A 115343-nucleotide genomic window follows, 5' to 3' on the forward strand; every position below is an offset into this window, starting at 1 on the left:
GGCGCTGGGCCGCGACGCCGTCGCCGACCTCGCCGCGCTGCGGCAGCTCGAGCGCGAGCTGGAGCGGCAGGGCTACCTCAACCGGTCCGACGGCAAGCTCGAGCTCTCCCCCAAGGCGGTGCGCCGACTGGGCGCCACCGCGCTGCGGCGGGTGTTCGCGAAGCTCGACGCCACCGGCCGCGGCGAGCACGACGTCGCCGACGCCGGGGCCGCCGGGGAGCTGACCGGCGCGTCGCGGGAGTGGCACTTCGGCGACGAGCAGCCCCTCGACGTCGTCCGCACCGTCCGCAACGCCGTGCTGCGCACCGCCGGGGGCACGCGCGGGGACCGGCGGGTGCGGATCGCCGTCGAGGACTTCGAGGTGGTGGAGACCGAGCGGCGCACCGGCGCGGCCGTGGCGCTGCTGGTCGACCTGTCCTACTCGATGGCGCTGCGCGGCACGTGGGGCGCGGCCAAGTCGACGGCGATGGCGCTGCACTCCCTGGTGACCACCCGGTTCCCGCAGGACGCCATCCAGATCATCGGCTTCTCCTCCACCGCGCAGGTGTTGCGGCCCGAGACGCTGGCCGAGCTGTCGGTGGACACGCTGCAGGGCACCAACCTGCAGCACGGGCTGATGCTGGCCCGGCGCTTCCTCGCCCGGCACCGCGACGCCGAACCGGTGGTCCTGGTGGTCACCGACGGCGAGCCGACCGCGCACCTGGAGGACGACGGCACGCCGTACTTCTGCTGGCCGCCGATGCCCGAGACGATCGCCCGGACCGTCGCCGAGGTGGAGCGGGTGGCGCGGTCGGGGGCGACGCTCAACGTCTTCGCCCTCGACCCGGAGCCGAGCCTGGTGCACTTCGTCCACGACATCACCGCCCGGGCCGGCGGCCGGGTGTTCACCCCCGACTCCGACCGGCTCGGCGAGTACGTCGTGGCCGACTACTTGCGCACGCGCCGGGGTCGGCGGGCGCGCTGAGTCCTGCGCTCCGGGCGAGTCACCACCGCATGACCGAGTACGTGCAGACCTCCGACGGCACCCGCATCGTCTACGACCGGGAGGGTGCCGGGCAGCCGCTGGTCTGCGTCGGCGGCGCGGGCCAGTTCCGCGCCGTCGACCCGGACACCCGGGAGCTGTCGGCCGAGCTGGCCGCCCGCGGCTTCGACGTCGTCGTGTACGACCGTCCCGGCCGCGGCGAGAGCACCGGCGACCCGCCGTTCGGGCTGGCGGGTGAGGTGGCGGCGATCCGTGCGCTGCTCGCCGTCGTCGGCGGTCGGGCGTGGCTGTACGGCAGCTCCTCCGGCGGCGCGATCGCCCTGGCGGCGGCCGCCGAGCTGCCCGGCGTCGAGCGGCTGTTCCTCTGGGAGGTCCCCCTCGGCGAGGAGGAGGCCTCCGACGGCGCGGAGCACCTCGCCGCGATCCGTGCGCTCGTGGCCGCCGGCGACCGGGAGGGCATCTGGCGGCTCTACACCGACGGCATGCCGCCGGAGTGGTTCGAGCAGATGCGCTCGGGGCCGCAGTGGCCGCTGTTCGAGCGGATGGCACCGACCCTGCAGGCCGATGCGGAGGCGCTGGCCTGGACGCAGTCGGCGCCGCGGGCACGGCTGTGGGCGCCGGTGCGGGCCCACGCCGTGGTCCTGCTCGGGACGACCACCTTCCCCTTCATGGCCGACGCCGCCGACTCGATCGTGCGCTCGCTGGCGTCGGCGGAGCGCGCGACGGTCCCCGGCAGCGACCACCGCTGGCGGGCCGACGACCTCGCCGGCGTGCTGGCCGGCTCCCTCCCGGTCAGCGGCGGACCGGGTGGGACCCGCTCGAGCTGACCCCCGGGATCGCGCCGGCGCGGAAGGCGTCGACGAAGAGCCGGTGGTCCTCCTGCGTCTGGCGGGCGTAGGCGTGGGCGAAGGCGACCAGCTCGTCGAGGAACTCCTCGCGGCGGTCCCCCACCATCGCCGTGATCGCCTCCTCCGTCTGGAAGCCGACGAGGGCGTGGTCGCTGTCGGCGTCCCCGACACAGTGCAGCTTCGCGGTCGCCCGGCCCAGCTGGGCCATCACCGGCGCGATCTCCTCGGGCTCGGTGAGGTCCTCCCAGTCCAGGTCGTTCTCGTAGGGCGAGAGCTCCTGGACGACGAAGCCGACGCCGTCGATCTCGGTGTGGCCGAGGAACTGCGAGGCGTTGGACTGCAGCGCCCGCTGGCTGACCGCCGTCCGGTGCCCGTGGTGCTCGAAGTACTCGGCGATCCGCCGGTCGCGGACGATGCGGCTGGGAGCGGCGACGTTGCCCTGCTTGAGGGACAGCACGACGTCGTTCTCCAGCGCCTGGTCGTAGCCCTCGAGCAGCACGTTGTAGGCGGGCAGGCCGGCGCTGCCGATGCCGAAGCCGCCGGTGCCGATGACGTCCTTGACGTCGTAGGCCACGTCGCGGCGGCGCACCGGCGGCACCACCGTCGTGCGCCAGCGGTCCAGCGCCGCCAGCACCCGGTCGCGCTCGGCGTCGTCGAGCCGCCGCGCGCGGCCGCCGTCGGCGAAGCGGCGCCGGTAGTCCTCGACGACGGTCATCCGGTCCAGCAGCGCGGCGCGGGTGCGGGTGGTCGTCTCGAGGATGGCCTCGCGGACCGCGCCCTCGGTGTCGGCGGCGGTGAGGGCGAAGGTGCGGTCGTCGTCGGAGCGGGTGAAGGCCTCGACCTGGTCGAGGTAGGCGGTCAGGTAGGTGCGCAGCAGCTCGGAGATGACGTCGTCACCGAGGGCCTTGCGCCAGGCCAGGAGGGCGAAGCTGGCCGCGAACCGGCGCAGGTCCCAGGTGACGTGGCCGAGGTAGGCCTCGTCGAAGTCGTTGACGTCGAAGACGATCCGCCCGGCGCCGTCCATGTAGGTGCCGAAGTTCTCCGCGTGCAGGTCGCCCTGGATCCACACCCGGCTGGTGCGCTCGTCGGCCCACCGGTCCTCGAGGACGTCCATGTCGGCGTAGAACAGGCACGCGCTGCCCCGGTAGAACGCGAACGGGTCGGCGGCCATCTTGCGGAACTTGGTGCGGAAGGCGTCGGCGTCGGCGGCCATCAGGTCGGAGAAGGCGTCGACCAGGACGTCGACGATCAGCCGCGACCGGTCACCCGACGTTCCTCCGGAAGCCACCCGCAGGGGGGATTCGGACACGGAGGGGACCGTAGAGGCTCGCTAGCCTGCAGGACAGGTGGTCGCACGGCGTGACGATCGGGGTGGCGGTGACTCGAGCGGGCAGGGCACGACGGCTGGTGACCGCCGCCGCCTACGGAGGCGGCGGGGTGGGCCTGGCCGGCGCCGCCCTGCTCGCGCTGCTGCGCCTGGAGGCCCGCTCGGCCCGGCGCCGCGTGGAGGCGCGGACGTCGAAGCAGCCGCCGCCCTCGGGGAACGGCGTCTACGGCCGGGGCCGCGGCCGCACCAAGCCGCTGGTGTTCACCGTGCTCGGAGACTCCAGCGCCGTCGGCCTGGGCGCCGAGCGCGCCGAGGAGACGCCGGGCGTGCTGCTGGCCGCGGCGCTGGCCGAGCTGGCCGAACGCCCCGTGCGGCTGGTCCGCGTGGCGGTGTCGGGCGCGGAGTCCTGCGAGCTGGACCCGCAGGTCGAGCAGGCGCTGGCCGCCCGTCCCGACCTCGCACTCATCATGATCGGCGCCAACGACGTCACCACCCGGACCCGCCCGGCGGACTCGGTGCGCCACCTCGCCCAGTCGGTGCGGCGGCTGCGGGAGGCCGGCGCGGAGGTCGTCGTCGGCACCTGCCCGGACCTCGGCACGATCCGGCCGATCGCCCAGCCGCTGCGGCTGCTGGCGCGGCGGTGGAGCCGCCAGCTGGCCGCCGCGCAGACCATCGCCGTCGTCGAGGCCGGCGGTCGCACGGTGTCCCTCGGCTCGGTGCTCGGCCCCTCCTTCGCCCAGGACCGCACGCTGTTCAGCGTCGACGAGTTCCACCCGAGCGCCGCGGGCTACGCCTCGGCCGCCGCCGTCCTGCTGCCCGCGCTCGCCGACGCCGTCGGCGTGTGGCCGGCCCGGGACGAGCAGCGGCGGCTGCGCGGCAGCTCGGTCCGCCCGGTGGCCCGGGCCGCCGCCCGCGCCGCGGGTCGTCCCGGCACCGAGGTCCGCGCGACCGAGGTCCGCGGCTCGGCCGCCGGCCCCTGGGGCACCTGGGCGCGGCTGCTGCGCCGCCGGCCCAGCGACCTGCCGACCCCGGAGCAGGTCAGCGAGGCCGTGGAGATCCCGGTCGGCTGACCGGGGCCCTGCAGCGGGGTCCGGCGGCTACCCAGGGGTAGTTTCCGGGGTGACCCGACACCCGGTGCTCCCCCGGCCGGGAGCCCGCCTCACCGCGGAGGACCCCATGCCCGAAGCCGTCATCGTCGCGACCGCACGCTCACCCATCGGTCGCGCGTTCAAGGGGTCGCTCAAGGACCTGCGGCCCGACGACCTGGCCGCCACCATCGTCCGCGCCGCGCTCGACAAGGTGCCCGCGCTCGACCCGCACGACATCGACGACCTCATCCTGGGGTGCGGCCTGCCCGGCGGCGAGCAGGGCTACAACATGGGCCGCGTCGTCAGCGTGCTGCTCGGCATGGACCACCTGCCCGGCACCACGATCACCCGCTACTGCTCCTCGTCGCTGCAGAGCACCCGCATGGCCATGCACGCGATCAAGGCCGGGGAGGGCGACGTCTTCATCTCGGCCGGCGTCGAGATGGTGTCGCGCTTCGTCAAGGGCAACAGCGACTCGCTGCCCGACACGAAGAACCCGGCCTTCACCGACGCCGAGGCGCGGGTGGCCAAGGTCGCCGAGAGCGGCGCGGACTCCTGGACCGACCCCCGCGAGAGCGGCGACGTCCCCGACGTCTACGTCGCCATGGGGCAGACCGCCGAGAACCTGGCACTGCTCAAGGGCGTGACCCGGCAGGACATGGACGAGTTCGCCGTCCGCAGCCAGAACCTGGCCGAGAAGGCCATCGCCGAGGGTTTCTGGGAGCGGGAGATCACCCCGGTCACCACCCCTGACGGCACCGTCGTGACCAAGGACGACGGCCCGCGCGCCGGCACCACCCTGGAGGGCATCGCCGGCCTCAAGCCGGTCTTCCGCCCCGACGGCCGGGTGACCGCAGGCAACGCCTGCCCGCTCAACGACGGCGCCGCCGCGGTGGTGGTCATGAGCGACACGAAGGCCCGCGACCTCGGCCTGACCCCGCTGGCGCGCGTCGTGTCGACCGCGGTCACCGGCCTGTCGCCGGAGATCATGGGCTACGGCCCGGTCGACGCCTCGCGGCTCGCCCTGCAGCGGGCCGGCCTGACCATCGACGACATCGACCTCGTCGAGATCAACGAGGCCTTCGCCGCGCAGGTCATCCCGAGCTACCGCGACCTGGGCATCGACATCGACAAGCTCAACGTGCACGGCGGCGCGATCGCCGTCGGCCACCCGTTCGGCATGACCGGCGCCCGCATCACCGGCACGCTGATCAACGGCCTGCAGACCAGGGACAAGACCCTGGGCCTGGAGACCATGTGCGTCGGTGGCGGCATGGGCATGGCGATGGTGCTCGAGCGCCTGTCCTGATGAAGGACCCCCTCGCCCCCCGCCACTCGCACGCTCGCGGCGGGACCCTGCGAGGGGGCCGTTCCCACACGTAAGAAGCCAGTGGCCCGGCCCCCGTGAGGGGACCGGGCCACTGGCGTGCGGTGCGCTAGTTGTCCTGGAAGTAGGACAGCAGCCGCAGGATCTCCAGGTACAGCCAGACGACCGTGACCAGCAGGCCGAAGGCGATGTACCAGGCGAACTTGGCCGGGGCGCCGCGGCGGATGGCCTGGTCGGCCATGTCGAAGTCGAGCAGCAGCGAGAAGGCCGCCACACCGATCACGACGAGGCTGAACACGATGGCCAGCGGGCCGCCGTCGCGCAGGCCCAGACCGCCCGGGGTGAAGAAGCTGGCGATCAGGTTGACCAGCACGAGCGCCAGGACGCCGAACAGGGCGCCGACGATCCAGCGGGTCAGCTTGGGGGTGACCCGGATGGCGCCGGTCTTGTAGACGACCAGCATGCCGGCGAAGACGCCGAAGGTGCCGATGAGCGCCTGCACGACGATGCCGGGGTAGATGGAGTTGAACGCCTCGCTGATGGCGCCGAGCGCGACACCGTAGAGCGCGCCGTAGGCCAGCGTGGCCACCGGGTTGGCGATCTGCTTGAAGCTGATCACCAGGCCCAGGACGAAGGCCACGAGCACGGCCGGCAGGGCGATGCCCCACGCGGCCTCTCCGGGCAGCGCCCAGACGGCGGCGGCGGCCAGGACGGTGACCAGGAACGACAGGCCCGTCTTCTGGACGACGTCGTCCATCGTCATGTAGCGCGTGGCCGGCGGGCTGAACGGAGCCGGCGCCGGGGCGCCGTACTGCTGGTCGCCGTAGGGCTGGCCGTAGCCCTGCGGCGCGCCGTAGGGCTGGGGCTGGCCGTAGCCGGGAGCGGCGTTGCCCTGCTGGCCGTACGGCTGCCCGTACTGCTGGCCGTAGCCGGGAGCGCCGTAGCCCTGCTGGCCGCCGCCGGAGGCGGCGTTGGCGAAGCCCCGGCCGAAGACGGGGTTGTGGCTGGGCATCGTCATCTCCTCGAGGTGACTGGTCGGTCGGTGGGCTGCTGTCCGCGCACCCCACTCGGTTGCTGTAACGCCGCAGGCGGCCTGCGCGTTCCGCACCGGGAGAGCTCACCCGAGGGGGTGGAGACGGCCGTGGCGCCGCCCCCGGGTGGGGACGGCGCCACGGCTGCGTGCACTCAGGCGGTCAGACCTCGTCCGTCGGGGTCAGCTCTCTTCCCCGAGGTCGTGGTCGTGGTCGTGGTCGAGTCCGCCGCCACCCGCCGGGTTGGGGTTCTCCGCCCGGAAGCGGCGGTTGTCGGGGTCACCCTCGAGCGTGCCGCCGGGCACCGGCCGGCCGGACACGCCGTTCACCCGGGACGTGTCGTAGGCCAGGGTCAGCACCGAGTAGGCGATGGCGTCGGAGTTCGTCTCGAGCGCCTCCGGGTCGACGTTGGCGATCGTGTCCCCGGCCTGGTGGTAGTTCGGGTCGTAGGCCACGCCCGCGGTACCGCCGTACAGCGGCACCTGGTAGTCCTTCTTGAGGACCTCGGCGCCGGTGAACAGGCCGCCGGAGGGGATGTCGGCCTCGATGAACGCCTGGTAGTCGCTGCGGCCGCTGAACTCGGTGCCCTCGTACCACAGCTCGTTGGCCTCGAAGTAGTCCTCGAGGACGTACTCGATCTGGTCCGAGCCCTCGGGGACCGGGACACCCGCCGGCGCCGGGAAGTCCGACTGGTCGCCGTCGTAGATGAACCGGGCGAAGTTCGGCGAGCCGACCATGTCGAAGTTCAGGTACAGACCGATCCGGTCCTTCTCCGACTGCGGCAGGGTGCTCACGTAGTGCTCGGAGCCGAGCAGGCCGAGCTCCTCGGCGCCCCACCAGGCGAACCGGATGGTGTTCTCCGGCTTGAGCTTGGTGATGTTCTCGGCGACCTCGAGGATCGCCGCGCTGCCGGAGCCGTTGTCGTTGATGCCCGGACCCGCGAGCACGGAGTCGAGGTGGGCACCGGCCATCACCACGTTGTCCGAGGTGCGGCCGGGCAGCTCGGCGATGACGTTGTAGGTCTCGCGGATCTCGCTGTCCGCGTCGACGGCGATGTCGACGGTCGTGCCCGCAGCGGCGAGCTGCTGACCCAGGGCCGTGGGGACGCCGATGACCGGGATGGTGATCCCAGGAGCACCCAGGGTGCCGTTGAGCGGGCCCGCCGTGTTGTTGTAGACGATGACCGCGTCGGCGCCGGCGGCCTCGGCGTTCTGGGCCTTGATGGCGAAGGCGCAGCCGCCGCGCTGGACGAGGGCGACCGTGTCGGCGGCGAAACCGGTGAAGTCGGTGGCCTCGCAGCCGCTGCCGAGGCCCGTGCCGGCGAGGTCGACCGGGGTGACGACGCCGTCGTCCACCGTCCCGGCGCCGGTGTAGGTCATCGGCGCGTAGTCGGTGCCCACCGTGTACGCCGTCGCCGTGGGCGTGACCCGGCTGAACGAGCTGCTGTGCAGCTGGAAGAACGGGAAGTCGAACGCCTGCCGCGTGACGTCGTAGCCGGCCGCGTCCAGCCGCCGCTCCACGTACTCGACCGAGGCCAGGTAGCCGTCGGTGCCCGAGGCGCGGTTGCCGTCGTGGGCGGTGGCGATCTCCTGGAACGCCTCGAGGTGCTCGGTGACGCCCTCGAGGGTGACGCACTCGGTCAGCTTGGCGACGGTGTTGTTGTTGCGGGTCTCGCAGCCGCCGGCAGCCCCGGCGGGCAGCGCAGCGACCACGCTCCCGGCCAGCGCGAGCACGCCGGCGCTACCGACCACGGCGAGCCGTGACCGGCGGGACGGGTGGACCTGGGTCATGGACGACTTCTCCTCGCGTACGGAGTGAGCTCCGGTGCTCACGAGGGGTCACCCTGTCAAATGGGTCACCGCGCGCGTCAAGACCTGTCTTTTCTTCGGTCCGTCGTGTAGTGGGCCGAAGATCGTCCGTCGCGCGGTGCCCCCGGTGGGACTCGAACCCACACTGCGACCCTTTTAAGGGGCCTGCCTCTGCCGATTGGGCCACGGGGGCGGGAGCGGGCCGCCGGCCCGCGAGAGGTCGGCCGGCCCGCGGGGTGGTCAGCCGGCCTGCGCGCGGTCGCCGGCGGAGGGAGCCGGCAGGTGCCCGGCGCTGCTCAGACCCGCCGCGGTGACGAACTCCCGGCGCGGGTCCTGCAGCTGGCCCAGCGCGATGACCTCGCGGCGGAAGACCGAGGCCAGCGTCCAGTCGGCGACCACCCGCGCCTTGCGGTTGAAGGTGGGCACCCGGCTGACGTGGTAGCTGCGGTGCATGAACCACGCCGGCCAGCCCTTGAGCTTGACGCCGTAGACCTGGGCCACGCCCTCGTGCAGGCCGAGGCTGGCCACCGACCCCGCGTAGGCGTGCCGGTAGGGTCGCGGCCGCCCGCCGCGCAGCACCGCGACGACGTTGTCGGCCAGCCGCTTGGCCTGCCGGACGGCGTGCTGGGCGTTGGGGGCGGTGGTGGCGCCGGGCTGGTCCTTGGTCAGGTCGGGCACCGCGGCGAGGTCACCGGCGGCCCAGGCGCCGTCGAGCCCGCTGACCTGCAGCGTGGGCTCGCAGCGCACCCGGCCCCGCTCGTCGAGGGGCAGGTCGGTCTGCGCCAGCAGCGGGTTGGGCTTGGTGCCGGCGGTCCAGACCAGCGTGTCGCTGGCGAAGGAGTCGCCGTCGCTGAGCCGGACCACGCCGTCGTCGGACACCTCCTCCAGCCGGGTGTTCAGCCGCACGTCCATGCCGCGCGCGGTGAGCTGCCGGACCGTCCAGGCGGCCATGTCCAGGTCGACCTCGGGCAGGATCCGGCCGGTGGCCTCGACCAGCACCCAGCGCATGTCGCCCGGTGAGAGCCGCGGGTAGTAGTGGACGACGGCGTAGCGGGCCATGTCCTCGAGCTCGGCGAAGGCCTCGATGCCGGCGTAGCCCCCGCCGACGAAGGTGAAGGTGAGCGCGCGGGTGCGCACGGCGGGGTCGTCGGTGGAGGCGGCGGCGTCGAGCCGGGCCAGCACGTGGTTGCGCAGGTAGATGGCCTCGCCGACGGTCTTGAAGCCGATGCCGTGCTCGGCCAGCCCCGGGATGGGCAGGGTGCGGGCCACCGACCCCGCGGCCATGACGAGGACGTCGTAGGAGATCTCGTAGGGGGCGCCCTCGGCGGGCGCGATGCGGGCCCGCCGCTGCGCGTGGGACAGCCACACCACCGCGCCGGTGACCACCCGGCAGCGCGGCAGCGTGCGGCGCAGGGGGACCACCACGTGCCGCGGCTCCACCGAGCCGGCCGCCGCCTCGGGCAGGAAGGGCTGGTAGGTCATGTGCGGCTGCGGGTCGACGACGACGACCTCCGCCTCACCCCGCGACAGCCGCTTCTGCAGCCGCAGGGCCGTGTAGAGGCCGACGTAGCCGCCTCCCACGACGAGGACCACCGGACGGGACGCGACAGCCGGGCGGGACGACGCCATGCGCCCAGCCTAGGGGTGGACGGACCCGTCCTCCCCCCGTTCGGCGCCGGTGCCGGCGAGCTCGGTGGCGCGGGCGAGCACCGCGTCGAGCATCGGCTCGGTGAGCCGGCCGGTGAAGGTGTTCTGCTGGCTGACGTGGTAGCAGCCGAGCACGGTGAGCTCGCCCCGCGGCCCGGAGACGGTCACCTCGGCACCGTGGGCGAACGCCGGGCGCGGCCGGGGCAGCGCGTACCCGGCCGCGGCCAGCACCGGCCACAGCGCCGTCCAGCCGAAGCCGCCCAGGACGACGGCGACCCGCAGCCGCGGCAGCAGGGCCAGCTCGCGGGCCAGCCACGGTGAGCAGGTGTCGCGCTCGGCGGGCGTGGGCGCGTTGTCCGGCGGGGCGCAGCGGACGGCGGCGGCGATGCGGACGTCGGTGACCGCCAGGCCGTCACCGACGTGGGTCGACGTCGGCTGGTTGGCCAGTCCCGCCCGCCACAGCGCGGCGAAGATCCAGTCGCCGCTGCGGTCGCCGGTGAACACCCGGCCGGTCCGGTTGCCCCCGTGCGCGGCCGGCGCGAGCCCGACGACGGCGATCCGCGCGTCGGCCGGGCCGAGGCCCGGCACCGGGCGGCCCCAGTAGTCCTCGTCGCGGAAGGACGCCCGCTTGACCCGGGCGACCTCCTCGCGCCAGGCCACCAGCCGGGGACACGCGCGGCAGCCCGAGACGCGGGCGTCGAGGACGGCGAGGTCCCGGGCCGCCCGGGCGGAGCGCACGACACCGGCCGGGGTGCGGGTGACCGGGAACCCCTGGGTGTCGACCGCCACGGTCCCAGTGGACCACCCGGCAGCCGATCTCCCCCTTTCTGGGGTCGGCGGCGCCGCTCGCCGTCCCTAGGCTCGGACCGGTCAGCGACCCGGCCGGACGGCGGGCGGCGCGGGGCGGACGAGAGGTGTCGACGGGTGAGTACAGCGGCGGGTGCACGCCGGATCGGTCCCGCGGTCGCACCGGAGCCGGTGCCGCCCTCCCCGGACCGGCCGCGCACGGAGGTCGCCTCCCGGCAGCGGGAGCTCGACGCCCTGGCCGCGGCCTGGGACGACCTGTGGCGCCGGACGCCGGCCGCGACCGCCTTCCAGAGCCACGCCTGGGTCAGCGCCTGGGCCCGCGCGTACGTGCGCGACGGGCAGCTCGCCGTCGTCACGGTGTGGGACGGCGACACGCTCGTCGCCGCCGCTCCGCTGCACCGCGTGCGCCGCGGTCCCGTCGCGGCCCTCGCGCCCCTCGGTGGCCCGCTGAGCGACGCCACGGACGTCCTGGTCGACCCGCGGGTGCCCGACGCCGGGACCCGGCTGGCCGGCGCGCTGCTGCAGGTCCCCGGCTGGCGTGTCGTGGACCTGCCCGAGGTCCTGCCCGGCTCCACCGCGCAGGAGTGGACCCGGCACTGGCCCGGCCCGGTCCGCCGCGCGCCCTCGTCGCTGAACCTGCAGCTGCCCGTCATGCCCCAGGCCGGGGTCCTCGCGCGGATCCCCACCCGGACGGCGGGGACGCTGCGCCGCAAGCTGCGCAAGATCGACAAGCTGGGGGTCGAGCGCAGCGAGCTCGCCCCCGACGCCGTCCCCGGCGCCGTCCCCGAGCTGATCCGGCTGCACGAGGCCCAGTGGGCCGGCCGGCGGGGCAACCCCGAGCACCTCACCGAGCGGTTCGGCACCTTCCTCACCGAGGCCCTCGGTCCGATGGTCGGGCGCGGCCAGGCGGTGCTGGTGGAGTACCGGCTCGACGGCCGGCTGGTGGCCGCCGAGGTCGACCTCGTCGGGCACCGGCAGCTGGCCTACTACCTGGCCGGGATCGACCCGGAGCTGCGCCAGCACGCCGACACCTCGGTGCTGCTCGTCAGCGGCGCCCTCGAGCTGGCCGGCCGGCTGGGCCTGGCGGAGTACTCCTTCCTGCGGGGCGACGAGGACTACAAGCTGCGCTGGCGCCCCGACCCGGTGACCGCCGAGCGGGTCCTGCTCGCCCGGCCGGGCCTGCTCGGGTCGGGCGGCTACTTCCCGGCGACCGCCGCGACCTCCGCCGTCCTCGCCCTCGCCCGGCGGGTGCTGACCGGCCGCGCGCGGGAGCTGGCCCGCAGCGCCATGCACCGCGTCCGCCAGGTCCGCGCGGGCGACTGACCGCGCCGGTGACGGGCGGCCGCCGGGGTGGCAGGGCATGATCACCGCATGGCCAGGAAGACCAAGCCGCCGCTGACCTGGAAGCTGCTCGGGACCGGTGCCGCCACCCTGTCCGGCATCGCCGTCCGCAAGCTCACCGACGCGGCCTGGTACGGGGTGCGCGGCACGACGCCGCCGAAGAACCCCGCCGCGCCCGGCGTCTCCTGGCCCGACGCGCTGGCCTGGGCGGCGTTCTCCGGGCTCGCGGTCGCCGCCGGCCGGCTGCTGGCCGCCCGCGGCGCCGCCGCGGCCTACCAGTCCCTCACCGGCAAGGTCCCGCCCGGCGTCAACGAGGCCGGCTGAGACCGCTAGCCGCGCGCCAGCCCGAGCGCGATGCCGTCGAGGATGTCGTGCTCGCTGACGACGACCTCGTCGAGCGCGAACGCGTCCATGACCACCCGCAGCACGAGCGCGCCGGCGCCGATGACGTCGACGCGCCCCGGGTGCATGACCGGCTCGGCGGCCCGGCGCTCCCGGGTGGCGGTGAGCAGGCCGGCGGTGACCGAGCGGACCGCCGACACCGGGATCCGCGAGCCGTGGATGGCCGCGGCGTCGTAGGCCGGGAGCCCCAGCGCGAGCGCGGCCACGGTGGTCACCGACCCCGCCAGGCCCACCAGCGTCGCCGTCTCCGCCACCGGCACCGCGTCGGCCACGTCGGCGAGCGCGGCGCGGATGTCGGCCTCGCTGCGGCCGATCTCGTCGGCGGTGGGCGGGTCGCCGTGCAGGTGCCGTTCGGTGAGCCGCACGCAGCCGACGTCGACCGAGCGCGCGGCGCGGACCCCGCCGGCGTCGCCGAGCACGAACTCCGTCGAGCCCCCGCCGATGTCGACCACCAGGTAGGGCGGGCGCGGCGGCGGGTCGCCGTGCGCGGCCGCGGCGGCGTCCAGGGAGGCGGTGGCGCCGAGGAAGGACAGCCGGGCCTCCTCGTCGCCGGCGACGACGTCGGGGAGGCGGCCGAGGGTGGCCAGGACCATCGCCTCGAAGTCGGCCCGGTTGGCCGCGTCGCGGGTGGCGCTGGTGGCCACCATCCGCACCGCCGTCGCGCCCAGGTCGCGGGCCTGGGCGGTGTACTCGGCGAGCACCAGGCGGGTGCGCTCGATCGCCTCGGGGGCGAGCCGGCCGGTGGCGTCGACACCCTGGCCGAGCCGGACCACCTCCATGCGCCGCAGCAGGTCGGTGTGCGGCCCCTCGGGCGGCACGTCGGCGACCAGCAGGCGGATGGAGTTGGTGCCGCAGTCGACGGCGGCGACCCGCGTCACCGGTTCTCCTCCCCGGGGAGCGCGCAGGGGCCCTGCCCCCACCACTCCCCCATCTCGGCCACCGCGCGGTCGCCGACCGGGTTGACGCCCGGGCCCGTCGCCAGCGCGTGGGCGGCCAGCGCGTGCAGGCACTTGACGCGGTCGGGCATGCCGCCGGCGGTGCTGCGGGTGGGCAGCTCGCCGAGCGCGTCGCGCTCGGCGAGGTAGGCCTCGTGCGCGGCACGGTAGGCCTCGGCCAGGCCGGGGTCGGTGCCGAGGTCGGCCTGCCACTCCCGCATCCGGCCGGCCGACTCCAGCCGGCTGGCCGCCGCGGAGGCGCGCGGGCAGGTCAGGTAGTACAGCGTCGGGAACGGGGTGCCGTCCTCCAGCCGCGGCGAGGTCTGCACGACGTCGGGCTGCCCGCACGGGCAGCGGTGGGCCACCGCCCGCACCGCGCGCGGCGGCCGGCCGAGCTGGCGGCCGACGACCGCGCGCTCCTCGGGCGTGATCGGCTCCCGCACCCGCTCCCCCGGCGCGGTCACTCCGGCTCCCCGTCCGCTCCGGCCACCGAGCCGAGCAGCTCCTCGTACCAGGGCCGCGCGGTGGTGTCGGGGGCGTCGGGGAGCGTGCCGGCGTCGCCCTCGGCCGCCTCGCCGTCGACCACGACGACGAGCCGGTCGCCGGGCAGCACGTAGGCCAGCCGCTCGCGCGCCTCGCGGGCGGCCCAGTCGGGGTCGGACTGGCGCGCCAGCTGCGCCTCGAGGTCGGCGATGCGCTCGTCGTGTGCGGTGCTCTCCGCCGCCAGCCGGGCGAGCTCCGCGCGGCCCTCGAGCCACTGCCGCACCGGCCCGGCCAGGGTGAGCGCCAGGAGCAGCAGCAGCCCGACGAGCAGCACGCCGCGACCGGTGACCAGCGGACGGCGGGCGGCCGCCGGACGCGACGCCTGCCGCGGCGTGCGCCGGCCCGGGCGGCGGGCGTCGGGACGGCTCCCGGCGCCCGAGCGCGTCCCGGCCGGCACCGGCCGGGACGCGGCGTTCGACAGCGGCCGGCCGGTGGAACGCCGCCGGCCGGTGCCCGCGCTCACCTGGGTCAGCGGGCCCGCAGGCGCGGGAAGGCGGCCGCGCCGGCGTAGCGCGCGGCGTCGTCGAGCTCCTCCTCGATGCGCAGCAGCTGGTTGTACTTCGCCACCCGCTCGCTGCGCGCCGGGGCGCCGGTCTTGATCTGCCCGCAGTCGGTGGCGACGGCGAGGTCGGCGATCGTGGTGTCCTCGGTCTCCCCCGAGCGGTGGCTCATCATGCAGCGGTAGCCGTTGCGGTGCGCCAGGCCCACCGCGTCGAGGGTCTCGGTCAGGGTGCCGATCTGGTTGACCTTGACCAGCAGCGCGTTGGCGGCCCCGCGCTCGATGCCGTCGCCGAGGCGGGCGGGGTTGGTGACGAACAGGTCGTCGCCGACGATCTGCACGCGGTCGCCGAGGGCGGCGGTCAGGGCGATCCAGCCGTCCCAGTCCTCCTCCGACAGCGGGTCCTCGATGGAGACGATCGGGTAGGAGTCGACCAGGCCGGTGTAGTACTCGGTCATCTCCGCGGAGCTGAGCTGCCGGCCCTCGAAGGCGTAGGCGCCCTCGGAGTGGAACTCGGTGGCGGCGACGTCGAGGGCGAAGACGACGTCCTCACCGACGGTGTACCCGGCCTGCTCGACGGCGCGGGAGATGAGGTCGAGGGCGGCGCGGTTGCTGGCGAGGTCGGGCGCGAAGCCGCCCTCGTCACCCAGGCCGGTGGACAGGCCCTCCTTCTTCAGCACCGACTTGAGCGCGTGGTAGCACTCGGCGCCGGTGGCCAGCGCCTCGGCGAAGGTCGCCGCCCCGATCGGGGCGATCATGAACTCCTGGACGTCGACGTTGCTGTCGGCGTGGGCGCCGCCGTTGAGGATGTTCATCATCGGCACGGGCAGCAGGTGCGCCGAGGGGCCGCCGACGTAGCGGAACAGCGGCAGGCCGGTGGAGTCGGCGGCCGCGCGGGCCACCGCGAGGCTCACGCCGAGGATGGCGTTGGCGCCGAGGCGGGACTTGTCCGGCGTGCCGTCGAGGTCGAGCAGCCGCTGGTCGACCAGGCGCTGCTCGGTGGCCTCGTAGCCGACGAGCTCCGGGCCGATGACGTCGAGCACGCCGTCGACGGCGCGGGTGACGCCCTTGCCGCCGTAGCGCTCACCGCCGTCGCGCAGCTCCACCGCCTCGAAGGCGCCGGTGGAGGCGCCGCTGGGGACCGCCGCGCGGGCGATCGTCCCGTCGTCGAGGGCGACCTCGACCTCCACGGTGGGGTTCCCGCGCGAGTCCAGGATCTCCCGCGCGCCTACGGCGTCGATGCTCGGCACGGGGTGCAGCCTAGCCAGCCGCGCCCGGGCCGCTCGCCCGCCGCGCGTGGCCAGCGGACTCCTGTAACGGAGCGATCACGGTGCGGCCGCGGCGGAACCGATCCGGCGCTAACCTCGAGGTGGCGGACGTCTCCCCCACGTCTGCGCCGTCGGAGGACCCGATGACCGAGCGCCAGCAGCAGCGCCCCCTCGGACCCGGCGCGGGAGCCGCGCCTCCGCCACCTCCCGGGGAGGCGGACACCGGGACCGGGCCCACCGTCCTCGGGTTCCCGCCGGACACCGCGGAGGACGACGTCGAGGACGTCGAGCCGGCCCCGGGGGGCACGGCGGTGGCCGGGGTGGCGGTCGGCCCCGGACTGGTCTACGTGCGGCGCCCCGACCTCGTCGCCGGCGCGCTCCTGCTGCTGGCCGGCGTGGCCGACGGCGCGAGCGTGTGGCTGCCGTGGGACCGGGGTGAGACGACCACCGGCCTGGACCTGGTGGTCCGCGCCGTCGGCGCGGCCCGGGAGGGCGCCGCCGAGCTCGCGCGCACCGGCCTGTGGCAGCCGGCGACCGTGGCGGTCGGTGGCGCCGTGCTCGTCGTCCTCGGGCTCCTGGTGTTCCGTCCCGCGCGCGGCCACCGGGTGTCCGGGGTGCTGGCGCTGGGGGTCGCCCTGGCCGTGGCCGCCGCGGTCGTGGCCCGGCTCGCCGACGCCGGCTGGGACCCGCGCGCACCCGGGTGGGGCGTCTGGTGCGCCGCCGCGGTCGCCGGTCTCGGCGTGCTGGGCGCGCTGAAGGCCGCGCTCACCGCGCCCCGGGTCACCACGGCGCCGGCCGAGCGGCTCCCGGTCGGCTAGGACCGGCCCCGCCCGTCCGTTCCGGGTGCGGTGGTGGGGTCCGACGCGTCGCCGGGCTCCCGTCGCAGCCGGCCCCGCTCGTCGAGCAGGGCCAGGGCCGCCGGGTCGACGTCGGCGAGCTCCCTGCTGAACAGGTACCCGGGGTCGACCGGCTGCCGGCCGAGCAGCCGGCCGACCGGGGCGAGCGCGCCGAACAGCACGCGCTGCACCCGCGGCGGCGGCGAGGTGAAGACGATCGTGTCGCGGTAGGCGCGCAGCGTCACCGCCGCCTGCAGCAGGTGGGGCAGCCCCCGGGCGTCGACGAGGCCGTCGCGGGCCAGGCCGAAGGTGGTGGCCACCACCCGGACGAAGCGGTCGCCGGGGGCGACCTCCACGAGGACCTGCGCCTCCTCGTCGCCGACCTGCCACCAGTCGTGCTCGGTGCCCGGGGGGACCTCGGCCGACTCGCCGGCGCCGAGCACCGCGTCCTCCCCGCCCACGCGGAAGGCGACCTGCCCGGCCAGCACGAGGAACCGCTCGGCGGACCCCGGGTGCACGTGCGGGGCCGCGACCCGGCCGCCGGGCCGGACGAACAGGTGGGCGACCAGCGTGCGGTCGGGGTGCCCCTCGGGGTCGGTGAGCAGCACCGCGCGCTCCCCGGTGCGGGGGTTGGTGAAGACCTCTCCCCGGCGCGGGGAGTGCAGGGTCTCGGGCTCCATCGCGATCACCGTCCTCTGCCGGTGCCGCGACCATCGTGGCGCTCCCCGGGACGGGAGCGCCAGGACCTCAGCCCCGCGCGCGGCGGCGGGCCTCGGCGTCGAGCTCGCCGGCGTAGCGGCGCACCGCCTCCCGGAGGGCGTCCTCGACGTCCCAGCCGCGCTCGGCGGCCGCCGCGACGACGGCGAGCAGCCGCTCGCCCAGCTCCTCCGGCGAGGCCGAGCCCAGGTCGGCCGGCTCCGGCGTGAGGTACCCGGCGCGCGCGGCCCGGCGCAGCAGCGCGGTCCCCCACGCGGTGGCCGGCTGCGAGCGCGAGACGCCCTCGGTGGGCGAGCGCCGCTGCTTCTCCGCCTGCTTGATCTCCTCCCAGCCGGCCTCGACGCCGGCCACGTCCCGGGGGCCGGCGTCGCCGAAGACGTGCGGGTGCCGGCGGACGAGCTTGTCCACCAGGTCGCCCGCGACGTCGTCGACGTCGAAGCGCCGGTCGGGTCCGGCCTCGGCGGCGACGCGCGCGTGGAACACGACCTGCAGGAGCACGTCGCCGAGCTCCTCGCGCATGGCCGCGGGGTCGTCGTCGACGATCGCGTCGTAGGCCTCGTGCGCCTCCTCGAGCAGGTAGCCGCGCAGCGAGGCGTGGGTCTGCTCGGCGTCCCAGGGGCACCCGCCCGGTGAGCGCAGCCGGTCCATCACCGCGACGACGTCGAGCAGCCGGGCGCCGGGCGGCTCGGGAGCGCCCTCGACCACCTCGGCGCCGGGCACGGACTCCCCCGGCCCGGCCAGCACGGCGACGTCGCCGTCCAGCTCGGCGGGGGGTCGGCCGTGGGTGGGCGCCCGGCACCCGGTGGGCCGCTCCGCCCCCCTCGGCCCCGCGCCCGGCCCCGCGAGCACCCCCCCCCCCAACCCCGGGCGGGGCGCCGCGCCCGCGGGGGGGGGCCCCGGCGGGGGGACCCCCCCGGGCGGGGGGGGCCCACCCGCCCCGCGGTGGCCGCCGCGCCGGGCAGCGCGACGACCCGCCGGCCGTCCAGCGCCGCCCAGCCCGCCGGGCCGAGCAGCCCGGGCAGCCGGGGGCTGACCGTGACGACGACCGGCGGCACGCCTCAGCCCCCGGCCGGGGCGGTCGGGTCCCCGGTCGAGGCGCCGGTCGTGTCCTCCGTCGTGTCCTCGAGGAGGTCCACGACGCCGCCGTCGGCCTCCTGCACCACGTCGTCCTCGAGCACGCCGTAGCGCGGGTTCACCTTGGTCGACAGGTCGTCGCTGACCTCCTGGACCACGGCGGCGCCGGCCTCCTCCACCCCGGTCGCGGCCTCGCTCTCCAGCTGCGGGCGGACCTGCTCGAAGGTCGGCGTCGTGCGGCCGCCCACGAAGACGACGACCACGCCCGGCACCTGCGGGAGGGTCTGGGTGAAGCCGGTACCGGCCGGCGCGGCGGCGATGCCCTCGGCCAGCGGCCCGCTGACCTCGCTCGCGGTGGTCGGCTGCAGCTGCGGCAGCGTGTTCTCGCCGGGGAACCGCGCCGCCACCGCCGGGTAGGAGGCGGGATCGGCGGTCAGCTCGGCGAGGGCGGCGTCGGCGGTGGCCTGGTCGGGGACGACGAAGTAGCCCAGCTGCAGCTGCTCGAGGCCGGCACGCTCCTGCTCGTAGCGGGCCCGCAGCGCGGCCTCGTCGAGCGCACCGGCGTCGCCGGTGGCGGCCCCCAGCTCGCGGCGCAGCAGCTGCTGGCGGGCGCTCTCCCGGACGTCCTCGGCCGAGTAGCCCTGCGCGGCGGCCTGCGCGTACAGCGCCGAGGCGTCCTGGCCGGCCAGCGCCTGCTCGATGAACGCGTCGAGCTCCTCGTCGGTGACCTCGACGTCGTGCTGACGGGCGGCCGCGGCGTAGACCTCCTCGCGCACCAGCAGGGTGAGCACCTGGCGGGTGTAGTCGGTCCCCTGGCCGCCGACGGCCTCGGCGATCGCCGGGTCGGCGAGCCGTTCGTCGACGGCCGCCTGCAGCTCGGCGACGGTCACCTGCTCGTCGCCGACGTAGGCGGCCACCGACGGCGAGGTCCGGCAGCCGGCCAGGGCCACAGCGGCCAGGCCGACGGCGATCGACGCGGTCAGCCGACGGGTGCGCACCAGCGGAGCCTGCCACACCCGGCGCGGGGTCCGGTGCAGGCGGCGGACCACCCGGCGGGGTGGAGTCCTCCCGAGGGGTGATGGCCGCGGGCGCGGCCGCTGCGAGCATCGCCGGCATGCCGCCGCCCGCCCCCGTGCCCGCGTGCACGGTGGCGCCGGGCGTGACCGTCACCGTCGTGCCCCTGGTGGCCGGCGACGAGGAGCTGGCCCGCGCGGAGGCCCTGCTCGCCCCCGGGGAGCGGGCGCGCGCCCGGCGCGGGACGCCGGCCGTCCACCGGCGCCGGGTCCTGCTGCGCGCCGCGCTGCGGACCGTGCTGGCGGCCGAGCTGGGCACCGACCCCCGCCGGGTGCCGCTGACCACGGCCGCCACGGGCCGCCCGGAGCTGCCGGCGGCGACGGGCCTGGACGCCGGCTGCTCGGCCGCCGGCGCGCTGGGGCTGGTCGCGGTGGGCCGCGGCCGCCGGATCGGCGTCGACGTGGAGCCCGTGGCGCCCTGGACGCCGGCCGTGGCCGGGGAGGGCTGGCTGCACCCCACCGAGCTGCGGGCCATCGCCCTCCTGCCGCCGCACGCCCGCCCGGTCGCGGCGACCCGCGCCTGGACCCGCAAGGAGGCCGTCCTCAAGGCCCGCGGGACCGGCCTGCACGACGACCCGGCCACCGTGGTCACCGGCGTCGGGCGCACCGGCGGACCGGTGGCCGGCTGGACCCTGCACGACGTGCCCGTGCCCGACGGGTGGGTGGCCAGCCTGGCGGCCGCCCCGGACGAGGAGACCCCCCGATGACGCTCGCCCCCGCCGTTCCCCAGCTCGCGCGCTTCCGGGCTCGCTGCGAGGAGGTGACCGGGACCGCGCTGGACGCGCCCGGCGCCCTCCACGCGTTCTCCGTCGAGCAGCCCGAGCTCTTCTGGCGCACGCTGCTAGACTGGTCGGAGCTGCCGTGGTCGGGCTCGGCCGACACCGTCCTCACCGGCACCGACGTGGAGACCGCCCGCTTCTTCCCCGACCTGCGGCTGAACTACGCCGAGGTGCTGCTGCGGCCGCTGGACGACGCCGGGGACGACGCCCCCGCGCTCACCGCGGTGCACGCCGACCGACCGGCCGAGCGCTGGACCCGCGGCGCGCTGCGCGACGCCGTGGCGCGGACGGTGACCGCCCTGCGACGGCTCGGGCTGGCCGAGGGCGACCGGGTCGTGCTGATCGCGGCCAACACCGGCGAGACGGCCGTCGTCGCCCTCGCCGTGGCCGCGATCGGGGCCGCCGTCTCCACCGCCGCGCCGGACATGGGCGCGGCGTCCCTGCTCGGCCGCTTCGCGCAGGTCGAGCCGGCCCTGCTCGTCCTCGACCGCCGGGCGGTCCCCGACGACGTGGTGGGCGAGGTCGTCGCCGGCCTGCCGACCCTGCGCCGGGTGCTGCTGCTCGACGACCGGCCGCTGCCGGAGCTGGACCTGCCGGTCGACCGGCTGGCCGACGCGACCGCGGACGCCGAGCCCGCGACCGGGTGGCCGCGCCACGCCTTCGACACGCCGCTGTTCGTGATGTTCTCCTCGGGCACCACCGGCCCGCCCAAGGCGATGGTGCACGGGGTCGGCGGCACGGTGCTCGAGCACGTCAAGGAGCACCGGCTGCACGTCGACCTGGGCCCCGGCGACACGCTGTACTTCCACACCACCACCGCCTGGATGATGTGGAACTGGCAGCTGTCGGCCCTGGCCACCGGCGCCTCGGTCGTCGTCTACGACGGCCCCGTCGCCGGCCCGGAGACGCTGTGGCGGCTCGCCGCCGACCACCGCGTGACGGTGTTCGGCACCAGCCCGGCCTACCTGCAGCTGTGCCAGGACGCCGGTCACCGGCCCGCGGAGGACCTCGACCTGTCGGGACTGCGGGCGGTGCTCTCCACGGGCGCCGTCCTGCACGACTGGCAGTTCGACTGGGTGGCCGAGGCCGTCGGGCCGGTGCCGGTGCAGTCGGTCTCCGGGGGCACCGACATCATCGGCTGCTTCGTGCTCGGCGCCCCCGACGTCCCGGTCCGGCGGGGCCGCTGCCAGACCCGCAGCCTCGGGATGGACGTCGCGGCCGTCGACGAGGACGGCACCGAGGTCGTCGGGCAGGTCGGCGAGCTGGTCTGCCGGCGGCCCTTCCCCAGCCGTCCCGTCGGGTTCCTCCGCGACCCCGACGGCAGCCGCTTCCACGCCGCCTACTTCGCCGACCACCCGGGGATGTGGACCCACGGCGACCTCGTCGAGTTCGACCCCGACGGGTCCTCACGGCTGCACGGGCGCTCCGACGGCGTCCTCAACATCGACGGGCTGCGCATCGGGCCCAGCGAGATCTACACGGTGCTGCGGCAGCTGCCCGAGGTCGCCGACGCGACGGCCGTGGAGCAGCGCGACGACGGCCGGCCCGGCGGTTCCCGGATGGTGCTGCTCGTGGTGCTGCGGCCCGGCGCCCGGCTCGACGGCGGGCTGGACCGCACGATCCGGCGCACGCTGCGCCGGGAGGCCTCCGCCGCCCACGTGCCCTCGCTGGTCGTCGCGGTGGGCGAGCTCCCGCTGACCCACAACGGCAAGCGCTCCGAGCGCGCCGCCCGCGACGCGGTCAACGGCGACCCGATCGCCAACGCCGTCGCGCTGCGCAACCCCGGCTGCCTCGACGAGATCCGCCGCGCGGTCGACGCCGCCGCCGTCCCGGCCGCGCCGGAGGAGGACGACGGGCTCGACGCCCGGGTCGCGCGCATCTGGTGCGAGGTGCTCGGCGTGCGCTCGGCCGCCCCCGACGACGACTGGTCCGACCTCGGCGGCACCTCCCGCCAGGTGCTGAGCCTGCTGCGGCGGGTGCGGCTGGAGCTCGACGCCGACGTCCCGGTGCAGCGCTTCGCGGAGGACCCGACGCCGGCCGGCCTGGCCCGGGCCGCGGCGGCCGCGCTCACCGCCGCGCCCGCGGGGGTGGCCGAGCTGCGGGCCGGGGAGGGCCGCCCGGTCTTCCTCGTCCCGGACGCCTGGGGTCAGCTGAACCTGTACGCGGGGCTGGTGGACCGGCTCGCCACCACCCGGCCGGTGCTGGGCCTGCGGCTGCCGCTGCGGGACGCCACGGGACGGCACCGCACCATCGAGGAGGTCGCCGCCGACGCCCTGGAGCAGGTGCGCGGCGCCCAGCCGGAGGGGCCCTACACGCTGCTCGGCTACTCCTTCGGCGGCCTGGTCGCCTACGACGTCGCGACCCGGCTCCGGGCGGCCGGGGAGGAGATCGGCTGTCTGGGTCTGCTCGACGCCCGCCCGCCACGGGCGGCGCTCAGCCGGTTCGAGTCCGAGCGGGTCCGCTGGGCCGGCCGCCGGGCTACGCTGCGGGCGGCGCTCCAGGGGGCGCTCCAGGGGGCGCTGCGCCGGCTGACCGGCCGGCGCCGGCCCGCCGCACCCGTGGCCGGCGCCGCGGCCCCCGACCCCGAGCTGGCGTTCTTCCTCGGGACGCAGGAGGTGTCGGAGGCCTACCGGCCCGGCCGCTTCGACGGCCCGGTCCGCTACTTCCTCGCCGCGGGCTCCCGCGCCGCGGCGTCGCGGACCCTGGGCGCCTGGCGGCGCAGGGTCGGCGAGCTGCGGGTGGTCGACGTCCCCGGCTACCACGGCGACCTCGACGACGAGCGGATCGGGATGCTCAGCGACCGGCACGTCGGCACGCTGGCCGCGGAGGTCTCCGCCGCCCTCGACTGAGCTCAGGCGGCGATCGGCTGCTCGAGCACCGCCTTCAGCAGCGAGTGCAGGTGCTCGAGCAGCGCGACGTCGCGCAGCGGGGTGCGCCGGTCTGGGCCGACCGGCACCTTCAGCGACACCGTCGAGACGGTGGACTTGTAGGTGGCGCCGTCGGCCAAGCGGGACAGCCGCATCTGCTGGGACTCGCGCAGGGACACCGGCGAGACCCGGATGGCCCGGCCCTGCAGCGACACCTCGGTGACGCCGAGGGCCCGCATCGCCGCGCGGAAGCGGGCCACCGCGAGCAGGTTGAGCACCGGGGCCGGCGGGGCGCCGTAGCGGTCGGTCAGCTCGTCGAGCACGGCCTGGGCCTGGTCGTCGTCCTGCACCGAGGCGACCTTGCGGTAGGCCTCCATCCGCAGCCGCTCGCCGGGCACGTAGTCGTGCGGCAGGTGCGCGTCGACCGGCAGGTCCACCCGGACCTCGACCGGCTCGGCGGGCGCCTGCTCGCCGGTGACCTGGGCGCGGTAGTCGGCCACCGCCTCGCCGACCAGCCGCACGTACAGGTCGAAGCCGACGCCGGCGATGTGCCCGGACTGCTCCCCGCCGAGCAGGTTGCCCGCGCCGCGGATCTCGAGGTCCTTCATCGCCACGGCCATGCCGGCGCCGAGGTCGGTGTTGTGCGCGATGGTGGTCAGCCGGTCGACCGAGGTCTCGGTCAGCGGCCGGGAGGGGTCGTAGGTGAAGTAGGCGTAGGCCCGCTCGCGGCCGCGGCCCACGCGGCCGCGGATCTGGTGCAGCTGCGAGAGGCCGAAGGTGTCGGCGCGGTCGACGACCAGGGTGTTGGCGTTCGGGATGTCCAGGCCGGACTCGACGATCGTCGTCGCGACCAGGACGTCGTACTCCTTCTCCCAGAAGCCGACCATGATGCGCTCGAGCTCGTGCTCCTTCATCTGGCCGTGGCCGACGGCCACCCGCGCCTCGGGCACCAGCTGCCGGATCTTCGCCGCGGCCTTGTCGATCGACTGCACCCGGTTGTGGATGACGAAGACCTGGCCGTCGCGCAGCAGCTCGCGGCGGATCGCGGCGGCCATCTGCTTGTCGTCCCAGGCGCCCACGTAGGTGAGCACCGGGTGCCGCTCCTCGGGCGGGGTGAGGATCGTCGACATCTCGCGGATGCCGGTCAGGCTCATCTCCAGCGTGCGCGGGATGGGGGTGGCCGACATCGACAGCACGTCGACGGCCGTCCGCATCGTCTTGAGGTACTCCTTGTGCTCGACGCCGAAGCGCTGCTCCTCGTCGACGATGACCAGCCCGAGGTCCTTGAACCGGGTGGTCTGCTGCAGCAGCCGGTGGGTGCCCACCAGGACGTCGACCTCGCCGGCGGCGAGCTGCCGCAGCGTCTCGGCGCTCTCGGCGTCGGACTGGAACCGGGACAGCACCTTCACCGTCACCGGGAACTGGGCCATCCGCTCGGAGAAGGTCTTGAAGTGCTGGTTGGCCAGCAGCGTCGTCGGCACGAGGACGGCGACCTGCTTGCCGTCCTGCACCGCCTTGAACGCGGCGCGCACGGCGATCTCGGTCTTGCCGTAGCCGACGTCGCCGCAGATGACCCGGTCCATCGGGACCGGGTTCTCCATGTCCCGCTTGACCTCGTCGATGGCGCCGAGCTGGTCGGGCGTCTCCTGGAACGGGAAGGCGTCCTCGAGCTCCCGCTGCCAGACGCTGTCCGGGCCGAAGGCGTGCCCCTTGGTGGCCATGCGGGCGGAGTAGAGGCGGATGAGCTCGGCGGCGATCTGCTTGACCGCCTTGCGGGCCTGGCCCTTGGTCTTCTGCCAGTCGGCGCCGCCGAGCTTGGACAGCGCCGGCTGCTCGCCGCCGACGTAGCGGGTGAGCTGGTCGAGGGCGTCGGTCGGCACGAACAGCCGGTCCGGCGGCTGGTTCCGTTTGGACGGGGCGTACTCGACGATGAGGTAGTCGCGCTGCCCGCCGTTGACGGTGCGGCTGACCATCTCGATGTAGCGGCCGATGCCGTGGTGCTCGTGCACGACGAGGTCGCCGGGCTGCAGCTGCACCAGGTCGACGGCGTTGCGGCGGCGCGCGGGCATCTTCTGCGCGTCGCGCATCGTGGTGCCGCGCTGACCGGTGAGGTCGTGCTCGGTGACCAGCGCCAGCTTCACGCCGGGGAGGGTGAAGCCGGACTCCAGGTTGCCCTGGGTGATGGAGGTCAGCCCCGCCTCGGGCGCGGACTCGAGGCCGGGCACCAGCCGCACGCCGAGGTCGGCGGCGCCGAGCTGCTCGGCCGCGCGCTGGGCCGGACCGGGCCCGGCGAAGGTCAGCACGACCCGCCAGCCCTCGCGGGTCCAGTCGCGCAGCGTCCCGACGGCGCGGTCGAGGTCGCCGGCGAAGCGCTCGACGGTGGTGGCCTGCAGCGCGGCGTCGTCGTCGCCGAGGGTGAAGGCGCCGGTGGTCCACCACGGCAGGCCGCGGGAGCGGGCGGCGGCCTCGACGTCCTCGAGGGTGCGGAACGACGACGCGCCGAGGTCCAGCGGGGCCTCCCCCGACACCGCGGCGGTGGCCCAGGACGCGGCGAGGAACTCCTCGGCGGTGCGGACCAGGTCGGCGGCGCGGCTGCGCACCCGCTCGGGGTCGGCGACGAGCACGTGCGTGCCGGCGGGCACCAGGTCGGTGAGCAGCTGCAGGTCGCCCTCGACGAGCGCGGGCGTGAGCGACTCCATGCCCTCGACGGCGATGCCCTCGGCGAGCTTGCCGAGGACCTCCGCGAGGCCGGGGTGCTCGGCGGCCAGCTCCGCGGCGCGCGCCCGGACGGCGTCGGTGAGCAGCAGCTCGCGGCACGGCGGGGCCCACAGCCGCTCGGGCCGGTCGTCGAGGGAGCGCTGGTCGGCGGCGGAGAAGTACCGCAGCTCGTCGACCTCGTCGCCCCAGAACTCCACCCGGACCGGGTGCGGCTCGGTGGGCGGGAAGACGTCGAGCAGGCCGCCGCGGACGGCGAACTCGCCGCGCTTCTCCACCAGCTCCACGCGGGTGTAGGCGGCGTCGGCCAGGGCGCGGGCGACGTCGTCGAGCTCGACGGTGTCGCCGGGGCGCAGCTCGACCGGCACGAGGTCGCCCAGGCCCGGGGCCAGCGGCTGCAGCACGCTGCGGACCGGCGCGACCAGCACGTCGATCCGGCCGTTCTGGCCCGGGTCGGTCAGGTCGCGCAGCACCGCCAGCCGGCGGCCCACCGTGTCGGCCCGCGGGGAGAGCCGCTCGTGCGGCAGCGTCTCCCACGCCGGGAAGGTCTCCACCCGGCGGTCGGGCAGGAAGCAGCGCAGCAGGTCGGCGGCGACGTCGGCGTCGCGCTCGCCGGTGGTCACGAGCAGGACCGGCACGTCCGCCCCGGGCTCCGCCGCGGCCAGCGCGGCGGCGACCAGCGGCTGCACCGGCGGCGGGGCCGGGACGGCGAGCTCGGCCGACCCCGCGGCGGCGACCACGCGGGCCGTGCCGGGATCGCTGAGGACGACGTCGAGCACGCCGCGCAGGCTCACGGGGACTTCCTCCTGGGGACGACGGCCCGCAGAGAGCGCCGCCGAGTGCGGCGCCGGGCCCCCTCCCAGGCTAGACGGCCGGCGCCGGCCCCGCCGGGGTGCACACGAGAGGGACCGGCCCTACTGCCGGTGAGCTGCGGGACGATCGCCGGCGGGCGTCGTCCGTCTCGCGACACGGCCCGGCAGCTCGGCCTCAAGCCCGTGGAGCGACCTTCTCCAGCCAAATGGCGCCACCGCGCACGCCCCGGTTCTCGGGAGCGACGAGGTCGGGGTGCTCGGTCGCGAGCCAGTCGGCGAACAACAGGACACGAAAGCGCTCGTTGTAGGCCAGGAACGCCTCGAGGAAGTACGCCTCGTTCCAGTCCCGCCCCTCCCGCAGCCACTGGTCCGGGTACTCGAAGGGCCAGTGCACGTCGTGGACGTGCACCAGGACGCCGTCCGGGAGCTCCGGCAGGACGCGCAGCAACAGCCAAGCGACGTCCGACCCCGCCTTGACGACGTGGCTCGAGTCGATGAACAGGACGTCGCCCGCGGCGAGGTCCCCGGTCAGCACCTCGACCCCTACGTCCTGGACAGGTCTCTCGTGCAGGGTCAGCCGGTCGGCGTCGCCCGGCCGCAGTCGAGAGCGGAGCCGGTCCGCGTAGGGCTCGACGCACGTGAGGCGCAGGTCGGGCAGGTGCCGTTCGGCCACGTCGAGGACCAGCGCCGTGGAGTATCCGGATCCGATCTCGACGACCCGCCGCGGGCGGAGGTGCAACAGCATGCCCCGGAGGACGGACGCGTCGGCAGCGCCGTACATGGAGTTGTCGGGGATCCAGCGGTCGGACGGTGGGCGGCTGAGGTCGAGCTGCTCCGCGAGTCGTCGTTGGTCGCCCTCCCGGAGGTCGATCGCCTTCGACGGCCGGCTGCGTCTGGCGATGGCCCGCTCCCGGTCCGCAGGCGTCGTCGCGGGGTTGGAGTAGTGGCCCGGCGCCGTGTATGGAGGTGTGACCACGTCACGAGCGACGGCTCGACCCGCCCTGATGAGGTGATCGCGCAGCCTGCCGCCAACGTTCATGCCGGCGACTCCGGGGCCGCACTCCGGAAGGCCGTGGTCCCTGGTGGTCCGGCCACCGCCACAGGTCGCAGGTCCGCCGCCGTCGGACGGGCCGTCAGCGAGCCTGTGGTACCAGAACGGTCGGCAGGCCGTGCTCCGGTCCCCGCAGCGGGACGCGGGCTGGGGACGACCCGGTCCCTGCGGTCGTCGCCCTGCAGGGCACCGGGAGGCGTGCGGGTCGCGACGAGCGCCCTCAGCGATTCGGCGTCCGGCTCCGCGGGCACGGCGGTGTGGACCTTGCGAGGTGACACGGTCCCGACCGCGTCCTGCATCCCGAGCGCCCGGCGGTGCACGCCGACGTAGCGGACGGCCTGCTGCGCCCAGTCGAGGTCTTCGACGGCCCGCTGCCGCGCGGCCAGGGACAGAGCGATCCGGCGGCCGGGGTCGTCGAGCAACGCGGCCACGGCGTCTGCCAGTCCGGCGGCACCGGCACGCGGGTCGACGAGGACGCCGGTGTCCCCGGCGGACACTCGGGTCTCGGTCAGGTCGAAGGCCACCACCGGGACGGCGAAGGACATGTACTCCATGACCTTGTTCATCGTGGACACGTCGTTGAGCGGGCTGCTCGGGTCGGGGCACAACCCGATCACGGCGGTGGACAGGTAGCGGGCGACCATCTCGGCGTCCGCCCGGCCGGTGAAGGTGACGTGCTGGTCCAGCCGCAGCTCGGTGGCGAGCCGGCGCAGGTCCTCGAGGGAGTCGCCGAAGCCGAGCAGCGCCAGGTGGACGTCGTCGCGGCCGCGCGCGTGCACAAGCTCGGCCATCGCGTGCAGGGCGATGTCCACGCCGTCCTGCGGGCCCATGATCCCGAGGTACACCAGGAGCGAGCGGTCGTGCCGCAGCGCCGGCTCCGGGGGACGGGGACGCATCCGCGAGGTGTCGGGACCCGAGCGGACGACCGTGACGTGGGCAGGGTCCCGGCGCCCGCGGGTGACCGCCACGCGGCGGTAGGACTCGTTGGTCGAGATGACCTCGTCTGCGGCGCGGTAGGTGGAGCGCTCGAGCCAGGTCAGCACGCCGTACTCCAGCCGGGCCCGGAGGCCTTGAGGCTCGCCGAAGCGGGAGCGGAAGACCTCCGGGTTGAGGTCGTGCTGGTCGTAGACGAAACGGACCCCGCGCGTCCGCCACAGGCGGGCCAGCAGCCAGTAGGTGTCCGGCGGGTTGCAGGCCTGGATGACCGAGAAGCCGTCGCGGCGCCAGACCCGCAGCGACAGCAGCGCGGTCCGGACCCAGCAGTAGACGAACTCGACGAGGTAGGACAGCGCCCCCGACGTTTCTGGGGCCGGCCGGTACTTGTACACCGGGACGCCGTCGATCACCGCGAACGACGGGTCGCCGGGGCCCTTCGGGCAGATGACCGAGACGCCGATCCCGTCCGCGACCAGCGCCTGACACTCCAGCCACACCCGGCGGTCGAGCGGCACGGGCAGGTTCTGCACGATGACGAGGACACGGGACCTGGAACGCTTGGGCATGGCATCCCTCACGGTGAGCACGACGGCGCGCGGTGACCCGCAGTGACCGGCGGTCCCCCGTGACCGTCCCGTCCGCGGCGAGCGCGCCGGACACTAGCCACGCGCTGACCTGCGCAGGGACCTCCGCGACCCCACGACGCCACCCCAACAGGGGAACAACCCGAGGCGCGGTACGGCGTGCGCCGTCCGCACGGTTCGGGTCACGATCAGTGACCGTCACGACGGAGTGAGACCGAATGCCGTGGCCCGGCAAGCGTCCAGGGACTCCCGTCCAGCAGCCCGTGACGCCCGCGGCTTCAGAGCGGGGAGTGGACTGCGGCAGTAAGCAAGAGCGCGAAGGACCTGTCGGCTGACGGGTTCTGTCGCACGTGCCAACGCCGGGGCCGTTACGTCTGGCCGACGGCGGCAACAGCTGTCACCCCCGTCACAGTCATCCGCTCCGTCACGATGAGAAATCAAACGGTGGCTTACTGTCGTGACGCCCCTCATGGAGGCCGTCCGCACGGGGGCGGCGGCCACATGTCGCAGCGCCGAGACCTCCCGCGCTGCGTGATCCTCCGTTCTCCGTTAGGTCTCCCCTGCTGATGCAGCTCACCCTCAGATCCCGCTCGATCCACCGCGCTCTCCTGCTCGGCACGCTCGTCACAGCGCTCGTTCTCGCTGTCGCTCCGGGCCTCGCCTCAGCTCTCCCCTCGGACGCTGCCTCGCCGTTCAGCCGGCTCGCCGCACTGCCCGGGAGCTCCGTGGCCGACGACAGCCGCTCCGTGACCCTCGGCGTCCGCTTCACCGCCTCGACCGACGGGCTGGTGACAGGCGTCGAGTTCCGCAAGGGCTCGTCGGCCAACACCGCCCGGGAGGTCCAGCTCTGGGACGCCACCACGAGGACCAGACTGGCCACCTCGAGCCGCGCAGTCCTCGGCACCGGCGTCGTCCACCAGTGGTTCGACGAGCCGGTTGCCGTGACGGCAGGGCACGAGTACGTGGCCTCCTACCTGGCGCCGGCCGGCCGGTACGACGCCGCGCGGAACGTGCGCACCACATCGCAGACCACCGGACCGCTGAACGCCCCGGCGAACGCCGGCGTCTACACCTACGGCAGCAGCGCCACGTTTCCTGCCTCGACCTTCCAGGGTTCCGACTACCAGGTGACCCCGGTCTTCGTGGCCGAGGTCGACGGCGCGTCACCCCTGCGTCGGATCGGCCTCCCCGCGACGAGTACGGCGGACAGCGACACGCGCTCTGTCACGCTCGGCGTGCGCTTCACCTCCGCAGCCAACGGCTACGTCACCGGCGTCGAGTTCCGGCGCGGGTCCAAGGCGAACACGGCCCAGGCGGTCCACCTCTGGGACGCGACCACCGGCGCGATGCTGGCCACGTCCAACCGGATCCCCTCGGCGACTGGCACGGTCCGGCAGTGGTTCGACGAGCCGGTGGCGGTCGTCGCCGGGCGCACGTACGTGGCCTCCTACCTCGCCCCCACCGGGCGCTACGACGCGGTGACGAACGCGCGCGGCACCGCCCAGACCAGCGGCCCGCTCTCCGTTCCGGCGAACGGTGGCGTGTACAGCTACGGAACGGCGGCCACGATGCCGTCCCGCACCTACGCGGCCTCGGACTACCTGGTCACCCCCGTGTTCGTGGCCGGGGTGACCGCAGGCACGACACCGCAGCCGGTATCTCCTCCGCCGACCACCGCCTGCAGCGACGGCCTGGACAACGACCGCGACGGTCGGGCCGACCACCCTGCCGACCCGGGCTGCAACACAGCCGGTGACAACGACGAGGCCGACCCCACCGTCACGGCACCTGCCGCTCCCACCGGCAGCACGCTGAGGGGTTGGCAGCTCGACGCGAAGAATGTGGGACTCGCGCCCTTCGGTCTGTCCTGCGACTCACTCCCGGCCTACACGGGGTCCCTGAAGCCGCCGGCCGGGGCTCGGATCTCCGGGGTCCGGATTACCGGCGTCCTGGACCTGTCGAACGGCGACATCCAGGTGACGAAGTCGTGCATCCGGCCGACCCGCGGCGACAACCGGAACCTCGTCTTCAACGACAACTGGGCCACGGGCGGGGGGGAGGTGACCTCACCGCGATCGGTCCTCATCGCCGACTCCGAGTTCGACGGATCGCTGGCTCCTGCCTCCGAGATCGCACGCTCCTGCGCCTTCCGCGGGGTCGGCGTCCTGCAGCGCAACTACATCCACGGCATGGGCTCCGGCATCTGCTTCTTCGGGACCGGGAATGTCCACGACGCGGTGGCCGAGCAGAACTACGTGACCGGCCTGCGTGCCGACGGCGACTCGCACAACGAGGCCGCCACCATCCGCGACTTCGTCCCCAACGGACCGAACACACGCGTGGCGCGCTTCAGCAACAACCGGTTGGACTGCCGCACCGGCAATGACACCGGCGCCCTGTTCATCCAGCCGACGTGGGAGGACATCCGCAACGTCCGGATCGAGGGGAACTACCTCGAGGGCGCCGGCTACAACCTCTACATCGAGAACAGCGGCGGGGTGTACGGCAACGTGCACGCGACCGACAACCGCTTCCGGCCGACGTCGTGGGGCCCGGTGGCGGTCAACTCCGGTGTCGGCTGGGCGACCTGGGCCGACAACTTCCGGTTCGACCCCAACGCCCCCGACGGGCGCGGAACAGCCATCAGCCAGCCCTGACGGGTACCACCGCAATTGACGGGCTCCCGCTGACGTGCCCCACCCCTCTCCCGGGGCGGGGCACGTCCCCGTCAGGGTCCGCTGGTGAGGGGAGACCGACAGCGCCTCCGGGGCAGCCCTGCCACGCGCCGGCCCGTTGAGCTGACCTCGTCCTCCCGCCTAAGCTCCCTGGCCCACGGCACGGCGGTACGGGGGTCGGCGCCATGAGGGCACACCGCCCACGGTTGGGACGGACCGGACTGGTCGCCTGCGCGGTCCTGCTGGTCCTCTGCACGAGTGTGGTCGTGGTGCTGACGACCCGGAGCGGACCGTCATCGCCGACGCCTGACGCCGCCGCACCCCGCACCGAGGACCGCACCGCGGGAGAACCGCTGCGGGGCTGGCAGCTCAGCGCTCACAACACGGGCCTGGCACCCTTCGGCCTGAGCTGCGGTGACCTGCCCCGTTACACGGGGAGCATCAAGCCACCTCCGGGTTCGGTGATCTCGGAGGTGCGCATCACCGAGTCGCTCGACCTGTCCAACGCCGACATCACGATCGACAAGAGTTGCGTGCAGCCGACGTCGATCGGTTCGGGCATGCCGATCCTCACGACCACGGACTTCAACCGTTGTTCGGCGGCGGACGGGTGCCCGGTGTCCCCGGGGCCCGTGACCATCACGAACTCGGAGATCGACGGCTCGCTGTTGGACGCGCAGGCCGGTGCCTTCACGACGGGGTTCCTCGGCATCGCCGACCTGAGGAACAACTACGTCCACGACGTGGGCAGCGGCATCGCCATCATGAACGCCGGTCACGATCGGAGCAGCCTCATCGAACGCAACTACGTCACCCGCCTCAGGGCGTACGGAGACGGTGCAACGACGGGGAATCACAGCGATGCCTTCACCGTCCGGGACTTCGACTCGAGCAGATCCGGCGACCGCCGCCTCGTGGTGCGGGACAACCGCTTCGACTGCAGTTCGGGGAACGACACGGGTGCCCTCTTCGTGCAGGCCCTGGCCGGTGACATCGACAACCTCACGGTCACCGGGAACCTCTTGGAAGGAGGCGGCTACCAGCTGGGCCTGAACCAGGACGGTGGCCACACCTACGCCAACCTGGCAGCCGTCGACAACCGCTTCAGCGGGACCGGCTACGGGCCGGCCTACGTGCAGGGCGGCACCGGGTGGAGCGAGTGGGCCGACAACTACCTCCACGACCCGGGCCGGGCCGACACCAGAGGGAAGCCCCTCGGTGCCCCGTGACGCAGCCGTGCCGGTGTCAGTCCGGAGGTCCACGCCTGCGGCGGGTGCATCGGTGAACGCCGACCTCCACCTGGAACCGGCCGCCGCGACATCCGGTGCGGAGCCAGACGCGAGGCCATGGCCGCGACGAGGGCCATGGGCCATGCTCCCCGCCATGCACGTCGAGGAGAGGCTGGTCGATGAGCGGCAGTCAGAGGACCTCACGGACCTGCGCGAGCCGGCGCCGGGCTACGTCTGCTTCTCGGCCCAGGACTGGTGGTACCACAACCGGGCCCACTCCGACTTCCAGCTGATGCGACGCGTGGCCCGGACGCGTCGCGTGCTCCTGGTCAACTCGATCGGGCTGCGGATGCCTCTGCCGGGTCGCAGTACCCAGGTACTGCGACGGATAGGCCGCAAGGCGGCGAGCACCGCGAAGCTGCTGCGGCGCCCCCTGCGGGACACGCCCGAGTTCCACGTCATGACGCCGGTCGTGCTGCCGTTCTACCGGAACTCCCTGCTGAGGCGTGTCAACGCGTGGAGCGTACGGGCCCAGGTGCGGCTGGCCATGCGGCTACTCCGCATGCCCCCCGCCCCGGTGATCGTGTGCACGATCCCGACGGCGTGGGACGTCGTGCGCCCGCTCGAGCGTCGTGCTCTCGTCTACAACCGATCCGACCGGCACTCCGACTTCCCGGAGAGCGACCAGCGGACCGTCGGTGCCCTCGAGAACGCTCTGCTGCACCACGCCGACCGCGTCCTGTACGTCAGTCGGGCACTGATGACCGAGGAGGACCGCCTGACCGGTGATCGCGCGCGGTTCCTCGACCACGGCGTGGACATCGACCACTTCACCCCGGACGCCGGCCCCGAGCCCGCCGATCTCGCCGGTATCCCACACCCTCGCATCGGCTTCTTCGGCGGCCTGGACGACTACCTCGTCGACTTCGACCTCCTGGAGCGGGTCGCCGTCGAGTTCCCCGAGGCCAGCCTCGTCCTCGTCGGCGATGCGAACCGATCCACGGAACAACTCACCCGTCATCCCAACGTCCACCGGCTCGGCTATCGCCCGTACGAGCAGGTGCCCACGTACGGAGCGGGCTTCGACGTGGCGCTCATGCCGTGGCTCGACAACGAGTGGATCGCCAGGTGCAACCCCATCAAGCTGAAGGAGTACCTGGCGCTGGGCCTCGCGGTCGTGAGCACGGACTTCCCCGAGGTCCGGGGATACGCCGACCGCATCCGGATCGCGGCAGACCAGGACGAGTTCATCAGCCTGGTCCGGCACAGCCTGGAGGACGGTGGGCTCGGCGACCCGGTGAGCCGACGCGCCTCGGTGGCGGCAGCGTCATGGGACGCCCGAGCCGACGATCTCGTCAGGCTGGCCGAGCAGCAGGAGGGGTCCGCCTGATGTGTGGGATCGCCGGCATCCTGCACCTCGACGGCCGTCCGGCCGATCCCGAAGTGGTCGAGGCGATGACCGCCCGGCTCGTTCACCGAGGACCGGACGGGCACGGGATCTGGTGCTCCGGTCCTCTCGGTCTGGGCCATCGACGCCTGTCGATCATCGACCTGGAGGGGTCGGCGCAGCCGATGGCCTCGCCCGAGGGTCGGCTGCACCTGAGCTTCAACGGGGAGGTCCTCAACTACCGCGAGGTGCGCCGGTGGTGCCGGGACTACCCGTGGACCACGGACGGGGACACCGAGGTCGTCCTCGCCGCCTACCGGCGGTGGGGCATCGACGGGCTCACGCGTCTACGGGGACAGTTCGCGTTCGCGATCCACGACGCCGCGACCGGGGAGCTGCACCTCGTCCGGGATCGCATGGGGGTCTTGCCGCTCTACTGGTACGCCGACGAGACCATCGTCGCCTTCGCCAGCGAGATCAAGGCGCTGTTGCCGGTGCTGCCTCAGGTCGAGGTCGATCCGGCCAGCCTGGGTGACTACCTGGCGCATCGGTCCGTACCGGCGCCGCACACGCTCCTGGCCGGTGTGCGGAAGCTGCGGCCAGGCCACCGCTTGCTCGTCACACCGTCCGGTCGCGTCACCGAGCACCCGTACTGGCAGATCCCCTCGGAACCGCCCACGACATCGGTCACCGATCCCCGCGTGGCAGTGGATGACCTGCACGACGCACTGCGTGTCGCGGTCGCCGAGGCCCTCGTCGCCGACGTCCCCGTGGGGGCCTACCTCTCCGGGGGCATCGACTCCAGCCTCATCGTCGCGCTCGTGTCCGAGGCGCGGGGTGGCCGGGGCGTCTCCACCTATGCAGCCGGCTTCGGTGATCCGCGCGTCGACGAGCTGGGCTGGGCGCGCCGGGTGGCGGAGCTCGTCGGCGCCGATCACCACGAGGTCACCGTGGGAGCCGGTGACTTCGCAACGCTCCTCCCACAACTGACCTGGCACCGGGATGCACCGCTCTCCGAACCGGCTGACGTCGCGGTGTTCCGCCTCGCGCAGCTCGCCCGGCGGGACGTGACGGTCGTACTGTCCGGGGAGGGCAGCGACGAGCTGTTCGCCGGGTACCCCAAGTACCGGGCAGCCGCGGTTGCCGCGCGCATCGACCGCCTCCCGCGGGCTGTCCGCGGGCAGCTCCTCACCGCCGCAGCGCGGGTCCTCCCGGCCGGTCAGGCTCGGTTCGCCGTCCTGGCGCGTGCCCTGTCGGCTGCAGATCCCGCCGAGCGCATGCGGAGTTGGTTCGCCCCCTTCTCGTCCCTCGAGCGCAGCCGTCTGCTGGCGGACCTCCCTTCGCGTCCTCCGGCGCCGGAGTACACCGGCGCCGGAGGTGACCTCGTCCGGCGCATGCTCTACGCGGACTGCCACTCGTGGCTGGCGGACAACCTCCTCGAGCGGGGTGACCGCATGTCGATGGCCGCCTCGCTCGAACTCCGCCCGCCCTTCCTCGATCGGCGCGTCGTGGAGCTCGCCTTCTCGCTGCCGACGCCGGTCAAGCTCCGGCGAGGCGTCGGCAAGTGGGTCGTGAAGGAGGTGGCGCGGCGCTACCTGCCGGACGAGGTCGTGGATCGGCGGAAGTCCGGGTTCAAGGTGCCGCTGGATGCCTGGTTCCGCGGGGGGGACCTGCGCGACATGGCCGGTGATCTCCTGGACTCCCCGTCGTCCTTCGTCTCCGACGTCTTCGACCGGCAGGCCGTCCGGGAACTCCTCACCCGTCACGAGTCCGGTCGGCACGACGAGACCAGCCGCCTGTGGACGTTGATGGGGCTCGAGGTCTGGCACAGGGAGGTTCTGGGTCGGAACCGGTCGGCTTCCGTGCCCGTGTGAGGCACCCCCGGCCGCGGCCGGGGGCGGGGCCTGCGGGTCAGATGCGAACGGTCTGGTCCTCGGCCTGGGGACGATCCACGGTCGCCCGGGGTGACCCACCGTCGCCGACGGGTTCCGTGACGGACGGCCACGACACGTCGTCGAGCGCCCCGGGCGCGTTGGCGTGGGCAGGCGGGCTCCCGCGCCCGGTCCTCCGCCCACGGGCAGCTCGTGCCGTCAGCGGGTCAGCCGGGGCGTCCGGACCCCGGCGCCGTGCCTCGGCGAGCGAGATGCCCGCGAAGAGCACCAGCACGCCCGCTGCGATCACGCCCACGAGCGTCCGGATGGTGCCCGAGATCACGACATGCGCCGCGGTCGGCGCTGCGACGGGGAGGATGGTGATGAGCGTACGGTCGTCGGCCCCGTTGACCTTCTGCATCGCGTGCAGCTCGTCCTGCATCCGCTGGCTGACCAGCTCGAGTGTGTGCTCCGCTTCCTGTGCGCTGGTCCCGGTCCCGACGACGTCCAGGATCTGCAGGGACGTAGGTGACTGCGCCACGCTGTAGTCACCGTCGGCGCCGGCCCCCACCATCGCCTGCCGGACGCCGTTCCCGTTCATGCGACCGGCCAGCACCTGCCCCACGGTGCCCTCGCTCGCGAAGCGGAGATAGGGGTTGTCCCAGTTGATCTCCGCCAAGGAGGGATCCTCGACCACCTCGCTCTGCGTGGGCTGCGGCAGCGGGTTGACGAGCACGTAAGAGGCGTGGGCGTTGTACTCCCGGGGAGCCAGCGTGAGCACACTGAGCGCACCCGCCACGGTCAACGTCACCATCACCGCGGTCAGCAGCCGGTGGCGCCAGAGTGATGCCATGATCGCGAGCAGGTCCACGTCAACTCCCTCGTAGCAGGGCCGAGTCGCCGGGACGCGCGGTGTCGGAGGAGGCCTGGCGCCTCTCTGCCCGCGCGAGCAGCCAGCACGTTCCGATACAACCGACGACCAGGGCGTGCAGGCCGCCGTACATGTTGAAGGCGAGTCCGTCGAAGGTGTAGGAGGCGACGGCGCTGGCGAGCGCCGCACCTGTCAGGGCGCCGGCGACGGCTCGCAGCCCCGGATCGCCGGATCGGCGCCGCGCGTCGATCCCGATCAGGACCGGTAGCAGCAGCCAGGCCAGCAGTCCGGTGAGACCGACGAGCCCGAGCTCGATGGCACTCTTGAAGTACTGGTTGTCCAGGATGTCCAGAGCGTTGCCGGGGACGTAGGTCCCGCCCCCGAAGCCGAACCACGGGTGCTCGGCCACCAGCCGCTGCACCAGGGGGACGTCCGCCAGCCGACCGGAGACCGAGGTGTCCGCGCTGCCCGCACCCACCAGATCCGCGAGGGTCCGGAAGTACCCGGGCCGCATCAGGCCGACCACGAAGGTGCCCAGCGGGATGATCACCAGCGCGGTCAGGCGCGGACGCGGCGGCAGGCACAGGATCAACACCGCCGATGACACGACCGCGGTCAACACCGCCGAGCGTGACACCGAAGCCGGGATGGCCAGGGCTATGAGCAGAACCGGCACCCACCGTCGCAACGCTGAGCGGGAACGGTCCTGCATGGCGACGACGATGGCGACGGGCAGCAGCATCCCGGAGATGACACCGAGCTCGATCGGGTGCGCCGACGTACCGAACACCCGCTGGAGCGCTCCCCGGTCCTCGTAGACGTCGTGGCTCAGGTCCACGCTGAAGCCCGGTAGCGAGCCACGGATGATCCCACTGAGGTCGACGTCGAGCAGCAGCTGGAGAACGGCGACGAACGCACAGAAGGCGGCACCGAGGACGGTCAGTCGCAGGACGGTCATCAGACCCCGCCGGCTCAGTCCCTCGGCGGCCACGAGGACCACGCCCGCGTACTGGGCCAGCATGACCAACCACCGGTCCGCGCCCAGTTGCTGCGTCACGGTGAGGCCGTGGAACGGGGTCAGGGCCCAGGAGATCAGGCTCATGACCGCGAGGTACACCAGCACGCCGCGCGTCGGGTGGCGGACGGCCACAGGGTCGTGGGACCCGAGGAGGGTGGAGACGACCCACCAGCCGAAGAGGGTCAGGGCCACCAGTCCCGCCACGAACCCCTGGCCGCCGAGGACCCCGATGACCAGGTTGGACGGGAACACGAACAGCGTCACGGCGTACAGCCCGACGGCGAACACGGCCTGCTTGTCGTCACGTGCCTCGGTGCGGTCGAGACTCCACCGGACGGACCGACGGTCCTCCATCGCGGCCCTCGCGGCCCCCGTCGGGACGGCTGGGGACGCCGACCCGTCGACGGCGCTCCCGGCCATCCCGTCGGGAGCCACGTGGGACAGCACCTCGGCGACCGTGAGGTCCTGCTGACCGCTGCGGGCACCGTGGGGCGTGGTCAGCAGGTGCCGGGGCCGGCCGGACCTCCTGTCGACAGGGCTGCGGGGTGGTGGAAGGGCACCACCGCCCGGGTCACCGGGGTGGTGTCTGCGGCCTGAGGCGTGTCGTCCGTCCACTGGTCGTCACGCAGCCACGGACCGGGCGGGGCCGTGGTCGACCCTGTCAGGACCGTGCGGTGGTCCGGGGAGGCCGGCGCGAGCGCGGCGGGAGATCAGGGCCCACAGTGCCGACCGCTCTCCCGGCTTGCCGATCCGGAGCAGGCAGTGGAGGACGGAGACCAGCCAGTAGGCGCCCACCGCCGCGGCCCCGTGCCACTTGCGGTAGTACCGGACCCGGTTGATCACGAGGAGAGCGACAAGTTGCGGGGACGAACCGGATCCCCCTCCCCGGTGCCGCGCGATGGCCGCCGGCGTATACCGGATCGTCCGACCGGCCTCGCGCAGCCGACGGAAGTAGTCCGTCTCCTCCGAGTACAGGAAGAAGCGGGTGTCCCAGCGACCAGCTGTCTCCACCGCCGTACGACGGAGCAACAGCGCAGCCCCGGTGGCCCACTCGACCGCGTGTTCGTGCCGGTAGGCGCCCGGGTCCCGGACGATCTCCGCAGACCAGGCCGGACGTCGAGGCAGGTGGTCCCCGAGGAGGGCCTCGCCCAAGCCGCGGAGCAGCGCAGGTTCTCGGCGCAGGGACGGTGCGACCCGGCCCGACGTGTCCAGCAAGGTGGGGACTACGACGTCCGCACCGCCTCGGGTACCCACCTCGACGAGGGTCTCGATGGCACGGGGCATCAGGGTCAGATCGGGATTGAGGACGAGCACCCAGGTGCTGGGGGGCAGCTCCGCCAGCGCGACGTTGATCGCTCCGGCGTAGCCGAGGTTGGCGCTCGACCGGATCAACCGGACGTCGTCGTGGGCCTGTACCACCCCCTCGACGTCGTCGGCGGAGGCGTTGTCGACGACCGTCGTGTGCACGGTGACGTGGCCGGCAGCAGCGGGGACCGAGTCGAGCAGGCTGTTCAGGTCCACGGCACTGTTGTAGGTGACGACGACGAGCGCGCAGTCCACCTCCACCTCGGGCTCACCCGGACGGCGCTCGTCGAACATCGGTCCCCGCTCGTCATCTGCATGCGCTCGCGCGACGTCCGGCCAGGCAGACCTGCTGACCGGACGTCGCAGAGGTGGGTGACCCTACGGCGAAACAGATGGCGCGTCACCGGCCTCGCGCCCGACTCGGCGCATCTATTGCCGGGCGATCCACAACGACACAGCACCGGTGGCCCCGTCAGGCACGTCGGCGACGAGCTGACTCCACCAGCGACTTCACCCGGTCCAGTCCGTCCCTGCCCAGCACGCGGTCGACCGCGCGTTTCGAGGCGGCGCGCCCCGCCTCACGGATCAGCCGCACGGGTGCTTCCACGACTGTCTCCCGTACCCACTCGGAGCGCCGGGGCTCGGGGACCTCCTCCAGTACACCGGGGAAGTCCTCCCGGTACGCGGAGGGGCCGACCCTGCGTCCACGGACCCGGTTGCTGACGTTGCCGCCGTGGACCACCTGGACCCAACCCGGTCGTCCCCCCAACACCACCACCGGCATGTGTCGGTGCAACCGGTTGTGCCACTCCGACCAGCACGTCACCGGCTCGTGCCAGGTCTCGCGCACCGAGCAGAAGGCGTTGAACCGATCCCGTCGCCGGTACAACCGACCGTCCCGCAAGATGAGGCCGTCCCCCACGTAGACCGCTGCCCGTGAGCCGGGCACCGGCGCGGACTGGACACGGGCGACGAAGTCCCGGGCGATGCTGTCGTCGTTGTCGAGGTTGGTCGTCACCAGCGCTCCCGCGACTCCGCCCGTCGCCGCGCGGATGTCCGCGAGGAGGTCCGAACGCGGCACCTCCTCCCTGAAGAGAGGCCGGAAGTGACCGCGCTCCTCGTGCGAGGCGATCCACTCGCGGAGCCACGCGGGGCTGGCGACGTCGAAGTAGACCAGCCACGAGAAGTCGCGGCTGGTCTGGGCCCGGACAGAAGGAAGGCAGTGCCGCTCGAAGAGCTCAACCCTGTCCCGCAGCCAGTTGTCCCGTGCCCTGACGATGCTCTCGTGGCCCTGAGAGGGCAGGTTGAAGCGGGTCAGCAGCGCATGGTCCACGCGGGTGGTCACTCTGCCCACCTCCTGACCGGACCCGGGTCCGGCCGGAGCCGCCCGTGTGGACGACGCCGCACCCGCCGCCTGGTGACTGGGACTCGCGGTTCCACCACACCCCCAGAGTGCATTGGTCGACGGCTCCGCCGACTGGGGCGACCGGGGTCTCGCGCCAGTCGACCGGGTACGCCGGCCTCCCGCCCCGTGGCCACCGTGCGGTCGCGCATACTGGCACACCCGTGGCGGGGATGGGCCGGTCCGGCACCGCGGTCCGCGAGGCCACCCCGCCCGGTGTGGAGGGCTATCGTCCGCGCCATGGCGAGCGCTACCCGATGAGCGCCCCGCTCGGCCGGTCCTGGCAGCGGGGCGGGCGGCGCAGATCCCGACGTCCTCGCTCCACCACGACAGGACTCCCCCTGGTCGACGGCAGGCACCTCGACGGCACGCCGGTCCTGTGGTTCCCGGGCGTGCGCTGGACCGCGGTCACCGGAACGGACAAGTTGCTGACGACCGAGATCTCCCGCCGACGGCCGGTCCTGTGGATCGAACCGCCGGAAGCGCTGCACCGGTGGGTGCGTCACCACGGGATCCGCGGGCTGGTCCGACCGATGAGGGTGGAGGAGGTGTCGCCCTCGCTCAGGGTCGTGCACGTCGTGGGTCCGCCCTGGCCCAACCGACGGATGACCTGGCGGCTGTCCGCCTGGTGCGCGGTCCTCGCCGCCCGCCGTGCGATCCGCGCCGCCCTGCCAGACGTCCGGGCCGGCCGGTCGACGGTCGTGGTGGCCACCGCACAACCTCGTCCCCTCCGGGCGCAGACCCGTCTGTACTTCGCCACGGACGACTTCGTCGCAGGTTCCGGACTGATGGACATCTCGCCACGGCTCCTGCAGCAGTGGGAGGCACGACAACTGGGGGACGCGGACGTCCCGATCGCCATCTCGCCGTCCCTGGCACAGCGCTGGGCGGCGGCCGGGTACCGACCGCTCGTGCTCCCGAACGGTTGCGATCCCGGCCTGCGCGACCGGGTGCGCGGGGCCGATCCGGCAGCCGATGTCCGACTTCCCCGACCCATAGCAGGGGTCGTCGGACAGCTCAGCGCTCGGTTGGACCTCCGGATGCTGGAGTGCGTCGCCGAGACAGGGCTCTCCCTACTGCTGGTCGGACCGCTCGACCCCGCGCTGTTGCCGGGGCGTGTCACCGCCCTCCTCAGTCGCCCCAACGTCCAGTGGACGGGACCCCGGCCCTTCGAACAGCTCCCCTCCTACCTGCGGGTGATGGATGTCGGACTCACCCCGTACGCACGGTCCGACTTCAACCTCGCCAGCGTTCCCCTCAAGACGTTGGAGTACCTCGCTGCCGGACTGCCGGTGGTGAGCACCCGGCTGCCTGCGCTGGACCTCGTCCCCGCGGGGCTCGTCGAGACCGCCGACACGCCTGATGAGTTCGCGGCGACCGCGCGGCGTGTGGCCTCCGCAGGGAGATCGCGCGCGTCGGGCTCCCGGCAGGACGCCTTCGTACGCGCCAACAGCTGGTCGGCCAGGGCTGAGTCACTCCTCGCCGCTGCCGACGTCGCCGCGGGGATCAGGCCGGGCGGGCGTTGAAGTCGTCCAAGGGCACGTGTGTCCACAAGCGCTGCACTCTGCGCCGGAGCTTGTGCCCCACGACGCTGCGGGCTGCAGACACGCCCTCGGTGACCGTGCGGAGTGCGCCGGCCCTCCCGGCCATCGCCTGCCGGTAGACCTCCTCCTGCACCGCAGCCGCAGCCGTGAGGCTGAACCGGCTCTCGACGAGCTCGCGGCCGTAACCCCCCAGCTGTCCGCGCCTGTCCCCGTCGTCGAGGACGGTCGCGAGGACCGTACTCAGGTGTGCGGCGGCGTCCTCCGGGTCACGCTCGGCCACCCCGTACCAGCCCTGCTCGAGGAAGGTGTGGACGCTGTCGGGCGTCAGGAGCTCGAAGAAGCCGCCCTCCCCCTGCACCACCAGCGGTTTCGCGAAAGCCAAGGCCCGGAGTGCCGAGCCGCCCATGCCCAGGCAGACGTCTGCCGTGTCGTAGGCGCCTCGCGGGTCGGCGAGCTGCCCCGTCATCAGGACCACTTCTCTGCCGCAGCGGTGGTTGGCATCGTCGACCGCTCTACGCACCTCGGGCGCCGCCGGACCGTCTCCCACCACGACCAGGCGGATGGCCCGGTGCCGGGTCAGCGCCGCGACCGCGCGGACGGCCGTGAGGATGCCCTCCAGCTTGAGCTCGTGTGCGAGCCGGGACACGACGACGACCTGGGCGGTACCGGGGTCGACCGGGTACGCGGCGCGGAACGCGGCCGCGGCGATCCCCGGCCGGTTGGCCTGCGTGTCGACCGGTGGCTCGAGGAGCTGGACCGGGCCACGCCGCACACGGCGGGCCTGGTCGGCCAGCCGCTGGGTGCCGACGACGAGCGGCATGGACGAGGGCAGGAAGGGCGGCACGGCCATGGACATCACCGTGGCCACGGCGGCCACGTGCGGTCGCAGGGCACGCACGGCGAATGCCTCGAGGGCCGGCGGCCACTCGTAACCGTGCAGGACGTCCAGCCCACGGTCGCGCACCAGGCGCGCCAGGTCGGCGGTGACCGTGGGCGAGGGGTGGAACGGCGCGGTGGCCGCCGGTACGTGCTCGAGACCCAGGTCGTGGGCGTGGGAGAGCAGGTCCCCGTCGGGCGCGTAGAGCAGCACCTCGTGTCCGCGATCGCGAACGGCCGCGGCGATCTCGAGCGCGTTGAGCTGGCTGCCGCCGATCTCCATCGTGTGCGGGTACACGAGGACGCGCAGAGGCCTCACGGGCGGATCCCTCCTGTCGAGATCGCGGCCCCGGTCGACGAGGGGACCGCCGGCACCGACGGGGCGACCTCCTGGCGTCCGAGGTCACTGCGGAGCCGCCGGACGTCGTCCCGCGCCCGGTACAGCAGCAACGCGACCGCCGCGACTGCCGGTACGGCGGCGGTCGCCAGCGCCACGATGTCCGGGTCGACGGTCCGGGACACGAGCCACGCGAGCGCTCCCACGACGGCGGCGACCCCGGCCGGCAGGGCGACCCGCCGACCGACCGCGGCGGGAGCGACCCCCGACCGGCTCACCGCGGTGAGGTAGACGGGCGCGACCACCAGCGCCGCAACGAGGAGGGACGCAGCCGCGGTTCCCTCCGCTCCGGCTGCCCGCGCACCCAGGACCGTCGCCGGAAGCAGCGCAGCGAGCCACACGACCTGGGCGGCGAAGACCGCCCGGGTTCGGGCCAGGACGACCAGGTGGTCGTAGTGCAACTCGAACAGCACCCGCAGCACGGCGAGTGCGGCCAGCCACGGCAGGGCCTCGGCCGCCGGGGCCCACACGGTGCCGTAGACCAGTCGCACGAGCGGCTCGGCGGCTCCACCCAGGAGCGCGCACACCGGCGCAGTGACGGCGGTGAGCAGGCCCGCGAACACGAGGAAGGTCGAGCGCATCACGTCGGGACGGTGTTGCAGCCGGGCGAGCGTGGCCGGAGCGACTGCCCTGACGGGTTGGGAGAAGACGGCGACCGGCCAGTTCGCCAGGTTGACCGCGAGGACGTAGAGACCCAGCGGGACCGGCCCGAGCACGGCTCCGACGACCAGTCGGTCGACGTTGCCGACAGCGAAGACGACGATGCTCGAGCCCGCCAGCGGCAGCCCGAAGCGGAGCAGCGCGCGGGCTCGTCCGGGGTCGAACCCCAATCGCAGCGCCGACGGCGCGAACGCGGCGAGCAGCACGCCACCGGCGACGGCGCCGGTGAGCTGCCCGATGGCCAGGCTGATCGCCCCTGCACCGGCCAGCGCACAACCGATCGAGACGAGGGCGCCGACCCACGTGGTCACCTGGTCGGCGACGAGCTTGCGGTCCTGCCGGAACTGGCGTTGCAGGACTGCTGCCGGAGCGGCCACCAGGCCGTTGACGAGCACGCACACGCAGAGCAGCCGGACCGTTGGGGTCGCATCGGGCTGGCCCATGAGGTCACTGAACGCCGGTGCCGCGAACCAGCAGCCGGCATAGGTGACGAGGCTCGAGCCCACGGACAGCGTGGCGACGGTCGGTGCGATGTCCTCCGGCTCTCCCGGCCAGCGGACGATCGCCAGGCTGACACCAAGCTCGTTGAAGCTGAGGACGGCCAGCAGCGCCACGAGGGCGACGGCGAACGTCCCGAACTCCTCGGGACCGAGGATGCGCGCGAGTGCGATGCCGATCGCGAGGGTGCTCAGCTTGCCGATCGCCGTGCTCGCCACGCTCCAGCCGAGGGCATGCCCCGCACGATTGAAGAGCGAGGCCTCCTCGCTGACGCGCAGGCCCATGATCAGGCGCCCGATGACGCCGGGATCGGAGCGTGCTCGAGGCCCGCGCCGGGACCTGGGCACACGTACGCCGCACCGCAGGCGGCGCAGGTCAGGTCGTCGAGCCGCTCGCCGCAGGCGCAGACCCAGCCGCGCTGCCGGGCGGGGTTGCCGGCGACGAAGGCGTGCGCCGGGACGTCGCGGGTGATGACGGAGCCGGCGGCGGCGAAGGCGTGCCGGCCGATGCGGGTGCCGCAGACGACGACGGTGCCCGCGCCGAGCGTGACGCCGTCCTCGACCACGGTCGGCAGCAGCGCGTCGGCACCCTTCTTCACGTGCGCGCGGGGCCGCAGGTCGTTGGTGAACACGACGCCGGGGCCGAGGAACACGTCGTCGCCGATGTCGACGCCGTCGAAGACGAGGACGCCGTTCTTCACGGTCACCCGGTCGCCGAGGCGGGCGCCGCCCTCGACGTAGGCGTGGTCGCACACGTTGCAGTCGACCCCGACGCGGGCGCCGGGCAGCACGTGCGCCCAGGCCCAGATCCGGGTGCCGGGGCCGACGTCGTCGCTCTCGCACAGCCCCAGCCGGTGCACCTGCACGCCGGGCGGCTCAGCCATGCCGCACCACCGCCCCGGCGAGCACCTCGGCGACGCGCTCCTGCTGGGCGGGCGTGATGCCCGGGAACAGCGGCAGGGAGAGGATCTCGCCGGCCGCCCGCTCGGCGACCGGGAAGTCGCCCGGCCCGTGACCCAGCGGGGCCAGCGCGCCGGTCAGGTGCACCGGCACCGGGTAGTGCACGCCGGCCCCGATCCCGGCCGCGTTGAGGTCGGCCAGCACGGCGTCGCGGGCGGCCACCCGCACGACGTAGAGGTGCCACACGTGCTCGTTGCCCGGCGCCACCGCCGGCAGCCGCACGCTCGGGACGCCGGCGAGCAGGTCCGCGTAGCGGTCGGCGGCGGCCACCCGCTCGGCGTTCCACCCGGCGAGCCGGTGCAGCTTGGCCCGCAGCACCACAGCCTGCAGGGTGTCCAGGCGGGAGTTGAAGCCCAGGACGGGGTGCTCGTACTTGACCTCGCTGCCGTGGTTGGCGAGCAGCCGCACCGTGCGGGCGACGCCGGGGTCGTCGGTGGTCACCGCGCCCGCGTCGCCGTAGGCGCCGAGGTTCTTGCCCGGGTAGAAGCTCGTGCCGGCCGCGGTGCCCCAGCCGCCCATCGGCACCCCGCGGTGGGTGGCGCCCTGCGACTGCGCGGCGTCCTCGACCACCACCAGCCCGTACCGCTCGGCGACCTCCCGGATCTCCGCCATCGGGGCCATCTGGCCGAACAGGTGGACCGGGAGCACCGCGCGGCACTCCCCCGCGACCGCCTCGAGGGCCGCCGGGTCGAGCAGCAGGTGCTCGTCGTCGACGTCGACCGGCACCGGCCGGGCACCGGCGCGCAGCACCGCCTCCGCGCTGGCCACGAAGGTGTTGGCCGGCAGCGCCACGGGGTCGCCCGCGCCGACGCCCGCGGCCCGCAGCGCGAACTCCAGCGCGTCGGTGCCGTTGCCGACGCCGACGCAGTGCGCCCGGCCGGTGAAGGCGGCGAACTCCTCCTCGAAGGCGCCCACGTCGGGTCCCTGCACGAACGCGGTCGTGGCCAGCACCCGCGCGAACCCCTCGGCCACCTCGTCGGCGATGCGGTCGCGCTGGATGCCGAGGTCGACCAGCGGGACCGGACGGGTCGTCACGGGTCGGTCGACGGTCGTCACAGGGAGGCCTCCAGGAGGGCAGCGGTGGACGGGACGAGCGGGCGGGCCGGGTTACCGGCCCAGGTCTGACCGGGCGGCACGTCACGGAGGACGACGCTGCCCATGCCGACGACGGCGCCGGCGCCGATCCGCCGGTGCTCGCGGACGAGGGCGCCCGACCCGAGGTAGGCGGCGGCGCCGACCGAGACGCCGCCGGCCAGCCGGACGCCGGCGCCGGAGGTGGCCGCGTCGCCGACCTCGTCGTCGTGGGTGAGCACGACGTGCGGCATCAGGTAGACGTGCCGGCCCACGGTCACCGCGGCGGTGAGGACGACGCCGGCGTGCAGCACCGAGCCGGTGCCGACCGTGCTGTCCGGCGAGACGACGGCCAGCGGGTGCACCACGGTGGCCCAGACCTCGTCGGGCAGGCCGAGCCGGTCGACGAGCCGCTGCCGGGAGGCCGGGGCACCCGGGTTGCCGACGCAGGCCAGCAGCAGCGCCCCGCGGGCCGCGTGCTGTGCGGCCTCGCCGGTGGGCCCGAGCACGGGGACGCCGTCGACGGCCGCGCCCGCGCGCGCCGGGTCGTCGTCGAGGAACCCGGCGACCGCGACGGGGACGCCGGCGGCCTCCGGGCAGGCGCGCAGCAGCTGGACGACCTCGCGGGCGGCACCGCCCGAGCCGAGGACGACCAGCGGCCGCGCGGTCGCGCTCACCGCAGTGCCGCGCGGAGGGCGTCGACCACGCGGTCCTGGTCGGCCTCGGTCATCTGGTGGAACAGCGGCAGGACCAGGCTGTCGGCGGTGAGGCGCTCGGTCACCGGCAGGCTGACCCGCGGCCGGTCGGCGTAGGCGGGCTCGAGGTGGGCGGCCATGATGCCGCGGCGGCAGGAGATCCCGGCCGCGCTCATCCGCTCCAGGACGGCGTCCCGGCCGACCGGCGCGTCCTCGGGCAGCAGCACCCAGCAGGACTGGAAGTTCGTCGTCCCCCAGAGCGGGTCGGCCACCATCCGCAGGCCGGACAGGTCGGCGAGCAGCTCGCGGTAACGGGCGGCCAGCTCCCGGCGACGGGCGACCATCGCGTCCAGCCGGGTCAGCTGCACCTGCCCGATGGCGGCCTGCACGTCGGTCATCCGGAAGTTGAAGCCGGGTTCGAGGTACTGCTCCGGCGCGACCCTGCCGGTGGCGTGCCGGTCGGCCGCGCTGACGCTCATGCCGTGCTCCCGCAGCCGGCGGGCGCGGGCGGCCACCTCCGGCGCGGTGGTGGTCAGCATGCCGCCCTCGCCGGTGGTCACCAGCTTTCGGGGGTGGAAGGAGAAGGCGGCCAGGTGCGCCCCGGCGCCCACCGGGCGGCCGTGCAGGGTGCTGCCGATGGCGCAGGCGGCGTCCTCCACCACCGCGATCCCCCGGGGCGCGAGCAGCGCCTCCAGCGCGGGGACGTCGGCGGGGACGCCGGCCTGGTGCACGACCACGACGGCGCGGGTGCGCGGGGTGAGCACCGCCTCGACCGTGGCGGGCGTCAGGTTGCCGGTGAGCGCGTCGACGTCGGCGAAGACCGGCTGGGCGCCCACGTAGCGGGCGGCGTTGGCGGTGGCGATGAAGGAGAACGAGGGGACGACGACCTCGTCGCCGGGTCCGACGCCGAGCAGGTGCAGCGCCAGGTGCAGCCCGGTCGTGCAGTTGGAGACGGCGACCGCCTCGGGGACCCCGATCCGGCGGGCGAAGGTCTCCTCGAACGCCTTGACCCGCGGCCCCTGCGCGACCCAGCCCGAGGCCACCGCCTCGGCGGCGGCCGCGGCCTCCTCCTCCCCCAGCCAAGGCTTCATCACCGGGATGGTGGGCAGCGCCGGCAGGTCGACGAGGGTCATGCCAGGGTCTCCTGCGCCGGCGCGCACTCGGCGCGCCACCACTCGACCAGGCCCCGCAGGCCCTCGTCGAGACCGATCTGCGCGGTCCAGCCGAGCTGCTCCCGGGCCGCGGTCACGTCGGCCAGCCGTCGGGTGACGGCGTTGACCTTGCGGGCCTCGCCGTGCACCGGCGTCAGGTCCGACGCCATCGCCGCGAGCAGCCGGTCGGCGAGCTCGCGCAGGCTGGTCTCGGTGCCGGAGGCGATGTTGAAGACGGTGTCGGTGACGTCGGCGCGCGCGGCCAGCAGGTTGGCGCGGGCGATGTCCTCGACGTGGACGAAGTCCATCGTCTGCAGGCCGTCGCCGAGGATCAGCGGCGGCTCGCCGGCGGCGATGCGCTCCATCCAGCGGATGAGCACCTCGGTGTAGACGCCGTACACGTCCATCCGCGGGCCGTAGACGTTGAAGTAGCGCAGCACGACCGAGTCGAGGTCGTACATGGCCTTGAAGCTGCGCAGCATGCCCTCGTTGAAGGCCTTGGCCGCCCCGTAGAAGGTGTCGTTGTTGTACGGGTGGTGCCGCTCGGTGGTCGGGAACTCCTCCGCGAGGCCGTAGACCGAGGCCGACGACGAGGCGACCACCTTGGCCACGCCGTGCTCGGCGGCGGCCTCGAGCACCGTGAAGGTGCCGTCGACCAGCGACTCGAGCGCCAGCCGCGGCTGCTCGGCGCACTGGGTGATCCGCAGCGCGGCGAGGTGGAAGACCAGGTCCCTGCCGCGGGTCAGCTCGTGGACGAGCGCGACGTCGCGGATGTCCCCCTCCACCACCCGGACGACGTCGCCACCGCGTTCCAGGGCCCGGTCGAGGTTGGCCAGCCGGCCGCGGACGAGGTTGTCGAGGACGACGACCTCCGCGGCCCCGGCGTCGACGAGCTGGTCGACGACGTGCGACCCGATCGTGCCCGCGCCGCCGGTGACCAGCACCCGGCTGCCGGAGAGCTCCACGGCGGCGCTCACGCGGCCACCTCCGCGGTGACCTGCTCCACCGGCACCGCGACGCCGCCGGCGCGCAGGCTGGTGCTCGCCGCCTCCAGCATCGCCAGCACCCGCAGCCCGGAGCGGCCGTCGGTGAGCGGTGGCCGCCCCTCGGTGATCGCGGCGGCGAACTCGCCCATCATCGTGCGCAGTGCCTCTCTCTCGGGGAGTGCCGGGGCGACCATGTCCCCGATCCGGTAGGACACCCGCGTCTGGTTGCGGGCCTCGACGCCCAGCTCGGCGGGGTCGCGGGTCTCGATGGAGCGGTCGTAGACCGCCACGCGCTGGGTCGGGTTGAGGTCGTCCCAGACGACGGTGCGCCGGGAGCCGCCGACGATCGTCGTGCGGACCTTCGTCGGCGACAGCCAGTTGACGTGCACGTGCGCGAGCGCACCCGAGCTGAGCTGGATCGACAGGTGGGCCACGCACACCTGCCCGCAGCCGAGCGGGTCGGCGCCGTGCGCGGCCACGCTCACCGGCGTGACGCCGTCGGGGAGCAGCGAGTCGAGGATCGACAGGTCGTGCGGCGCGAGGTCCCAGACGACGTCGACGTCGGCCTGCACCAGGCCGAGGTTGATCCGCACCGAGTCCAGGTACTGCAGGACGCCGAGCTCGCCGCCGCGCACCAGCTCGCGCAGGTGGGACACCGCCGGCGTGTAGCAGTAGGTGTGGTCGAGCATGAGGACCAGGCCCGCGTCCTCAGCGGTGCGCACGATCTTCGCGCCGTCGGCGAGGCTGGCCGCCAGCGGCTTCTCGACCAGCACGTGCTTGCCGGCGGCGAGAGCCGCCATCGCGATGCCTGCGTGGGTGGCCGCCGGCGTGGCCACCGCCACCGCCGCCACGGCGGGGTCGGACAGCACCGCGTCGAGGTCGTCGGTGACCCGTACGGTGCTGTAGTCCCCGAGGACGGCGCGCGCCCGGTTCACGTCCAGGTCGCAGAGGTACTCGAGCCGGAGCGCAGGGGTGGCCTGCGCGTTGCGGACCAGGTTCGGTCCCCAGTAGCCCGCGCCGATCACGGCGATGCCGATGGGTGTCGTCACTGTCGTCTCCCCGTGGTCCTCGACCGGTCGCGCCGGGCCAGTCTGGTGTGCGTCCACCCGTCTCGGGTGACCTCGCGTCGTGCCTCTTTCAGATCCGCGCCCCGTGGTTCACCGACTGTCGAAGGTCCACGTCACGGGATCGGCTAGGGCGTTGCCGGCGGCGTCACGGGCGGCGTCGACGGTGACGGTGTAGGTGGTCCCCGCCGTCAGCGGCTGCTCGGGCTCGAGCCGGGCGACGAGGGTCTTGGCATCCCACGTGAGCGTCGCCGGCACCGGCGAGCCGTCAGGTCCGGTGAGGGTCATCCGCACGTCCTGGACCGCCTCGCTGAACACCGCGATCGGCGTCGCGGTCACCGGGGCGCTCCCCTGCGGCCCGGTGTCGGTGACCGACGGCGCCGCGGTGTCGGTGCCCGCGCCCCGTGGCTCGGTCGTGGCGACGACGACGTCCACCCAGAACGCTGTAGCGCCGGCCGCGGCCGTGGGGAAGCTGCCCGCCGGCCCGGTGACGCCGTTGGGAGCACCCTGCCGGTCGGCCGGCGTGGTGAGCGGTCCGCTGCTGCGGTCGGCGGTGAACCAGGACGGCGTCTGCGACCACCGGCCCTGCGGGGCGGTGTAGCTGACGACGTACTCCTGGCCCGCGCGCAGGGCGACCGGTTGCGCGAGGACGGCCGTCTGCCAGCCCGACGCCGTCTCGTCGGTGAAGCGCACCGTGGCGAGCCGCTGCCCGTCCGCGGTCCACAGGCTGCCGACGTGCGTGCCGGTCGCACCCGTGCCCTTGGCGAAGCGCAGCGCGGTCACCCAGCCGGCGGCCGAGGTGGTGAACCGCGTGCCGACCTCGGTCGCGGCGGTGTCATCCACCGCCGCGGCCGGTGGCGTGTCCCCGGCCCCGAACAGCGAGAACGGTTCCGCGGGTGCGGCCGTCGTCGGGGGTGGCGGGGCAGGGGCACTGGGCGACGGCGCCGTCGTGCTCGGCGGTGCCGTCGTCGTCGGCGGCGGCGGTGTGGTCGTCGGTGCCGTCGTGCTCGGCGGCGGCGTCGTGCCGGGCGGTGTCGTGGTGGTCGGCGGCGGTGTGGTCGTCGGCCCTGGCTCGGACGTCGTCGCCGGCGCCTCGGACGTCGTCGTCGGCGGCGCCTGCGACGACGTCGACGGCGAGGTGGGAGTCTGCGGGTCCGTGGTGGACGGTGCGGACGTGCTCCCCGGCGCCTCGGCTGTCGAGGGCGGCGGCGCGGTGGTGGTCGACGGGGACGGCTCCGACGGCGTCGACGGGGCGGTCGTGGTCGACGGGGACGGCTCGGACGTCGTGGCCGGCCCGGTCGGCGCCGGGGTCGCCTCGCCGGTGGCCGCTGCCGTGAGCCGCGGAGCCTGCGGGACGAACACGACGTCGACGCCGTAGTCGGTGCTCGACCCGCGGGTGGGCATGGCCGAGGCGCCGTAGACGTAGACGCCGTTGGGCTCGGTCGCGGTCGCCCGCGGCGCGTGCAGCGGACCCCGGTCGACCCCGGTGAACTCGAAGGCACCCCGCGTGTAGCTGTAGTGCCCGGTGTCGGTGTGGTAGCTGGCGGTGTAGACCACTCCCGGCGAGACCGGGACGGGCGTGTCGAAGAGGACCTGCTGCCAGCCGCCGGAGGTCTCCCCGACGAAGGTGGCCGTCGCGAGCCTGGTCCCGTCGGGTGCCCACAGGCTGCCGGTGTGCGTGCCGGTGTTGCCGGGTCCCTTGTGGAACCGCACCCCGGTGACCACGCCGGCGGTGTCGGCGCTGAACCGCACGCCCAGCTCGATCGGGCTCGCGTCGCTGTCGGCGACCGCCGCGGGTGCCGAGTCGTCGGCGAACAACGTGCACGGGCAGCTGCCCGGGGTCGGCGGGCTGGTCGCCGCGCCCGTGGTGAACGTCCACGTCACCGGTGCGGGGACGGTGTTCCCGGCCGCGTCGGCGACCACCAGGGTCGCCGTGTACGTCGTCTGCTCCGCCAGTGCCGCGGTCGGCGTGGCGGTCACCGTCGTGCCCGCGGCGTCCAGCCCGGCGACGACGGCGACGGGCCCGGCCGGCCCGGTCAGGCTGAAGCGGACCGAGGAGGCGGCCAGCGGCTCGGAGAACGTGGCGCTGACCGGCGCGGTCGTGCTCACATCCGTCGTCCCGTCGGCGGGCGCCGTGCGCACCGGCTGGGGCGGCGTGGTGTCCGCACCCGGTGGCGGTGGCGGGGTGGTGCTGCCATCGGTGACGAACACGACGTCGACGCCGTAGTCGGTGCTCGATCCGCGGGTGGGCATGGCCGAGGCGCCGTAGACGTAGACGCCGTTGGGCTCGGTCGCGGTCGCCCGCGGCGCGTGCAGCGGACCCCGGTCGACCCCGGTGAACTCGAAGGCACCCCGCGTGTAGCTGTAGTGCCCGGTGTCGGTGTGGTAGCTGGCGGTGTAGACCACTCCCGGCGAGACCGGGACGGGCGTGTCGAAGAGGACCTGCTGCCAGCCGCCGGAGGTCTCCCCGACGAAGGTCGCCGTGGCCAGCCTGGTCCCGTCCGGCGCCCACAGGCTGCCGGTGTGCGTCCCGGTGTTGCCGGGTCCCTTGTAGAACCGCACCCCGGTCACCGACCCGGGTGTGTCGACGCTGAACCGCACGCCCAGCTCGATCGGGCTCGCGTCGCTGTCGGCGGCCACGGTCGGCACCGCGCTCTCCGGGAACAGCGTGCAGGGGCAGCCGGAGGACTGCCCGGCCGCGGTGGTGAAGGAGGTGCTGGCGGGTCCGGCCATGGGGTTGCCGGCCAGGTCCCGCGTCCCCTCGACCGTCGCGGTGATCCCGGTGCCCGGCGGCAGCGGGGCGGCGGGCCGCCAGACGACGGTGCGCGCACCGAAGCCGGTCACGGTGCCGGCGAGCACGGTCCCCTGCGTCGTGGCGACCCGGACGACCGCCGTGTCGGCCCGGATCGCCTCGTCGAAGCCGAACTGCACCGGCGAGTCGACGGGGACGCTGGACCAGCCGTCCCCGGGCGAGGTCGTCGTCACTGTCGGCGGGGTGGTGTCGGTGGGCGGCTCGGTCACGAAGACCGCGTCGACCCAGTAGTTCGAGCTCCGGTAGGTGCCCGTCGGGAAGGTGGTGGCCGGCCCGTACGCGTAGATCCCGTTCGGGCCGTCCTCGCCGTCGCGCAGGCCGCGCACCGGGGAGTTGACCCGACCGCGGTCGGTGAAGGCGCCCACGTCGGCGGAGTAGTGCCCGGAGGGCGCGTGGTAGGAGGCGACGTAGGTGGTCCCCTGCGTCACCTGCACGGGGTTGGCGAAGGTCAGCTGCTGCCAGCCCGAGGCCGTCTCGGCCGTGAAGGTGCCCGTGGCCAGGAGCTGACCGTCGGCGGTCCACAGGGTGCCGGTGTGCGTGCCGGTGTTGCCCGGCCCCTTGTAGAACCGGACACCGGTCACCCAGCCGTCCACGTCGAAGCGCAGCCGGGTGCCGAGCTCCACCGACCGGCCGTCGTCCGTGGCCGGGTTCCCGGGAACGGCGTCGCTGAAGAGCGTGCAGGGGCAGGCCCCGACACCCGCGGTGGTGAACGACCAGGTCCACGGCCCGGCCATGGCGTTGCCAGAGGTGTCGCGGACGCCGGCCACGGTCGCGGTGTAGCCGGTCGCAGCCGCCAGCGGTGCGGCCGGCGTGAACCGGACGGTGCGGGTCCCCGCGTCGTAGGTCGTGGTCCCGGGGACGGACGCACCGGCGGCGGAGGACACCGCGACGGTGAGCGAGGCCGGGTCCACCGGCTCGCTGAACGCCGCGGACACGGCGGCATCGACGGGCACACTGGTGGCCCCGGCGCCGGGCGCCGTCCTCGTCACCGTCGGCGGCAGGGTGTCCGGAGCCGGCCGGAAGACGACGTCCACCCAGTAGTTGGCCGAGCCCGGGCGCGTGGGGAAGGCGCTGGCGCCGTAGACGTAGACGCCGTTGGGACCGTCCGCACCGTCGGCGAGGGCGGTGAGGGGACTGCGGACCACGGCCTCGGACAGGCCTCTCGCCGTGGCGGAGTAGTAGCCGCTGTCGGTGTGGTACGAGACCACGTACGTCGTCCCGGCGGTCACCTGGACGGGCTGGTTGAACGCGACCTCCTGCCAGCCGGCCGTCGACTCGCCGGAGAAGGTGGCGCGGGCGAGTTGCCGGCCGTCGGCCGACCACAGCGTCCCGGTGTGCGTCCCGGTGTTCTGCGGCCCCTTGTAGAAGCGCACGCCCGTGACGGTCCCGTCGGTGTCGGCGCGGAAGCGCATGCCGAGCTCGACCGCTGCGGGGTCGGCCACGCTGACCACGGCCGGGACGGCGGTGTCGTCCCAGACGCTGCACGGGCAGACGCCCGGCGCAGCGGGCGGCCGAGCTGTGGTGAACGACCAGCTGACCGGCGAGTCCAGGGGGTTCCCCGCGGCGTCCTGGGCGGCCGCGACCGTGACCGTGAAGCGGGTCGCCGGCGCCAGCTGCTCCGCGGGCCGGAAGGTGGCGGTCCGCGTGCCGGGGTCGTAGCTGGTGGCACCGGCGATGGCCGAGCCGCCGGCTCCGGTGACGCCGATGCGGATGCTGGTCGCGTCCACCGGCTCGTCGAACACCGCGGTGATCGCCGTCGACTGCGGCACGCTGCTGCTGCCGTCGAGCGGGCTGCCGGGGGCCACCGACGGTGCGGTGGTGTCCGGCGGCGCAGTGCTCTGGAAGACCACGTCGACCCAGTAGTTGGCGCCCTGGTAGGTGCTCGTCGGGAAGCCCGGACCGCCGACGCGGTACACACCGTTGGGCCCGTCGGTGCCGTCGCGGAGGGCGGTGAGCGGCTCGTTCGTGGTGGCCGCCGCGGTGAGGTACCCGGCGTCGGCGGCGTAGTGCCCGGCGGGTGCGAAGTAGGAGACGACGTACGTCGTCCCGGCCGAGACGGCTACCGGTGTCTTGAGACTCAGTGTCTGCCAGCCTGTGGCCGTCTCGCCGGTGAAGGTGCCGGTGGCGAGGAGCCGACCGTCGTTGGTCCAGAGGCTGCCGGTGTGGGTCCCGCTGTTCCCCGCGCCCTTGTAGAAGCGGATCCCGGTGACGTAGCCGGCGACCTGCGACTGCCACCGCAGCCCCAGCTCGATCGGCGTGGTGTCGGCCGCCGCCGGGGTGCCGGGCACCGCCGAGTCGGGCCAGATGCTGCACGGGCAGGTGCGCTGGCCGATCGAGGTGTCCAGGCTGACCGGCGCGGACAGGCGTGCGCTGTCGTCCACCGCGCGCGCGCGCACGGCCAGCGGTCCCGAGGCGGTGGGCGTCCAGGTGTAGGACCACTCGGCCCGGCCCTGCGCCGGGTGCCAGGTGGTGCCGCCGTCGACCGACACCTCCACGCCGGCGACGACACCACCCGTGTCGGTCGCCGTCCCGCGGATGGTGACCGCCGATCCGACGACGACCCCGTCGCCGCCGGGCGCGGTGATGGTCACCCGCGGCGGGCTGGTGTCGGTGCTCGCGGTCGCGGCGACCAGCCCGCTCTGCAGCGTGGCGGGCTGGACCCCCATGTCGGCGAAGAGGTTCACCGTGGCCTGCCGCATGGGGGTGTTGGCGACGGCCGGACCACCGCCGGCGCGCTCGTCGTCCAGCCCCCAGGACCACTGGACGGTCCCTGCCCCGAAGACCAGCGCACCGCTGGCCTGGTCGCGGTAGAGCGTCAGGTTGTGGGTGGCCGTGCCCGGGGCGTAGCGGACGCCGTAGTCGTCCTGGAGGACGTCCGCCTCGGCGACGTCCACCACGGTGTTGGACAGGTGGGCGATCCCGGCGGGCCGGAAGCCGTTGTCGACGTCGGAGTCCCACTCGTAGCCGAGCGTCCCGGGGCCGAAGGTGTAGGTGCCGCCGGAGGCCTGGTTCGCGACGGCGGTGTTGCGCCACAGTCGCGCCTTGCCGTACTCGGCCGGGACGCTGAGGGAGTCGGCGCGGGAGCCCGCTCCGTTCCCGTTGACCCGGAACTGCTGGCCGATCAGCGCGTTCTCGGGCGTGACACCCGGCTGGCGGAAGCGCGGGTCGCGCCACGTGCCGGTCCAGTCACCCGAGGGGTCGGTCTGCGCGCCGTCGAGGCTGGACTTGTAGACGACCAGTGAGCGGTGGCCGGTGGCCGAGCCGTCGATCGACGGGCCCCAGCGGAACCGCCACCACATCTCGTTGCCGCTGAAGAAGGCCAGGTGGACGCCGGCGGCCTTCGCCCGCTCGACGGCGGCGCGCTGCGGACCGGACCAGTACTCGTCGTGACCGACCGACAGGAACAGCCGGTGGTTGGTCAGCAGGCCGCCGGAGCGGTCGGTGTCGACCCCGGCGATGTAGGAGACGTCGTAACCGTTGCGCTCGAGGAACCGGATCATCGGGTACTCGGCGTAGGTCACCTGCCCGGCGGACTCGCCCGCGGCGAGTGGTCGGTTGTAGCTGACCGAGTAGGCCCGGCCGGCGCCCCCGGGGCCGTCCCCGTAGTAGGTGCTGGCACCACCCCAGTCGTTGTAGGCCGCCCAGGTGGTGTCGGAGGTCTGGAAGACGACGTCGGAGCGGCTGGCGTCGTTCCGGACGACGAAGGTGACCTGGTTCTCCGCCCCGGTGTCGTTGCGGTGCAGGACGGCCACGTAGACGCCCGAGACCGCGGTGCTGGGCACGGTCCAGCTGGCCGAGACCCCCCAGTTGCCGCAGTCCACCATGCCGGTGGTCGCGTCACGGAGGCAGTTGGGCTGGCGCTGCGGCAGCGCCACGCTGGGACGCACGGACGTGATCAGGCGGCCGCCCGCACCGCCGTACCAACCCAGCCGGTAGACGTCGACCCGGTAGTCACGCGAATCGGTGCGGATCTTGAAGTCGACGCGGTCCCCGAGGTCGGCGCTGATGTCGGTCGTGAACCCCTCGATGCTGGTGTCGGGTGTGACGACCCAGTCGGCGCTGCCCTGCTTCGTGTTCTCGCAGGCGACCGGGTTGGTCACCGGGGCGGCACAGGGGTCCGCCGCGACCGCCCGCTGGGGAACGGTGACCAGTCCGACGGTGGCCAGGGCCATGGCGACCAGTACGACGCAGAGCCGCCGGACGGCGTGGACGGTGTCCATCAGTACGCCCCTAGAGGCCGGACGACGGCGTGGAACGTCTTCCACAGGATCTGCAGGTCCAGGGCGAGCGACCAGTTCTCCACGTAGCGGAGGTCGAGCCGCACGGCCTCGTCCCAGGTGAGGTCGCTGCGCCCCGAGACCTGCCACAGGCCGGTCAACCCCGGCTTGACCAGCAGCCGGCGGGCGACCGAGTCGTCGTAGACGGCGACCTCGTCGGGCAGCGGCGGGCGGGGCCCGACCAGCGACATCCGGCCGGTCAGGACGTTGCACAGCTGGGGCAGCTCGTCGAGGGAGTAGCGCCGCAGCACCCGCCCGACGCGGGTGACCCGCGGGTCGTCGGCCACCTTGAACAGCGGCCCGTCGCCGTTCTGGTTGCGCGCGGCCAGCTCGGCCCGCCGCTGCTCGGCGTCGACGCACATCGTGCGGAACTTGAGCATCGAGAAGGTGCGCCCCTGCCGGCCGACCCGCACCTGCCGGAAGAGGACGGGGCCGGAGCTGTCCAGCCGGACGGCCACCGCGACCGCCAGGAGCACCGGGAGCAGGACGACGAGGGCGAGGCCCGCGGCGACCCGGTCGATGAGCTCCTTGACCAGTCGCTTCGGGCCGGTGAAGACCGGCTCCTCGACGTGCACCAGCGGCAGGCCGATGAAGGGCCGCACGTGCATGCGCGGGCCCGCGACCTCCATCAGGCCGGGCGCGACGAGCAGCTCGATGCCGCTGCCCTCCAGCTCCCACGACAGCCGCCGGAGGTAGACCGCGGCGGTCTCGCTGGAGCTGGTGACCGCGACGGCGTCGACGTCGAGCTCCCGGGCCAGCCGCGCCGCCACCCGCAGGTCCCCGGCGACCGGGACGTCGGTGCCGGCCAGCGTGGTCCCCACCGGGGGCTCGGGCACGCAGGCGGAGACGACCACCATCCCGCAGTGCCGGTCGCGCTCGAGCTGCCGGACGAGGTCGGCGACGGCGTTGGTCCGGCCCACGGCCAGGACCGTGCGCAGGCACCGCCCGTGGCCGCGCAGCCGGTGCACGTACCGCCGCAGCACGTGCCGCCCCACCGCGGTGAGCAGCAGGGCGGCGGGCACCGCGACCACGACCAGACCCCGTGACAGCTCGAGCGCCAGCGCGTACGAGGCCAGCGCGACGAGGGCGAGGCACCCGACCCCGGCGCGGATGACCGCCCGGTACTCCTCGGTCCCGGTCCCGAGGTGGGCGCTGCGGTGGCCGCCGGCGAGCGCGACGACCACGACCGACAGCACGGGGAACAGCCCCATGACCATCCAGGTCGAGGGGACGACCTCCGTGCCGAACCGCACGACCTGGGCCAGCGAGCCGGCGACGGCGCCGGCCACGAGATCGCTGCCGACGACGGCGACGTGGTAGGCCCGCAGCCAGCGCGGCGCCGGCCGTCGGAGGCCGTCGGAGGCCGTCGCCCACGCGGGAGCGGGCACCGCGGCCGGCGTGAGTGCCTCCGCCGTGGGGGCCGACCGCGGGACCGGCACGAGCGCGGCCGTCTGCGGCTCCCGGACGTCACGGAGGACCATCGACCCGCCGCCCCCTCTGCTCAGGTGTGCGGGGGCGCACGCCGTGCGCCGGCCCCCGCTCTCCGCGCCGGGACCGGTGGCCGGGGCCCACGACCGTGCGCTGGAGCGGCGCCAACGAACCAGAGGCCCGTCACCGAGCGCAACCCCCTTGCGCGCCGATCGCGCTGTTCAGGCCCTTGGTCCCGGGTCGGCGGTGCTGCCGTGGTCACGTCCCGTGACGACACCCGAGGAGGTGACGCGTCAGGGGAGGACGACGGTCGGCGAGGTGGCGCGGGGGACGAGGATGGCAGGCTGCCCGTCGCCGGTCGGGGCGGTGGCCCAGACGTCGGAGTCCCCGGACCCGGACAGGCCGCTCCCGACGCCGTAGAGGACGCGGTCCGCACCCCACCAGGCCACCTGGTCGTCGACCTCGCGGCCCTCGGCCAGCGGGGCCCGCTCGCCGGTGCCCACGTCGTAGACGGTCAGCACCGGGGCGCGGGAGACCGGGTCGGTCCCCTTCATGACGATCGTCGACGCGTCGGCCGACACCGACGGGCACGCGCCGTCCTCGGCGACGACGGTCAGCGTGCGGGTCTCGGCGTCCCCCCGGACCAGGTACCGGACGCCGCCGGTGCCCATGGTGGCGTAGAGGTCCGGGCCGTCCCCGACGAAGGTGACACCCCAGAAGTTGCGGTCCTCCGCGGTCACCGGCGTCCCGTCGGCGGCCGTGGCCGTCCACGACTCGAGGTTCCCGAGCGACTCCGGCGTCCCGCCGGTCAGGTCGGTCACCACGGTCTCGGTGGAGAACTGCGCGTCGGTGTAGGCGTGCCCGGTGACGAACACCGTCGTCGCCGCGTAGCTCGCGTCGGCCGAGACCCGGGCCCGGCTGGGGACGCCCGGCAGGTCGGCCGTGCCGATCTCGCGGAAGGACCCGTCGAGGAAGACGGCGCGGTAGGTGGTCACCACCCCGGTCACCGACTGCAGGCAGACGGCGCCGCCCCGGGCGGCCGCGACCCGCTCGCAGGCGAGGTCGACGACCGCCCGCGGGCCGTCGGGGTCGTCGAGGGGGACCAGCGCGACCTCGCCGTACGAGGGCCCGGGCTCGGTGTTGCGCACGACGACGTGCGGCACCCGCTGCACGTCCTCGACCGCCAGCCGGGTGCGGCCGGCCTCCTCCGCCGCCGCGGCGGCCGCGGCCGCCTCGTCCCCCTGCCGCTGGACCAGCAGGTAGGCGACCGTGCCGGCGACGACCAGCACCGCGGCGAGGACGAAGGCCAGCAGCCGGCGGCGGTCACGCACGGGGACCGACCCGCAGGTCGCGCAGCGCCCACCGGGCCGCGGGGAGGACGACGACGAGCGCGACGGCGAACCCGGCGAGCGCGGTCCACTGCCCGGTCAGCGTCCACAGCAGGCCGAACAGCAGCGCCGACGCCGACCGGCCGGCCGCCACCGCCGTCTGCACGAGGGCGATCCCCGAGGTCCGGACGTCGTCGGGACTGAGTTCGGCGGCGAGCGCGGCGAGGACGCCGTCGGTGGCGGCGTAGTAGACGCCGAGGGCCGCGACGACGACCCCGGCCAGCAGCAGCCCGTCGGCGGGCAGCAGGAGCAGCGCGGCGTAGGCGGCCAGCAGCGCGACGTGGCCGGCGACGATGACCGGTACCCGACCCACCCGGTCGGTCAGCCGGCCCAGCGGGACGGCGAGCAGCAGGTAGACCGCCGCGGTGCCGACGAACAGCAGCGGGAACAGCGCGGCGGTGACCGCCTCCCGCTCACGGACGAGCAGGTAGAGGAACCCGTCGCTGACGGTGAGCAGGCCCAGCAGCGCGCCGGTGAGCGCGACCCGCCGCACCGGCCGGTGGCCGGCCAGCGCGGCGACCTGGCGCCAGCGGACCGGCGGGCGGTCGGCGGCGCGGCGGCGCTCGGGGACGAAGGTGACCAGCACGCCCAGGCCCAGCACCGCGAACACGGCGCTGACGAGGAACAGGCTGTCGTAGTCGCCGGGGAGGTACAGCAGGAGCGCCACGGCCAGCAGCGGCCCGAGCAGCGCTCCGGTGGTGTCCATGGCGCGGTGGACGCCGAACGCCCGCCCGAGCGCCCCGGCCGGCGCGGCGTCGGCGATGAGGGTGTCCCGCGGCGCGGTGCGCAGGCCCTTGCCGGTGCGGTCGACGGCCAGCACCGCGCTCAGCGCGGCGGCGCCCGAGGCGAGCAGCAGGCCGAGCTTGCACAGCGCCGAGAGCCCGTAGCCGAGCACCGCCGTCGCCTTGGGCCGCTGCCACCGGTCGGCCGCCGCGGCGGCGGCGAGCCGAACGAGCACCGTCGTCCCCTGGTAGACGCCGTCGACGACGCCGAACGCCAGCGGCGAGAGGCCGAGGGTCAGCGTGAGGTACACGGGCAGGACGGCGGCGACCATCTCCGAGGAGACGTCGGTGAGCAGGCTGACGGTGCCCAGGGCGAGGACCGTGCCGCCGACCCGGGTGCGGGCCCGCCCCGGAGGCGCGCCCGCCGAGGGGACGTCGCGCACGCTGGCGTACACCCGGCCTCCTCCCGGCGGCGGCCGGTGTGCTGCCGCCGCGCGCCGGGCGCAGTATGCGTGCGTTCCGGGGCCGCCGGGAGCCCCTCCGGCCTCAGCGCGGGCGTGCGGGCGCCGTCCGGCTCGCCGGGTCGGCGGTCTCCAGCGCCTGCAGCGCCCGGCGCAGTGCGGTGCTCGAGGTGTGCATCGTGTACGGGAAGTAGTGGACCGTGACGCCGACGGTGGCCATGTCCCGCTCGAGCCGCTCGCCCTTCGGGGTCCCCCGCCAGTCGTCGCCCTTGAACAGGACGTCGAAGCGCACCGCCCGCCACGCCTCGAGCTTGTCCGGCACGACCTCGGCGTGGACGTCGTCGACGAAGCGCAGGTTGCGGACGATCTCCATCCGCTCGGCCAGCGGGACCACCGGCAGCCGGCCCTTGGTCTGCAGGAGCACGTCGTCGGCGACGACCCCGGCCACCAGCCGGTCGCAGTGCGCCGCGGCGTGCCGCAGCACGTTGAGGTGGCCGATGTGGAACAGGTCGTACGCGCCAGGCGCGTACCCGATGACGGTCATGTCTCCCCCAGGACCTCGTCCGACGTCCCGGGCAGTCGACCAGCCGGGGTCACTCTCCGTCATCCCCCGGACGGGTCTCCCCTGCCTGGATGCACCCGGTCGGGGGACACGGTGACGCCGCGTGAGCGTCGGTGGGGTCAGCCCCAGGGGTCGGCGAAGAAGGCCAGCACGCCGTCGAGGTCGTACAGCGAGGGGTCGCCGTGCTGACCGCGGGCCGCCACGACCCGCGCGGTCCCGCCGTCGACGAGGACCTGGCCGGCGCACGCGTCGGCGTTGCGCTCGCGGGCGACGACGGTGTCCTCGTCGGACGCCCACAGCCGCACCGGCACGTCGGCGTCCAGCCGCACCGGGGACAGCCGGGCCAGCGCCGCGTCGACGTCGGTGCCGTGCGCCGCGTCGATCGAGTCGGCGAAGGCGTCGTACACCGAGCCGAGGTCGCACAGCGGCGCGATGCCGGCGTAGGCCCGCAGCCCCGCGATCCGCCGGCCGGTGACCAGCTGCGCCCCGGCCAGCCCGCCCATGGACTCGGCCACGAGGAACACCTCGCCGGCGCCGGTCAGCTCCCGGGCCGTGGCGGCCAGGGCGGCGTGGGCGTCGACGCTGGCCGCGGTGCCCCAGGCGTCCCCGCCGGCGTCGGAGGCGGCGACCGCGTAGCCCGCGGCGACGAGGCCCTGGGCCAGGCCGCCGAAGGCCTCGTCGTCGGCGAGCGCGCCGAGGTCGGCGCCGTACCCGTGGGCGTAGAGGACCAGCCGGCCGTTGGGCCGCTCCGGGACCAGGACGACCGCGGCCTCGCCGGCCACCGACAGGGAGTGCGTACCCGGGTCGAGCAGCGCGCCGGCCGCCGTGCCGGGCACCCGCGCGGGCGCGGCCGGGCCGGACGCGGTCGCCACCACCCCGGGTGCGCTGTCCGGGGCACCGGCGGCGCACCCACCGAGGAGCAGGGTCACCGCCGTGAGGACGCCCGCCCGCCGGCTCACCGGACGGGCCCGGGGGCCTCCACGCCGCGCATCCGCCACGCGTGCCGGGCGAGCTTGGCCAGCAGCTGCGGCGCACCGTCGCCGGGGGCCACGTAGAACCGCGGGATCGTGAACCGGTCACCGGGCAGGTAGTCGCCCGTGACGCAGGCGTGGTCGTAGCCCGCGGCGCGCGCCGCGTCGGCCGCGGCCGCGTCGAACTCCCCCCACGGGTAGGCGAAGCCGGGCACCGGCGCCTGCAGGACCTCCTCCAGCACGCGGCGGCTCCCGCCGACCTCGTCGGCGAGCACGGCCGGGTCGGCGCCGCGGAGGTGGACGTGGTGCAGCGTGTGGCTGCCGACCTCGTGCCCGGCGGCGGCCACGGCGCGCACGCCGTCGGCGTCGAGCAGGTCCAGCCGGGGGCCGTCGTCCCACTCGTTGCGGCCGGCCAGCCGGCCGGCGACCACGTACACCGTGCCGGTCATCCCGTGGCGGGCGAGCACCGGCGCGGCGTGCTCGAGGAAGTCGGTGTAGCCGTCGTCGAAGGTCAGCCCCACCAGCCCGGCGGCCGCGCCGCGGTCGTGGGCGGCGACCAGCTCGGCGAGGGACACCCCGCGCAGGCCCAGCCGGCGCAGCAGCCGCAGGTGGCGGTCGAGCCGGTGCGGGTGCACCCGCACGCGGTGCGGGTCGGGCAGCGCCGACGGGCTGATCGAGTGGTACATGAGCACCGGCGGGACCCGCAGCCGCTCGCGGCCCTCCGCGGCCTGCGCCCCCTGGGACGACGTCGCGGTCACCGGGCACCCAGGCGGGTCATCTCCCGCCGCCAGCGCGGCAGGCCGGCCAGCACGAACGCGGCGGTGCAGAGCGCGAGCAGGCCGTAGGCGGAGAGGAAGGCCGGGGCCGAGCCGAGCAGCACGAACACCAGGCAGAGCACCCCGTAGTCGGTGGGGAGGACCACCAGCGAGCGGAGGACGCCGGCCCGCCCGGCGGCCGGCGCCGCCCGGGTCGGGGCGCCGTGGGCGGCGCGCAGCGCGTCGTTGAGGAGCATCGCGGAGAAGTAGAGGACGTCGGCGACGGCGAACCCGACCGGCACCAGCAGCCAGCCGTCGCCGACCTCGCCCTGGCGGAAGAGCCCGACGAGGACGGCGAGGTGGATGCACACGGTCTTGGCGGCGTCGACCACGTGGTCCAGCCACTCCCCCGCCGGCGTGCCGCCGCCCCGCAGCCGGGCCAGCTGGCCGTCGGCGGAGTCCAGCGCGTAGCCGAGGGCCAGGGCCAGCGCGACGAGCACGCCGACCCACCACGAGTGCGGCGCGAGCGCGACGGTCGCGATGGCGGAGAAGGTGACGACGGCGCTCGTGGCGGTCACCGCGTCGGGGGTGAGCCCGCGGTGGAAGGCCAGCGCGGCCAGGACCCGTCCGGCCGGCCGGTTGACGAAGCGGCTGTAGGCCGGGGCCCCGTGCGCGCCCTTCTGGGCGCCGGCGAGGCGGGCGACGGTGTGGGCCAGCGTCTCGCCGGGAGCCGGCCGCGCCGGGGCGCGGGTCGGGATCACGGGCGGCGTGTGCGCGTCCGCGACCGCCACGTCGTCCTGCAGCACGGGTCCTCCGGGGGATCGGGCGGTCCACGGGTGCGGACCGGCCCGCCGAGTCTCGCCGCCCGCGGCCCCGCGGGCGGGGTCCGGCAGGACCGGTCTCATCCGAAGGGGCGGGGCCCGCTGCCCCTGGCGCGGGAGGCCTCCCCCGGAGGGGTCACGCGACGTGGTGGCCGCCCGCCGCCCCGGACTAGCGTCCGCAGGCCGCACCGACACGGTCGGGACGCCGCTGTCGCCGGGTGCGACGGCCACCGGCCGACGACACCTGGAGCTCCCCGTGGGACGACCCCGCACCGGCCGCGTCGTGGCCGTGCACCCGCACGCCGACCTGTACGGCAGCGACCGGATGTTCCTCGAGAGCCTCGCCGCCCTCGGGCCCGACGTCCTGGCCGTGCTGTCCACCTCCGGCCCGCTCGTCGAGGCGGTGCGGGCCCGCGGGTACGAGGTCCGGGTCGAGGACTTCCCCGTCCTGCGCAAGGTCGAGCTGCGCGACCCGCGCCGGGCCGTCGCCTTCGCCAGCCGCTTCCTGCGCTCGGTGGGGACGCTGGCGTCCTGGCTGCGCGCCCAGGGCGCCGACGTGCTCTACGTCAGCACGGTCACCGCCCCCGAGTGGCTGCTGGCCGGGCGGCTGGCCGGTGTCCGCGTGGTGTGCCACGTGCACGAGAGCATGCCGATGCCGCGGCCGGCCGCCGCGCTGCTGCTGTCCCCCCTGCTCGCCGCCGACACGGTGGTCGCCAACAGCGGCGACACCGCGGCCTGGATCCGCGCCTCGCTGGGCGCACGGGCCGCCCGGCGCACCCGGGTGGTGCACAACGGCGTCCGCGAGCCGGTGGCCCCCGCCGTGCAGCGGACCCCGGGGCGGCCGCGGAGCCTCGTCGTCGTCGGCCGGCTGTCGACGATCAAGGGCCAGGACACCGCCGTCCGGGCGACCGCGCTGGTCCGCGAGGCCGGCCACGACGTCACGCTCACCCTCGTCGGCGACTGCTACCCCGGCTACGAGGCGGTCGAGGACGGCCTGCGCGACCTCGCCGTCCGCGAGGGCGTCGGCGACGTCACCGTCTTCACCGGCTTCCAGGACCCCGCGCCGCACGTCGCCGCCGCCGACGTCGTCCTCGTGCCCTCCCGCGTCGAGTCCTTCGGGCTCGTGGCGGTCGAGGCCCTGCTGCTGGGGCGGCCGGTCGTCGCCACGCGGATCGGCGGGCTGCCGGAGGTGCTGCGGGACGGCGAGACGGGGCTGCTCGTGCCCGCCGACGACCCGCGGGCGCTCGCCGACGCGGTGCTGCGGCTGCTGGCCGACCCGCGGCTGGCCGAGGAGCTGGGCGCCGCCGGCCGGGCCGACGCCCGCGCGCGGTTCTCGATGGCGGCGTTCACCCGGGCGCTGGCCGCCGCCGTCCTGCCCGGTCCGGCCGGGACCCTCCCCACCGCCGCGTAGGCGGCCCGCTCAGCCGACCGCGCGGGCCAGCCGGTCGACGGCGTCCTCGATCACCGCGAGGCTCCGGAGGTACTCCTCCCGGGGACGGCGGTGCGGATCGGGGACGTCCTCGGGGGCCGCGCCGGGCACCCGGTGGCGGGCCGCGAGCCCGGGCAGCGCCGCCAGCCGGGCCGCCGCCGACGCGGGCACGTCCTGCGGCCAGCCGGCCGCGGCCACGGCCTCGGCGACGTCGGCCGCGTCGGTCAGCAGGAACGTGCGGCGCAGGGCAGCCGGGACCAGCTGGACCACGGCGGACCGGTGCTCGCGGGCCATCGCCAGGACCAGCCCGGCCTGCCGGACGTCGGCCGGGCGCAGCTCCCGGGCGCCGGAGGCCTCCGCCGGCACGCCGGCGGCCGCCAGCAGCTCGGCCACCTGCGGGTCCACCGGCACGCCGGCCCGGGCGCGGGTGCCGGCGCTGGTGACCGTGACGCCGGAGCCGGCCAGGCGCCGGGCCAGCAGCCGCTCGGCCGCCGGTGACCGGCAGACGTTGGCGGTGCACACGACGAGGACGGTGACCCCCGCGGGGCCACCGTCCTCGTCGTGCGTCCGGGTGGACGGCACCGTCACCAGCGGCCGGACGGCTCGGCGTGCGCCCCGCCGCGCGACTCCGCCGGTGCCGTCCCCACGGGGTCGGGCGCGGACCGCGGACCGCGGGTGAGCGGCGCCCGCCACGAGGAGTCCGCGACCTGCTCGGCCGGCGCGTCGACCGCCTCGTAGCCGTAGGTGTCGCGCGCCCGCTGGCGGACGTGGGTGAGCACGACGCCGACCACGCGGGCGTCCAGCCGGCGCAGCAGCGCGAGGGACTGGCCCAGCGCGGGGCGCCGGATCCGGCTGGTGTCGGCGACGACCATCGTCCCGGAGACGATCCGGGCCAGGACCGCGGAGTCGGTGACCGGCAGCAGGGGTGCCCCGTCGACGACCACGACGTCGTGGGTCCGCTCGAGCCGGGCGAGGACGTCGGCCATCGCCGGCGAGGCCAGCAGCTCGCTCGGGTTGGGCGGGAGCGGGCCGGTGGTCAGCACCGACAGCCCGACGCTGCCCCACTCCTGCAGGACGTCGTCGAGGTCGGCCTGGCCGATCAGCGCGGTGGTCAGGCCCGCCGCGCCCTCGAGGCCGAGGGTGTCGGCCACGGAGGGCCGGCGCAGGTCGGCGTCGACCAGCGCCACGCGCAGGCCGGCGTCGGCGAGGGCCAGGGCCAGGTTGGCCGCCACCGTGGACTTGCCCTCGCCGGAGTGCGACGAGGTGACCAGCAGCGACAGCGGCCGGCCCGGCAGGGCCGAGAACTGGACGGCGGTGCGCAGCGCGCGGACGGCCTCGGCCGCGGGGCTGCGCGGCGCGGTGAGGACGACGAGGTCGCGGCGGCCGCCCCGCGCCGGCGGCGTGTCCAGCGCGCCCAGCAGCGGCAGGTCGGTGACGCGGGCGACGTCCTCGGGGGTGCGCACCCGCGTGTCGGTGAGGTCGCGCGCCAGCCCGGCGGCGGTGCCCAGGGCCAGCCCGGCGATCAGGCCGATCAGCAGGTTCAGCGTGGTCCGGGGCGCGCTGGGCGCGGTCGGCGCGACCGCCGGGGACACCGTGGTGCCCCGCACCGTCGGGTCGCCGTCGGCGGTGGCCGGCGCGAGGTCGGCGACGGTCGCCACGAGCTGCTCGGTGACGGCGTTGGTCAGCTCCGCCGCGCGCGCCGGGGAGGTGTCGGTGACGCGCACCTCGAGGACCACCGTCCCGGCCACCACCTCGGTGGAGACCCGGCCGGCCAGCCGGCGGGCGGTGGTGTCGAGGTCCAGGTCGTCGATGACCGGGTCGAGCACGGCCGGCGTGGTGGCCAGCATCGCGTAGGAGGCGACCTGGTTCTGCGCGAACGCGGAGCCCTGCACCAGGTCGTCGGCGGACTCCCCGAAGCTCAGGGAGAAGAAGATGCTGCTGGTGGCCTCGTAGGACCTCGGCGTGGTCAGGGAGAGGGCCCCGGCGACGGCGAGGCCGGCCAGCGCGGCCGCGACGAGCCACCGCCAGCGGCGGCGCAGCATGTGCAGGAACTCGTGCAGGTTCATCAGTCTCCCCGTGCGTGCACGCACCGATCGGACGGGCTCGGCAGCGACGGCCGGCGCCCCGGTGGGGTGGCCGGCTGCCATCCGAGCGGCAAGTTACCGAGACGGGACCGTGCCCGTACCCCGCGCGGCCCGGGGCTGACCCGAACGGGGTGCCCGGGCCGCCCGGCCGCCGTACGCGGCGCCCGTCCGGCACCGTGGGTGAGCGGCCGGGGCCGCCGCCGGGCGGCCTGCCACTTCCGGGTGGCAGGCGCCCGGAGGACGCCGGGACGGCGCGGATCCGGCCGCAGACTGGCCGCGTGACGACGGGGGACGGCGACGAGCGCCGGGGTGGATCCGACCGCGCGGACCGGCACGGCCCGCTGCTGACCCGGCCGGGGACGGTCCTGCTCGCGGTGGTCACGGCGTGGACCGCGGTCCCCTCCCTGGTCGCCGAGCGCAAGGTCACCTGGGCCCTGCTGGCGGCGCTCCTGGTCGCGGTGGCCGCGGCCCTGTGGCAGCACGCGCGCCGACTGCGCTGGACCACGCCGGTGACGCTCCTGACGGTGCTCCTGCTGGTGGCCACCGTCTCCGCCGTCCACCACGCCACCCTCGACGAGCTGGTCGCCGGGACGGCGACGGCGCTGCTGCTCGTCGGCTGCTGCCTGCTCGCGGTGAACTGCGGCCCGGCCGACGTGCGGCTGCTCGCCCGCGGCCTGGTCCTGCTCGCACTGGCCGAGCTCGCGGTGGCCCTGGCCGGTGCACACCTGGGCGTGCCGGCACCGTGGGGGTACCTCGGCACCCCGGGGACGACGTTCGGGGTCAACGACCTGGTCCCGGCGATGGACGGCCGGTCCACCGGGACGATGGCCCACCCCATCCCGTTCGGCACGCTGATGGCCCTGGCGGCCGCGCTGTGCCTGACCTCGGTCACCCGCTGGCCGGTGCCCGTCCGGGTGCTCGCCGGCGCGGCGGCCTGCTACGGCCTGGCGATGTCGGGCAGCCGCAGCGCCGCCCTGGTGCTGTGCCTCGCCGCCGTGGTCGCCGTCCTCACGCCGCGGGCGCTGCGGATCGGCACGACCGCCCGCGTGCTGGTCGTGCTCGCCCTGGCCGGGGCGGTGCTCCTCCTGCGCGACACCCGGCTCACGGTGGTCGCCAGCCTCGAGGGCACCGGGTCGCTGACGCACCGGCTGGCCGCGCTGGACGCCGCCGGGCGGCTGCTCGACCGCCCGGTGGAGCAGACCCTCCTCGGCAGCGGGACGGGGTCGCTGGACGACCTGTTCGCCTCCGGCCTGCTGCAGCTCGACGGCTTCTTCGCCGTCGACAACCAGCTCGTGACCACCTTCGCCCTCGCGGGGCTGGTGGGCCTCGCCGCGCTGCTGGCGCTGGTCGTCGTCGGCCTGCTGCGCGGCGTCCCCGAGGTGCGCCCGGCCGCGCTCCTGCTCGTCGGCATGGTGATGTCGTTCGACCTGCTGGAGTGGAACGCCACGGCGGTGCTCTTCGTCGCGCTCGTGCTGCTCGGCTCGGCCGCCCCCCGGGCCGGGGACCCGGACCCGGCGGGTCCGGCGGCGCGCGACGCCGTCCCCGTGCCGCTCGCCGTGCCGGCCGGGGCGGTCCGGCCGTGACCGCCACGGAGACCCCGCGCCCGCCGGCCGCGCCGCGCGCCGCGCGGGCCGCCGGCATCACGCTGGTCGGGCAGGCGCTGCGCACCGTGGTGCAGTTCGGCTCGATCCTGGTGCTCGCGCGGCTGCTGCTGCCGGAGGACTACGGCCTGCTGGCCATCGTGCTCGTCGTCGTCGGCATCGGGGAGATCGTCCGCGACTTCGGCCTGAGCACCGCGGCGATCCGCGCGCCGGAGCTGTCCGAGGACACCCGCGACGCGCTGTTCTGGATCAACACCGCGATCGGCGTGCTGCTGTGCCTGGTCGTCGTCGCCGGCTCCGGGCTGCTGGCCGGCCTGTTCGACCGCCCGGCGCTGACCGGGATCGCCTGTGCGCTGTCGGCCACCTTCGTCCTCAACGGGATGGCCACCCAGTACCGGGTGACCCTGACCCGCGAGATGCGCTTCGGGGCCCTGGTGACCGCCGACGTCGCCGCGCAGACCACCGCGGCGGCGGTGGCGATCGCCGCGGCCGCGCTGGGGGCCGGGTACTGGGCGCTGGTCGCCCAGCAGCTGGTCCAGTCCGCGCTCCTGCTGGTCCTGGTCGCCGTCCCGGCGCGCTGGTGGCCCGGCCGCCCGCGCCGCACCCCCGGCCTGCGGCCCTTCCTGACGCTGGGGCTGCACCTGGTGGGCACCCAGCTGGTCAACTACGCCGGCAACAACGTCGACACGGTCACCGTCGGCCTGCGCTTCGACGCGGCCGCGCTCGGGCTGTACAACCGCGGCTTCCAGCTGCTGATGACCCCGCTGAACCAGCTGCGCTCCCCCGCCACCACCGTCGCCCTGCCGGTGCTGGCGCGGCTGCAGGACGACCGCGAGCGCTTCGACGAGTACCTGCGCCGCGGGCAGCTGGCCCTCGGCGTCCCGATCGTCGTCTCGCTGGGCGTGGTGGCCGGGGCCGCCGGGCCGCTGGTGGAGCTGCTGCTGGGACCGCGCTGGTCCGGGGTCGCGCCGATCCTCGCGCTGCTCGCCGTGGCCGCGGCGTCCCAGACGCTGGCCTTCGTCGGCCTGTGGGTCTACCTGTCCCGCGGCCTGGGCGCCCAGCTGTTCCGCTACACCGTGGGCACCTCGGTGCTGCGCCTGGCCTGCGTGCTGGCCGGCAGCGCCTGGGGGGTCGTCGGCGTGGCGGCGGGCTACGCGCTGGCGGCCTGCCTGGAGTGGCCGCTGTCGCTGTGGTGGCTCTCGCGGATCACCGACTTCCCCGGGCGGACGCTCGCGGCCGGGGCGCTGCGCGTCCTCGGCTGCGCGGTCCCCGCCGGGGTCGCCGCCTGGCTGGTCACCCTGGCCGCCGGGGCGCTGCCCACCACCGTGGTCCTGCTGCTCGCCGTCCTCGCCGGGGCCGCGGTGCTCGCCCTGGCGGCCGCCGTCTCCCGCACCGTGCGGGCCGACCTCGCGGGCGTGCTCGCGTTCGGCCGCTCGATGGTCCGGCGGTGACCGCCGTGCCGGCGGCCCGGCCCGCCCCTTCCCCGACCCAGGAGGATCCCGCGGCCATGAGCGCCGACGTCCCGGCCGCCGCGCAGCGCCGGCCCCTCACCGTCCTGCAGTCCTTCCCCGAGCCGCGGGAGACGACGAACCCCTACGTCGTGATGCTGCGGGACGCCCTGGCCGCCGTGCCCGGCACGCGGGTGCTCACCTTCTCCTGGCGGCGGGCCCTGACCGCCCGCTACGACGCCTTCCACGCCCACTGGCCGGAGATCCTCGTCGACGGCAACGGCCCGCTGAAGAAGCTCGTCCGCCAGGCGCTGTTCGTGCTCCTCCTGCTCCGCCTCCGGGTCACCCGCGTGCCGCTGGTGCGCACGGTGCACAACCTCGAGCTGCCCGAGGGCATCTCCCGGCGCGAGCGGGTGCTGCTGCGGTGGGCCGAGCGGGTCACCGCGTCGCGGATCCGGATCAACGACAGCACCGAGCTCGACGCCGGCACGCCCGTGGAGACGATCGTGCACGGCCACTACCGCGACTGGTACGCCGCACACCCGCGCCGGGACCGCCGCCCCGGCCGGCTCGCCTTCGTCGGGCAGGTGCGCCGCTACAAGGGCGTCGACCGGCTGGTGGAGGCCTTCGGCGAGACGACCGACCAGGAGCTGAGTCTGCGCATCGCCGGCCGGCCGACGTCCGACGGGCTGGCCGAGCGGCTGCGGGAGGCGGCGGCGGCCGACCCCCGGATCAGCCTGTCCCTGGGCTTCGTCCCCGACGCCGACCTGGTCGGTGAGATCACCGGCGCCGAGCTCGTGGTGCTGCCCTACCGCGAGATGCACAACTCCGGCGGGGCGCTGGCGGCGCTGTCCCTCGACACCCCGGTCCTCGTGCCGGACAACGCGGTCAACCGCCGGCTGGCCGAGGAGGTCGGGGCCGGCTGGGTGCACACCTACACGCCGCCGCTGACCGGCGCGCACCTGACCGGCACGCTCGCCCGGCTGCGCGCGCAGCCCCCGGCGACCGCGCCGGACCTGTCCCGGCGGGAGTGGGACGACGCCGGGCGCGCCCACGTGGCCGCCTACCGGCGGGCGCGGGCGGCCCTGCGCCGCTGAGACCCCGGCGGGGCCGGGGGACCTCAGCGGACGAAGCGGGCCTCGCGGACGGCGGCGCCCTCGGCCAGGACCTCGCCCAGCGACCGGGCGCGCAGCCCGTCGGCCGCGTACCCGGCGAGCACCTCGCGGACCAGCCGGCCCTTGTCCAGCACCGGCGCCGGGCCGTCGTCGGCGCCGTCCTCGGGGCCGGCGAAGCCGTCGTGCGCGAGCACGACCGCCCCGCGGTGCAGCCCCTCCCGGGCCTTCGCCAGGCGCCGCTCGTGCGGCACGTCCCGCCAGTCCCAGGTGGTCGGCCCCCACAGCACCGGGGTCAGCCCGGCGCCGGTGACCGCGCGCCAGGTCCGCGGCGTCTGCCGCCCGTTGGGCGGGCGGTGCCAGCGGACGGCGCGGCCGAGGGCGTCCTCGAGCTCGGCGCGGCCGGCGCGCAGCAGCGGCCCGACCTCGTGCGCCGGCAGCGTGGGCAGCGGGCGGTGGTCGACGCCGTGCAGCGCCACCTCGTGGCCGGCCGCGACGACCTCGTCGAACAGCGAGCGGTACCGGCGCACCCGGGTCAGGAGCACGAAGAAGGTGGCGGTGGCGCCGGCGTCGGCCAGCGCGGCGAGCACCCGGTCGGTGCCGCCGGGCTCCGGGCCGTCGTCGAAGGTCAGCGCCACCGACGGCGCCGCCGTCCGGACCGACACGATCGACCCGGCGACGGGGCCGGCGGCCCGGCGCGCCAGCGTCAGCGCGCGGCGCCGCGCGGCCAGGAGGGTGGCGCTCACCGGGGGGCGACCCGGCCCAGGCGCCACCTGCGCCCGTCGCGGGCGTACTCCTCGTAGACGACGCCGAGCGCGCCGCCGGCCATGCCGAGGCCGCGGAAGAGCGCGCGGGCCCCGCGGGCCTGGTGGGTCGCCGAGCCGGTCCCCCGGCCCAGGACCCAGCGGGCCCCTCCGCCGCCGATCCGGACCAGCCCGCGCACCAGGCCGCGGGCGCGGATCCGGAGCCGGGCGGCGGTGCCGGCGGTGAGCCGCAGCTCGGTCAGCACCGTGGCGTTGCCGTGGCTCCAGGCGCGGGTGAGCACCCAGCGGCGGGTCGTCCGCTCGGCCGGCACGCGGTCGACCGCGGCCGACTCGTCGCACCAGACCATGCGGGCGCCCGCGTGCGCCAGCGAGCGGCTGAACAGCGTGTCCTCCCCGCCGGCCAGGCCCAGGGCCGACTCGAAGCGGGTACCCGCGGCGCGGACCTGGTCGAGGTCGAGCAGCAGGTTGCCGGTGGCAGCCACGTCGATCGCGGTGCCCGTGGGCATCCGGCGGCGGACGAAGAAGCGGCCGGCGAGGATCCAGGGGTCGACCGGACCGGGGTACTCGGCCAGGATCCGCCCCGACACCGCGGCGGCGCCGGAGTCCTCCCAGGTGGTCAGCAGCGCGGCCAGCCAGTGCTCGCAGGGCCGCTCGTCGTCGTCGATGAAGGCGAGCAGCCGCGACCCGGCGGCCTCGTCGAGTGCCCGGTTGCGCACCGCGGCGATGCCCGGCCGGGGCTCGACGACGGCGCGGACGCCGGGGACGGCCGCCGCGAGCGCGGCACCGGTCCCGGCGGGGTCGTTGTCGACGACCAGCACCTCCGCGGCGTACCGGCCGCCGGCGGTCACCTCGGCCACGTGCTCGAGCAGCCGCGGCAGCAGGTCGCGCAGCTCGTCCGGGCGCCGGAACGTCGGGACGGCGACGGTGACCCGCACGCCGCCCGGGTCGGGCAGGCCGGAGGTCGAGGTCACCGGGGTCGTGGCGGTCACGCCCCGCATCCCATCACCGGGGAGCCGGCGCGCGCCTCACCCCGACGGGCGGGGATGAGGGGCCGCGGACCAGCGCGGCGAGGGCGATCGCCGCGCCCTCGAGGCTGCCCCGGACCGCGGCGGCCAGCGGGCGGGGCGAGTGCACGAGCTGACGGCGGCCGCCGCGCAGCAGGATCTCCCAGCTGACCCGCGGCGTGCGCAGCAGCCAGCCGAGCAGCTGCCGGCGGGACAGGTTGCGCGCCGCGAACACCAGGCGGTTGCGGCAGTTGTAGCGGTAGTAGAGGTCGGACTTGGCCTCGCCCCGGCGCTCCCCCTGCGTGCCGCCCTCGTCGTGGACGGCGACGAGGTCGGTGCGGACGACGAGCGAGCCGCCGGCGGCCAGCGCGCGGTGGCTGAGGTCGACGTCCTCCCAGTACAGGAAGTAGCCCTCGTCGTAGCCACCGCCGAGCCGGTCGGCCATCTCCGCCGACACGACCAGGCAGGCCCCGGTCAGCCAGTCCTCGACCGGCCCGCGCGAGCGGGTGGGGCTGTGCGGCGCGCCGGTGCGGCCGTCCCGCAGGCCCAGCGTCGAGCCGGCGAAGACCGTCGTCCCGGCCGAGTCGACGATGCGCGGGGCGATGACCGCGAGCGGGTCGGCCAGGCTGGCCACGCGCAGCTCCTCGAGCACCGCGGGGGTCACCGAGGCGTCGGGGTTCAGGCAGCAGAAGGTGGCGCAGCCGAGCTCGCGGGCCCGGGCGAACCCGGCGTTGGTGGCCGCGCCGAACCCGCGGTTGTCCGGGAGCGCCACCAGCTCCCAGCCGTGCTCGGCGGCCAGCGCGGTGACCGCGGCGCGCTCGGCGTCGGTGCTGTGGTTGTCCACCACCACGACGCGCACGTGCGGGCCGAGCGGCCCGGCCGCCGCCAGGTTCCGGCGCAGCAGCGCGCTGGAGCCGTAGTTGACGACGACCAGGCCCAGCCCCTCCGGGCCGCCGCGGGGAGCGGCGGCCCGGAGGCGGAGGGTGTTCTCCGGTGACACGACGGCGGTGTCGGTCACGGTGCGGCCGGTGCCGTGCCGGCCTCGCCGACCCAGAGCTGGTCGAACCGGACGGCGGTGGGGGCGGTGGCGGAGGCCGACACGTACTGGTCGAGCAGGACCGTGCCGGCGCGCTGCAGCACCGCGGCGTCGTCGGTGCGGACCAGCGCCCAGGCCGCCGGCTCGGCGGTGCCGGTGGTCCACGCCTTGACCCGCAGGGTGGTGGTGCCGGTGCCGGCGCTCTCGAACCGGACGGTCAGCGACGTGCCGGGCTTGTAGCCGCCGGGCAGCAGGTAGCCGCCCAGGATCGTCTCCTGGTCGTCCACCGTCCGGACCAGCATGACCTCGACCTGGCCGTCGGCACGGAACCGCAGCTTGGCCCGGTAGTCGGTGAGGCCGACCGTGCGGGTGGCCAGGCCGACGTAGACGCCGCCCCCGGTGGGTGCCTGCGGCAGCGTCAGCGCCACCTGCACCGCGACGTCCTGGCGGGAGAGCTGCGTCAGGGCGGCCGTGTTCGACTGCGCGGCCGGGACCAGCAGCTGGCCCTGCCCGCCGGCGACGGAGGCGTTGGCCGCCGGGCCGCCGATGACCCACGGGCCGCCGGTGTCGGCCGTGCCCCACCCGCCGGTGACCTGGCGCTCGAAGGCGTCGGCGGCCAGCGGCGTGCCGGGCTGCGGGCCGGTGGGCGGCGCGGTGACGGTCACCGACCGGGTGGTGGTCCCGGTCAGGCCCGCGGCGTCGGTCACGGTCAGCCGCACCGTGTAGGTGCCCGCCGCGGCGTAGGTGTGCGACGCGGTCGCCCCGGTGGCGGTGCCGCCGTCACCGAAGTCCCAGGCGTGCCCGGTCACCGCGGCGTCGTCGGTCGAGCCCGACCCGTCGACGGCCACGGTCAGGCCCGAGGGCGTGGCGGTGAAGGCCGCCACCGGCGCCTGGTTCTGCGGCGGCTGCGCGGCCGTCACGGTCACCGACCGGGTGGTGGTGCCGGTCAGACCCGCGGCGTCGGTCACGGTCAGCCGCACCGTGTAGGTGCCCGCCGCGGCGTAGGTGTGCGACGCGGACGCCCCGGTCGCGGTGCCGCCGTCACCGAAGTCCCAGGCGTACCCGGTCACCGCGGCGTCGTCGGTGGAGCCCGACCCGTCCACGGCCACGGTCAGGCCCGAGGGCGTGGCGGTGAAGGCCGCCACCGGCGCCTGGTTCTGCGGCGTCGGCGAGGGGCTGGTCGTGCCGGCCGGGTCGACCCGCAGGTCGTCCACGCGGACCACCGAGGTGGCCGTCGCGCTGCCGGAGACGTAGGTCTCGAGCCCGACCGCACCCGGGCGCTGCAGGGCCGCGGTGTCGTCGGTCCGGGTCAGGCCCCAGGCCGTCGGCTCGGCCGTGCCGGCCCGCCACACCTTGACCTGGGCGGTCGTGGTGCCCGTGCCGCTGGTCTCGAAGCGGACCGTGAGCGGGGTGCCGGCGCTGTAGCCGCCGGCCAGGAGGTAGCCGCCCAGGATCGTCTCCGTGTCGTCGACCATCCGGACGAGCATGACCTCGACCTGGCCGTCGGCGCGGTAGCGCATCTTGACCCGGTAGTCGGTGAGCCCGACCTGGCGGTTGGCGAAGCTGACGTAGGTGCCGCCGCCGGTGGCGAGCTGCGGCAGCGTCACGGTCGCCTGCACGACGACGTCGGTCCGGTTGACCGCGGGCAGCACCGCCTTCGTGCCCTGGCCGCGGGCGCCGCTGAGCTGGCCGGCACCGCCGGTCACCGACGTCGTGCCGGACGTGGTCCACGCCCCGCCGACCTCGGCCGTCCCCCAGCCGGAGGCGACCTCGCGGCCGAAGGCGTCGGCCGCGATCGGCGTGCCGGGCTGCGGGCCGGTGGGCGGCGCGGTGACGGTCACCGACCGGGTGGTGGTCCCGGTCAGGCCCGCGGCGTCGGACACCGTCAGCCGCACCGTGTAGGTGCCCGCCGCGGCGTAGGTGTGCGACGCGGACGCCCCGGTGGCGGTGCCGCCGTCACCGAAGTCCCAGGCGTACCCGGTCACCGCGGCGTCGTCGGTCGAGCCCGACCCGTCCACGGCCACGGTCAGCTGCGTCGGGGTCGCGGTGAACGCCGCCACCGGCGCCTGGTTGGGCACCTCGACCACCGCGCCGGCCGGCTCGGCCCGCAGGTCGTCGACGCGGACCACCGAGGCGGCCGTCGCGCTGCCGGAGACGTAGGTCTCCAGCGAGAGCGCGCCCGGGCGCTGCAGCGTCGCGGTGTCGTCGGTCCGGGTCACGCCCCAGGCCGTCGGCTCGGCCGTGCCGGACCGCCACACCTTGACCTTGAGGGTCGTCGGCGCGCCGCCGCTGGTCTCGAACCGCACCGTCAGCGGGGTGCCCGCGGCGTAGCCGCCGGGCAGCTGGTAGCCGCCGAGGACGGTCTCGGTGTCGGCCACCGTGCGGGCGAGCATGACCTCGACCTGCCCGTCGGAGCGGTACCGCAGCTTGACCCGGTAGTCGTTGAGGCCGACCTTCTGCGTCACCAGGCTGACGTAGGTGCCGCCGCCGGTGGCCAGTGAGGGCAGCGTCAGGGCCGCCTGCACCGCCACGTCGGTGCGGTTGACGGCCGGCAGCACCGCCGAGGTGCTCTGGCCCGGGGCGCCGCTGAGCCGGCCGGCACCGCCGGTCACCGACGCGGAACCCGTCGTCGTCCAGGCGCCGCCCCGCTCGGCGGTCCCCCAGCCGGAGGCCACCTCCCGGCCGAAGGAGTCGGCCGCGACGGAGCCGGGGCCGGTCGGGGCCGCGGTCACGGTGACGGTCCGGGTGGTCGTGGCCGTCAGGCCGCCACCGTCGGTGACGGTCAGCCGCACCGTGTAGGTGCCCGGCGCCGCGTAGGTGTGCGACGCGGTCACCCCGGTGGCGGTGGCGCCGTTGCCGAAGTCCCACGCGTAGGAGCGGAGGACGCCCTCGGGGTCGGTGGAGCCGGCGGCGTCGACCCGCGCGGTGAGGTCGGCGACCTGGGTGGTGAAGGACGCGGTCGGGGCCTGGTTCTGGCCGCGGCCGAGGGCGGTGTGGGTGGACACCTGCTGCAGCGAGAGCGCGGTGGGGTACACGGCGACCTCGTCGATGCGGCCGTTGAACCACGCGGCGCCGCCGGGGGTCCAGCCGTTCATGTTGTCCCCACCGATCCGCCAGTAGCCGGTGAACTGCTGGGCGCGGAAGGAGCCGGCCTTCGTCCCGACGAGGGCGCCGTCGACGTACAGGGAGACGCCCGCGGGGCTCATGGTGCCGACCACGTGGTGCCAGCGGCCGTCGTTGTAGGCGGTCGGGCTGGTGACCAGCTGCAGGGCGCCGTTCCAGATGCCGAAGGTCACCCGGCCGGCCGTGTCCATGTAGACCTGCCGGTCGTAGAGGCCGCTCAGGCCGCTGGTGCGGTCACCGAACCCGATGATCTTGCCGCCGGCGGTCGAGGTGGTCTGGAACCACGCCTCCACGCTGAAGACCTGCGGGGACGGCACGGCCGTGCCGGTGGACGCCGAGCCCGAGGAGGTGCCGTTGAAGGCCGACGCCGTGTTCGCGTCGCCCTGGATGGCGCCGGCCGCCTGCCGGGTCACGCCGCCGCCGACGGTGAGGTCGCGGGGCCCTGCGTAGTCGTAGGCGATGTTGCCGGAGGCCTCACCGAGGTACCAGTGGTCCAGGGCGCCGTCGGCCGCGACCGCGCGGGCGTAGGCGCGGTTCGCGCCGCTGCTGGCGGCGGGCACCGTGGCCGTGACCCAGGAGGAGGTGAGCCGGTTGCCGGCGGGGTCGCCGACCGTCACCAGCCAGCGGTGCGAGCCCGCCGCGGCGCCGGTGTCCACGCAGCCGAAGGTCGGCAGGTCCCACCAGCGCGTCGGCCGGGTCGCCTCGCAGACCGGCGCGGACGTGTCGGTGTCCCGGTACACGCGGTAGGTCAGGTTCTCGTTGTCGCGGTCGGTCACCGACGGCCAGTTCAGCCGGACGGCGCCGGGCACCATGGTGGGGGTCAGCGTGAAGGGCCGACTGGTGGCCGGGCCGACCGTCTTGGGCGCCAGGGCCGGGACGGCGAAGCGGACGAGGCCCTGCTGGCCGACGCCGTTCACCACGGGGAACTCGCCGCCGTAGACGACGTAGTCGCCGTTGCCGCTGACCGACCAGCCGGCCTGGAACTGGCCGGTGAAGGTGCCGGCCTGGAAGGCCGGGTCCCACGGGAGGAGGGAGGGGGCGGGCTGCCCGACCAGCCGGGTGTTGTTGCGCAGCTCGCTGATGCGCTGCACCGTCCCGGTCGCCGCCACGGAGACCGCGTTGCCGAACATGTGCACGCGGTCGGGCGTCTGCTCGGGGAAGCCGCCGATGTTGGCGCAGTCGTGGGCGTGCGAGGCCGTGTAGACGGCGCCGCCGGACACGTGCACGGAGTAGTGGTCACCGCGGCAGTCGGCGAACCAGACCGGCGTGCCGCCGTCGGCCCGCGCGGCGAAGGTGCCCTCGAGGTTGCCCGTGCCGAAGTAGTCGTAGCCGGTGCCGTAGACCACGCCGTTGGCGACCGTGAGGCTGTTGATCGCCCCGTTGGGCCCGTTGTTGGTGACCAGCTGGTTGACGGCGAAGGGCCGGGTGGCGCCGGTGGAGGTGTTCAGGGCACCGACGCCGGTGGCCGCCTGGCCGTTGAGGGTGTTGAACCGGCCGGCGACGACCAGCTGGTCGGCGCCGGTGAGCACCATCGCCATGACGTGGTTGCTCGTCCCGGTGTTGGGGCCCGGCTGCGGGGCCCAGGTGAGCAGGGCGCCGGTGGCGGCGCTCACCGCGGCCAGGCGGGTGCGGGCGACCGAGCCCACGGCGGTCACGCTGCCGCCGAAGTACACCGTCGAGTTCGACGCGGCGATGGCCATGACCTGGCCGGAGACGGCCGGCCGGAACTCGGACACCAGCTGGCCGGTGGTGGTGCTGAAGGCGGCGATCCGGCTGCGGACCTGGCCGTTGACCCGGCCGAAGTCGCCGCCGACGTAGATGCGCGAGCCGTCGGGCGAGGCGGTGATCGCCAGGACCTGGCCGTCGAGCGACGGCGCGAAGGAGGAGATGAGCTCCCCGGTGCGGATGTCGTAGGCCAGCAGGTAGCTGCGGGGGGTCTCCAACGTGCCCGGGGCGGCACCGGCGGGGCGGGCCCGGGTGAAGTCACCGCCGACGTAGACGGTGTTGCCCACGACCGCCTGGGCCCAGACGACGCCGTTGATCTGCACGGTGGGCAGCGCGTCGGCCGTCACGGTGGCCGGGGTGGCGGGGGCGGCCGGGTTCAGCGGCGCCCAGTCCGCGCGGGCGGTGCCGGGGACCACCCCGCCCAGGACACCGGCGAGGAGCAGGGTCGCGAGGAGGCCGGCGAGGAGTGCCCGCGGCGAGGCGGCCGTGCGTGCTGACATGAGTGGGTCCCCCGTGTGTCGCGTGGAGCGCATGGCCGTCCTCGGGCCAGGCGGATGAACACTAAGCGTGACGATGAGATGGCCCCATCCCCCGATACGGCGACAACGGCGCAGGAAACGGCCAGGCGGGAGCCGATCTTCATCACCGTGGGTGATGGATGCGGGAACGTCGACCAGGGCCCCGGCCGGAGCCGGGACCCGGGTCGGACGTCGGGCGGAGGGGCCTCAGGCGGCCGGGCCGGTGAAGACCATGAAGGGTGCGCCGGCGCGGTAGCCGACGGAGACCGTGACGGGGTCGCGGTCGTCCGGCGGGACGCGGAACACGTAGACCCCCTGCGCGGTCGCCCCCGGCTCGACCGAGCCCGCGAACGGCGCCTGCGACGGGTCGTCGAGCGGGGACGCCGGCACCGCGTCGGCGCCGTGGGTCAGGTCGACCGCGACGCCGCCGAGGTCGACCGCCTCGGGCGTGCCGTTGGTGATGCGCACGGTCACCCGCAGGGCCGGCCCGGACACGTTGCCCCGGCCCGCGCCGACGCCGTCGACGGCCTCGATCGAGGAGACCGTGGCGGTGACGCCGTCCCCGGCGTCGGCCGGCTGGTCGAGCGGGACCGGCGGCAGGCCGGGCGGCAGCTCGTCGACGACGGGCTGCGCGTCCTCGGTGGGCGCGCTGGCCTCCGCCCCGGGGACGGTGGCCTCCAGCGACGGCTCGGCCGCCGTCGTCGCCGACGACGGCGCGGCGGCGGACCCGCCCGGGTCCTCCCCGTCCCCGGTCCCGCCCCCGCGCACCAGCAGCACCACGGCGACGACGGCGACGAGCACCACCGCGGCCAGGGCGAGCACCAGCCGCCTGGGCGACGACGCCGCCGGACGCGGCTCCTTCTCCGACACTGCGGTTCCCCCTCCTCCGCGCTCCCGCGGGAGCGCCTCCTGCCGTCCCCGGCTCACTGCTGGGCCGCCGGGAGGTGCTCGTCGTGTCCCCAGTGCCGTGACCGCGCCGGCGGGTGCAGCGGCACCACGTCGGCGGTCGGCGTCGCGGTGCCCGGCCGGCCGGCCGGTGCGTCCGCGTCGGTCGGGGTGCGCCGGCCGCTGGGCCGCCGGCGGGGCACGTCGCGCGCGGCGAGGCGCCGGGCGAGCCGCTCGTAGCCGTCGGCGACCTCGTCCCAGTCGTAGCGCCGGGCGAGGACGCGGGCGCGCTCGCCGGCCCGGCGGGTGCCCTCGGGGTCGGCCTCGACGGCGGCCAGCTGCCGGGCGACGTCCTGCGGCGTGCGGAAGAAGCGGCCCGAGTCGCGGACCACCTCGCGGTTGAAGTCGACGTCGAAGGCGGTGACCGCCGCGCCGGCGCCGATCGCGCGCAGCAGCGAGGGGTTGGTGCCGCCCACGGAGTGCCCGTGCAGGTAGGTGGCGCAGTGGGCGTAGAGCTGGTCGAGCAGCTCCTGGTCCCAGACGCCACCGAGGAAGCGGACCCGCTCGTCGGCCAGCGCGTGCACCCGGCGGGTGTACTCGTCGGCGTAGGGCGCCGAGCCGACCACGACCAGCGGCTTGGTGGCCCCGCTGGCGGCGTAGCCCTCGACGATGACGTCGATGTGGTTCTCCGGCTCGAACCGGGCCACGACCAGGTGGTAGCCGCCGGGCTCGAGGCCGACCCGGGCCAGCTCGTCCGCGCCGGGCGCGATGAGCGGGGCGCCGTAGGTGAGCAGCGTCGTCGGGGCGGCGAAGGCCTCGCGGTAGTACTCCGCGATGCCCTCGGCGTCGGCGATGAGCACGTCCGACCAGCGGACCGCCAGCGACTCGGCGACGCGGTAGTACCGGCGCCCCACCGGGCCCCACTTGGCCCGCCGCCACTCCAGGCCGTCGACGTGGGTGGCGACGGGGATCCGGGCGGCGCGCAGGGCCGGCAGCAGCGGCGCGTTGGCCGCGTTGAAGACGATGGCGGCGTCGGTGCGGTGGGCGAGCAGGTGGCGCACCGACAGGGCGGTGTGGCTGAGGGTCTCCAGCGACCGGCGGCGCGCGGCGGGCAGGTGCACCAGTTCCATGCCGAGGTGCTCGGCCGGGGGCTCCTCCTGCGCGCCGGGCGGAGTGCGGCAGTAGACGACGACGCGGTGGCCGCGGTCGGCGAGCCGGCGGCCCACCTCCTCGACCGCGGTCTCGAAGCCGCCGTAGCGCGCCGGCACCCCGCGGGTGCCCACGAGGGCGATGCTCACGCGGTCGGTGCTCGAGCGGTCCATCGGTCCGTCCTCCTGTCGGTGCCACGGCGGTCGGCCGGCTCCACGCACGGGGCGCGGATCGACGCTAGGGAGCTGCGGGGTCGCGCCTCCTCCCCCGCCGGGGTGGGCCGGGGGTGAGAGGAGGGGGAGGCCGGTGCGGCTAGTAGGCGCCGGAGCGGCTGAGCACCGCGCGGAAGGTCTTGACGAGGATCAGCGTGTCGAGGGCCAGCGACCAGTTCTCGACGTAGCGCAGGTCGAGGCGGACCGACTCCTCCCACGACAGGTCGCTGCGGCCGGAGATCTGCCACAGGCCGGTGAGGCCGGGGCGGACCAGCAGCCGCCGGCTGACCGAGGAGTCGTAGCGGGCGACCTCGCGCGGCAGCGGCGGCCGCGGCCCGACGAGGGACATCGAGCCCCCGAGCACGTTGAGCAGCTGCGGCAGCTCGTCGAGGGACAGCCGGCGCAGCCAGCGGCCGACGCGGGTGACCCGCGGGTCGGTGCGCATCTTGAACAGCAGCCCGTCGGAGATGTTCTCCGCCTGCAGCGCCTCCACCTGGCGGTCGGCGTCGACCACCATGCTGCGGAACTTCAGCATCGTGAAGCGGCGGCCGTTCACCCCGACCCGCTCCTGGCGGTAGAGCACCGGCCCGGGGCTGTCCAGCCGCACGGCCAGCGCCAGCCCCAGCAGCAGCGGGGCCAGCACGACCAGCGCCAGGGCCGCGACGGCGCGGTCGACGCCGCCCTTGACCAGCCGGCCCCAGCCGCCGAAGCGCGGCTGCTCGACCGACAGCAGGGGCAGCCCCTCGAACGGGCGGATGTGCAGCCGCGGGCCGGCGACCTCGATGAGGCCGGGCGCGACGAGCAGCTCGATGCCGGTGCCCTCCAGCTGCCAGGACAGCCGGCGCAGGTACTCGGCGGCGGTCTCGCTGGCCGAGGTGACCGCGACGGTGTCGGCGCCCAGCCGCTCGGCGGTCGCGGCGACGTCGTCGAGGCCGCTGACCGGGACGCCGAGCACCTCGGCGACGCGGGTGCGGCTCTCCGGGGTGACGCAGGCACCGACGACCTCGAGGCCGGCGTAGTTCTCGCGGGTCACGGCGGTGGCCAGCTCGACGACGGCCCCGCCACGGCCGACGACGACGACCCGCTTGGTGCAGGCACCGTTCGCGCGCAGCCGGCGCAGCGTGCACCGGGCGGCGTAGCGGCCGGCGAGGGTGAGCACGGTGAGCGCCGGCACCGCCGGCAGCACGAGCCCGCGGCTGAGCCCGAGGTCGCCGGCGAAGGCGGCGACGCTGGTCAGGGCCAGGAGCAGGAAGCCGGCCCGGCCGACCCGCCGGTACTCGTCGCTGCCGGTGCCGAACACCCGTTCCTCGTGGGCGCCGGTGGCCAGCAGCAGCAGGGGCCAGGCGAGCACGAGCGCGCCCGCGGTGAGGACGAGCGGCGAGCCGGCGACCGGGGTCACCGGCACGGCCAGCACCACGGCGGCGGTGGCCAGCGCGGCCGCGGCGAGGTCGAGGACGTGCAGCGCGGCGGAGTAGCGGCCGACCCAGCGGCGGACGGGTGGCCGCCGGACGGCCCGCAGGCCGCCGCCGGGCAACTCGGGCGCCGGCCGCGGGACCGGCAGCGCCCGCGTGGTGCTCCCCGGTCCGGATCCTCGGTGGTCCAGCAGCACGGTCTCCCCCTCGTCACTCCACGTGTGCACGGGGGGCGGCAGTCACGCACGGTGCGCCGTCGTGGCGCCTCTACCGGCTCGCGTCCCCCGAACGCACGGAGGACGTTCACAGAGAGTCACGTCCGGGTCAATGCGGAGCGTGACCGTTCACCCGATGGGGAGACCGGGCGCGGACCTCAGGTGCGCGGGTGGACGACGTTCTGGGCCGCCTCCAGGCCGGAGGCCAGCAGCTCCTCGGCGGCGTCGGCGGCCTCGGCGACCAGCAGGTCGAGCTCCTTGCGCTCGGTCGCGGAGAAGTCCCGGAGGACGAAGTCGGCGGGGTCCTGGCGGCCCGGCGGGCGGCCGATGCCGACCCGCACCCGCAGGTACTCCCGGGTGCCGGTGGACCGGCTGATCGAGCGCAGGCCGTTGTGCCCGCCCTCGCCGCCGCCGCGCTTGAGCCGCACCGCGGCGAAGGGGATGTCGAGCTCGTCGTGCACGACGACGAGGTCGGTCGCCGGGATGGAGTGGTAGTCGAGCAGCCCGCGCACCGGGCCGCCGGACTCGTTCATGTACGTCGTCGGCCGGGCGAGGACGACGCGGCGGCCGGCCAGCCGGCCCTCGCCGATCAGGGTGCGGGCGCGCTTGCCCTTGCCCGGGGACAGCCGCACGCCGGCGCGGGCGGCGAGCTCGTCGAGCACCACCGCCCCGACGTTGTGCCGGTTGCCGGCGTAGCCGGGACCGGGGTTGCCCAGCCCCACGACGAGGAAGGGGCCCGCGGAGGGCGGGGACGCCGCAGGGGCGCCGGCGGGTGCGCCGGCGCCCCTGCGGGACGTGCTCTCGGTCAGCGGGGACCTCAGCTGTTCTCGGTCGACTCGATCGACTCGCCGCCGCCCTCGGCCTGCGGCTCGGGCACGACGTCGCCCAGGCCGGTGCTCTCCTCGGCCGGCGCGGACTCCTCGCGCTCGATGCCGGCCTCGGCCTCGGCCTCGGCGAGCTCGGCGTCGAGCTGCTCGGCGGTCGGGGCGGCCATGACGTTGACGACCAGGGCCTCGGCGTCGGTGAGCACGGTGGCCCCGCCGGGGAGGGTCAGCTCGCCAGCGTGGATGCCGTTGCCGGCCTCGCGGCCGGTGACGTCGACCTCGACGGTCTCGGGGATGGCGGTGGCGGGCGCCTCGACCGAGACGGTGTTCAGCTCGACGCTGACCAGGGTCTCGGCGGCGGCCTCGCCCACGACGGTCACCGGGACGTCGACGGTGACCCGCTCGCCGCGGCGGACGACGAGGAGGTCGACGTGCTCGTGCACGCGGGTCAGCGGGTCGCGCTGCACCGACTTGGTGAGCGCGAGCTGCTCGGTGCCGTCGAGGACGACGGTGATCAGGGCGTTGGCGCCGCCGTTGCGCAGGACCGCGGCGAACTCGCGGGCCGGCAGCGACAGGTGGACGACGTCCTGGCCGTGCCCGTACAGGACGGCGGGGATGCGGCCCGCGCGGCGGGTCCGGCGGGCGCTGCCCTTGCCGAACTCGGTGCGGGCCTCGGCGACGAGGCGGTGGTCAGCCACGGTGTGCTCCTCAGGTGGATCGGCCGGTGTGCCGGCGGCCGCGCGCGGCACACCTCGGTCGGAGCACACGCACGTCGATCACGGAGTCGGACGGGCCGCTCCCTCGCCGGGCGACTGCCCATCCTACGCGACGGGCCGGGGTGCCCGTCGCGGACCGCCCGTCGCTGACCGGACGAGAACGTCCGCCTGACGGTGGCGACGGGGGTCGCGCCACGCCGACGGCCCTCGCTAGCGTGCCCGGCGATCTTGGGAGGCGCCCTCCGGCCGGGAGGGCCGACACGCTCGTGGAGGAACGCCGTGCTGGATGTCGCCGTCCGCGCCGGGAACCGGGTCAAGCGGGAGGTGCTGGGACGGGTCGCCCCGGCCCGGGAGCTGTCCGCGCGGCGGTACCGCCGGCGCCTGCAGCGGCACCGGCCGCACGTCCCCGTCCTCGCCGACGGCCGCGCCGACGTCCTCACCGCGCTCCGCGAGGAGGGCGTGTGCGTCACCACCCTCGACCGCCTGGGCCTGCCCGGCACCGCGCAGCTGCGGGCGGGGCTGGAGTCGCTGACCGCCGACACGGCGCGGCACGCGGTCCCGGGCGCCGACACCAGCCGGCCGCCCCTCGACGACGTGCTGGCCACGCCCGGCGTCTGGCAGTGGGGGCTGGAGAGGGAGCTGCTCGACCTCGCCGAGGCCCACCTCGGCCTCCCGGTCCGCTACTACGGCGCGGACGTCCGGTGCGAGCACGCGACCGCGCGGCCGGTCGGCGTGCGCCAGTGGCACCGCGACGTGGAGGACCACCGGATGTTCAAGATCCTGGTGTGGCTCAACGACGTCGACCTCGACGGGGGGCCGTTCGAGTACGTCTCCCGCCGGCACACCGAGCGCCTGACCCGGGAGCTGCGCTACGTCACCGGCTTCGTCAGCGACGACGGCATGCGGCGGCACGTGCCCGAGGAGGAGTGGCGGCAGGCGACGGGGCCGACGTGGACGGCGGTGGTGGCCGACACCCGGTCGGTCTTCCACCGGGCGATGCCCCCGGTGCGCCGGGACCGCTGCTCGGTGACCTTCACGTACACCTCGCGCACGCCGATGACCACGCTGCCCGTGCCCCGGGTGACCGAGCGCCAGCGGGAGCTGGCCTCCCGCGGTCTCGACGAGCGTCAGCTCGCCTGCCTGCCGCGCGCCTTCACGCGCTGACCGGCCCGCTCAGCTGGCGCCGCCGAAGAGGCTGGTGACCGAGCCGTCCTCGAAGACCTCCTTGATCGCCCGCGCCAGCAGCGGCGCGATCGACAGGACGGTCAGCTTGTCGAACTGGCGCTCCGGCTCGATGGGCAGCGTGTTGGTGACGATGACCTCGCTGACCCTGCTGTTCTTCAGCCGGTCGACCGCCGCGCCGGAGAGCACGCCGTGCGTGGCGCAGACGATGACGTCGGCGGCGCCGGCGTCGAACAGCGTCTCGGCGGCCTTCACGATGGTGCCGCCGGTGTCGATCATGTCGTCGACCAGGATGCAGACCCGGCCCTCGACCTCACCGACGACGCGGTTGGCGACGACCTCGTTGGGCTTCATCGGGTCGCGGGTCTTGTGGATGAAGGCCAGCGGCACCCCGCCGAGCTTGTCGCTCCAGCGCTCGGAGACCCGCACCCGCCCGGAGTCCGGGGACACGACGGTGGTGTCGCGGTCGCCCCAGCGCTCCTTGACGTGGTCGACGAGCAGGTCGAGGGCGAAGAGGTGGTCGACCGGGCCGTCGAAGAAGCCCTGGATCTGCGCGGTGTGCAGGTCGACGGTCATCAGCCGGTCGGCACCGGCGGTCTTGAACAGGTCGGCGACCAGCCGGGCGGAGATGGGCTCGCGGCCGCGGTGCTTCTTGTCCTGCCGCGCGTAGGGGAAGAACGGGACGACGACGGTGATCCGCTTGGCCGAGGCGCGCTTGGCGGCGTCGACCATGAGCAGCTGCTCCATGAGCCAGGTGTTGATCGGCGCGGCGTGGCTCTGGACGATGAAGGCGTCGCAGCCGCGCACCGACTCCTCGAAGCGCACGAACAGCTCACCGTTGGCGAACTCGTAGGACGCCGTCGGCGTCGGCGTGACCCCGAGGTGACCGGCGATCTCGGCGGTCAGCTCCGGGTACGCCCGGCCGGAGAAGAGCATCAGGCTCTTGCTGGTGGTCTGCCGGATCGCGCTCATCGGCTCGTCTACCCCTGGTCGTCGGATCGGTCGGGCCGGCCTGCCCTACTCGGCGGCGTCGGCACCGGTGCCGGCCACCTCGGCCCCTTCGTGTCCGGCCGCTGCGGCGGCCCGGGCGGCGGCTGTCCCGGGACGGCGCCGCTGCACCCAGCCTGCCACATTCCGCTGCCGCGCCCGCGCGACACCCATGGCGCCCGGGGGCACGTCCTGGGTGATCACCGACCCCGCCGCCGTGTATGCGCCGTCACCCACGGTGACCGGCGCCACGAGCATCGTGTCGGACCCGACGCGCACGTCGTCGCCGATCGTCGTGTGGTGCTTGGCCACGCCGTCGTAGTTGACGAACACCGTGGCCGCGCCGATGTTGGCGCCGCGGCCGATGGTCGCGTCGCCGACGTAGGACAGGTGCGGCACCTTCGACCCCTCGCCCACCTGCACGTTCTTGGTCTCGACGAAGGCGCCCACCTTGGTGCCCGCGGCCAGCCGGGTGCCCGGCCGCAGGTAGCTGAACGGGCCGACCGAGGCCCGGGGGCCGACGACGGCGCCCTCGCAGTGCGACCGGACGACGCGCGCCCCCTCCGCCACGGTGCAGTCGGTGAGCGTGGTGTCGGGCCCCACGACGGCGCCGGCGGCCACCGACGTCGTCCCGCGCAGCTGCACCCCGGGCTCGAGCAGGGCGTCGGGCGCGACGTCGGCGGTGACGTCGACCCAGGTGGTGGCGGGGTCGACGACGGTGACGCCGCCGCGCATCAGCGCGTCGAGCACCCGGTCGTTGAGCGTGCGGCGGCGGGCGGCGAGCTCGACGCGGTCGTTGCAGCCCAGCACGTCGGTGGGGTCCGCGGCGCGGACCGCGGCGACCGGCGCGCCGCCGTCGACCAGCGGGGCGAGGGCGTCGGTGAGGTACTGCTCCCCCTGCGCGTTGTCGGTGGCCAGGCCGGCGAGCACGCGCCGCAGCGTGCCGGCGTCGGCCACGTACACGCCCGCGTTGACCTCGCGCAGCGCCCGCTGCTCGGCGGTGGCGTCGCGTTCCTCGACGATCGCCCGGGGTGCGCCGCGCCCGTCGCGCACGATCCGGCCCAGCCCGGTCGGGTCGTCGACCTCCGCGGTGAGGACGGTGAAGACGCTGCCGGCCGCGGTGTGGGCCGCCACCAGCGACTCCAGCGTGCCGGCGGTGAGCAGCGGGGCGTCGCCGTTGACGACGAGGACCGGCCCCTGCAGGTCGGGGACGGCGTCCACGGCCACCCGGGCGGCGTGCCCGGACCCGAGCTGCTGCTCCTGCAGCACCGTCCGGGCGCCGGGCGCGACGGCGGCCAGGTGCTCCTCGACGGTCTCGTGGCCGGACCCGACGACCACCAGCGTGGTGCCGGCGCCCAGCGGCGCGGCGGCGGCCAGCACGTGGCCGAGCATCGAGCGCCCGCCGAGCTCGTGCAGGACCTTCGGGGTGGCCGACCGCATCCGGGTGCCCTGGCCGGCGGCCAGGACGACGACGGCGGCAACTGCCTGCTGGGGGCTCACGGATCTCCTCCGACGGGTGGGGCCGCCGGTGGACGCACCGGCGCTGCTCGGAACGCGGCTGGGGGGACGGCGGCAGGGGGACGCTGCTGGGGGACTCGGACTCGAACCGAGACCTCCCGGCTCCAAAGGCCGGCGGGCTGCCGATTACCCCATCCCCCACCGCGGCACCGTCCCCGCACGGCACCGCCGGCCCGAGCCTAGGGGCCGTGCCGGGGGCGGGCACGCCTCCCCGGACCGGGCCCGGGCGGCGCGTCTCCCTACGGTGACGTAGGTTACGCACCACCCAGCCGCCGGTCGTGCAGCAGACGCGCGACCCGCGACGGACCCCACTCCTGGAGGCTCCCCGCTCGTGTCCGCCCCCTCCCTGACCCGGCCGACGGCCTTCCGACCCGCCGATCCCGACGCCGGCCTCCCGGCGAACGCCTACGGCAAGGAGAAGGGCCACCTCGAGCAGCTGGTCCTCTACGTCTTCGTCGTCGTCCCCTTCGTCGCACTGGCGGCCATCGTCCCGGTCGTGTGGGGCTGGGGGCTGTCCTGGCTCGACGTCGCGCTGTTCGCCGCCTTCTACTTCGTCCCGCTGCTCGGGGTGACGGTGGGCTACCACCGCTACTTCACCCACGGCTCGTTCAAGGCGAGGCGGCCGCTGCGCATCGCGCTGGCGGTCGTCGGGTGCATGGCGGTCCAGGGCCCGGTGGTGCAGTGGGTGGCCGACCACCGGCGGCACCACGCGTTCTCCGACCGCGAGGGCGACCCGCACTCGCCGTGGCGCTACGGCACCGACGCCCGGGCGCTGCTCAAGGGCATGTGGCACGCCCACCTGGGCTGGCTGTTCGACCGGAGGCAGACCAACGCCGCCCGCTACGCCCCCGACCTGCTGAAGGACCGCGGCCTGCGGATCACCAGCCGGCTGTTCAGCCTGTGGGCGTTCCTCAGCCTCGCCCTCCCGGCCGTGATCGGCGGCCTGGTGACGCAGAGCTGGATGGGCGCCTGGACCGCCTTCTTCTGGGCCGGCCTGGTGCGCACCGGCCTGCTGCACCACGTCACCTGGTCGATCAACTCGATCTGCCACGTGGTGGGCAGCCGGCCCTTCGCCTCGCGCGACCGCGCCACCAACTTCTGGCCGCTGGCCGTCCTCAGCGCCGGGGAGTCCTGGCACAACCTGCACCACGCCGACCCCACTTGCGCCCGGCACGGCGTGCTGCGCGGGCAGGTCGACATCAGCGCCCGCGTCATCTGGGTCTTCGAGAAGCTCGGCTGGGCACACTCGGTGAAGTGGCCGGACCCGGTGCGCCTGGCCGCCAAGCGGCAGGCGGCCGAGCCGGCCGCGGCCTGACGGGCCGGCAGGACAACGGTGTCCCCCGGGGACCGCGTGCCCCGGCCACGCGTGCGGATGAGCGCCGCGCAGCGGCGGGAGCAGCTGGTCGCGGTCGGCCGTGCCGTGTTCGCTGAGCGCGGCTACGACGCGACGTCGATCGAGGAGCTCGCAGTCCGCGCGGAGGTGAGCAAGCCCGTCGTCTACGAGCACTTCGGCGGCAAGGAGGGTCTCTACGCCGCCGTCGTCGACCGGGAGATGCAGCAGCTGCTGAGCCGGTTCACCGCGGCCCTGGCGCAGGAGGGCGGGCCGCGGACGCTGCTGGAGCGCGCGGCGCTGGTGCTGCTGGACTACGTCGAGGACGACACCGAGGGCTTCCGGGTGCTCTCCCGCGACGTGCCGGGCTCGGGCACCTACTCCTCGCTGCTCGGCGAGCTCGCCCGCCGGGTCGAGCACATCCTGGCCGGGCAGTTCGCCGGCCGCGGCTACGACCCCGCGCTGGCCGGGCTCTACAGCTCCGCGCTGGTCGGCATGGTGGCGCTGGTCGGCCAGTGGTGGCTCGAGCACCGCTCCCCCGCCAAGGAGGAGGTCGCCGCGCGGCTGGTGGACCTCGCGTTCTCCGGCCTGTCCCGCCTCGACCCCTGGCCCACGCTGCGCACGACCGGTCCCGGCCGGGCCTGAGGGGCCCTCAGCCGACCAGGCGCGCGCCCGGCACCGGCCCGTGCACCACCCGCACGGTGCGGAACACGCCCTCCCCCGCCAGGGCGGCGGCCAGCCGCAGCGCGGCGTCCTCGTCGTCGGCGAGGGCGGCCACGGTGGGCCCGGAGCCGCTGACCAGCGCGGCCGCCGCGCCGGCGCCGGTGGCCGCCCGCAGCGCGCGCCGCAGCGACGGGCGCAGCGAGAGCGCCGCGGGTTGCAGGTCGTTGGCCAGCGCGGCGGCCAGCGCGGGGGCCGGCCCGCTGCGCAGCGCGGCGAGCACCGGCTCCGACGGGGGCGCGCTCGTCCCGTCGGGCACCCGGCCCGCGGCACGCAGCCGGTCGAGCTCGGCGTAGACGGCGGGGGTGGACAGGCCGCCGTCGGCGATGCCGAGCACCCAGTGCCACTGCCGGCGGGCCAGCACGGGCGTGAGCAGCTCGCCGCGGCCGCTGCCCAGCGCCACCCCGCCGGCCAGGCTGAAGGGGACGTCGCTGCCGAGGCGGGCGGCCAGGCCGGTGAGGTCGCCGCGGGTGGCGTGGGTCCCCCACAGCGCGTCGAGCGCGACCAGGGTGGCCGCGGCGTCGGCGCTGCCGCCGGCGAGCCCCGCGGCGGCCGGGATCGTCTTGTGCACCTCGATCGCGGCGTCGGCGGCCACGCCGGCGTGCTCGGCGAGCAGCTCGGCGGCCTGCCAGACGAGGTTGCGCCGGTCGGTGGGCACCGGGTCGGGGCCACCGGTGCCCTCGCCGCTCACCGCGACCGACAGGCCCTCGCCACGGCGCACGGTGACGGTGTCGAGCAGCGACACGGCCAGGTACACCGTCTGCAGGTCGTGGAACCCGTCGTCGCGCAGCGGGCCGACGGCGAGGGAGACGTTGACCTTGGCCGGCGCGTGGGCGGTGACCGCGCCGTCGACCCGGCTGTGCCCGGCGCCGCCGGGCGAGGACCAGCTCACGACGACCAGCTCACGACGACCAGCTCACGACGACCGGCTCACGGTGCGGTCGCCGCCAGCCGGGCGAAGTCGGCCACCGACAGCCGCTCACCGCGGGTGGCCGGGTCGATGCCGGCCGCGCGCAGCCGCGCCTCGGCGGCGGCCGGGCTGCCCGCCCAGCCGGCGAGGGCGGCGCGCAGCCCCTTGCGGCGCATGCCGAAGGCGGCGTCGACGACGGCGAAGGTGGCGGCGCGGTCGCCGGGCGGCGGGTCGTGCCGGTCGAGGGCGACCAGGCCGGAGTCGACGTTGGGCTCGGGCCAGAAGACGCGGCGGCCGACGTTGCCGGCGCGGCGGGCGGTGCCGTACCAGGCGGCCTTCACCGACGGGACGCCGTAGGCGGGGCTGCCGGGCGGGGCGGCCAGCCGCTCGGCCACCTCGGCCTGCACGAGCACCAGGGCGCGCCGCAGGGAGGGCAGCAGCTCCAGCAGGTGCAGCAGCACGGGCACGGCCACGTTGTACGGCAGGTTGGCCACCAGCGCCGTGGGAGGGGGTCCCGGCAGGTCGGTGAGCCGGAGCGCGTCGGCCTCGACGACGGTCAGCCGGCCGGCCAGGTCCGGCCTCCGCTCGGCCACCGTGGCCGGCAGCCGGGCGGCCAGCCGGGGGTCGATCTCCACGGCGGTGACGGCCGCGGCGGCGGGCAGCAGGCCGAGGGTCAGCGAGCCGAGGCCGGGGCCGACCTCGAGGACGACGTCGTCGGGCCGCAGCCCCGCGGTCCGCACGATCCGCCGGATGGTGTTGGCGTCGTGCAGGAAGTTCTGTCCGAGGGTCTTGGTCGGGCGCAGGTCGAGCTGCTGGGCCAGGTCGCGGATGGCGGCCGGGCCCAGCAGCCCGTCGGTCTGCTCGGGGGTGCTCAGCGGGTGGACCTCAGCTGAACAGCCGCGGCCCGCAGTGCGGCCACTGGCCAGCACCGGAGCGGGCGTAGAGCATCTGGGCGCGCATCGTCTGCTCCTCGGGCGAGGCCTGCGAGGGCAGGCCGGTGCCGCCGACCGCCTGCCACGTGCCGACCGAGAACTGGTAGAGACCGTGGTACTTGCCGGTGGCGCTGACCGCGTTCGGCCGGCCGCCGGACTCGCACTGCGCCAGGGCCGCCCAGTTGAGCCCGTCGGCGGTGGCCGGGACCCCGCCCGAGGGCGCCGGGCGCTCCTTGGTGCCGACGCTGACCAGCTCGTCGACCGGCGGGACGGTGACGCTGGTGGCCAGCTGCTCGCGGGCGGTCTCCACGCCGTCGACGACGGTGACCCGGAAGGTGGTGGCCTGCTCGCCGTCCACGCCCCGTTGCGTGATCGTCTCCTCGCCCTCGAGGGCCTCGGGGTCCTCGGTCTCGACGGTGCGGTGCGGCACGGGGGTGGTGACGACCTGCTCGGTGACCTGCACGCGGAAGACCTGCAGGTGCATGGCGGCCAGCAGCGGCTGGCTCGGGTAGAGGCTGGTGCGGTCGTGCTCGCCGAGGGTCACGCCCTGCTCCGCCAGGAGGTCACCGGCGGTGGCGGCGGTGGTGGTGACCACGCGGGTGGCGCCGTCGACGACGAGGGTGACGTCCTTGGGCGTGCTGATCGACAGCGACATGCCGTCGAGCGGGAGCCGCTCGCTGCGGCTGGCCGACAGGACCATCCCCTCGGAGCGGTAGCCGAGCTGCTCGAGCGCCTCGTCGACCGACAGCGCGGTCACGTAGACCTCGCTGCTGACACCGTCGACGGTGAGCTGCAGCGGGCGGGCGCGGTTGACCACCACGGTGTCGCCGTCGCCCACCTCGGCGTCGGCCGCGGGCAGGACGACGTCGTGCGACTGCGTCTCCAGACCCTCCTCCGCCAGCACCTCGCCCACGGTGTCGGCGTACGTGCGGACCTCGCGGGCCTGCCCGTCGACGGTGAGGGTGAGCGACTTCTGCGCGGCGAACCACGCGAGCGAGCCGCCCACCAGTCCGGTCAGGACCAGGGCGAAGAGGGCGAGCTTCAGCGTTCGGGGCACGGTTCTCTCACGGGGAGGGGGACCGGAGCGGCGATCCACGCGCAGGCGGCAGCCGGCGCCAGGGGGACCCCGGGGCCGTGGGAGCCGCCCGGGTGGGTCCCCATCCCGGAGGTCGGTCACGACACGATAACGAGCGCGGTGCGGGTGGCTTCGGTGCGTGCGGAGTCAACCACCGGGCCGAGATGTCGATACGGCGCCGCGCCGACACGGTCAGTGACGGGCGCGCCGTCCGTGACGTGTGTGACGACTGTGTTCGGTGCGGCTACCAGGTGAGCGAGCTCACCCGCGGTCCACCCGGTCGGGCGACCGGGGAGGTCAGCCGGCGAGGGCGCGCTCGCTGATCTGCACCGGCCGCAGCCAGGTGAGCAGGAAGCCGGCCACGGCGAGACCGGCCGCGAGCCCCGCGAACCCGCCGGCCACCAGGGCGACCGGTACCAGGTCGACGCGCTCGGTCACCCGGTCGCCGAGGTCGATGCCCCCGACCAGCAGCAGCGTGCCCAGCGGCAGCAGGGCCAGCACGCTCGTCGCCGCGCTCACCAGGTGGGCCGTCCAGGTGCGCAGCGCCTCGTCGACGGGGACGTCGGCGCCGTCGGCCGGCAGCGGCCGGAGGAGCACCCGCAGCAGCGCCACCTCGGCGAGCAGCCAGGCGACGAGCGGGACGGCGACGGCGGTCCAGCCGACCGGGTCCGACAGCTCCCCGCGCTGCCACATGAAGACCGCGACGGCGATCTCGGCGACGACGACGGCGCGCATCGTCCAGAGCAGCCACAGCGAGATCTGCTCGCTGCGGCGCGGCCGGCGCGCGGGCTCGGACAGCCGCCAGCGCGGGCGCGGGCGGGTGGCCTCGGCGAGCACCACGCCGGCGAGCAGGCCGGCGACCAGGGCCGGCAGCCACAGGAAGACCGACGCCTCGGCGAACACCACGACGCTGGCCACGACGGCGACCAGCCCGAGGAGCAGGCCGACCCGCCGCACCCGGCGGCCGTGCTGGGCCTGCCGCTGCACGGTGGCCACGCCCTCGCGGGTGGGGGTGGTGAAGTCGACGGCGGCCGAGGCGACCGCGCGGCGGCCCGAGGCCAGCGCCCACGCCCGCGCCAGCAGCACGCCGGGCACGAGGACGGCGATGAAGAGGACGACGGCGATGAGGCGGCCCACACAGACAGTGTGCCTCGCCCGGGGGCCGCACCGGTCCGCTCGGTGCTACCAGCTGCCGAAGACCCGCTCGGCGTTCGCGGTCAGGGCGTCGCACAGCTGCGCGAGCTCCACCCCGGTGACCTCGGCCAGAGCCCGGACGGTGTGCGGCACCAGCCGGGAGGCGTTGGGCCGGCCGCGGTGCGGGACGGGCGTGAGGAACGGCGAGTCGGTCTCGACGAGCAGCTGCTCCAGCGGCGTCAGCGCCGCGGCCTCGCGCAGGTAGCCGGCGTTGCCGAAGGTCAGCGTGCCGGCGAAGGACAGCACGTGGCCGCGCTCGACGCAGGCCCGCGCGAAGGCCGCGTCGCCGGAGAAGCAGTGGAAGACGGTGTGCTCGGGGGCCCCTTCGTCGTCCAGGACGCGGAGGATCTCCTCGTGGGCGTCGCGATCGTGGACGACCAGCGCGACGCCGCGCTCCTTGGCGATCCGGACGTGGGCGCGGAACGACGCCTCCTGCGCCGCCCAGCCCTCCGGTCCGGTGCGGTACCGGTCGAGGCCGGTCTCCCCCACCGCGCGCACCCGGGGCATCGCCGCGAGCCGGTCGATCTCGGCGAGGGCGTCGTCGGTCGCCGCTCCGGTGCCGGCCTCGTTGGGGTGCACGGCGACGGCGGCGAGCACGTTGCCGTGGCGCGCCGCGAGCCCCGCCGACCACCGCGAGGAGGGCACGTCGACGCCGACCTGCACCAGCCGCGGCACCCCGACGGCGGCCGCGGCGGCGATCTCCGCGTCGACGGCGTCGTCGTCGACGGGCTCGTCGCTGCGGAAGCCGGACAGCACGATGTCGAGGTGGGTGTGGCTGTCGACGGCCGGCGCGGGCAGCGGCTCCGGGGACGGCGGGGGCTCGCCCCGCCGGTTGGCGCGGGCACTCGCCGAGCGGCTCACTCGCCCTCGTCCAGCCGACGCAGCTCGTCGGCGACGATCGACTCGTCGAGCTTCCTGAACACCGGCGTGGGCGGGCTCAGCGGCACCCCCGGGGACAGCGGGCGGGAGGCCCAGACCGCCTGCGCGGCGTCGTAGTCGCCGGTGATGACCGGGTACGGCGAGCCGTCGTCGAGGTCGGTGACCTCGTCGACGCGCGGCGCCGGCGACCACACGCCGGTCCCGCCGAGCAGCTCGTGCACCTTCTGCGCGGAGTGCGGGAGGAACGGGGTGAGCAGCGCGTTGCAGTCGCTGACCGCCTGCAGCGCCGTGTGCAGCACGGTGTCGCGGCGGGCCGGGTCCTCCTTGAGCTTCCACGGCGCCTGGTCGGACAGGTACTTGTTGGCCTCGCCGACCACCCGCATGGCCTCGGTGGCCGCCGCCTTCTGCCGGTTGCGGGCCAGCAGGTCCCCGATCGGCGCGAACGCACCCCGGGTCGCCTGCAGCAGCGCGCGGTCGGCGTCGGTCAGCTCGCCCGGCGTGGGGACGGCGCCGACGTTCTTGGCCGCGAGCGACACGGTGCGGTTGACCAGGTTGCCCCAGCCGGCGACCAGCTCGTCGTTGTTGCGGCGCTTGAACTCCGACCAGGTGAAGTCGGTGTCCTGCGTCTCGGGCCCGGCGACGGCGATGAAGTAGCGCAGCGCGTCGGCGTCGTAGCGGGCGAGGAAGTCGCGGACGTAGATGACCACCTGCCGCGAGGAGGAGAACTTGCGGCCCTCCATGGTGAGGAACTCGCTGGAGACCACCTCGGTGGGCAGGTTGAGCCGGCCCAGCGGACCCGGCGAGCCGCCGCGGTCGCCCTCGCCGTTGTAGCCCAGCAGCTGCGCGGGCCAGATCTCGGCGTGGAAGACGATGTTGTCCTTGCCCATGAAGTAGTAGGCGTCGGAGTCCGGCGTCTGCCACCACTGCCGCCACGCCTCGGGGTCGCCGGAGCGGCGGGCCCACTCGATGGACGCCGACAGGTAGCCGACGACGGCGTCGAACCACACGTAGATGCGCTTGTCGGGCCGGTCGCGCCAGCCGTCGAGCGGCACCGGCACGCCCCAGTCGATGTCGCGGGTGTAGCTGCGCGGCTTGAGGTCCTCGAGCAGGTTCCGGCTGAAGTTGAGGACGTTGGGCCGCCAGCTGCCGCGGGTGGCCAGCCAGTCGCCGAGGGCCCGGGTGAAGGCGGGCAGGTCGAGGAAGTAGTGCTCGCTCTCGACGAAGCGCGGCGTCTCGCCGTTGATCCGGCTGACCGGGTTGATCAGGTCGGTGGGGTCGAGCTGGTTGCCGCAGTTGTCGCACTGGTCGCCGCGGGCGCCGTCGTAGCCGCAGATGGGGCAGGTGCCCTCGATGTAGCGGTCGGGCAGGGTGCGGCCGGTCGACGGGCTGATGGCGCCCAGCGTCGTCTGCGGGAAGACGTACCCGTTCTTGAGCAGCCCGAGGAAGATCTCCTGGCTGACCCGCGCGTGGTTGACCGTCGTGGTGCGGGTGAACAGGTCGTAGGACAGGCCCAACGCCTGCAGGTCGCCGACGATGACCCGGTTGTTGCGGTCGGCGATCTCGCGCGGCGTCACCCCCTCGGCGTCGGCGGCGACGGTGATCGGGGTCCCGTGCTCGTCGGTGCCGCTGACCATGAGGACCCGGTCACCGGCCATCCGGTGGTAGCGGCTGAAGACGTCGGAGGGGACGCCGAAGCCGGAGACGTGGCCGATGTGCCGGGGGCCGTTGGCGTAGGGCCAGGCCACCGCGGTCAGGATGTGCCGATCACTCACACCGCCGAGCGTAGTGAGCCGGGTCGGCCGGGTCGGTCAGTGACCGGAGACGGCGGCCGGAGCCGGCGGCTCGCCGCCCACCGGGGTGGTCAGGGCGAGGGCGCCGAGGGCCACGCCGACGAGGGCGGCGGTCGCCAGCCGCAGCCGCGGGTGGGCCACCGGGGCCGGCCGGGGACGGCCCCGCGGCGGGGCGGCGGCCGCCCAGGCCACGGTCGTGGGCGCCGACACCAGCAGCAGCTTGCCCACCGGGACGGCGAGGGCCAGCAGCGCCAGCGCGGGCAGCGGCAGCGTCGTCGGCGGGTCGAGGGACGTCGTCCCGGCGGCGACGGTGAGCCCGGCGACCAGCAGCAGCTCGGCGCCGGCGACGCCGGCCGGGAGCCGCCGGCCGGAGCCGTCGAGGACGGCCAGCCCGCCGGCCGCGCACAGCACGATCCAGCCGGCCAGCCCGCCGAGGACGGCGGCGACGAGCACCCCGGAGGGCCGCGGGGTCGCCGTCATCAGCCCGTCGAGGCCGGTGAGCCCCGCGGCGAGCAGGGCGAGGGCCTGCAGGACGGAGACGGCCGCCAGCAGCAGGACCGTCACCGGCCACCGGGCGGGGTGCCCGGGCACGCGGGTCGGGAGGGGGGCGTCGAGGACGCTGGTCGCCACGGATCTGCTCCTGGCCGGGGACGTCGGTCACCGGTCAGGTCGTCGCGCGCGCCCGCGCGCTGGAGTCCGGGCGGAGCGGCCTCACCCCTCCGGGTCAGCGGACGCTGCGGCGGGCCTCCCGGTCGGCGGCGGCCCGCGCGGCGGCGGCCTCGCCCTCGGCGCCGGCCAGGCGGCTGTGGCGGCGCCCGTAGGCGTAGTAGATGACGAAGCCCAGCGCCATCCAGACGGCGAAGCGCACCCAGGTGTCGGCCGGGAGGTTGAGCATCAGGTAGATGCAGGCCAGCGCCGAGAGGATCGGCACGAACGGCACCAGCGGCACGCGGAAGGCGCGGTGCAGGTCGGGCCGGGTGCGCCGCAGCACGATGACGGCGATCGAGACGAGCACGAAGGCGAACAGCGTGCCGATGTTGACCAGTTCGGCGAGCGTGCCCAGCGGCAGGAACCCGGCGAGCAGGGCGACGAAGATCCCGGTGCCGATGCTGATCTTGTACGGGGTGCCGTAGCGGGGGTGGACGGTCGCCATCGCCGGCGGCAGCAGGTGGTCGCGGCTCATGGCGAACAGCACCCGCGACTGGCCGAGCATGAGGATCATGACGACCGACGTCAGGCCGGCGAGGGCGCCCAGCGAGATGACGCTGGAGACGAACGAGAGCCCCACGCTGCTGAAGGCCTCGGCCAGCGGCGCCTCGGTGGACAGCTCGGTGTAGGGCTGCATGCCGACGACGACGAGGGAGACCGCGACGTAGAGCAGCGTGCAGATCACCAGCGAGCCGATGATGCCGCGCGGCAGGTCCTTGCGCGGGTTCCTCGTCTCCTCGGCCGCGGTGGCGACGATGTCGAAGCCGATGAAGGCGAAGAACACGATCGACGCGCCGGCGATGACCCCGCCCCAGCCGAAGGTGCCCTGGCTGAAGCCCAGGAGCTGGATGAGCGGGGCGTGCCAGCCGCCCTCCCCCTCGGCCGCGGGCTCGGCCGGCGGGACGAAGGGCGTGTAGTTGTCCGCCGTCAGGTAGAAGAGGCCGAGCACGATGACCAGCAGGACGATCGCGACCTTGATCGCCACGATCACGCTGGTCACCCGCGACGACAGCTTGATCCCCAGCACGAGCACCGCGGTCATCAGCAGCGCGATGAAGATCGCCGGGATGTTGACCGTCGCCGTCTCCCCCGCGATGGAGGTCGGCAGCGCGACGCCGAGGTCGCCGAGCAGCTGGTTGAGGTAGCCCGACCAGCCGACCGAGACCGTCGCCGCGCCGAGGGCCAGCTCGAGCACCAGGTCCCAGCCGATGATCCAGGCCACCAGCTCCCCCATGGTGGCGTAGGAGAAGGTGTAGGCCGACCCCGCCACCGGGACCGTCGAGGCGAACTCCGCGTAGCAGATCGCCGCGAGCGCGCAGACGACGCCGGCGATGACGAAGGAGATCGCCACGGCCGGCCCGGCGGTGGTCTTCGCGACCTCGCCGGTGAGCACGAAGATCCCGGTCCCGATGATGACGCCGACGCCGAAGACGGCGAGGTCGAGACCCGACAGGTTCTTCTTCAGCCGGTGTTCGGGTTCCTCGGTGTCGCGGATGGAGTCCTCGACGGACTTGATCCGGCGTGCGGTGTCGGCCACGGCGTCCCCCTGCTGGTGCGGCGGTCGGTGCGGTTCCGTCCTCCGGGGAGCGTGGCACGGGGGGCGGGCGCTCGCACGCCTACGCTTCCCTCGCCCGCCCTCGCGGGCGGATCGGAGGAGGTGCGCCCGTGGCCGATCCACGTCCGGCGACGTCGCCGGGGCCACCGCCGGGGCCACCGCCGGGGCCACCGCCGGGGCCGCTGGGGCCGCCGCTGCCCATGGCACGGCCGCGGCCGATGGGGGCGCCGCGCGAGAGCGCCGCCCGGCCGGCGGGTGTGCCGGCGGTCGTCGACTGCGCCGTGTACGTCGACGGCCACCGCCAGCCGCCGGTGGACCCGGGCGAGGCGCTGGCGACCGCCGCCGAGCGCGGCGGCTTCGTCTGGCTGGGGCTGTTCGAGCCGACCGAGGCCGAGCTGGGGCGGATCGCCGAGCGCTACGGACTGCACCCGCTGGCGGTGGAGGACGCCGTCTACGCCCACCAGCGCCCCAAGCTCGAGCGCTACGACGACGACCTGTTCATGGTGCTCAAGACGGCGACCTACGTGGAGCACGAGGAGCTGACCTCGACCAGCGAGGTGGTCGGGACCGGCGAGGTGATGGTCTTCCTCGGCCGCGACTACGTGATCACCGTGCGGCACGGCGAGCACGGCGACCTCGCCGACCTGCGGCACCGGATGGAGGAGCAGCGCGACCTGCTGTGCCTCGGCCCGGCCGCGGTCCTCTACGCGGTGGCCGACCTCGTCGTCGACGCCTTCGTCGAGGTGGTGGCCGCGATGCAGGACGACGTCGACGAGCTCGAGGCGTCGGTGTTCAGCCCGCACCGCACCGACGACATCGGCCGGCTCTACCAGCTCAAGCGCGAGCTGATGTCGCTGCGCCGGGCGGTGGCGCCGCTGGAGGTGCCGCTGGCGAAGCTGGCCGAGCGGCCGGTCGACGTCGTCCCCGACGCCATGCGCTCCTACTTCCGCGACGTGCAGGACCACGCCATCCGGGTGCGCGACCAGCTCGGCGCGCTCGACGAGCTGCTGTCGTCGATCCTGCAGGCCTCGCTGGCCCGCACGTCGATGGCCGACAACGAGGACATGCGGAAGATCTCCGCCTGGGCCGGGATCATCGCCGTCCCCACCGCGATCGCCGGCATCTACGGGATGAACTTCGAGTACATCCCCGAGCTGCGCTGGCGCTACGGCTACTTCCTGGTGCTGGCGGTCATCGCGGTTGCCTGCGTTCTGCTCTACCGCGGCTTCAAGCGCAACGGCTGGCTGTAGCCGCTTGACCGGGCATTGGAAGCTATTCGCACGTCACGGGGGCCCAGACGTGCGCATAGCTTCCAATGCCGCGCCGGGGCGCTACCGCCTGTGGACGAGCACGTCCCGTCCACAGATGCCCTGCAACAGCCTCGTGGGCCGGCACGGCCCCGGCACGGTCCCCGCGTGCAGTGGCGAGAGCGGATCACCGAGGTCCTCACCGAGTGCGCAGGCGTCGCGAGTCGTAGGGAACTGCTCGCGCACGTGCCGGCGACGGTGCTGGACGGCTTCATCGGGCGTGGGACGCTGACACGGGTCTTCCCGCACGTCTACGCCGCACGTGGTCACCGGTTGGACGACGACCTGCTCCTCCGCGCCGCCCTGTGCCACGCGGGTCCGGGAGCGGCGGTCAGTCACACGTCCGCGCTGGCGGTGTGGGGCCTGGTGGAGCTCCGCCGTCCCGTGCACCTGACCGTCGACCAGAGCGTCCGCCGAGCCGGCAGCCAGGACCTCGTCGTCCACCGGCGCCTCCGCTTCAGTGCAGAGCCGCCGCAGTGCGTCCTCCGGCGGGGAGTACCCGTCACCGAGCTGGCGCACTCCCTGGTCGACTCGTGGCCGCTCCTGCCTCCCGCCGAACGTCGCCCCCTGGTACTGGATGCGGCCCGCCGGCGCCTCGTGACCGCGGCGGGGCTGATCGGGGCACTGGCCGAACGTCCGAACGTCGGCGGCCACAGGACGCTGGCGCAGGCCATCGACCTGGTGCACGATGGCTGCGAGAGCGAACTCGAGGCTCTGGGCGTCCTCGGCGTTTTCCGTCACCGCTCCCTACCGCGCAGCACCGGCCAGTACCGCCTGTCGTTGCCGGAAGGCACCTTCCGGCTGGACCGCGCGTGGCCGGAGGTCAAGCTGGCGGTCGAGCTCGACGGAGCCCGCCACCACACGTCTCCGGAAGACCGGCGCAGGGACCTGGCCCGGGACACGGCGCTGGCCGCACACGGGTGGGTGGTCCTCCGGTTCACCTACGCCGACGTTCGCCGGGACCCGGACCTCGTCCGCCGGCGGGTCCTCGAGGTCTACCGCATGCGGGCCGCTCAGCTCCGCGTGAGCTGACGTCCCCGCCTCGATCGACGCGGCATGGGAAGCTATCCGCACGTCCGGGGCGTGAGAACGTGCAGATAGCTTCCTATGCCACGCACCGCCCGGGCGGCACGGCCGGGTCAGGTGGGCTTCGCGGCGACGACGGCGTCGTAGACGGTCCGCCGCGGCAGGCCGGTGCGGGCGACCACGGCGCGGATGGCGTCCTTGCGACCGGCGCCCGCGGCCTCCTCCTCCGCCACCAGCGCGGCGAGCTCGGCGGGCGAGAGCGACACCGGCCGCGGCACCGCGCCGGCCACCACGACGGTGATCTCCCCGCGCACGCCGTCGGCCGCCCACGCGGCGAGCTCGGCCAGGGACCCGCGGCGGACCTCCTCGTGCGTCTTGGTCAGCTCCCGGCACACCGCGGCCGCCCGGTCCCCGCCGAGGGCCTCCGCGGCGTCGGCCAGCGCGTCGGCGAGCCGGTGCGGGGACTCGAAGAAGACCATCGTGCGGCGCTCGTCGGCCAGCCCCGCCAGCCGCGCGCGGCGCTCCCCCGCCTTCCGCGGCAGGAAGCCCTCGAAGCAGAACCGGTCCACCGGCAGGCCCGACACCGCCAGCGCCGTCGTCACCGCCGTGGGCCCGGGCACCGAGGTGACCTCGATGCCGGCGTCGACCGCCGCGCGCACCAGCGTGTAGCCGGGGTCGGACACCGAGGGCATCCCCGCGTCGGTGAGCAGCAGCACGGTGGCGCCGTCGGCGAGCGCCGCGAGCAGCCCGGGCAGCCGCGCACGCTCCACCGACTCGTGGAAGGTGACCACCCGGCCGGTCACCGTGACCTCCAGGTCGGCCGCCAGCCGGTGCAGCCGCCGGGTGTCCTCCACCGCCAGCACGTCGGCCGAGGCCATCACCTGCCGCAGCCGCGGGCCGACGTCGCCGGGCTGGCCGAGGGGGGCGCCGCCGAGCACGAGCCGTCCGGTCACGCCGTCGAGCCTGTCACGCCGGCCCCGTCGGGCGGTCCACCTACCCTGGCGGCCATGGCGGTCCTGGCTCCCGAGCGCGCCGACGCCGGGCCGCCGCAGGACCGGCCCCGCGCGGCCCGGCGTCGACCGGTCCCGCGCCCCCGGGTCGACCGCGTCCCGCCGCTGCCCGGCGACCGCCTGCTGTCCTGGCTGCTCGCGCTCGGGCTGGGCCTGCTGACGCTCGTCAGCCGCCTGGTCGGCATCAGTTACCCCGACACCCTGCTCTTCGACGAGGCGTACTACCCGCCCGAGGGCTGGGACCTGCTGACCTGGGGCCACGAGTACAACCGCGGCTACACGTTCATCGTCCACCCGCCGCTGGGCAAGTGGATGATCGCCGGCGGCGAGGCCGTGTTCGGCTACACCAGCCTGGGCTGGCGGTTCCCGTCCGCGGTGGCCGGGGCGGTCGCCGTCGTCCTGCTGGTCCGGCTGGCCCGGCGGGTCACCGGCTCGACGCTGCTGGGCGTCGTCGCGGGGCTGCTGCTGGCCCTCGACGGCCTGGCCTTCACGCTGTCGCGGATCGGCCTGCTCGACGTCTTCCTGCAGGTGTTCGTCCTCGCCGCCGTCGCCTGCCTGGTCGTCGACCGCGACCGCGTGCGCGAGCGGGTGCGGCGGCACCGGCCGGTCCCGGCCACCGGCTTCCGGCTCGGCCCCCGCGGCTGGCGGATCGCCGCCGGGCTGCTGTTCGGCTGCGCCTGCGCGGTCAAGTGGAGCGGCCTGTACTTCCTCGCCTTCGCCGCCGTGCTGTCGCTCTTCTGGGACCGCGCGGCCTGGCGGGAGGCCGGCGTCCCCCGCCCGACGGCGACGGCGCTGCGCCGCGGCCTGCCCGGCGCCACCTGGGCGCTGGCCGCGGTGCCGGTGCTGACCTACGTCGCCAGCTTCGCCGGGTGGTTCCTCGGCGAGACCGCGCAGGGGCGCTGGTGGGCGCAGCGCAACCCGGAGACGGCGTTCCCGTGGGTCCCCGACGCGCTGCGCTCGTGGTGGCACATGCACGTGGAGTGGTGGACGTTCCACAACGGCCTGTCCACGCCGCACCCGTGGGAGTCCGGGCCCTGGACCTGGCTGGTCAACGGCCGGCCGATCCTGCTGTGGAACCCGCAGGGCCTCACCGACGCCGCCGGCGAGCAGGTGGTCCGCTACGTCCTCATGGTCGGGACGCCGACCCTCTGGCTGGCGTTCGCGCCGGCGCTGGTGTGGACCGCCTGGCGCATCGTCGCCCGCCGGGACCCCGCCGCCGTCCTGGTCGCCGTCATGGTCGCTGCGGGCTGGGGCACGTGGTTCCTCAACCCCGAGCGCACGATGTTCGTGTTCTACACCGCGCCGGTGCTGCCGTTCTTCGTGCTCGCCGTCGTCCTCGTGCTGCAGGACGTCCTCGGCCGGGCGACGGACCCGCCGTGGCGCCGCACCGCCGGCCTGGCGGCGGTCAGCGGCTACGTGGCGGTGGTGGCCGGCACGTTCGCCTTCTTCTACCCGGTGCTCACCGGGCAGCCGCTGACGCACGCCGAGTGGCTCACCCGGATGTGGTTCCCGTCCTGGTACTGACGCCGCCCGGCCGGCACACCCAGCGGTAGACCTGGCCGTCGCGCAGCTCCACGGCCGCCGGAGGGTCCGGGTCCGGGGCGGCGGCGAGGAGGGCGAGCACCCGGGTCCGGCCGCGGGTCACCGCGCCGTCGGGCCCGGTCCAGTGCAGGTACGGGTGCAGCAGCGGGCGCAGCCGCCCGGGATCGCGGTCGGTCACGGCGGCCAGCACCGCCGCGACCACCTCAGGAACGGGCGAGGACGGCACGGGGCAGTGCCGGCACGACGACCAGCGGGTCGGGTCCGCCGACGGCGTCGTCGTGGCGGCCGGGGTGGTCGAGGACGGACAGCACGTGCCGCACGGCCTCGAGGCGGGCGCGCCGCCGGTCGTTGGCCCGGACCACCGTCCACGGCGCGGACGGCGTCGAGGTGGTGGCGAGCACCGCCTGCTCGGCCCGGGTGTGGTCGTCCCAGCGGTCGAGGACGGCGAGGTCGCCGGCCGTGAGCGCCGGCGGGTCGCGGCGCAGCGCGAGGCGGGTCCGCTGCTCGCCGCGGGACACGGCGAACCACAGCTTGACCAGGTGCAGGCCGCCGGCCACGAGCAGGCGCTCCGCGGCGGCCGCCGCCGGGAGGGCGTCCCCGGTCCCCGCCTCCACCGCGGGCCGGCCGAACCAGGACCGGTCGAACAGCACGATCTCCCCGGCGGCCGGCAGGTGGGCCAGCGAGAGCCGCACCGGGCCCTGCGGCCGGTCCGGCGCCGCGACCACCCGGACGGTGCGCGGGTCGAGGTGCTCGGTGATGCAGCGGACGAACCCGCTCGTGCCCGCGGCGTCGCGGCCCTCGACCACGATCGCCACGCGCCGGCGGCGCTCTTCGACCTGCCGCTGCAGCTTGAGCAGCTCCAGCTGCAGCCGGCACAGCTGCGGCTCGTAGTCGCGGCGGCGCAGCAGCTCGGGGTACGGGTGGTCCTCGCGCCAGGTCTGCGGCCGCTGCGGCGCGCCGGTCCCGTCGGGCACCGCCCGGCCCGGCGTCCACCGGCCGGTGTCGGCGCCCCCCGCGCCGCGCGGGCGCGAGGCGGGTGCGGCGGCCCGGTGCGGCGGCGGCAGGGACCCGCGCGGGACCGGCACCACGACGTCGGGCGGCCCGGCCGGCGCGGGCAGCCGCAGCAGCTCCAGCGGTGCCCACACCACGCGCGGCACGCCCACCCGCTCGACCCGGACCCGCACCCGGCAGCGGCCGTCGGCGTCGTGCCGCCACCCCAGCAGCGCGCCGGCCCGCCAGGCGCCGTCGAGGTGCAGCTCCACCGGCTGGGCCTCCGCGAGGGAGGCGACCGGGGTCCGCTGCGCCGCCATGCCGGTCACGCTAGGTCCGCCTGCGGCCGGCCCGGCTGCGCACGTGTGACGAAGTCGCGGACCCCGCGCTGGCGAAGCCGTCCAGCGACGGCCGCCCGGGAACGAGACGACGCCGCCGGGGCGGGTGCCCCGACGGCGTCGGTCTCAGGGTGGAGCTGAGGGGATTCGAACCCCTGACCCCCTCGATGCGAACGAGGTGCGCTACCGGACTGCGCCACAGCCCCTGACGGAGGACGAGAGTACCTGCCGCCGCCCGGGTGCCGTGGGAGGGGGTGGCCCCGCGTCAGCCGTTGACCACCCGCGGCTGGTAGTAGTCGATCTCGGCGAACCCGATGTCGTCGTCGTCCAGGCCGACGACGGCGCTGTCCTGCCAGCCGGCCGGCGCCGGGGTGCGGGCGGCCACCACGCGCGCCGGGCGCAGCGGGTGCACCGGCGCGAGCGGCAGGCTCGGGTGCGGCAGGCCGACGGTGGAGTGCACCGGCTCCTCGGCCACCGGCGCCGGGGCGGGACGCGCCTCCGGTGCGCGGCGCGGCGCGGGAGCCGGGCGGGCGGCCGAGCGGGCCGCGGCCCGGGCCGCGCGGCGGGCGGCGGCCTGCTCGTGGCGCACCGCGGCGCGCAGCACCACCAGGTAGGCGACGACGGCGACGTCGAGCAGCCCCTGCGCCACCCACAGCCACGGCGTGAGCGTCAGGGCACCGACCAGCGCCAGCAGCGTGAGCGCCACCAGGCCGGCCAGCGTGCGGCGCCGGACGGCGTGCACGTCGACCCGCAGCTCGCCGGTGCTGCGCAGCAGCTCACGGTCCACCGACACCCGCTCGGTCGCCGCCGAGCGCACCGGGTCGCTCCCCCGGCGCCGCTGCAGCGTCCGGCCGGGGGTCACCTCGGCGCGCGCCGTCGAGGAGTCACCGCGGGTCACCACCATGGGCACCAGCACGACGAACCAGAGCACGACCAGCGCGGCGAGCAGCACGCCTGACCCCATCGAGAACACCACCCGTCACACGAGTCACTTGCCGCGGCAGGTTATGCAGGTCGATCCCCAGGAAGAGGGAGGCGCGCGGGCGTGTCGCCGGAGTGTTGTGGGACGGGAGTGGCGGGGACGGCGGCGTGTCGACATGGAGCCGACCGGTCACCGAGCGTCAGCGTGGTAGGCCGGGCGCCCCGGACCGCCAGCGGCCGAGCACCCCGCCGGGGACGTCCTCGGCCAGCAGCGCGTAGGACCAGTGGTCGCGCCAGTCGCCGTCGATGTCGAGGTAGCGGCGCAGCAGGCCCTCGCGGGTGAACCCGAGCCGCTCCACCAGCCGCTGGCTGGGCCGGTTCTCCGGCCGGATGTCGGCCTGCAGCCGGTGCAGTCCGGCGGCGCCGAACGCGTGGTCGCACACGAGCGCCACGGCCAGCGAGGCCATCCCCCGCCCGGCGACGGCGCGGTCGATCCAGTAGCCCAGCGACCCCGAGCGCAGCGCGCCGCGGACGATGTTGTCCACGGTCACCTGCCCGGCCAGGCGGCCCTCGACCCGGACGGCGAACGGCATCGACGTCCCCGCCCGGGCGCGGCGGGCCAGCGAGCGGCGCATCGCCCGGTAGGCCGCCGGCGTGTGCCGGACCGACCAGGCCACCGGCGCGGTGGGCTCCCACGGCCGCAGCCACGACTCGTTGGCCAGCCGCAGCCGGCTCCACTCCGCCGCGTCGCCGCGCCCGAGCGGGTCCAGCTCGACCGGGCCGTAGGCCAGCCGGGCCGGCCAGCCGGGGTGGGGCGCCGGTTCCAGCTCAGCCGCCCAGCAGCAGCGGCATGACCGTCACCAGCCCGCCCTCGGCGACCTCGGTGACGTCCTCGTCGACGACGACCAGGCAGTTGGCGCGCGCCATCCGGGCGAGCATCGCCTCGTCGCCGTCGCCGAGCGGCTCGACGACGTAGCCGCCGTCGGGGTGGCGCATGACCTGGCCGTGCAGGTACTGCCGGTAGCCCAGCGGCGAGAGCAGCCGCTCGGCGGAGATCGCCTGCACGGTGCGGCGGAACAGCTGCCGCTTGCCGAGCATCGAGCGGATCGCCGGCCGGACGAAGACCTCGAAGGACACCAGCGCCGCGACCGGCTCGCCGGGCACGCAGATCACCGGGACGCCGTCGCGGCCCAGCCGGCCGAAGCCCTGCACGGCACCGGGGTGCATGGTCACCTGACGGAAGTGCATCGGGCCGAGCTCGGCGAGCACCTCCTGCACCAGGTCGCCCTCGGTCGCGAACGTGCCGGCGATCAGCACCAGGTCGCTGCGCAGCAGCTGGCTCTCCAGCACCTCCGTCAGCCGGCGCCGCTCGGTGGGCAGGATCCCCCACCGGTAGGCGGCGGCCCCGGCGTCACGGGCGGCGGCGGCCAGCGCGTAGCTGTTGACGTCGACCACCTGCCCGGGCGCCGGCTGGGTGGTGATGTCGACCAGCTCGCCGCCGGCGGACAGCACGGCGACCCGCGGCCGCGGCCGCACCTGCACCCGGTCGCGGCCCACCGCGGCCAGCAGGCTGATCTGCGCCGGCCCGATGGGCGTGCCCACGGAGACGGCGGCGGTGCCGGGCGAGACGTCGTCGCCCGTGCGGCGGACGTAGCTGCCCGCCTCCGGGCCGGCGTGCACCTGCACGCGCACCACGCCGCCGTCGGTCCAGACCCCGGGGACGACGACGTCGGCGCCGGTGGGCAGCATCGCGCCGGCGCTCACCTTCTGCGCCAGCCCGGGGGCGAGCGCGGCGGGCGTGGCGGCGCCGGCGACGGTCTCCCCGACGACGGCGAGCTCGACCGGCGCGTCAGGGGTCGCGGCCGCGACGTCCTCGGCGCGGGCGGCGTAGCCGTCGAGGGCGGCCTGGTCGAAGGCGGGCAGCGCGCGGGCGCTGACCACGTCCTCGGCGCAGAGCAGGCCCTGGGCGTCGAGGACGGCGAGCTCGATCGGCTCGGGCTGGGGCACCGCGGCGAGGATCTCGTCGAGGTGGGCCTCCACCGTCCGCAGCACCGGCGTCTCCGGCTCGGCGGGCGCGGGCGGCGGCGGCACGGCACCGCGGTCGATCTGCGCGGTGGCGTGCGCCGGCAGGCCCGGGGACGTCGGCGGGTCGACGGTGGCCCCGCTGCGGAGGTCCAGCGCCGTCGTGTCCCGGGGCCCCCGGCCCGTGCCGTTCTCGGTCATCGCCCCCGATCGTCCCCCCTGCGGGGACCGGCTCAGGCCTGCGACGCGCCCTCGGCGGGCAGGTCGGCCACGAACTCGGTCAGCCAGGAGCGCAGCGCCGGCCCGAGGTCCTCCCGCTCGGCGGCCAGCCGGATGACCGCCTTGAGGTAGTCGAGCTTGTCGCCGGTGTCGTAGCGGCGGCCGTCGAAGACCACGCCGTGCAGCGGCTCGCCGCGCTCGACCAGCGTGGCCAGCGCGTCGGTCAGCTGGATCTCCCCGCCGCGGCCGGGAGCGGTCTCGCGCAGCACGCCGAAGACCTCCGGCGAGAGCACGTAGCGGCCGATGATGGCCAGGCTGCTGGGCGCCTCGTCGACCGGCGGCTTCTCCACCAGGCCGGTGACGGTCACGACACCCTCCTGGGTGTCCTCCCGGATGGCCACCGCGCCGTACTTGTCGATGTTCTCGCGGCCGACGTCGAGCAGCGCGATCACCGAGCCGCCGTGCTCGGCCTGCACCGCGAGCATCTGCTCGAGCAGGTGGTCGCGGGCGTCGATGAGGTCGTCGCCGAGCAGCACGGCGAAGGGCTCCTCGCCGACGAAGGCGGCGGCCTGCAGCACCGCGTGGCCCAGCCCACGCGCCTCGCCCTGCCGGACGAAGTGGACCTGCGCGACGTCGGTGGACTCCTGGACGGCGGCCAGCCGGCCGGCGTCGCCCTTCTTCTCCAGCGCCGTCTCGAGCTCGGGGGTGCGGTCGAAGAAGTCCTCGATCGCGGCCTTGTTGCGGCCGGTGACCATGAGCACCTCGGCCAGACCGGCGCGGGCGGCCTCCTCGACGATGTACTGCAGCGCCGGGCGGTCGACGACCGGCAGCAGCTCCTTCGGCACCGCCTTGGTGGCGGGGAGGAACCGGGTGCCCATCCCGGCGACGGGGATGACGGCCTTGCGCGCCGGGCGCTGCGGGGTCGACATGCGCGGCAGCCTAACCAGGGGCCACGCGCCGGACGATCTCCTACCGGCCCCCTCGGGGGCGGTCGCAGCTCTAGCCTCCCCCCGTGAGCGCACCGTCCGACGCGGAGGCGGCCAAGTCCGTCCTGCGGGACCGGATCCTGGCCGGCCGCCGGCACCGCACCCCCGCAGCGCGCGCCACGGCCGCGGCGGCGGTGACCAGCACGCTGCTCGCGCGCCTCGCGCGGGTGCGCGTGCTCGCGGCCTTCGTGCCGGAGGACACCGAGCCCGGGTCCGGGCGGCTGCCGGCCGCCTTCACCCAGCTCGGCGCCCGGGTGCTGCTGCCGGTCATGCCCGAGTCGGGCAGCGACCTGCGCTGGGCGGTCGACACCGGCCGGCTGGTGCCGGGCCGCTACGGGATCCTGGAGCCGGCCGGCCCGCGCCTCGGGCCGACGGCGGTGGGGACGGCGGAGGTCGTCGTGGTGCCGGCGCTGGCCGTCGACCGCGACGGCACCCGGCTCGGCCGCGGCGGGGGCTGGTACGACCGGGCCCTGCAGCACGTGCGCCCGGGCGCGGTGGTGGTGGCGCTGGTCTTCGACGACGAGCTGGTCGACCGGCTGCCGGCCCTGGCCCACGACCGCCCGGTGACCGCCGTCGTCACCCCCTCCGGCGGCTGGCAGGAGATACCCGCCGGTAGGTGACACGGTGGGCCGGTCGGCGCCGTCGAGGGGAGCCCGCCGTGTCTCCGGAGATCGTCTCGATCCTGGCGCTCGTCGCCATCTTCGCCATCGCCACGTTCCTGCCCATCAACATGGGGGCGCTGGCCTTCGTCGCCGCCTTCCTCGTGGGCACGCTGTCGGTCGGGCTGAGCACCGAGGAGATCCTCGGCGGCTTCCCCGCCGAGCTGGTGCTGACCCTGATCGGCGTCACGTACCTGTTCGCCATCGCGCAGAACAACGGGACCGTCGACCTGCTGGTCCGCGGGGCGGTGCGGCTGGTCGGCGGCCACGTCGCGGCCATCCCCTGGATCATGTTCGCCGTCACCGCGCTGCTCACCGCGATCGGCGCGCTCTCCCCCGCCGCGGTGGCGATCATCGCGCCGATCGCGCTGACCTTCGCCGCGCGGCACGGGATCAGCCCGCTGCTGATGGGCATGATGGTCATCCACGGCGCCCAGGGCGGCGGCTTCTCACCGATCAGCGTCTACGGCGTCACGGTCAACACGATCGTCGAGGACGAGGGCCTGCCGAGCAGCCCGCTCGCGCTCTTCCTCGGCGCGCTGTTCTTCAACGTGGCCATCGCGCTGGTGCTGTTCCTCGTCCTGGGCGGCCGGCAACTGCTCGGCCGGAAGGTGGCCGCCGAGCCGCTGGCCCACGTCGAGCACGCCCACGGCACCGTCGTCCGGGGGCACGGCGCCGCCCCCGGCCCCGGCGTCGGAGGGGACGACGACGAGCACGTGCACCCCGAGGTCGCCCAGCCCGTCGGCGTCGAGCAGGTGCTCACCCTGGTCGGGCTGGCCGTCGTCGCGGTCCTGGCCCTCGCCTTCGACCTCGACATCGGGTTCGTCTCGATCACCGTCGCCGTCGTGCTGGCGCTGTTCTCCGCGCAGGAGCACAAGGGCGCGGTCACCCAGATCAGCTGGTCCACCGTCCTGCTCATCGCCGGCGTCCTGACGTTCGTCTTCGTCCTGCAGGAGGCCGGCACCATCGACTACGTCGGCGAGGCCGTGATCGGGCTCGGCATGCCCCTGCTCATCGCGCTGCTGCTCTGCTACATCGGCGGGGTGGTGTCGGCCTTCGCGTCGTCGACCGCCATCATCGGCGTGGCCATCCTGCTCGCGGTGCCGTTCCTGCAGGCCGGGGACATCGGCGCGGTGGGTGTGGTGGTCGCCCTGTCCGTGGCCTCGACCATCGTGGACGTCAGCCCGTTCTCCACCAACGGCGCGCTGGTCCTGGCCAACGCGCAGGACGTCGACCGGGACCGCTTCTACAAGCAGATCCTGGCCTACTCCGGGATCGTCGTCGCCGTCGGGCCGCTGCTGGCCTGGCTGGTCTTCGTCGTCGTCCCGAGCTGGCTGTGAGACAGGAGAGGGACACATGACCGGACCACTCGACGGGATCCTCGTCGTCGACCTGACCCGCGCGCTGGCCGGGCCGCACGCGGGCATGATGCTCGGCGACCTCGGCGCGCGGGTGATCAAGGTGGAGAGCCCCGGCAGCGGGGACGACACCCGGGGCTGGGGCCCGCCGTTCGTCCAGCCGGAGGGGGCCGACCGGGAGTCGACGTACTTCCTGTCGACCAACCGGAACAAGGAGTCGGTCACCCTCGACCTGAAGGACGACGGCGACAAGGAGCTGCTGCGCGAGCTGGTGCGCCGCGCCGACGTGCTGCTGGAGAACTTCCGCCCCGGCACGCTGGCCCGCCTCGGCTTCGGCACCGACGTGCTCGCCGGCCTCAACCCGCGGCTGGTCACCCTCTCGATCAGCGGGTTCGGCCACGACGGCCCCGAGGGCAGCCGCGCCGGGTACGACCAGATCGCGCAGGGCGAGGGCGGGCTGATGTCGCTGACCGGGTCGGGTCCGGACGACCCACAGCGGGTCGGCGTGCCGATCGGTGACCTGCTGGCCGGCATGTACGGCGCCTACGGCGTGCTGGCGGCGCTGCTGGAGCGGGAGCGGACCGGCCGCGGCCAGGTGGTGCGCACCTCGCTGCTGGCCGCGATCGTCGGGGTGCACGCCTTCCAGGGGACCGCGTGGACCGTCGGGGGCCAGGTGGGCCGCGCGCAGGGCAACCACCACCCCTCGATCGCGCCGTACGGCCTGTTCCACTGCAAGGGCGGCAGCGTGCAGCTCTCCTGCGGGTCGGAGGGGCTGTGGCGGCGGCTGTGCGCCGAGTTCGGCCTCGACCCCGAGGCGCCGGGGATGGCGACCAACCACGAGCGGGTGGGCAACCGGCAGCAGGTGATCGAGCTGCTCGAGCGCACCTTCGCCGACACCGGCCCGGAGGAGCTGCTCGCCCGGCTGGCCGAGGCCGGCGTCCCGGCCGGCAAGGTGCGCACCCTCGACGAGGTCTACGGCTGGGACCAGACCCTGTCGCAGGGCCTGCTCGTCGACGTCGAGCACGCCACCCTGGGCCGGCTGCAGCTGCCCGGCCCGCCGCTGCGGTTCTTCGCCGCCGGCCCCGACGGCGAGACCGAGACCACCCGCCGCGAGCACGCCGCGCCCCCGGTGCTGGGCGGCTCGGACGCGGCGGTCCGCGCCTGGCTGTCCGGGCCGGAGGCGTGAGCGGGCGCCTCGACGCCCGAGCGCTGCGCGACCTCGTCCTCGACCCGGGGTCCTGGACGAGCTGGGACACACCGATCGGCCCCCGCGACGTCGACCCCGGCTACGCCGCGGAGCTGCGCGCGGCCGCCGAGCGGTCCCGGCAGGACGAGGCCGTCGTCACCGGGGAGGGCCGGCTGCGCGGGCGGCGGGTGGCCGTCGTCGCCGGGGAGTTCGGCTTCCTCGCCGGCTCCATCGGCGTCGCCACCGCCGAGCGGCTGGTCGCCGCCGTCGAGCGGGCCACCGACGAGGGACTGCCGCTGCTGGCCGCGCCGGTGTCGGGCGGCACGCGGATGCAGGAGGGCACGGTCGCCTTCCTGCAGATGATCGGCATCACCGCCGCGATCGCCCGGCACAAGGCCGCGGGCCTGCCCTACCTGGTGTACCTGCGCGACCCGACGTTCGGCGGCGTGCTCGCCTCGTGGGGGTCGCTCGGGCACGTGACCATCGCCGAGCCGGGGGCCGCGATCGGCTTCCTCGGGCCGCGGGTGTACGCGGCGCTGCACGGCGAGCCGTTCCCCGAGGGCGTGCAGACCGCCGAGCACCTGGCCCG

At 75.2% G+C, this 115343-nt stretch carries 91 protein-coding genes, 3 tRNA genes and 1 pseudogene (2 of these 95 cut by a window edge); 29 read left to right on the forward strand and 66 right to left on the reverse strand.

Features of this window, described 5'->3' with window-relative positions; genetic code table 11:
- Nucleotides 1-964, forward strand: partial view of a VWA domain-containing protein gene (locus tag ACI8AD_RS05305; protein ID WP_456869484.1) — the 3' end only. Its footprint begins 1019 nt before the window's first position; 964 of the gene's 1983 nt are visible here — the last part of the coding sequence; the start codon falls outside the window, past its left edge; its stop codon occupies nt 962-964.
- 29 nt (nt 965-993) lie between these two features.
- Nucleotides 994-1809: an alpha/beta fold hydrolase gene (locus ACI8AD_RS05310; RefSeq protein ID WP_456869485.1), complete on the forward strand. Its 816-nt coding sequence runs from the start codon at nt 994-996 to the stop codon at nt 1807-1809.
- Here the strand turns inward: ACI8AD_RS05310 and ACI8AD_RS05315 are convergent.
- Entirely contained in the window at nt 1775-3139 is a 1365-nt protein-coding gene (locus ACI8AD_RS05315; protein ID WP_456869486.1) for a DUF2252 domain-containing protein, read from the reverse strand. The two genes, ACI8AD_RS05310 and ACI8AD_RS05315, sit on opposite strands and share 35 nt — an antisense overlap.
- Before the next feature lie 98 nt (nt 3140-3237).
- Between ACI8AD_RS05315 and ACI8AD_RS05320 the strand changes: the two genes are divergently transcribed.
- Together ACI8AD_RS05320 and ACI8AD_RS05325 are read left to right on the forward strand one after the other, a co-directional pair.
- Nucleotides 3238-4227: an SGNH/GDSL hydrolase family protein gene (locus ACI8AD_RS05320; RefSeq protein ID WP_456869487.1), complete on the forward strand. Its 990-nt coding sequence runs from the start codon at nt 3238-3240 to the stop codon at nt 4225-4227.
- 106 nt (nt 4228-4333) lie between these two features.
- Complete coding sequence (locus ACI8AD_RS05325) at nt 4334-5554, forward strand: acetyl-CoA C-acetyltransferase (protein WP_456869488.1); 1221 nt, start codon at nt 4334-4336, stop codon at nt 5552-5554.
- Nucleotides 5555-5681: 127 nt separating this feature from the next.
- Here the strand turns inward: ACI8AD_RS05325 and ACI8AD_RS05330 are convergent, their stop codons facing one another.
- From ACI8AD_RS05330 to ACI8AD_RS05350, 5 genes are all read right to left on the reverse strand, one after another.
- Entirely contained in the window at nt 5682-6584 is a 903-nt protein-coding gene (locus tag ACI8AD_RS05330) for a Bax inhibitor-1/YccA family protein (protein ID WP_456869489.1), read from the reverse strand.
- Nucleotides 6585-6785: 201 nt separating this feature from the next.
- Nucleotides 6786-8393 (reverse strand): M28 family metallopeptidase, encoded by a 1608-nt coding sequence (locus ACI8AD_RS05335; RefSeq protein ID WP_456869490.1) that lies wholly within the window; start codon nt 8391-8393, stop codon nt 6786-6788.
- Between the two features lie 137 nt (nt 8394-8530).
- A tRNA-Leu gene (locus ACI8AD_RS05340) sits at nt 8531-8604 on the reverse strand.
- A gap of 47 nt (nt 8605-8651) precedes the next feature.
- Nucleotides 8652-10040 carry an NAD(P)/FAD-dependent oxidoreductase gene (locus tag ACI8AD_RS05345; protein ID WP_456869491.1) on the reverse strand — a complete coding sequence of 463 codons (1389 nt, stop codon included), beginning with the start codon at nt 10038-10040 and terminating at the stop codon, nt 8652-8654.
- A gap of 9 nt (nt 10041-10049) precedes the next feature.
- The gene (locus tag ACI8AD_RS05350; protein ID WP_456869492.1) at nt 10050-10847 is read right to left on the reverse strand and encodes a uracil-DNA glycosylase; all 798 of its coding nucleotides are present in this window, start codon (nt 10845-10847) and stop codon (nt 10050-10052) included.
- Between the two features lie 189 nt (nt 10848-11036).
- On the opposite strand from ACI8AD_RS05350, the gene ACI8AD_RS05355 reads away from it, so the two are divergent.
- Together ACI8AD_RS05355 and ACI8AD_RS05360 are read left to right on the forward strand one after the other, a co-directional pair.
- Nucleotides 11037-12188 (forward strand): GNAT family N-acetyltransferase, encoded by a 1152-nt coding sequence (locus ACI8AD_RS05355; RefSeq protein ID WP_456869493.1) that lies wholly within the window; start codon nt 11037-11039, stop codon nt 12186-12188.
- 48 nt (nt 12189-12236) lie between these two features.
- Nucleotides 12237-12530, forward strand: a complete 294-nt coding sequence (locus tag ACI8AD_RS05360; protein WP_456869494.1) for a DUF4235 domain-containing protein — start codon at nt 12237-12239, stop codon at nt 12528-12530.
- A 5-nt stretch (nt 12531-12535) separates the two neighbouring features.
- Here ACI8AD_RS05360 and ACI8AD_RS05365 read toward each other — a convergent pair whose 3' ends face one another.
- The 4 genes from ACI8AD_RS05365 to eno are packed head-to-tail and all read right to left on the reverse strand — an operon-like array spanning nt 12536 to nt 15835.
- Nucleotides 12536-13486, reverse strand: coding sequence for a Ppx/GppA phosphatase family protein (locus tag ACI8AD_RS05365; RefSeq protein WP_456869495.1), 951 nt, complete (start codon nt 13484-13486; stop codon nt 12536-12538).
- Nucleotides 13483-14007: a DUF501 domain-containing protein gene (locus tag ACI8AD_RS05370; RefSeq protein ID WP_456869496.1), complete on the reverse strand. Its 525-nt coding sequence runs from the start codon at nt 14005-14007 to the stop codon at nt 13483-13485. Before ACI8AD_RS05370 ends, ACI8AD_RS05365 begins: the two co-directional genes overlap by 4 nt.
- Nucleotides 14004-14549: an FtsB family cell division protein gene (locus ACI8AD_RS05375; RefSeq protein ID WP_456869497.1), complete on the reverse strand. Its 546-nt coding sequence runs from the start codon at nt 14547-14549 to the stop codon at nt 14004-14006. The genes ACI8AD_RS05370 and ACI8AD_RS05375 overlap by 4 nt, the downstream gene beginning before the upstream one ends.
- A 5-nt stretch (nt 14550-14554) precedes the next feature.
- On the reverse strand, nt 14555-15835 hold the full coding sequence (gene eno / locus ACI8AD_RS05380) for a phosphopyruvate hydratase (RefSeq protein WP_456869498.1): 1281 nt from the start codon (nt 15833-15835) through the stop codon (nt 14555-14557).
- Nucleotides 15836-15996: 161 nt separating this feature from the next.
- Between eno and ACI8AD_RS05385 the strand changes: the two genes are divergently transcribed.
- Nucleotides 15997-16671, forward strand: a complete 675-nt coding sequence (locus ACI8AD_RS05385; RefSeq protein ID WP_456869499.1) for a hypothetical protein — start codon at nt 15997-15999, stop codon at nt 16669-16671.
- Here ACI8AD_RS05385 and ACI8AD_RS05390 read toward each other — a convergent pair.
- The 3 genes from ACI8AD_RS05390 to ACI8AD_RS05400 all read right to left on the reverse strand — a co-directional run bounded on the left by ACI8AD_RS05390 (nt 16668) and on the right by ACI8AD_RS05400 (nt 19478).
- Nucleotides 16668-17369: a cupin domain-containing protein gene (locus tag ACI8AD_RS05390; RefSeq protein ID WP_456869500.1), complete on the reverse strand. Its 702-nt coding sequence runs from the start codon at nt 17367-17369 to the stop codon at nt 16668-16670. The two genes, ACI8AD_RS05385 and ACI8AD_RS05390, sit on opposite strands and share 4 nt — an antisense overlap.
- Nucleotides 17370-17436: 67 nt before the next feature.
- Nucleotides 17437-18255, reverse strand: a complete 819-nt coding sequence (locus tag ACI8AD_RS05395) for a MazG family protein (RefSeq protein WP_456869501.1) — start codon at nt 18253-18255, stop codon at nt 17437-17439.
- Nucleotides 18256-18464: 209 nt separating this feature from the next.
- Complete coding sequence (locus ACI8AD_RS05400; RefSeq protein ID WP_456869502.1) at nt 18465-19478, reverse strand: SurA N-terminal domain-containing protein; 1014 nt, start codon at nt 19476-19478, stop codon at nt 18465-18467.
- Between the two features lie 161 nt (nt 19479-19639).
- On the opposite strand from ACI8AD_RS05400, the gene ACI8AD_RS05405 reads away from it, so the two are divergent.
- The 3 genes and pseudogenes from ACI8AD_RS05405 (at nt 19640) to ACI8AD_RS05415 (ending at nt 23181) form a co-directional block, all read left to right on the forward strand.
- Complete coding sequence (locus tag ACI8AD_RS05405; protein ID WP_456869503.1) at nt 19640-20260, forward strand: 4'-phosphopantetheinyl transferase family protein; 621 nt, start codon at nt 19640-19642, stop codon at nt 20258-20260.
- Nucleotides 20257-22374: pseudogene (locus ACI8AD_RS05410) on the forward strand (acetoacetate--CoA ligase); the annotation flags it as partial. The gene ACI8AD_RS05405 and the pseudogene ACI8AD_RS05410, both read left to right, overlap by 4 nt.
- Nucleotides 22375-23181 carry a thioesterase domain-containing protein gene (locus tag ACI8AD_RS05415; protein WP_456869630.1) on the forward strand — a complete coding sequence of 269 codons (807 nt, stop codon included), beginning with the start codon at nt 22375-22377 and terminating at the stop codon, nt 23179-23181.
- Between the two features lie 2 nt (nt 23182-23183).
- On the opposite strand, the gene mfd is transcribed toward ACI8AD_RS05415, so the two are convergent.
- From mfd to ACI8AD_RS05430, 3 genes are all read right to left on the reverse strand, one after another.
- Nucleotides 23184-26708, reverse strand: a complete 3525-nt coding sequence (gene mfd, locus ACI8AD_RS05420) for a transcription-repair coupling factor (RefSeq protein ID WP_456869504.1) — start codon at nt 26706-26708, stop codon at nt 23184-23186.
- Nucleotides 26709-26901: 193 nt separating this feature from the next.
- Nucleotides 26902-27702, reverse strand: a complete 801-nt coding sequence (locus tag ACI8AD_RS05425; protein WP_456869505.1) for a class I SAM-dependent methyltransferase — start codon at nt 27700-27702, stop codon at nt 26902-26904.
- A gap of 59 nt (nt 27703-27761) precedes the next feature.
- Nucleotides 27762-29279 carry a glycosyltransferase family 4 protein gene (locus ACI8AD_RS05430; protein ID WP_456869506.1) on the reverse strand — a complete coding sequence of 506 codons (1518 nt, stop codon included), beginning with the start codon at nt 29277-29279 and terminating at the stop codon, nt 27762-27764.
- A 584-nt stretch (nt 29280-29863) separates the two neighbouring features.
- Here ACI8AD_RS05430 and ACI8AD_RS05435 point away from each other — a divergent pair.
- From ACI8AD_RS05435 to asnB, 4 genes are all read left to right on the forward strand, one after another.
- Nucleotides 29864-31954: a DUF4082 domain-containing protein gene (locus ACI8AD_RS05435; protein WP_456869507.1), complete on the forward strand. Its 2091-nt coding sequence runs from the start codon at nt 29864-29866 to the stop codon at nt 31952-31954.
- Between the two features lie 284 nt (nt 31955-32238).
- Complete coding sequence (locus tag ACI8AD_RS05440; protein ID WP_456869508.1) at nt 32239-33201, forward strand: hypothetical protein; 963 nt, start codon at nt 32239-32241, stop codon at nt 33199-33201.
- A 154-nt stretch (nt 33202-33355) separates the two neighbouring features.
- A complete protein-coding gene (locus ACI8AD_RS05445) occupies nt 33356-34591 on the forward strand; it encodes a glycosyltransferase (protein WP_456869509.1) in 1236 nt (411 codons plus the stop codon).
- Nucleotides 34591-36462: an asparagine synthase (glutamine-hydrolyzing) gene (gene asnB / locus ACI8AD_RS05450; RefSeq protein ID WP_456869510.1), complete on the forward strand. Its 1872-nt coding sequence runs from the start codon at nt 34591-34593 to the stop codon at nt 36460-36462. Before ACI8AD_RS05445 ends, asnB begins: the two co-directional genes overlap by 1 nt.
- A gap of 37 nt (nt 36463-36499) precedes the next feature.
- Here the strand turns inward: asnB and ACI8AD_RS05455 are convergent, their stop codons facing one another.
- The 4 genes from ACI8AD_RS05455 to ACI8AD_RS05470 form a co-directional block, all read right to left on the reverse strand.
- On the reverse strand, nt 36500-37330 hold the full coding sequence (locus ACI8AD_RS05455) for a hypothetical protein (RefSeq protein ID WP_456869511.1): 831 nt from the start codon (nt 37328-37330) through the stop codon (nt 36500-36502).
- Between the two features lies 1 nt (nt 37331).
- Nucleotides 37332-38702, reverse strand: coding sequence for an O-antigen ligase family protein (locus tag ACI8AD_RS05460; protein ID WP_456869512.1), 1371 nt, complete (start codon nt 38700-38702; stop codon nt 37332-37334).
- Nucleotides 38703-38969: 267 nt separating this feature from the next.
- The gene (locus tag ACI8AD_RS05465; RefSeq protein WP_456869513.1) at nt 38970-39947 is read right to left on the reverse strand and encodes a glycosyltransferase family 2 protein; all 978 of its coding nucleotides are present in this window, start codon (nt 39945-39947) and stop codon (nt 38970-38972) included.
- A 178-nt stretch (nt 39948-40125) separates the two neighbouring features.
- Nucleotides 40126-40998 carry a glycosyltransferase gene (locus tag ACI8AD_RS05470; RefSeq protein ID WP_456869514.1) on the reverse strand — a complete coding sequence of 291 codons (873 nt, stop codon included), beginning with the start codon at nt 40996-40998 and terminating at the stop codon, nt 40126-40128.
- 230 nt (nt 40999-41228) lie between these two features.
- Between ACI8AD_RS05470 and ACI8AD_RS05475 the strand changes: the two genes are divergently transcribed.
- On the forward strand, nt 41229-42581 hold the full coding sequence (locus ACI8AD_RS05475; protein ID WP_456869631.1) for a glycosyltransferase: 1353 nt from the start codon (nt 41229-41231) through the stop codon (nt 42579-42581).
- Here the strand turns inward: ACI8AD_RS05475 and ACI8AD_RS05480 are convergent.
- The 16 genes from ACI8AD_RS05480 to ACI8AD_RS05555 form a co-directional block, all read right to left on the reverse strand.
- On the reverse strand, nt 42562-43794 hold the full coding sequence (locus tag ACI8AD_RS05480; RefSeq protein WP_456869515.1) for a glycosyltransferase family 4 protein: 1233 nt from the start codon (nt 43792-43794) through the stop codon (nt 42562-42564). The two genes, ACI8AD_RS05475 and ACI8AD_RS05480, sit on opposite strands and share 20 nt — an antisense overlap.
- Nucleotides 43791-45248, reverse strand: a complete 1458-nt coding sequence (locus tag ACI8AD_RS05485) for an oligosaccharide flippase family protein (protein WP_456869516.1) — start codon at nt 45246-45248, stop codon at nt 43791-43793. The genes ACI8AD_RS05480 and ACI8AD_RS05485 overlap by 4 nt, the downstream gene beginning before the upstream one ends.
- Before the next feature lie 68 nt (nt 45249-45316).
- Nucleotides 45317-45913 carry an acyltransferase gene (locus tag ACI8AD_RS05490; RefSeq protein ID WP_456869517.1) on the reverse strand — a complete coding sequence of 199 codons (597 nt, stop codon included), beginning with the start codon at nt 45911-45913 and terminating at the stop codon, nt 45317-45319.
- Nucleotides 45906-47024, reverse strand: coding sequence for a DegT/DnrJ/EryC1/StrS family aminotransferase (locus tag ACI8AD_RS05495; protein ID WP_456869518.1), 1119 nt, complete (start codon nt 47022-47024; stop codon nt 45906-45908). The genes ACI8AD_RS05490 and ACI8AD_RS05495 overlap by 8 nt, the downstream gene beginning before the upstream one ends.
- Before the next feature lie 17 nt (nt 47025-47041).
- Nucleotides 47042-47737, reverse strand: a complete 696-nt coding sequence (locus ACI8AD_RS05500) for a NeuD/PglB/VioB family sugar acetyltransferase (protein ID WP_456869519.1) — start codon at nt 47735-47737, stop codon at nt 47042-47044.
- The gene (locus tag ACI8AD_RS05505) at nt 47734-48888 is read right to left on the reverse strand and encodes a DegT/DnrJ/EryC1/StrS family aminotransferase (RefSeq protein ID WP_456869520.1); all 1155 of its coding nucleotides are present in this window, start codon (nt 48886-48888) and stop codon (nt 47734-47736) included. Before ACI8AD_RS05505 ends, ACI8AD_RS05500 begins: the two co-directional genes overlap by 4 nt.
- A complete protein-coding gene (locus ACI8AD_RS05510; protein WP_456869521.1) occupies nt 48885-49883 on the reverse strand; it encodes an NAD-dependent epimerase/dehydratase family protein in 999 nt (332 codons plus the stop codon). The genes ACI8AD_RS05505 and ACI8AD_RS05510 overlap by 4 nt, the downstream gene beginning before the upstream one ends.
- Complete coding sequence (locus ACI8AD_RS05515) at nt 49880-50941, reverse strand: Gfo/Idh/MocA family protein (RefSeq protein WP_456869522.1); 1062 nt, start codon at nt 50939-50941, stop codon at nt 49880-49882. The genes ACI8AD_RS05510 and ACI8AD_RS05515 overlap by 4 nt, the downstream gene beginning before the upstream one ends.
- A gap of 108 nt (nt 50942-51049) precedes the next feature.
- Nucleotides 51050-57988 (reverse strand): DUF4082 domain-containing protein, encoded by a 6939-nt coding sequence (locus ACI8AD_RS05520; protein WP_456869523.1) that lies wholly within the window; start codon nt 57986-57988, stop codon nt 51050-51052.
- Entirely contained in the window at nt 57988-59526 is a 1539-nt protein-coding gene (locus tag ACI8AD_RS05525; RefSeq protein WP_456869524.1) for a sugar transferase, read from the reverse strand. Before ACI8AD_RS05525 ends, ACI8AD_RS05520 begins: the two co-directional genes overlap by 1 nt.
- Before the next feature lie 240 nt (nt 59527-59766).
- A complete protein-coding gene (locus tag ACI8AD_RS05530) occupies nt 59767-60804 on the reverse strand; it encodes a hypothetical protein (RefSeq protein WP_456869525.1) in 1038 nt (345 codons plus the stop codon).
- The gene (locus ACI8AD_RS05535; protein ID WP_456869526.1) at nt 60797-62038 is read right to left on the reverse strand and encodes an MFS transporter; all 1242 of its coding nucleotides are present in this window, start codon (nt 62036-62038) and stop codon (nt 60797-60799) included. The genes ACI8AD_RS05530 and ACI8AD_RS05535 overlap by 8 nt, the downstream gene beginning before the upstream one ends.
- Before the next feature lie 91 nt (nt 62039-62129).
- Nucleotides 62130-62588, reverse strand: coding sequence for an adenylyltransferase/cytidyltransferase family protein (locus tag ACI8AD_RS05540; protein WP_456869527.1), 459 nt, complete (start codon nt 62586-62588; stop codon nt 62130-62132).
- A gap of 137 nt (nt 62589-62725) precedes the next feature.
- Entirely contained in the window at nt 62726-63535 is an 810-nt protein-coding gene (locus ACI8AD_RS05545) for a hypothetical protein (protein ID WP_456869528.1), read from the reverse strand.
- A gap of 26 nt (nt 63536-63561) precedes the next feature.
- Nucleotides 63562-64335 (reverse strand): polysaccharide deacetylase family protein, encoded by a 774-nt coding sequence (locus tag ACI8AD_RS05550; protein ID WP_456869529.1) that lies wholly within the window; start codon nt 64333-64335, stop codon nt 63562-63564.
- A complete protein-coding gene (locus ACI8AD_RS05555; protein ID WP_456869530.1) occupies nt 64332-65138 on the reverse strand; it encodes a CDP-alcohol phosphatidyltransferase family protein in 807 nt (268 codons plus the stop codon). The genes ACI8AD_RS05550 and ACI8AD_RS05555 overlap by 4 nt, the downstream gene beginning before the upstream one ends.
- Before the next feature lie 271 nt (nt 65139-65409).
- Here ACI8AD_RS05555 and ACI8AD_RS05560 point away from each other — a divergent pair, with 271 nt between their 5' ends.
- Nucleotides 65410-66564 (forward strand): glycosyltransferase family 4 protein, encoded by a 1155-nt coding sequence (locus ACI8AD_RS05560; RefSeq protein ID WP_456869531.1) that lies wholly within the window; start codon nt 65410-65412, stop codon nt 66562-66564.
- Between the two features lie 9 nt (nt 66565-66573).
- On the opposite strand, the gene ACI8AD_RS05565 is transcribed toward ACI8AD_RS05560, so the two are convergent.
- A complete protein-coding gene (locus tag ACI8AD_RS05565) occupies nt 66574-67104 on the reverse strand; it encodes an arsenate reductase/protein-tyrosine-phosphatase family protein (RefSeq protein ID WP_456869532.1) in 531 nt (176 codons plus the stop codon).
- Between the two features lie 62 nt (nt 67105-67166).
- Nucleotides 67167-68648 carry a polysaccharide biosynthesis tyrosine autokinase gene (locus ACI8AD_RS05570; protein WP_456869533.1) on the reverse strand — a complete coding sequence of 494 codons (1482 nt, stop codon included), beginning with the start codon at nt 68646-68648 and terminating at the stop codon, nt 67167-67169.
- Nucleotides 68649-68944: 296 nt separating this feature from the next.
- On the opposite strand from ACI8AD_RS05570, the gene ACI8AD_RS05575 reads away from it, so the two are divergent.
- Genes ACI8AD_RS05575 through ACI8AD_RS05585 form a run of 3 tightly spaced genes read left to right on the forward strand, consistent with a single transcriptional unit; the run spans nt 68945 to nt 72812 of the window.
- Nucleotides 68945-70249: a hypothetical protein gene (locus ACI8AD_RS05575; protein WP_456869534.1), complete on the forward strand. Its 1305-nt coding sequence runs from the start codon at nt 68945-68947 to the stop codon at nt 70247-70249.
- Nucleotides 70246-71718 carry a lipopolysaccharide biosynthesis protein gene (locus ACI8AD_RS05580; protein ID WP_456869535.1) on the forward strand — a complete coding sequence of 491 codons (1473 nt, stop codon included), beginning with the start codon at nt 70246-70248 and terminating at the stop codon, nt 71716-71718. The genes ACI8AD_RS05575 and ACI8AD_RS05580 overlap by 4 nt, the downstream gene beginning before the upstream one ends.
- A 56-nt stretch (nt 71719-71774) precedes the next feature.
- Nucleotides 71775-72812, forward strand: coding sequence for a glycosyltransferase (locus ACI8AD_RS05585; RefSeq protein WP_456869536.1), 1038 nt, complete (start codon nt 71775-71777; stop codon nt 72810-72812).
- A gap of 23 nt (nt 72813-72835) precedes the next feature.
- Here the strand turns inward: ACI8AD_RS05585 and ACI8AD_RS05590 are convergent, their stop codons facing one another.
- The 9 genes from ACI8AD_RS05590 to ACI8AD_RS05630 all read right to left on the reverse strand — a co-directional run bounded on the left by ACI8AD_RS05590 (nt 72836) and on the right by ACI8AD_RS05630 (nt 86392).
- Nucleotides 72836-73573: a polysaccharide deacetylase family protein gene (locus tag ACI8AD_RS05590; protein ID WP_456869537.1), complete on the reverse strand. Its 738-nt coding sequence runs from the start codon at nt 73571-73573 to the stop codon at nt 72836-72838.
- Entirely contained in the window at nt 73570-74580 is a 1011-nt protein-coding gene (locus ACI8AD_RS05595) for a glycosyltransferase family 2 protein (protein ID WP_456869538.1), read from the reverse strand. The genes ACI8AD_RS05590 and ACI8AD_RS05595 overlap by 4 nt, the downstream gene beginning before the upstream one ends.
- A gap of 13 nt (nt 74581-74593) precedes the next feature.
- The gene (locus ACI8AD_RS05600; protein WP_456869539.1) at nt 74594-75613 is read right to left on the reverse strand and encodes a glycosyltransferase family 2 protein; all 1020 of its coding nucleotides are present in this window, start codon (nt 75611-75613) and stop codon (nt 74594-74596) included.
- The gene (locus ACI8AD_RS05605) at nt 75610-80979 is read right to left on the reverse strand and encodes a PKD domain-containing protein (RefSeq protein WP_456869540.1); all 5370 of its coding nucleotides are present in this window, start codon (nt 80977-80979) and stop codon (nt 75610-75612) included. The genes ACI8AD_RS05600 and ACI8AD_RS05605 overlap by 4 nt, the downstream gene beginning before the upstream one ends.
- A 225-nt stretch (nt 80980-81204) precedes the next feature.
- The gene (locus tag ACI8AD_RS05610; protein WP_456869541.1) at nt 81205-81867 is read right to left on the reverse strand and encodes a hypothetical protein; all 663 of its coding nucleotides are present in this window, start codon (nt 81865-81867) and stop codon (nt 81205-81207) included.
- 53 nt (nt 81868-81920) lie between these two features.
- Nucleotides 81921-83204 (reverse strand): DUF1972 domain-containing protein, encoded by a 1284-nt coding sequence (locus ACI8AD_RS05615; protein WP_456869542.1) that lies wholly within the window; start codon nt 83202-83204, stop codon nt 81921-81923.
- A 139-nt stretch (nt 83205-83343) separates the two neighbouring features.
- The gene (locus ACI8AD_RS05620) at nt 83344-84852 is read right to left on the reverse strand and encodes a sugar transferase (protein ID WP_456869543.1); all 1509 of its coding nucleotides are present in this window, start codon (nt 84850-84852) and stop codon (nt 83344-83346) included.
- Nucleotides 84853-85028: 176 nt separating this feature from the next.
- Nucleotides 85029-85592, reverse strand: a complete 564-nt coding sequence (gene pth, locus ACI8AD_RS05625) for an aminoacyl-tRNA hydrolase (RefSeq protein ID WP_456869544.1) — start codon at nt 85590-85592, stop codon at nt 85029-85031.
- Nucleotides 85593-85687: 95 nt separating this feature from the next.
- Nucleotides 85688-86392, reverse strand: coding sequence for a 50S ribosomal protein L25/general stress protein Ctc (locus ACI8AD_RS05630; protein ID WP_456869545.1), 705 nt, complete (start codon nt 86390-86392; stop codon nt 85688-85690).
- A gap of 297 nt (nt 86393-86689) precedes the next feature.
- On the opposite strand from ACI8AD_RS05630, the gene ACI8AD_RS05635 reads away from it, so the two are divergent.
- Nucleotides 86690-87574: a hypothetical protein gene (locus ACI8AD_RS05635; RefSeq protein ID WP_456869546.1), complete on the forward strand. Its 885-nt coding sequence runs from the start codon at nt 86690-86692 to the stop codon at nt 87572-87574.
- A gap of 9 nt (nt 87575-87583) precedes the next feature.
- Here ACI8AD_RS05635 and ACI8AD_RS05640 read toward each other — a convergent pair whose 3' ends face one another.
- From ACI8AD_RS05640 to ACI8AD_RS05650, 3 genes are all read right to left on the reverse strand, one after another.
- Nucleotides 87584-88564, reverse strand: coding sequence for a ribose-phosphate diphosphokinase (locus ACI8AD_RS05640; protein WP_456869547.1), 981 nt, complete (start codon nt 88562-88564; stop codon nt 87584-87586).
- A 45-nt stretch (nt 88565-88609) separates the two neighbouring features.
- The gene (gene glmU / locus ACI8AD_RS05645) at nt 88610-90079 is read right to left on the reverse strand and encodes a bifunctional UDP-N-acetylglucosamine diphosphorylase/glucosamine-1-phosphate N-acetyltransferase GlmU (protein WP_456869548.1); all 1470 of its coding nucleotides are present in this window, start codon (nt 90077-90079) and stop codon (nt 88610-88612) included.
- A gap of 86 nt (nt 90080-90165) precedes the next feature.
- A tRNA-Gln gene (locus tag ACI8AD_RS05650) sits at nt 90166-90238 on the reverse strand.
- A gap of 190 nt (nt 90239-90428) precedes the next feature.
- Between ACI8AD_RS05650 and ACI8AD_RS05655 the strand changes: the two genes are divergently transcribed.
- Both ACI8AD_RS05655 and ACI8AD_RS05660 read left to right on the forward strand, forming a co-directional pair.
- The gene (locus tag ACI8AD_RS05655; protein WP_456869549.1) at nt 90429-91412 is read left to right on the forward strand and encodes an acyl-CoA desaturase; all 984 of its coding nucleotides are present in this window, start codon (nt 90429-90431) and stop codon (nt 91410-91412) included.
- A gap of 36 nt (nt 91413-91448) precedes the next feature.
- Nucleotides 91449-92072 (forward strand): TetR/AcrR family transcriptional regulator, encoded by a 624-nt coding sequence (locus tag ACI8AD_RS05660; RefSeq protein ID WP_456869550.1) that lies wholly within the window; start codon nt 91449-91451, stop codon nt 92070-92072.
- Between the two features lie 7 nt (nt 92073-92079).
- On the opposite strand, the gene ACI8AD_RS05665 is transcribed toward ACI8AD_RS05660, so the two are convergent.
- The 8 genes from ACI8AD_RS05665 to ACI8AD_RS05700 form a co-directional block, all read right to left on the reverse strand.
- Complete coding sequence (locus ACI8AD_RS05665; RefSeq protein WP_456869551.1) at nt 92080-93039, reverse strand: 4-(cytidine 5'-diphospho)-2-C-methyl-D-erythritol kinase; 960 nt, start codon at nt 93037-93039, stop codon at nt 92080-92082.
- A 38-nt stretch (nt 93040-93077) separates the two neighbouring features.
- Nucleotides 93078-93986 (reverse strand): 16S rRNA (adenine(1518)-N(6)/adenine(1519)-N(6))-dimethyltransferase RsmA, encoded by a 909-nt coding sequence (gene rsmA, locus ACI8AD_RS05670; RefSeq protein WP_456869552.1) that lies wholly within the window; start codon nt 93984-93986, stop codon nt 93078-93080.
- Nucleotides 93943-95046, reverse strand: a complete 1104-nt coding sequence (locus tag ACI8AD_RS05675; protein ID WP_456869553.1) for a ubiquitin-like domain-containing protein — start codon at nt 95044-95046, stop codon at nt 93943-93945. The genes rsmA and ACI8AD_RS05675 overlap by 44 nt, the downstream gene beginning before the upstream one ends.
- 315 nt (nt 95047-95361) lie before the next feature.
- Entirely contained in the window at nt 95362-96201 is an 840-nt protein-coding gene (locus tag ACI8AD_RS05680) for a hypothetical protein (protein ID WP_456869554.1), read from the reverse strand.
- A 45-nt stretch (nt 96202-96246) separates the two neighbouring features.
- Nucleotides 96247-97119, reverse strand: a complete 873-nt coding sequence (locus ACI8AD_RS05685) for a TatD family hydrolase (RefSeq protein ID WP_456869555.1) — start codon at nt 97117-97119, stop codon at nt 96247-96249.
- Nucleotides 97116-98909 (reverse strand): methionine--tRNA ligase, encoded by a 1794-nt coding sequence (gene metG / locus ACI8AD_RS05690; RefSeq protein WP_456869556.1) that lies wholly within the window; start codon nt 98907-98909, stop codon nt 97116-97118. Before metG ends, ACI8AD_RS05685 begins: the two co-directional genes overlap by 4 nt.
- 36 nt (nt 98910-98945) lie before the next feature.
- On the reverse strand, nt 98946-99557 hold the full coding sequence (locus ACI8AD_RS05695; RefSeq protein ID WP_456869557.1) for a hypothetical protein: 612 nt from the start codon (nt 99555-99557) through the stop codon (nt 98946-98948).
- 94 nt (nt 99558-99651) lie between these two features.
- On the reverse strand, nt 99652-101172 hold the full coding sequence (locus ACI8AD_RS05700; protein ID WP_456869558.1) for an amino acid permease: 1521 nt from the start codon (nt 101170-101172) through the stop codon (nt 99652-99654).
- A 236-nt stretch (nt 101173-101408) separates the two neighbouring features.
- Between ACI8AD_RS05700 and corA the strand changes: the two genes are divergently transcribed.
- The gene (corA, locus tag ACI8AD_RS05705; protein WP_456869559.1) at nt 101409-102440 is read left to right on the forward strand and encodes a magnesium/cobalt transporter CorA; all 1032 of its coding nucleotides are present in this window, start codon (nt 101409-101411) and stop codon (nt 102438-102440) included.
- Nucleotides 102441-102695: 255 nt separating this feature from the next.
- On the forward strand, nt 102696-103529 hold the full coding sequence (locus ACI8AD_RS05710) for a DUF559 domain-containing protein (RefSeq protein ID WP_456869560.1): 834 nt from the start codon (nt 102696-102698) through the stop codon (nt 103527-103529).
- A 107-nt stretch (nt 103530-103636) separates the two neighbouring features.
- On the opposite strand, the gene rsmI is transcribed toward ACI8AD_RS05710, so the two are convergent.
- A complete protein-coding gene (rsmI, locus tag ACI8AD_RS05715) occupies nt 103637-104476 on the reverse strand; it encodes a 16S rRNA (cytidine(1402)-2'-O)-methyltransferase (RefSeq protein ID WP_456869561.1) in 840 nt (279 codons plus the stop codon).
- A gap of 54 nt (nt 104477-104530) precedes the next feature.
- Between rsmI and ACI8AD_RS05720 the strand changes: the two genes are divergently transcribed.
- Nucleotides 104531-106057: a dolichyl-phosphate-mannose--protein mannosyltransferase gene (locus ACI8AD_RS05720; protein WP_456869562.1), complete on the forward strand. Its 1527-nt coding sequence runs from the start codon at nt 104531-104533 to the stop codon at nt 106055-106057.
- Here ACI8AD_RS05720 and ACI8AD_RS05725 read toward each other — a convergent pair.
- From ACI8AD_RS05725 to galU, 7 genes are all read right to left on the reverse strand, one after another.
- Entirely contained in the window at nt 106026-106265 is a 240-nt protein-coding gene (locus ACI8AD_RS05725; protein ID WP_456869563.1) for a hypothetical protein, read from the reverse strand. The two genes, ACI8AD_RS05720 and ACI8AD_RS05725, sit on opposite strands and share 32 nt — an antisense overlap.
- Nucleotides 106266-106278: 13 nt before the next feature.
- On the reverse strand, nt 106279-107385 hold the full coding sequence (locus tag ACI8AD_RS05730; protein ID WP_456869564.1) for a polyphosphate kinase 2 family protein: 1107 nt from the start codon (nt 107383-107385) through the stop codon (nt 106279-106281).
- 150 nt (nt 107386-107535) lie between these two features.
- Nucleotides 107536-107609, reverse strand: a tRNA-Ala gene (locus ACI8AD_RS05735).
- A 59-nt stretch (nt 107610-107668) separates the two neighbouring features.
- Entirely contained in the window at nt 107669-108367 is a 699-nt protein-coding gene (gene sepX, locus ACI8AD_RS05740; protein ID WP_456869565.1) for a divisome protein SepX/GlpR, read from the reverse strand.
- 157 nt (nt 108368-108524) lie between these two features.
- Complete coding sequence (locus ACI8AD_RS05745) at nt 108525-109151, reverse strand: GNAT family N-acetyltransferase (RefSeq protein WP_456869632.1); 627 nt, start codon at nt 109149-109151, stop codon at nt 108525-108527.
- Between the two features lies 1 nt (nt 109152).
- A complete protein-coding gene (glp, locus tag ACI8AD_RS05750) occupies nt 109153-110547 on the reverse strand; it encodes a molybdotransferase-like divisome protein Glp (protein ID WP_456869566.1) in 1395 nt (464 codons plus the stop codon).
- 32 nt (nt 110548-110579) lie between these two features.
- Nucleotides 110580-111494 (reverse strand): UTP--glucose-1-phosphate uridylyltransferase GalU, encoded by a 915-nt coding sequence (gene galU, locus ACI8AD_RS05755; RefSeq protein ID WP_456869567.1) that lies wholly within the window; start codon nt 111492-111494, stop codon nt 110580-110582.
- 83 nt (nt 111495-111577) lie between these two features.
- Between galU and ACI8AD_RS05760 the strand changes: the two genes are divergently transcribed.
- The 4 genes in view from ACI8AD_RS05760 to ACI8AD_RS05775 are tightly spaced (at most 38 nt apart) and all read left to right on the forward strand, a layout consistent with a single transcriptional unit that may run on beyond the window.
- Nucleotides 111578-112171, forward strand: a complete 594-nt coding sequence (locus ACI8AD_RS05760) for a 5-formyltetrahydrofolate cyclo-ligase (RefSeq protein ID WP_456869568.1) — start codon at nt 111578-111580, stop codon at nt 112169-112171.
- A gap of 38 nt (nt 112172-112209) precedes the next feature.
- Nucleotides 112210-113550, forward strand: a complete 1341-nt coding sequence (locus tag ACI8AD_RS05765) for an SLC13 family permease (protein WP_456869569.1) — start codon at nt 112210-112212, stop codon at nt 113548-113550.
- A gap of 16 nt (nt 113551-113566) precedes the next feature.
- A complete protein-coding gene (locus tag ACI8AD_RS05770; RefSeq protein WP_456869570.1) occupies nt 113567-114754 on the forward strand; it encodes a CaiB/BaiF CoA transferase family protein in 1188 nt (395 codons plus the stop codon).
- Nucleotides 114751-115343 carry the 5' end (the start) of a carboxyl transferase domain-containing protein gene (locus ACI8AD_RS05775; protein WP_456869571.1) on the forward strand. It continues 940 nt past the right edge of the window, so 593 of the gene's 1533 nt are visible here — the first part of the coding sequence; its start codon is at nt 114751-114753; its stop codon lies off the right edge, out of view. Before ACI8AD_RS05770 ends, ACI8AD_RS05775 begins: the two co-directional genes overlap by 4 nt.

Source organism: Geodermatophilus sp. SYSU D00766 (genome assembly GCF_054049915.1).

Coding starts and splice junctions, on each gene's coding strand:
- ACI8AD_RS05310 (WP_456869485.1), top strand. CDS start 994: ATGACCGAGTACGTGCAGACCTCCGACGGCACCCGCATCGTCTACGAC.
- ACI8AD_RS05325 (WP_456869488.1), top strand. CDS start 4,334: ATGCCCGAAGCCGTCATCGTCGCGACCGCACGCTCACCCATCGGTCGC.
- ACI8AD_RS05330 (WP_456869489.1), bottom strand. CDS start 6,584: ATGCCCAGCCACAACCCCGTCTTCGGCCGGGGCTTCGCCAACGCCGCC.
- ACI8AD_RS05335 (WP_456869490.1), bottom strand. CDS start 8,393: ATGACCCAGGTCCACCCGTCCCGCCGGTCACGGCTCGCCGTGGTCGGT.
- ACI8AD_RS05345 (WP_456869491.1), bottom strand. CDS start 10,040: ATGGCGTCGTCCCGCCCGGCTGTCGCGTCCCGTCCGGTGGTCCTCGTC.
- ACI8AD_RS05360 (WP_456869494.1), top strand. CDS start 12,237: ATGGCCAGGAAGACCAAGCCGCCGCTGACCTGGAAGCTGCTCGGGACC.
- ACI8AD_RS05385 (WP_456869499.1), top strand. CDS start 15,997: ATGACCGAGCGCCAGCAGCAGCGCCCCCTCGGACCCGGCGCGGGAGCC.
- ACI8AD_RS05390 (WP_456869500.1), bottom strand. CDS start 17,369: ATGGAGCCCGAGACCCTGCACTCCCCGCGCCGGGGAGAGGTCTTCACC.
- ACI8AD_RS05430 (WP_456869506.1), bottom strand. CDS start 29,279: ATGCCCAAGCGTTCCAGGTCCCGTGTCCTCGTCATCGTGCAGAACCTG.
- ACI8AD_RS05435 (WP_456869507.1), top strand. CDS start 29,864: ATGCAGCTCACCCTCAGATCCCGCTCGATCCACCGCGCTCTCCTGCTC.
- ACI8AD_RS05445 (WP_456869509.1), top strand. CDS start 33,356: ATGCACGTCGAGGAGAGGCTGGTCGATGAGCGGCAGTCAGAGGACCTC.
- asnB (WP_456869510.1), top strand. CDS start 34,591: ATGTGTGGGATCGCCGGCATCCTGCACCTCGACGGCCGTCCGGCCGAT.
- ACI8AD_RS05460 (WP_456869512.1), bottom strand. CDS start 38,702: ATGGAGGACCGTCGGTCCGTCCGGTGGAGTCTCGACCGCACCGAGGCA.
- ACI8AD_RS05465 (WP_456869513.1), bottom strand. CDS start 39,947: ATGTTCGACGAGCGCCGTCCGGGTGAGCCCGAGGTGGAGGTGGACTGC.
- ACI8AD_RS05475 (WP_456869631.1), top strand. CDS start 41,229: ATGGGCCGGTCCGGCACCGCGGTCCGCGAGGCCACCCCGCCCGGTGTG.
- ACI8AD_RS05490 (WP_456869517.1), bottom strand. CDS start 45,913: ATGGCTGAGCCGCCCGGCGTGCAGGTGCACCGGCTGGGGCTGTGCGAG.
- ACI8AD_RS05505 (WP_456869520.1), bottom strand. CDS start 48,888: ATGACCCTCGTCGACCTGCCGGCGCTGCCCACCATCCCGGTGATGAAG.
- ACI8AD_RS05520 (WP_456869523.1), bottom strand. CDS start 57,988: ATGGACACCGTCCACGCCGTCCGGCGGCTCTGCGTCGTACTGGTCGCC.
- ACI8AD_RS05525 (WP_456869524.1), bottom strand. CDS start 59,526: ATGGTCCTCCGTGACGTCCGGGAGCCGCAGACGGCCGCGCTCGTGCCG.
- ACI8AD_RS05540 (WP_456869527.1), bottom strand. CDS start 62,588: ATGACCGTCATCGGGTACGCGCCTGGCGCGTACGACCTGTTCCACATC.
- ACI8AD_RS05570 (WP_456869533.1), bottom strand. CDS start 68,648: ATGAACCTGCACGAGTTCCTGCACATGCTGCGCCGCCGCTGGCGGTGG.
- ACI8AD_RS05585 (WP_456869536.1), top strand. CDS start 71,775: ATGAGCGCCGACGTCCCGGCCGCCGCGCAGCGCCGGCCCCTCACCGTC.
- ACI8AD_RS05605 (WP_456869540.1), bottom strand. CDS start 80,979: ATGTCAGCACGCACGGCCGCCTCGCCGCGGGCACTCCTCGCCGGCCTC.
- ACI8AD_RS05615 (WP_456869542.1), bottom strand. CDS start 83,204: ATGGACCGCTCGAGCACCGACCGCGTGAGCATCGCCCTCGTGGGCACC.
- ACI8AD_RS05640 (WP_456869547.1), bottom strand. CDS start 88,564: ATGAGCGCGATCCGGCAGACCACCAGCAAGAGCCTGATGCTCTTCTCC.
- corA (WP_456869559.1), top strand. CDS start 101,409: ATGGGGGCGCCGCGCGAGAGCGCCGCCCGGCCGGCGGGTGTGCCGGCG.
- ACI8AD_RS05720 (WP_456869562.1), top strand. CDS start 104,531: ATGGCGGTCCTGGCTCCCGAGCGCGCCGACGCCGGGCCGCCGCAGGAC.
- ACI8AD_RS05730 (WP_456869564.1), bottom strand. CDS start 107,385: ATGGCGGCGCAGCGGACCCCGGTCGCCTCCCTCGCGGAGGCCCAGCCG.
- sepX (WP_456869565.1), bottom strand. CDS start 108,367: ATGGGGTCAGGCGTGCTGCTCGCCGCGCTGGTCGTGCTCTGGTTCGTC.
- glp (WP_456869566.1), bottom strand. CDS start 110,547: ATGACCGAGAACGGCACGGGCCGGGGGCCCCGGGACACGACGGCGCTG.
- galU (WP_456869567.1), bottom strand. CDS start 111,494: ATGTCGACCCCGCAGCGCCCGGCGCGCAAGGCCGTCATCCCCGTCGCC.
- ACI8AD_RS05770 (WP_456869570.1), top strand. CDS start 113,567: ATGACCGGACCACTCGACGGGATCCTCGTCGTCGACCTGACCCGCGCG.